At 54.3% G+C, this 91,266-nt stretch carries 93 protein-coding genes, 2 tRNA genes and 2 rRNA genes (1 of these 97 cut by a window edge); 57 read left to right on the top strand and 40 right to left on the bottom strand.

From position 1 onward, the window contains the following. Nucleotides 1–60 precede the first annotated feature (60 nt). From E3E25_RS11720 to E3E25_RS11260, 3 genes are all read left to right on the top strand, one after another. Nucleotides 61–984: an integrase gene (locus E3E25_RS11720; protein WP_167893370.1), complete on the top strand. Its 924-nt coding sequence runs from the start codon at nt 61–63 to the stop codon at nt 982–984. Between the two features lie 96 nt (nt 985–1,080). Continuing rightward, nucleotides 1,081–1,239: a hypothetical protein gene (locus E3E25_RS11265; protein WP_167893369.1), complete on the top strand. Its 159-nt coding sequence runs from the start codon at nt 1,081–1,083 to the stop codon at nt 1,237–1,239. Between the two features lie 130 nt (nt 1,240–1,369). Beyond that, nucleotides 1,370–1,615: a hypothetical protein gene (locus E3E25_RS11260; protein ID WP_167893368.1), complete on the top strand. Its 246-nt coding sequence runs from the start codon at nt 1,370–1,372 to the stop codon at nt 1,613–1,615. 100 nt (nt 1,616–1,715) lie between these two features. On the opposite strand, the gene E3E25_RS11255 is transcribed toward E3E25_RS11260, so the two are convergent. Together E3E25_RS11255 and E3E25_RS11250 are read right to left on the bottom strand one after the other, a co-directional pair. Then, a complete protein-coding gene (locus E3E25_RS11255; protein WP_167893367.1) occupies nt 1,716–1,976 on the bottom strand; it encodes a hypothetical protein in 261 nt (86 codons plus the stop codon). Then, nucleotides 1,966–2,631 carry a recombinase family protein gene (locus E3E25_RS11250; RefSeq protein ID WP_240910834.1) on the bottom strand — a complete coding sequence of 222 codons (666 nt, stop codon included), beginning with the start codon at nt 2,629–2,631 and terminating at the stop codon, nt 1,966–1,968. Before E3E25_RS11250 ends, E3E25_RS11255 begins: the two co-directional genes overlap by 11 nt. Nucleotides 2,632–2,847: 216 nt before the next feature. On the opposite strand from E3E25_RS11250, the gene E3E25_RS11245 reads away from it, so the two are divergent. Genes E3E25_RS11245 through E3E25_RS11235 form a run of 3 tightly spaced genes read left to right on the top strand, consistent with a single transcriptional unit; the run spans nt 2,848 to nt 9,379 of the window. Next, nucleotides 2,848–6,141: a helicase-related protein gene (locus E3E25_RS11245; protein WP_167893408.1), complete on the top strand. Its 3,294-nt coding sequence runs from the start codon at nt 2,848–2,850 to the stop codon at nt 6,139–6,141. A 12-nt stretch (nt 6,142–6,153) separates the two neighbouring features. Then, nucleotides 6,154–6,609, top strand: a complete 456-nt coding sequence (locus E3E25_RS11240; RefSeq protein WP_167893365.1) for a hypothetical protein — start codon at nt 6,154–6,156, stop codon at nt 6,607–6,609. A gap of 4 nt (nt 6,610–6,613) precedes the next feature. Further along, nucleotides 6,614–9,379 (top strand): DUF1156 domain-containing protein, encoded by a 2,766-nt coding sequence (locus E3E25_RS11235; RefSeq protein ID WP_167893364.1) that lies wholly within the window; start codon nt 6,614–6,616, stop codon nt 9,377–9,379. 5 nt (nt 9,380–9,384) lie between these two features. Here the strand turns inward: E3E25_RS11235 and E3E25_RS11230 are convergent, their stop codons facing one another. Together E3E25_RS11230 and E3E25_RS11225 are read right to left on the bottom strand one after the other, a co-directional pair. After that, a complete protein-coding gene (locus E3E25_RS11230; protein ID WP_167893363.1) occupies nt 9,385–10,083 on the bottom strand; it encodes a hypothetical protein in 699 nt (232 codons plus the stop codon). Further along, a complete protein-coding gene (locus E3E25_RS11225) occupies nt 10,053–10,802 on the bottom strand; it encodes a hypothetical protein (protein WP_167893407.1) in 750 nt (249 codons plus the stop codon). The genes E3E25_RS11230 and E3E25_RS11225 overlap by 31 nt, the downstream gene beginning before the upstream one ends. Nucleotides 10,803–10,922: 120 nt before the next feature. Here E3E25_RS11225 and E3E25_RS11220 point away from each other — a divergent pair, with 120 nt between their 5' ends. The 5 genes from E3E25_RS11220 (at nt 10,923) to E3E25_RS11200 (ending at nt 19,085) form a co-directional block, all read left to right on the top strand. Beyond that, nucleotides 10,923–12,008: a hypothetical protein gene (locus tag E3E25_RS11220; RefSeq protein ID WP_167893362.1), complete on the top strand. Its 1,086-nt coding sequence runs from the start codon at nt 10,923–10,925 to the stop codon at nt 12,006–12,008. 52 nt (nt 12,009–12,060) lie between these two features. Beyond that, nucleotides 12,061–14,703, top strand: a complete 2,643-nt coding sequence (locus tag E3E25_RS11215; RefSeq protein WP_167893361.1) for an ATP-binding protein — start codon at nt 12,061–12,063, stop codon at nt 14,701–14,703. A 265-nt stretch (nt 14,704–14,968) separates the two neighbouring features. Continuing rightward, the gene (locus E3E25_RS11210) at nt 14,969–15,427 is read left to right on the top strand and encodes a hypothetical protein (protein WP_167893360.1); all 459 of its coding nucleotides are present in this window, start codon (nt 14,969–14,971) and stop codon (nt 15,425–15,427) included. Next, a complete protein-coding gene (locus E3E25_RS11205) occupies nt 15,424–17,433 on the top strand; it encodes a hypothetical protein (RefSeq protein ID WP_167893359.1) in 2,010 nt (669 codons plus the stop codon). Before E3E25_RS11210 ends, E3E25_RS11205 begins: the two co-directional genes overlap by 4 nt. Next, a complete protein-coding gene (locus E3E25_RS11200) occupies nt 17,430–19,085 on the top strand; it encodes a UvrD-helicase domain-containing protein (RefSeq protein WP_167893358.1) in 1,656 nt (551 codons plus the stop codon). Before E3E25_RS11205 ends, E3E25_RS11200 begins: the two co-directional genes overlap by 4 nt. A gap of 378 nt (nt 19,086–19,463) precedes the next feature. Here the strand turns inward: E3E25_RS11200 and E3E25_RS11195 are convergent. Next, a tRNA-Arg gene (locus E3E25_RS11195) sits at nt 19,464–19,541 on the bottom strand. Between the two features lie 142 nt (nt 19,542–19,683). Here E3E25_RS11195 and E3E25_RS11190 point away from each other — a divergent pair. Genes E3E25_RS11190 through E3E25_RS11180 form a run of 3 tightly spaced genes read left to right on the top strand, consistent with a single transcriptional unit; the run spans nt 19,684 to nt 21,381 of the window. Next, nucleotides 19,684–20,049, top strand: a complete 366-nt coding sequence (locus E3E25_RS11190) for a BlaI/MecI/CopY family transcriptional regulator (RefSeq protein ID WP_088181112.1) — start codon at nt 19,684–19,686, stop codon at nt 20,047–20,049. A gap of 6 nt (nt 20,050–20,055) precedes the next feature. Then, nucleotides 20,056–20,838 (top strand): M48 family metallopeptidase, encoded by a 783-nt coding sequence (locus tag E3E25_RS11185; RefSeq protein ID WP_167893357.1) that lies wholly within the window; start codon nt 20,056–20,058, stop codon nt 20,836–20,838. A 6-nt stretch (nt 20,839–20,844) separates the two neighbouring features. Next, nucleotides 20,845–21,381, top strand: coding sequence for a cytidine/deoxycytidylate deaminase family protein (locus tag E3E25_RS11180; protein WP_167893356.1), 537 nt, complete (start codon nt 20,845–20,847; stop codon nt 21,379–21,381). On the opposite strand, the gene E3E25_RS11175 is transcribed toward E3E25_RS11180, so the two are convergent. After that, nucleotides 21,378–21,743 (bottom strand): DUF2304 domain-containing protein, encoded by a 366-nt coding sequence (locus E3E25_RS11175; protein ID WP_167893355.1) that lies wholly within the window; start codon nt 21,741–21,743, stop codon nt 21,378–21,380. The two genes, E3E25_RS11180 and E3E25_RS11175, sit on opposite strands and share 4 nt — an antisense overlap. A 5-nt stretch (nt 21,744–21,748) precedes the next feature. Further along, nucleotides 21,749–23,071: a glycosyltransferase gene (locus E3E25_RS11170; protein ID WP_167893354.1), complete on the bottom strand. Its 1,323-nt coding sequence runs from the start codon at nt 23,069–23,071 to the stop codon at nt 21,749–21,751. Nucleotides 23,072–23,127: 56 nt separating this feature from the next. Between E3E25_RS11170 and E3E25_RS11165 the strand changes: the two genes are divergently transcribed. Continuing rightward, the gene (locus E3E25_RS11165) at nt 23,128–24,033 is read left to right on the top strand and encodes a glycosyltransferase 4 family protein (protein WP_167893353.1); all 906 of its coding nucleotides are present in this window, start codon (nt 23,128–23,130) and stop codon (nt 24,031–24,033) included. Here E3E25_RS11165 and cas6 read toward each other — a convergent pair. Beyond that, on the bottom strand, nt 23,990–24,739 hold the full coding sequence (cas6, locus tag E3E25_RS11160) for a CRISPR-associated endoribonuclease Cas6 (RefSeq protein WP_167893352.1): 750 nt from the start codon (nt 24,737–24,739) through the stop codon (nt 23,990–23,992). The two genes, E3E25_RS11165 and cas6, sit on opposite strands and share 44 nt — an antisense overlap. A 218-nt stretch (nt 24,740–24,957) precedes the next feature. On the opposite strand from cas6, the gene E3E25_RS11155 reads away from it, so the two are divergent. Both E3E25_RS11155 and E3E25_RS11150 read left to right on the top strand, forming a co-directional pair. Continuing rightward, nucleotides 24,958–26,154: a proteasome-activating nucleotidase gene (locus E3E25_RS11155; RefSeq protein WP_167893351.1), complete on the top strand. Its 1,197-nt coding sequence runs from the start codon at nt 24,958–24,960 to the stop codon at nt 26,152–26,154. Between the two features lie 50 nt (nt 26,155–26,204). After that, a complete protein-coding gene (locus E3E25_RS11150) occupies nt 26,205–26,774 on the top strand; it encodes a hypothetical protein (RefSeq protein WP_167893350.1) in 570 nt (189 codons plus the stop codon). 14 nt (nt 26,775–26,788) lie between these two features. Here the strand turns inward: E3E25_RS11150 and E3E25_RS11145 are convergent, their stop codons facing one another. After that, on the bottom strand, nt 26,789–27,883 hold the full coding sequence (locus tag E3E25_RS11145) for an MFS transporter (RefSeq protein WP_167893349.1): 1,095 nt from the start codon (nt 27,881–27,883) through the stop codon (nt 26,789–26,791). A 97-nt stretch (nt 27,884–27,980) separates the two neighbouring features. On the opposite strand from E3E25_RS11145, the gene E3E25_RS11140 reads away from it, so the two are divergent. Further along, complete coding sequence (locus E3E25_RS11140; protein ID WP_167893348.1) at nt 27,981–28,907, top strand: serine/threonine-protein kinase RIO2; 927 nt, start codon at nt 27,981–27,983, stop codon at nt 28,905–28,907. Next, a complete protein-coding gene (locus tag E3E25_RS11135) occupies nt 28,907–29,398 on the top strand; it encodes a tol-pal system YbgF family protein (RefSeq protein ID WP_167893347.1) in 492 nt (163 codons plus the stop codon). Before E3E25_RS11140 ends, E3E25_RS11135 begins: the two co-directional genes overlap by 1 nt. Here E3E25_RS11135 and E3E25_RS11130 read toward each other — a convergent pair. The 4 genes from E3E25_RS11130 to E3E25_RS11115 form a co-directional block, all read right to left on the bottom strand. Continuing rightward, nucleotides 29,388–30,335 (bottom strand): radical SAM protein, encoded by a 948-nt coding sequence (locus tag E3E25_RS11130; protein WP_167893346.1) that lies wholly within the window; start codon nt 30,333–30,335, stop codon nt 29,388–29,390. The genes E3E25_RS11135 and E3E25_RS11130 overlap by 11 nt on opposite strands. Next, nucleotides 30,332–31,507, bottom strand: coding sequence for an MFS transporter (locus tag E3E25_RS11125; protein WP_167893406.1), 1,176 nt, complete (start codon nt 31,505–31,507; stop codon nt 30,332–30,334). Before E3E25_RS11125 ends, E3E25_RS11130 begins: the two co-directional genes overlap by 4 nt. Before the next feature lie 3 nt (nt 31,508–31,510). Further along, complete coding sequence (locus E3E25_RS11120) at nt 31,511–32,431, bottom strand: isoaspartyl peptidase/L-asparaginase family protein (protein WP_167893405.1); 921 nt, start codon at nt 32,429–32,431, stop codon at nt 31,511–31,513. Between the two features lie 66 nt (nt 32,432–32,497). Beyond that, entirely contained in the window at nt 32,498–33,412 is a 915-nt protein-coding gene (locus tag E3E25_RS11115; RefSeq protein ID WP_167893404.1) for a phosphate uptake regulator PhoU, read from the bottom strand. Between the two features lie 88 nt (nt 33,413–33,500). Here E3E25_RS11115 and E3E25_RS11110 point away from each other — a divergent pair, with 88 nt between their 5' ends. Further along, complete coding sequence (locus tag E3E25_RS11110) at nt 33,501–34,667, top strand: MFS transporter (protein WP_167893345.1); 1,167 nt, start codon at nt 33,501–33,503, stop codon at nt 34,665–34,667. A 13-nt stretch (nt 34,668–34,680) separates the two neighbouring features. On the opposite strand, the gene E3E25_RS11105 is transcribed toward E3E25_RS11110, so the two are convergent. Continuing rightward, nucleotides 34,681–35,265, bottom strand: a complete 585-nt coding sequence (locus E3E25_RS11105) for an indolepyruvate oxidoreductase subunit beta (RefSeq protein ID WP_167893403.1) — start codon at nt 35,263–35,265, stop codon at nt 34,681–34,683. Nucleotides 35,266–35,386: 121 nt separating this feature from the next. After that, a complete protein-coding gene (gene lysS / locus E3E25_RS11100; RefSeq protein ID WP_167893402.1) occupies nt 35,387–36,967 on the bottom strand; it encodes a lysine--tRNA ligase in 1,581 nt (526 codons plus the stop codon). A gap of 131 nt (nt 36,968–37,098) precedes the next feature. Between lysS and E3E25_RS11095 the strand changes: the two genes are divergently transcribed. Together E3E25_RS11095 and E3E25_RS11090 are read left to right on the top strand one after the other, a co-directional pair. Continuing rightward, entirely contained in the window at nt 37,099–37,983 is an 885-nt protein-coding gene (locus E3E25_RS11095; protein WP_167893401.1) for a PhoI, read from the top strand. A gap of 33 nt (nt 37,984–38,016) precedes the next feature. After that, on the top strand, nt 38,017–38,628 hold the full coding sequence (locus tag E3E25_RS11090) for a hypothetical protein (protein ID WP_167893344.1): 612 nt from the start codon (nt 38,017–38,019) through the stop codon (nt 38,626–38,628). Here the strand turns inward: E3E25_RS11090 and E3E25_RS11085 are convergent. From E3E25_RS11085 to E3E25_RS11040, 10 genes are all read right to left on the bottom strand, one after another. Next, nucleotides 38,622–39,188, bottom strand: a complete 567-nt coding sequence (locus E3E25_RS11085) for a DUF366 family protein (RefSeq protein ID WP_167893343.1) — start codon at nt 39,186–39,188, stop codon at nt 38,622–38,624. The genes E3E25_RS11090 and E3E25_RS11085 overlap by 7 nt on opposite strands. A 4-nt stretch (nt 39,189–39,192) precedes the next feature. Continuing rightward, nucleotides 39,193–39,669, bottom strand: a complete 477-nt coding sequence (locus tag E3E25_RS11080; protein WP_167893342.1) for a magnesium-dependent phosphatase-1 — start codon at nt 39,667–39,669, stop codon at nt 39,193–39,195. Nucleotides 39,670–39,834: 165 nt separating this feature from the next. After that, a 23S ribosomal RNA gene (locus tag E3E25_RS11075) occupies nt 39,835–42,864 on the bottom strand. A gap of 120 nt (nt 42,865–42,984) precedes the next feature. Continuing rightward, a tRNA-Ala gene (locus tag E3E25_RS11070) sits at nt 42,985–43,061 on the bottom strand. A gap of 53 nt (nt 43,062–43,114) precedes the next feature. After that, a 16S ribosomal RNA gene (locus E3E25_RS11065) occupies nt 43,115–44,602 on the bottom strand. Together the 16S and 23S rRNA genes with 1 tRNA gene alongside form the textbook arrangement of a ribosomal RNA operon. Nucleotides 44,603–44,982: 380 nt before the next feature. Continuing rightward, nucleotides 44,983–45,258 (bottom strand): hypothetical protein, encoded by a 276-nt coding sequence (locus E3E25_RS11060; RefSeq protein ID WP_167893341.1) that lies wholly within the window; start codon nt 45,256–45,258, stop codon nt 44,983–44,985. Continuing rightward, on the bottom strand, nt 45,249–45,542 hold the full coding sequence (locus tag E3E25_RS11055; RefSeq protein WP_206204724.1) for a hypothetical protein: 294 nt from the start codon (nt 45,540–45,542) through the stop codon (nt 45,249–45,251). The genes E3E25_RS11060 and E3E25_RS11055 overlap by 10 nt, the downstream gene beginning before the upstream one ends. Before the next feature lie 9 nt (nt 45,543–45,551). Then, entirely contained in the window at nt 45,552–46,391 is an 840-nt protein-coding gene (locus E3E25_RS11050) for a ribose-phosphate diphosphokinase (protein WP_167893400.1), read from the bottom strand. Nucleotides 46,392–46,447: 56 nt separating this feature from the next. Further along, complete coding sequence (locus E3E25_RS11045) at nt 46,448–47,152, bottom strand: DUF1614 domain-containing protein (RefSeq protein WP_167893339.1); 705 nt, start codon at nt 47,150–47,152, stop codon at nt 46,448–46,450. Continuing rightward, complete coding sequence (locus E3E25_RS11040; protein ID WP_167893338.1) at nt 47,145–47,522, bottom strand: ASCH domain-containing protein; 378 nt, start codon at nt 47,520–47,522, stop codon at nt 47,145–47,147. The genes E3E25_RS11045 and E3E25_RS11040 overlap by 8 nt, the downstream gene beginning before the upstream one ends. A 131-nt stretch (nt 47,523–47,653) precedes the next feature. Between E3E25_RS11040 and E3E25_RS11035 the strand changes: the two genes are divergently transcribed. Both E3E25_RS11035 and radB read left to right on the top strand, forming a co-directional pair. Continuing rightward, entirely contained in the window at nt 47,654–48,289 is a 636-nt protein-coding gene (locus E3E25_RS11035; RefSeq protein WP_167893337.1) for an MBL fold metallo-hydrolase, read from the top strand. An 11-nt stretch (nt 48,290–48,300) separates the two neighbouring features. Continuing rightward, on the top strand, nt 48,301–48,966 hold the full coding sequence (radB, locus tag E3E25_RS11030; RefSeq protein ID WP_167893336.1) for a DNA repair and recombination protein RadB: 666 nt from the start codon (nt 48,301–48,303) through the stop codon (nt 48,964–48,966). Here the strand turns inward: radB and E3E25_RS11025 are convergent. Beyond that, a complete protein-coding gene (locus tag E3E25_RS11025) occupies nt 48,956–50,341 on the bottom strand; it encodes an ATP-binding protein (RefSeq protein WP_167893399.1) in 1,386 nt (461 codons plus the stop codon). The two genes, radB and E3E25_RS11025, sit on opposite strands and share 11 nt — an antisense overlap. 189 nt (nt 50,342–50,530) lie before the next feature. On the opposite strand from E3E25_RS11025, the gene E3E25_RS11020 reads away from it, so the two are divergent. Together E3E25_RS11020 and E3E25_RS11015 are read left to right on the top strand one after the other, a co-directional pair. Next, nucleotides 50,531–50,755, top strand: a complete 225-nt coding sequence (locus E3E25_RS11020) for an AbrB/MazE/SpoVT family DNA-binding domain-containing protein (RefSeq protein WP_167893335.1) — start codon at nt 50,531–50,533, stop codon at nt 50,753–50,755. Beyond that, nucleotides 50,752–51,150: a PIN domain-containing protein gene (locus E3E25_RS11015; RefSeq protein WP_167893334.1), complete on the top strand. Its 399-nt coding sequence runs from the start codon at nt 50,752–50,754 to the stop codon at nt 51,148–51,150. The genes E3E25_RS11020 and E3E25_RS11015 overlap by 4 nt, the downstream gene beginning before the upstream one ends. Here the strand turns inward: E3E25_RS11015 and E3E25_RS11010 are convergent. Beyond that, entirely contained in the window at nt 51,135–52,550 is a 1,416-nt protein-coding gene (locus tag E3E25_RS11010) for a ribonuclease E/G (protein ID WP_167893398.1), read from the bottom strand. The two genes, E3E25_RS11015 and E3E25_RS11010, sit on opposite strands and share 16 nt — an antisense overlap. Nucleotides 52,551–52,639: 89 nt before the next feature. After that, entirely contained in the window at nt 52,640–53,263 is a 624-nt protein-coding gene (locus tag E3E25_RS11005) for a hypothetical protein (protein WP_370456687.1), read from the bottom strand. A gap of 127 nt (nt 53,264–53,390) precedes the next feature. Here E3E25_RS11005 and moaA point away from each other — a divergent pair, with 127 nt between their 5' ends. Both moaA and E3E25_RS10995 read left to right on the top strand, forming a co-directional pair. Then, on the top strand, nt 53,391–54,317 hold the full coding sequence (moaA, locus tag E3E25_RS11000) for a GTP 3',8-cyclase MoaA (RefSeq protein ID WP_167893333.1): 927 nt from the start codon (nt 53,391–53,393) through the stop codon (nt 54,315–54,317). A 40-nt stretch (nt 54,318–54,357) separates the two neighbouring features. Continuing rightward, nucleotides 54,358–55,374: a class I SAM-dependent methyltransferase family protein gene (locus tag E3E25_RS10995; RefSeq protein WP_167893332.1), complete on the top strand. Its 1,017-nt coding sequence runs from the start codon at nt 54,358–54,360 to the stop codon at nt 55,372–55,374. A gap of 12 nt (nt 55,375–55,386) precedes the next feature. On the opposite strand, the gene E3E25_RS10990 is transcribed toward E3E25_RS10995, so the two are convergent. Continuing rightward, nucleotides 55,387–56,865, bottom strand: a complete 1,479-nt coding sequence (locus tag E3E25_RS10990) for a replication factor C large subunit (RefSeq protein WP_167893397.1) — start codon at nt 56,863–56,865, stop codon at nt 55,387–55,389. Nucleotides 56,866–56,870: 5 nt separating this feature from the next. Beyond that, the gene (locus tag E3E25_RS10985; RefSeq protein ID WP_167893331.1) at nt 56,871–57,851 is read right to left on the bottom strand and encodes a replication factor C small subunit; all 981 of its coding nucleotides are present in this window, start codon (nt 57,849–57,851) and stop codon (nt 56,871–56,873) included. Between the two features lie 104 nt (nt 57,852–57,955). Between E3E25_RS10985 and E3E25_RS10980 the strand changes: the two genes are divergently transcribed. Further along, nucleotides 57,956–59,143, top strand: a complete 1,188-nt coding sequence (locus tag E3E25_RS10980; protein ID WP_167893396.1) for a glycine C-acetyltransferase — start codon at nt 57,956–57,958, stop codon at nt 59,141–59,143. A 176-nt stretch (nt 59,144–59,319) separates the two neighbouring features. Continuing rightward, nucleotides 59,320–60,135, top strand: a complete 816-nt coding sequence (locus tag E3E25_RS10975; RefSeq protein ID WP_167893330.1) for a DUF835 domain-containing protein — start codon at nt 59,320–59,322, stop codon at nt 60,133–60,135. Between the two features lie 19 nt (nt 60,136–60,154). On the opposite strand, the gene E3E25_RS10970 is transcribed toward E3E25_RS10975, so the two are convergent. The 3 genes from E3E25_RS10970 to rimI are packed head-to-tail and all read right to left on the bottom strand — an operon-like array spanning nt 60,155 to nt 61,569. Beyond that, the gene (locus E3E25_RS10970) at nt 60,155–60,553 is read right to left on the bottom strand and encodes a hypothetical protein (RefSeq protein WP_167893329.1); all 399 of its coding nucleotides are present in this window, start codon (nt 60,551–60,553) and stop codon (nt 60,155–60,157) included. Continuing rightward, the gene (gene endA, locus E3E25_RS10965; protein ID WP_055428565.1) at nt 60,554–61,069 is read right to left on the bottom strand and encodes a tRNA-intron lyase; all 516 of its coding nucleotides are present in this window, start codon (nt 61,067–61,069) and stop codon (nt 60,554–60,556) included. Then, nucleotides 61,066–61,569 carry a ribosomal protein S18-alanine N-acetyltransferase gene (gene rimI / locus E3E25_RS10960; RefSeq protein ID WP_055428564.1) on the bottom strand — a complete coding sequence of 168 codons (504 nt, stop codon included), beginning with the start codon at nt 61,567–61,569 and terminating at the stop codon, nt 61,066–61,068. Before rimI ends, endA begins: the two co-directional genes overlap by 4 nt. Nucleotides 61,570–61,755: 186 nt before the next feature. On the opposite strand from rimI, the gene herA reads away from it, so the two are divergent. Genes herA through nurA form a run of 4 tightly spaced genes read left to right on the top strand, consistent with a single transcriptional unit; the run spans nt 61,756 to nt 68,850 of the window. Next, complete coding sequence (gene herA / locus E3E25_RS10955; RefSeq protein WP_167893328.1) at nt 61,756–63,522, top strand: DNA double-strand break repair helicase HerA; 1,767 nt, start codon at nt 61,756–61,758, stop codon at nt 63,520–63,522. 9 nt (nt 63,523–63,531) lie between these two features. After that, nucleotides 63,532–64,872 carry a DNA double-strand break repair protein Mre11 gene (gene mre11, locus E3E25_RS10950; protein WP_167893327.1) on the top strand — a complete coding sequence of 447 codons (1,341 nt, stop codon included), beginning with the start codon at nt 63,532–63,534 and terminating at the stop codon, nt 64,870–64,872. Next, nucleotides 64,862–67,519 carry a DNA double-strand break repair ATPase Rad50 gene (gene rad50 / locus E3E25_RS10945; RefSeq protein ID WP_167893326.1) on the top strand — a complete coding sequence of 886 codons (2,658 nt, stop codon included), beginning with the start codon at nt 64,862–64,864 and terminating at the stop codon, nt 67,517–67,519. Before mre11 ends, rad50 begins: the two co-directional genes overlap by 11 nt. A 2-nt stretch (nt 67,520–67,521) precedes the next feature. Further along, nucleotides 67,522–68,850, top strand: a complete 1,329-nt coding sequence (gene nurA, locus E3E25_RS10940) for a DNA double-strand break repair nuclease NurA (RefSeq protein ID WP_167893325.1) — start codon at nt 67,522–67,524, stop codon at nt 68,848–68,850. A 10-nt stretch (nt 68,851–68,860) separates the two neighbouring features. Here the strand turns inward: nurA and E3E25_RS10935 are convergent, their stop codons facing one another. Beyond that, a complete protein-coding gene (locus tag E3E25_RS10935; RefSeq protein WP_206204723.1) occupies nt 68,861–70,813 on the bottom strand; it encodes a hypothetical protein in 1,953 nt (650 codons plus the stop codon). 87 nt (nt 70,814–70,900) lie between these two features. On the opposite strand from E3E25_RS10935, the gene E3E25_RS10930 reads away from it, so the two are divergent. The 9 genes from E3E25_RS10930 to E3E25_RS10890 all read left to right on the top strand — a co-directional run bounded on the left by E3E25_RS10930 (nt 70,901) and on the right by E3E25_RS10890 (nt 78,492). Further along, nucleotides 70,901–71,917, top strand: coding sequence for an iron ABC transporter permease (locus tag E3E25_RS10930; RefSeq protein ID WP_167893324.1), 1,017 nt, complete (start codon nt 70,901–70,903; stop codon nt 71,915–71,917). Then, nucleotides 71,914–72,636, top strand: a complete 723-nt coding sequence (locus tag E3E25_RS10925; protein WP_167893323.1) for an ABC transporter ATP-binding protein — start codon at nt 71,914–71,916, stop codon at nt 72,634–72,636. Before E3E25_RS10930 ends, E3E25_RS10925 begins: the two co-directional genes overlap by 4 nt. A gap of 46 nt (nt 72,637–72,682) precedes the next feature. Continuing rightward, a complete protein-coding gene (gene psmB / locus E3E25_RS10920) occupies nt 72,683–73,285 on the top strand; it encodes an archaeal proteasome endopeptidase complex subunit beta (RefSeq protein WP_167893322.1) in 603 nt (200 codons plus the stop codon). A gap of 54 nt (nt 73,286–73,339) precedes the next feature. Continuing rightward, the gene (locus E3E25_RS10915) at nt 73,340–74,431 is read left to right on the top strand and encodes a hypothetical protein (RefSeq protein WP_167893321.1); all 1,092 of its coding nucleotides are present in this window, start codon (nt 73,340–73,342) and stop codon (nt 74,429–74,431) included. 1 nt (nt 74,432) lies between these two features. Beyond that, the gene (thrC, locus tag E3E25_RS10910; protein ID WP_167893320.1) at nt 74,433–75,563 is read left to right on the top strand and encodes a threonine synthase; all 1,131 of its coding nucleotides are present in this window, start codon (nt 74,433–74,435) and stop codon (nt 75,561–75,563) included. Nucleotides 75,564–75,670: 107 nt separating this feature from the next. Further along, nucleotides 75,671–76,870 carry a hypothetical protein gene (locus E3E25_RS10905; protein WP_240910828.1) on the top strand — a complete coding sequence of 400 codons (1,200 nt, stop codon included), beginning with the start codon at nt 75,671–75,673 and terminating at the stop codon, nt 76,868–76,870. A gap of 122 nt (nt 76,871–76,992) precedes the next feature. Then, nucleotides 76,993–77,784 (top strand): extradiol dioxygenase, encoded by a 792-nt coding sequence (locus E3E25_RS10900; RefSeq protein WP_167893319.1) that lies wholly within the window; start codon nt 76,993–76,995, stop codon nt 77,782–77,784. Nucleotides 77,785–77,818: 34 nt separating this feature from the next. Beyond that, nucleotides 77,819–78,079, top strand: coding sequence for a hypothetical protein (locus E3E25_RS10895; protein ID WP_167893318.1), 261 nt, complete (start codon nt 77,819–77,821; stop codon nt 78,077–78,079). Continuing rightward, on the top strand, nt 78,064–78,492 hold the full coding sequence (locus E3E25_RS10890; RefSeq protein ID WP_167893317.1) for a type II toxin-antitoxin system VapC family toxin: 429 nt from the start codon (nt 78,064–78,066) through the stop codon (nt 78,490–78,492). Before E3E25_RS10895 ends, E3E25_RS10890 begins: the two co-directional genes overlap by 16 nt. A gap of 2 nt (nt 78,493–78,494) precedes the next feature. Here E3E25_RS10890 and E3E25_RS10885 read toward each other — a convergent pair whose 3' ends face one another. Continuing rightward, the gene (locus tag E3E25_RS10885; protein WP_167893393.1) at nt 78,495–78,950 is read right to left on the bottom strand and encodes an alanyl-tRNA editing protein; all 456 of its coding nucleotides are present in this window, start codon (nt 78,948–78,950) and stop codon (nt 78,495–78,497) included. Nucleotides 78,951–79,015: 65 nt separating this feature from the next. Between E3E25_RS10885 and E3E25_RS10880 the strand changes: the two genes are divergently transcribed. From E3E25_RS10880 to E3E25_RS10860, 5 genes are all read left to right on the top strand, one after another. Beyond that, a complete protein-coding gene (locus tag E3E25_RS10880) occupies nt 79,016–79,453 on the top strand; it encodes an aminoacyl-tRNA deacylase (protein WP_167893316.1) in 438 nt (145 codons plus the stop codon). Between the two features lie 190 nt (nt 79,454–79,643). Beyond that, complete coding sequence (locus E3E25_RS10875; protein WP_167893315.1) at nt 79,644–80,993, top strand: cyclic 2,3-diphosphoglycerate synthase; 1,350 nt, start codon at nt 79,644–79,646, stop codon at nt 80,991–80,993. A gap of 34 nt (nt 80,994–81,027) precedes the next feature. Continuing rightward, nucleotides 81,028–81,258, top strand: a complete 231-nt coding sequence (locus tag E3E25_RS10870) for a PLDc N-terminal domain-containing protein (RefSeq protein WP_167893314.1) — start codon at nt 81,028–81,030, stop codon at nt 81,256–81,258. 354 nt (nt 81,259–81,612) lie between these two features. Continuing rightward, nucleotides 81,613–82,005, top strand: coding sequence for a hypothetical protein (locus E3E25_RS10865; RefSeq protein WP_167893210.1), 393 nt, complete (start codon nt 81,613–81,615; stop codon nt 82,003–82,005). Nucleotides 82,006–82,085: 80 nt separating this feature from the next. Next, entirely contained in the window at nt 82,086–83,264 is a 1,179-nt protein-coding gene (locus E3E25_RS10860) for an ATP-binding protein (protein ID WP_167893313.1), read from the top strand. Here E3E25_RS10860 and E3E25_RS10855 read toward each other — a convergent pair. The 3 genes from E3E25_RS10855 to E3E25_RS10845 are packed head-to-tail and all read right to left on the bottom strand — an operon-like array spanning nt 83,251 to nt 84,828. Beyond that, nucleotides 83,251–83,664, bottom strand: a complete 414-nt coding sequence (locus tag E3E25_RS10855; protein ID WP_167893312.1) for a secondary thiamine-phosphate synthase enzyme YjbQ — start codon at nt 83,662–83,664, stop codon at nt 83,251–83,253. The genes E3E25_RS10860 and E3E25_RS10855 overlap by 14 nt on opposite strands. After that, a complete protein-coding gene (locus E3E25_RS10850) occupies nt 83,615–83,941 on the bottom strand; it encodes a VanZ family protein (RefSeq protein ID WP_167893311.1) in 327 nt (108 codons plus the stop codon). The genes E3E25_RS10855 and E3E25_RS10850 overlap by 50 nt, the downstream gene beginning before the upstream one ends. Beyond that, entirely contained in the window at nt 83,938–84,828 is an 891-nt protein-coding gene (locus E3E25_RS10845; protein ID WP_167893310.1) for a thiamine-phosphate synthase family protein, read from the bottom strand. Before E3E25_RS10845 ends, E3E25_RS10850 begins: the two co-directional genes overlap by 4 nt. Nucleotides 84,829–84,946: 118 nt before the next feature. Between E3E25_RS10845 and pyrB the strand changes: the two genes are divergently transcribed. Both pyrB and pyrI read left to right on the top strand, forming a co-directional pair. Then, on the top strand, nt 84,947–85,882 hold the full coding sequence (gene pyrB, locus E3E25_RS10840) for an aspartate carbamoyltransferase (RefSeq protein WP_167893309.1): 936 nt from the start codon (nt 84,947–84,949) through the stop codon (nt 85,880–85,882). After that, the gene (pyrI, locus tag E3E25_RS10835) at nt 85,883–86,338 is read left to right on the top strand and encodes an aspartate carbamoyltransferase regulatory subunit (RefSeq protein ID WP_167893308.1); all 456 of its coding nucleotides are present in this window, start codon (nt 85,883–85,885) and stop codon (nt 86,336–86,338) included. A 23-nt stretch (nt 86,339–86,361) separates the two neighbouring features. On the opposite strand, the gene E3E25_RS10830 is transcribed toward pyrI, so the two are convergent. Beyond that, a complete protein-coding gene (locus E3E25_RS10830) occupies nt 86,362–86,958 on the bottom strand; it encodes a hypothetical protein (protein WP_240910832.1) in 597 nt (198 codons plus the stop codon). 108 nt (nt 86,959–87,066) lie between these two features. On the opposite strand from E3E25_RS10830, the gene E3E25_RS10825 reads away from it, so the two are divergent. The 7 genes from E3E25_RS10825 to E3E25_RS10800 are packed head-to-tail and all read left to right on the top strand — an operon-like array spanning nt 87,067 to nt 90,388. Beyond that, a complete protein-coding gene (locus E3E25_RS10825) occupies nt 87,067–87,867 on the top strand; it encodes a hypothetical protein (protein ID WP_167893307.1) in 801 nt (266 codons plus the stop codon). Next, nucleotides 87,864–88,442, top strand: a complete 579-nt coding sequence (locus E3E25_RS10820) for an AAA family ATPase (protein WP_167893391.1) — start codon at nt 87,864–87,866, stop codon at nt 88,440–88,442. The genes E3E25_RS10825 and E3E25_RS10820 overlap by 4 nt, the downstream gene beginning before the upstream one ends. 33 nt (nt 88,443–88,475) lie before the next feature. After that, entirely contained in the window at nt 88,476–88,700 is a 225-nt protein-coding gene (locus tag E3E25_RS10815) for a hypothetical protein (RefSeq protein WP_167893306.1), read from the top strand. Then, a complete protein-coding gene (locus E3E25_RS11700; RefSeq protein WP_255496528.1) occupies nt 88,701–88,955 on the top strand; it encodes a PIN domain-containing protein in 255 nt (84 codons plus the stop codon). It begins immediately after the preceding gene. A 13-nt stretch (nt 88,956–88,968) separates the two neighbouring features. Further along, a complete protein-coding gene (locus E3E25_RS11695; RefSeq protein WP_255496527.1) occupies nt 88,969–89,133 on the top strand; it encodes a PIN domain-containing protein in 165 nt (54 codons plus the stop codon). A gap of 1 nt (nt 89,134) precedes the next feature. Further along, entirely contained in the window at nt 89,135–89,785 is a 651-nt protein-coding gene (locus E3E25_RS10805; RefSeq protein ID WP_240910827.1) for a hypothetical protein, read from the top strand. A 36-nt stretch (nt 89,786–89,821) separates the two neighbouring features. Next, the gene (locus E3E25_RS10800) at nt 89,822–90,388 is read left to right on the top strand and encodes a metal-dependent hydrolase (RefSeq protein ID WP_167893305.1); all 567 of its coding nucleotides are present in this window, start codon (nt 89,822–89,824) and stop codon (nt 90,386–90,388) included. On the opposite strand, the gene glmM is transcribed toward E3E25_RS10800, so the two are convergent. Then, nucleotides 90,389–91,266, bottom strand: partial view of a phosphoglucosamine mutase gene (gene glmM, locus E3E25_RS10795; protein WP_167893304.1) — the 3' portion only. 472 nt of this gene lie beyond the right edge of the window; the window shows 878 of its 1,350 coding nt (coding positions 473–1,350); the start codon falls outside the window, past its right edge; it ends in the stop codon at nt 90,389–90,391.

Genomic DNA, 91,266 nt, shown 5'->3' with positions numbered 1-91,266 from the left:
CCTCTAAAAGGCATGCCATTTTTGATGAAACTTTTCTCCAGAAAAGTTTCTTAACGTGGGGTGGAACCCCACCTCGGGGGTTTGAGAGTACAGAGAGATAAGGGGGCGGAGCCCCCTTGTCTTTCGTTGTGGCGGGCCGGGCGGGATTTGAACCCGCGACCTTCGGCTCCGGAGGCCCTTTTTGATGATTGTGAGCCTCTCAGAAGGCTATTTTTGGAAAAAGAACGACTACTGTCAAAATGGGCAATTTGGGCAGAAAAGCAGCTCACAAAAAGAGTTGCCAGAGCGTATTTGAACGCACTCAAAAAAGCGCAAACCTTCAATGATTTACTGCAGATGAGAGAAGGCTCCAAAACACAAAGATTGGCTCTGAGAAGCTTCGCAAAATACATGTACGAATCGAGAATCATCACGAAGGAAGAATACGAGGCGATAAAGAGGTGCGTCAAGCTCAAAAGAACGAACAACATCGATACAAGAGTCTACAGAGACGAAGAAATCATCAACATACTCCGCCAACTCACCAACAAAAAACACCACCTCTTCCTCCGACTCGTCGTGGAAAGTGGTCTCCGTCGCTCTCACGCTATTTTCGCATGGGAAAAACTCAGAAAAGGAGAATACACAACGATGGGAGAATTTGTGTACACAGAACTCAACATTCGGAACAGGACAAAACAAGCATTCGTCTGCTTCTGCTCCACAGAGCTCGCAGATGCCATACACGAGATGAATGAGTCCGTATCCTACAACATTGCAGAAAATGTCGGCAAAAGACAGAGAATACTCTACAACGGCATACGGAAATGGTGGTACACCACAGCACTTGACGTGGGAATAGACTCCAATGTTGCCGACTTTCTCCAGGGGAGAGCCCCAACCTCTATCGGAGCCCGCCATTACCTCGATGCACTCAGACTCGCAAAGAAGCAGTACCCCAAGCTTCTACAGGCCATCAGAGAGCGCATTTACTCACACCTATAACCAGGCACTTTTCTCAACCTTTATTACTTTTGTAAGTAGTATAAATTGGGCCCTTCAGGCCCCCTGTGAATAGCGTATGGTACGGAGGTAAAAAATATGAACACGTGGGAACTCAAAGAACTCATCAAACAGAAAGAGGACGAGCTCTTTTGGAAGCGATTGAACCCAGAAGCCGTACTACGAGGAGAAACAGACAAACTGGAAGGGGAAATCAAAGCCCTCAAAGAACTGTACTGGGAGATGGTTCAGAGATGATAATAAGAGCCTCAGACCTTTTCACACTCGCCGACGCACTGGTAGTGCTCAGGGACCCAGAGATCGACATTACCTATCGCATGAGAATCGCAGACAAACTGGAAAGCCTCTACTGGAGGGCTTTGAAGGCATGGAAAGAGCAACACTCATCATAGAGAGGAGCATCCCACCAAAAGCAAAAGCAGAAGTCAGAGAACTATTCCAGAACATCGATACCGGACGCTTCAAATACATAGTGGTTGCATGGCTCGCATACTGGCATTACAGGAACTACGAACCGCCCCTCATCCCCCTGAGCGTCAGTCTTGCCGCAGGATTGTTCACGAAAAGGCCAAAAGAAGTCCAAAGTGACGAATTTGAGGTTTATCCTCCGTGATTTGCCCCGCCATTTGGCGGGGCCATCTTTCTTTCCATAACAGAATGAGACGAAACTTTCAGAGATACATCCCTCAAGATCCAATCTGGAAAGTTCTACCTCACTCTTGGGACTTTATCTTCCGTTCCAAGCCCCTTATCATGCCATAGAGCTTATTCAGATACTTGCTCTTGTACTGCTTTCCCTCCTCATCATAAACGACGTCCAGAATCTTTTCGATTACCTTGATTCTCTCCTCATGATCCTCGAATTGATCCACAGCCCAGTCCATGTCCCCCTTCAAAGAGGCAATCTCCCTTCGAAGTTTGGCAATCTCACGCCTGAGATCCTCGAGTTCTTCACGGATTTCCTCATCCCTCACCACCTATCACCTCCTTGAGCTTTTTCCTGTCAATTCGGACCACTTTGCGCTCACTCAAAACCCCTGCTTCCCTGAGCCTCCTGAGGACCCTACTCACTGTACTCGGACTTACATTGAGAATACCCGCGATTTTGCGGGAGGAGAATCCCTTCTGATACAGCTCCACCACAGTAACCAGCTTCCCTTCGTCCAACACAGGTGGCCTCCCCAACCGCTTACCCTTCTCTCTCGCACGCTTCAAGCCCTCTCTTGTTCTCCTTCGGATGAACTCGCGCTCGAGGTCGGCAAAAAGAGCCAGCAGAGTCGTCATTATCTTGAACTGCATGGCATCGGAAGTACTATCCAGGCCCTCCTTGACGGCGACAACGCGGACTCCCTTCCCCGTCAGTTCATTGAGAGTCAATATGACATCGCCGAGCGAACGCCCCAACCGGGTCAGCTCGGAAACCACGAGAATATCACCTTCCCGAGCCATTTCCAGTATTTTTGAGAAGCCTGGACGCTTCTTGGCGGGTACACCACCAGAAACACCCTCATCTTTGATTATCTCAAACTCCTCAATCCCCTTCTCAGAAAGCCAGCTCTTTACGCTCTCCATTTGACTGTCTATGTCCTGCTCATCCGTGCTCACTCGGAGGTACACGTACACCGTCATCTGCCCCACCCAAGTATGTATCATAAACATCGATATAAACTTTTGCACTATTGTATCAAAAACTTCAAAATGATAGATTTGACGTTTCAAAAATCTGAACGCAAGTATTTATGAAACATAAAGCCAGAACCGAGCCAATTTGACCCAACCGAACCAACGAAGCTCCCGCAACCCTTTTATCCACCAAGGTAGAAATCCCTCAACAGGTTGGTAGGGATGAATGAGAGGATAAAACCAGGCTACATCCTCAAGAGCACGAAATGGAAGGAGCCTTTTCTCGTCGAGATGGTGAACGAAAGTGGAGACACCATCATGGTAGGAGGCCACTACCTCAACTCCCGCAAGGCCGACCTCTACATACTGACGAAAGCGGACCTTGAGGAGATTGAAATCATCAAGAACCCTCTTGACTTCAAAGGAGACCCAGAAGCAGTTACCCTCGCAATTGAGGGAGAACGGTACCATTTCGCCTCACTCTATGACCCAATACTCGCGGTCAGCGTCTCGAAAATAGCACCCCTCCCATTCCAGATCGACGCGGTCTACAACCACATCCTCAGAAACCCCGAGATACGCTTCCTCCTCGCGGATGACCCCGGTGCCGGAAAAACCATCATGGCAGGCCTTGTGATAAAGGAGCTCAAGCTCAGAGGCCTGGCAGAGAGAATCCTCATAGTCGTTCCCGGCCACCTCGTACCCCAGTGGAAGAGGGAGATGAAAGAGAAGTTCCAGGAAAAGTTCACCATCGTCAACAGAGAGATTTTCCGGACGACGACAGACATTTGGAGACGTGAAAAACAGGTAATTGCCTCAATAGACTTCCTCAAGCAAGAGGACATCCTGAGGAGCCTTGAGAATGTTGATTGGGACCTCGTGATAGTGGATGAAGCCCACAAGATGGCCGCATACCGCTTCGGGAAGAAGATCCACCGCACGAAGAGGTACAAGGTGGGTGAAGTGCTCTCAAGGAACTCCACCCACATGCTCTTCCTCACTGCTACGCCCCACAAGGGAGACCCGGAAAACTTCCGTCTCCTCCTTGACCTCCTTGTTCCGGGTCTTTTCAGCGATAAAGAGATACTCCTTGAGGCAATAAGGAGAAACGAGAACCCCATATTCCTCAGACGTATGAAAGAAGACCTCGTGGACTTTGAGGGGAAGAAGATATTCAAGCCCAGGTATTCTCACACGGTGAACTTCAATCTCACTGACAAGGAGATCAGGCTCTACAACGACCTCTCCCGCTACATCCACTACCAGTACACAGTTCTCGAAGGGAGTAGGAGAAGCATAGTCTTCCCACTCGTGATACTCCAGAGGAGGTTCGCATCGAGCACGTACGCACTTCTCCAGTCCCTCCGGCGCAGAAAAGCACGCCTCAAGGAGTACCTTGAGAGCGGAGAGCTTGAGACCAGGGGTGTGCAACTCAACTTTGAAGACCTCCTTGAGCTTGAAGACGAGGAGGAGAGGGAAAGATGGAAGGCCGAGCTGAGGCTCGAAGGCCTTCCCATAGTGAGAAAGAGGAAGCTCATAGAGACCGAGATAAGAACCCTTGACGAGCTCATAAGGATGAGCGAGGAGCTGATAGCATCTGAGGAAGAGACGAAGCTCAAAAAGCTCAGAGAAACGCTGGACTTCATAGCGAGGGAACACGGTGAGAAAGAGAAGATCCTCATCTTCACGGAGTTCAAGGACACCCTTGAGTACCTCGTGAACAAGCTCCAAGAGTGGGGTTACACGGTTACCTTCATCCATGGCGAGATGGACATGGAAACGAGGCTTCAACGCGAGAAGGACTTCAGAGAGTGGGCCCAGGTTATGGTGGCCACAGAAGCGGCTGGCGAGGGAATAAACCTCCAGTTCTGCCACCTGCTCATAAACTACGACATCCCCTGGAATCCCAACAGACTTGAGCAGAGGATAGGAAGGGTGCACCGCTACGGTCAGAAATACCCAGTCCACATCTTCAACTTCGTGGCCAAAAACACGAGGGAGGGCATGGTACTTGAGAGGCTCCTCCACAAGATAGAGGAGATAAGGGAAGCCCTCGGGGATAAGGTCTTCGACGTCATCGGAGAGTTACTCGATGGGGAGAACCTGTACACCCTCCTTGCAGAAGTCGCCGTCATGCTCAGAGACCCGGACAGCGTCCTGAAGGAGGAAGAGCCAAAGCTCCAGCCAGAGGAGATCATGAAGAAGGCGGAAGAGCTTCTCGGAGAGAGCCTCGCGACGAAGCACATAGACCTGAGCAGGATAATGCAACTCCTTGAGAAGGCCGAAGAGAACCGGCTGTCACCGGAGTACCTCGAACTCTTCTTCATCAAAGCCATGAAACGCCTCAACGCGAGGATAAGGGAGAAGGAACCACACGTTTACTCGGTTGAGAGAACCCCCAGAGTCCTCAGGGAGATAGCGGAGAGGAAGCAGTACGGCACAGTGGAGCGCTCGTACAGGGCCATAACCTTTGACAAAGCAATCTCCGAGGAGAGAGACGACGTAGAGTTCGTCTCCTTCGGGCATCCGCTCTTCGAAGCTCTCCGCGAGTGGGTTCAGGAGGAGTACCTCAAAGAGCTCCAGCGCGGAGCGGTCTTCTACGACCCCAGGAATAGACTCCACGGCACCATCTGGTTCTTCGAGGGTGAAGTTCAGGACGGCTTCAACAAGACGGCAGGCAAGACGCTCGTGGCGGTCTACGACGATGGAGAGAGCCTTGAGGTCATAGACCCAAAGATAATATGGGACCTCGAACCGGCCAAAGATTCCCCCGAGGTGGAAGTTGAGTTCAGCCGGAGAGAGAACGCGATGATCTACGCCATGAAGGCCCTCGAAGAATATAAAGACAGGCTTCTCAAGGAAAGGAAGAGGCAGGCGGAGATAAAGGAAAAGTACGGGGTGAAGTCCCTCAAGAAGCTGATAGACGACCTCGACTACAAGCTGGCCGAGTACGAGATCCTCCCCCCGGAGGAGAAGAAGCGGTACGCCCTCACCATAAGGAACCTTGAGGAGAGGCTGAACCGTTATCGGAAGGCACTGAAGGAACTGCCGGAAAGAATAGCGAGGGAGACGAGCCTCATGGTAAGACCTCCAGTTTTCATCGGTGCCATCTACGTGCTCCCGAGGGGAGAGATGGGAGAGGATCCAGCCATAGAGGAGATAGGGATGCAGATAGCCATGGAGTACGAGAGGAGACAGGGGAGAACTCCAGTGGACGTCTCGAAGGAGAACCTCGGCTACGACATCTACTCTGAGGGCAACGGTGAGAAGAGGCATATAGAGGTGAAGGCGAGGGCAAGGCTCGGCGACGTCGAGCTCACCTGGAACGAGTACGTGACCGCGAAGAGGCTCCGCGACAAGTACTGGCTCTACGTTGTGGCGTATGCAGCCGAGAAGCCGACACTCTACATCATCCGTGATCCCGCTCACACGCTCAAGGTTGTGGAAAAATACGAGATAAGGTTCAAAGTCCCGCTTGATGAATGGAGAAAGAAGGGCAGGAAGGTTGAGGTCTGAGGAGGTGGTAGAATGGAAAGCGCAAACGGTGATGACTCAAACACAGACATCCAGATGATACTGGAGGAGCTCAAATTGATAGAAAGCAAGATACAGCAGTTCGATTCACAGCTTCACAGCATCACTCAGTTTGGCCTTCCACTATTGTTTACAATTGTATCAGTGGCAATGTTCCTCTATGATCGAAACCGAGTATTGGCAGGACTCGTCCTTATACTGGGTGGTTGGATAATGGGTACTGTCGGATTTATTGCCCGTAAGAATGCTCGTTATTTACGTGCTATGTCAGATCTCTCTTATGAGTTGGAAAAGAAACTTGAGTTCAAAATTACCCACACCATCAAAGAGACAAGGAAAACCCAATTCAATTGCCTCGAAGACAAAATATTTGATCCAAAATGGTACAGTCTCTTCAAATATCTTCTATTCATCGCTGGCTTATGGATAATTGCAAGAGCTTGGGGGTGAAATTGTGGAAGACAAACGCTTTATCGAGGTAGCCTTCCCGGTCAAGGCCGTAAGCGAAGAGTCCGCAAGGGAGAAGAACATAAGGCACGGCCACATCTCAACTTTGCACATCTGGTGGGCGAGACGCCCGCTGGCTTCTTCCCGCGCGACCAACTACGCCGCACTCATTCCAGCTCCAGAGGACGAGGAAGAGCTCGAACGGAAGAAGAGGTTCATAGCAAAGCTCTCGAAGTGGGAAAGTTCACTCGACGGGGAGGTCATAAGAAAAGCTCGGGAGGACATCATGGAGTACTTCAGGCAGGTACGCGATGACCCAAACCAGGAGAGGCCTCGCGTTCTCGACCCCTTCGCCGGCGGAGGCTCGATACCACTTGAAGCCCTACGCCTCGGCCTTGAGACGTACGCGGTTGACTACAACCCCGTTGCAGTTCTCATCCTCAAGGCCGTCCTTGAGTACCCCCAGAAGTACGGGAAAAAGAAGAAGGGAGCACTTGACCAGTGGATTTCAGGCAAGGGCGGAAAGGACTACGACCTCGTGAGGGACGTGAAGAAGTGGGGCGAGTGGGTTCTCAACGAGGCGAAGAAGGAGCTTGAACGCTTCTATCCCAAAGACGAAGACGGCTACATCCCGGTCGGCTACATCTGGGCAAGAACGATAACGTGCCAGAACCCGACCTGCGGGGCCGAGATACCCCTGATGAGGCAGTTCTGGCTGGCAAAGAAGAACAACAAGAAGGTGGCGCTCTACCCGTACGTCGAGGGCAAAGAAGTCAAGTTCAAGATAGTCGGCGACGGCTACGAGCCTATGCCGGAAGATTTCGACCCCTCGAAGGGGACGGTGAAAGGGGCGAAGGTCACCTGCCCCGTCTGCGGCATGACTCACGACGCGAACACCACGAGAAAGCTCTTCCGCGAGGGGAAGGCCGGCCAGAGGATGGTGGCGGTTGTCCTCTACCACCCGGAGAAGAGGGGTAAAATCTACCGCCTACCAACGGAGAGGGACATCAATGCCTACGAAGAAGCCAAAAAATACCTTGAGGAGAAGAGGGCGAAGCTCATGGAGGAGTGGGGGATTGACCCCGTGCCGGACGAGCCAACGCCTGAAGGCAGAGGCAGGGGGGCAGAGAGGGCATTTTCAGTGAGAAACTACGGACTGAACACCTGGGGAGACCTCTTCAACGACAGGCAGAAGCTCGCGCTGATAACCTTCGTCGAGAAGGTGAGGCAGGCCTACGAGAGGATGCTTGAAGAGGGCTATGACGAGGAGTATGCAAAAGCTATGGTGACGTATCTGGCGATTGTTCTTGACAAGTTCGTGGCTCGCTCAAATACACTATCTCGTTGGAATAATGTTGGCGAAAAAATAGAGTACCCTATTGGCAGGAGTTCCTTGGCAATAGTCTGGGATTACATTGAACTCCAAGCATTCTCCGAGGCAAGCGGAGGCTGGAATACAGGGCTTGAATACGTTGTAAATGTCATTGCTCATTGCTCCCAGTCTTCAGAGCGTTCCTCAAACATCATCCAAGGTTCCGCAACCTCACTACCATTCCCCGATGGTTATTTCGACGCTGTATTCACTGACCCACCGTACTATGACAATATTCCCTACTCCTACCTCAGTGACTTCTTCTACGTGTGGCTCAAGCGTACAGTTGGGGACCTTTATCCGGAGCTGTTCATAACCCCGCTCACGCCGAAGAGCAAGGAGCTCGTAGCTTACACCCAGAATCAAGACTGGGAAACGGCGAAGAGATACTTTGAGGAGGGAATGAAACAAGCACTCAAAGAAATCCACCGCGTCCTCAAACCGGGAGGGATCCTCGTGCTCGTCTACGCCCACAAAACCACAGAGGGCTGGGAGACGCTCATAAACTCGCTCCTCGACTCGGGACTCGTTCCAACGGCCTCTTGGCCTATTCATACGGAGATGAGAACAAGACTACGAGCAAGTGAATCCGCAGCCCTCGCCTCCTCAATCTACATAGTCGCCCGCAAGGTGGAGAAGCAGGGCGTCGGCTGGTTCGATGAAGTGAAGAGGGAGCTCAAGGCAAAGCTTGAGAAGAAGCTCGACCAGCTCTGGCGCGAGGGCATAAGCGGTGCCGACTTCTTCATCTCGGCCATAGGTTCGGCCATTGAGGTGTTCGGCAAATATGAGAGGGTTCTCGACTACGAGGGCAACGAGATAAGAGGTGACCGCTTGCTCCAACTCGTGCGCGATATGGTCAGCGACTACGCGATAAGACAGGTTCTCAGGGAGGACATCTCCTCCGAACTTTCTCCGCTCGCGAAGTTCTACGTGCTCTGGCGCTGGACGTACGGAGAGGCGAAGGTGGCCTTCGACGAGGCGAGGAAGCTCGCAACTTCCGTTGGCCTTGACCTTGAGAAGGAGTGGAACAGGGGCTTCATCGTGAAGGAGAAGGAGTTCATCCGCGTTCTCGGTCCGGGAGACAGGAAGCTGAAGGAGATAAAGGGCAACGACCTCATCGATGTCCTCCACAAGGCTTTACTCCTCTGGCAGGCCAACAGGAAGAGGGAGATGGTCGGCCTGCTCGCAGAGACCGGCTGGGGCGAGAAGGACGTCTTCTACAAGGTGGCCCAGGTCATCAGTGAAGTCCTCCCGAAGGACAGCAAGGAGAAGAAGCTCCTCGACGGCTTCCTCGCAGGCAGGGAGCACATAAGGAGGGCCATCGAGAAGGACGACTACTCGGTCTTCAACGGGGAAGATTCCAGAAAGCAGGAGACGATTGAGCGGTTCATAAAGGGCTGAACGCCCTACTCGGCTTTCTTTTCAATTTCGTCGAGGAGATAAACCACCTGGAGCTTTATCTCCGGGTTATCCGCTTTCAGTTCCTCAAGGACTTTCCGGGCGGTTCGTGCAAAGTTTTTGTCGAGGGTGTACAAAGTGCACGGCTCGTCTGTCTTGGCCGAGAACATCACCGCCTCGCTGAAGATGAGGGCATCGTAGTCGTCCTTGAATCTCTCCCGTACCTTGTCATAGATGTCTATCGCGGATTCAAGCTCCTCCGTCTGTAGCCTTATAATCCTGTGGGTACCGCCGAGTCTGTTTATCTTCGAGGTCTGCTCGATTATGAAGTCGTTCATCTCCCTGAGGAGCTTCACCCGCTTTCTGACGAGAAGAAGGCCCCTCTCCTCGGCGACTTTTACGATGTACTCGCAGAAGTTGAGGATTTGAGGCTCGGTTTCCCGGCAGATTTGGATCGTAAGCTCTCTGATGGCCCTTATCTCTTCCTCTTCGCTTGAGAACTCCATCTTGTTCGCTTTGCTTATGGCCTTCTTGAGCTTTGTGAGGGCACTGAAGGCTTTTTCGTAGAAAGTCTGTCGGAGCTCCTGGTAAACGGACTCCATTATGTCCATTCGACTGTCCTTGAAGAACTCTTCAACGAGCTTGTGGTTGGGGTCAGTATCGACGACTTTGGCCACTACGATGTTGGTGTCGACGAAGTTGGCCATTCCTTCCCCACCAGTTTGATGAGTTCCTCGACTTCCTCCGGGCTGGCGTCTCTTTCAAGCTCGGGAACCATCTCGACTATGTCCTTCCTGAGGAGGGGAATGTGCTCAAGCTTGCCGTTGAGTATCGCAAGTATCCTGAGGCTGAGCATGAGGATGTAGATTGAGAGCTCCGGGTTCTTCCAGTCCTCCAGCATCTTCTCGTAGAGCTTGATGAGGAGCGCTATTCCCTGGTCAAGCGTCATGTACCTCTCAAACTCTTCATCCGGCACCTCTGGATCGGAGGCTATCTCAAGGATGCTCTCCCTCATGGAGTTCAAAAGCCCCATCTGCCTCCTGATGTCGGTTCTTATTGAGTTCCTGAGCTCGTTCTCGTTGAGGATGTGCATGAGTTCGTCTATCTCGTCCATCACATCAGCGAGCTCTTCCTCGAATATCTTGAGCACTTCGGATTGGGCCTTGAGGTAGTGCATCCTGCTGGCTTCTTTCGGCAGTACCTGGGTTATTCTGGAGATGAGGACGTCTCGCTTCTCATCCAGAAGCTCTCTCAGGCGGGGGAGCGCCCTGAATCTGTGAGTCTGGTGCTTCTTCCTCACGTAGGGGATGGCAGAGAAGTAGGGGTCTATGGCGTCAAGTACCCCCATAAGCAGGTCATCGCTGTACTTATCGATCACAACCTCAGGAAGTGCCCAATGGCCTCTCCCGCTCTGAAGAGATCCCATGGTTCTCACTGTTTGCCATTCCGATGCGCTCCCTTATAAATAATTCCATCGAAGAATTCTGTCAATGAGGGTATGAGGGAACAGAAAAGCTTTTGTATCCGTGACACCTCGTAACACGAAATGGGTGACTGCCTCCTGAGGGGAATAGCGGGTCTTGTAGTTGTTGGGTTTATAGTACTGATGTTCCTCGTAACGACTTGGGAGTGGGGACTCGTTCAGCACGGAGCAACATCCGGGGAAAAAGTGACAATCCCGCTGAGCTTCTCAAATGATTCCAGCGCCTCAGTTCCAGCCAATACAGTGGAGAGTACTCCTTCGAGTGTCTTTTCTGGTGAGTCCAGGGAGCAGGTCCCTTCAACGTCGGAAGAGGCCGAACCACTCAACCTGAGCCAGGAAGAAGCTCTCCAGCTCAGGACAAGTCTCCAGAACTTCACCCAGAGCCTGTGGGAGAGCATATCCACGTACGGTTACGACAACGTTACGATTGTACTGGCCACATCTATCGCGTCCCTGCCCATGCTCCCCGAATGCGGGAACCTCTCGGGATACCAGAACCTTACCACATACAGCGAAGAAGTTTCAAACCTTACGGTGGCCCTCCACAAGTACAAAAATCTTGCAGAGGGTCTATCAAAGGATTACGGGATTGAACTGCCTTATTTGAATGAGGGAGAAATCAGAAGGCTCAAAAACACTCTCAAGCCCTCACAGGTTGAGGACATGTTTATGATGTGTTCGTTTGCTCGTGACTACAACAGACTCATCATAGCCGCTGGACAAGTGGTTCCAGGAGATAGAGGCACGTACTCAGCTTTCTACGAGAGGCTCTTTGTAGTGGGACTGGAGCTTATATTCATGAAGGAGAACGTTGCTTACAAGGTTTCGTACAAGCTTGTGGGTAATCTTCTATGGAAGACCCGCCTCTTCCACGTGATATACCGCTATGGAGGGAGTACAGCGCTCAAAGTCGTGATGAGCACAATGCACTGGGAAAGCCGGGGACTTATAAACCGGTACTTTGAGGCCTTTGGAGACAATCCGGAGATGGTAGAGGAGCTCATTTCAAAAGTTGACAATCCAGACTGGGTTCAGGCTCAAGTGAGCTCTCTGGGGAAGCTACTCGGAAACAAGACCAAGGAACTCATAGGGAACAAAACGGACCTCGTGGATAAACTCAAGGGTCTCTTTGGGTCGGATGATGGATGAGCAACCGGAAAGCCCAAATACTCCCGAGGGTATATGGTTCGGAGGTGTAACCATGGAGTTGAAGCCGTTTTACCAGATCGCCATTCCCCACGATGACATAAAGGAAGGAAGGTTCACCCTTGATACTTTTGCCGCTGACCTCTGGAGCGTTTATCAGAACAAGGGGCCCGAGGACTACAGGAACCCGGAGCTCTTCTGGGAGAGAACGTACATAACGAGTGGGTTGAGTGCTCTCCTGGACATAGCGAGGAAAAGGCTCCTCGAGGGCGTTGGGGATGCGGTGATACAGCTCCAGACCCCCTTTGGTGGGGGTAAGACACACTCGCTTATAGCACTCTATCACAAGGCCCGGGAGTGGGGCGCGAATGTGGTCGTTCTCGACGGAACTGCCTTTGACGCGAAGGAGGTCATCCTCTGGGAGGAGCTTGAGCGCCAGCTCACGGGCAGTGTAAGGCGCCTCAAGGGCAACGTCGCCCCGGGGAAGATAAAGCTATCAGAACTCCTCGAGGAGAAGGCTCCAGTGCTGATTCTCGTTGATGAACTCCTTGAGTACATGGTAAAGGCCGCTGGGGTAAGGGTTGGAGAGACCACCCTCGCCGACCAGACACTTGCCTTTATCCACGAGCTCACTGAGGTCGTGAAGTCCACCGACAGGGTTCTTCTCGTCATGACCCTCCCGTCCAGCATTCTTGAGCACTACTCGGAGAAGGCTGAGGAGTACTTCCAGAAGCTCCAGAAGATAGTGGGGCGCTCTCAGAAGGTGTTCACTCCAGTACAGGAGGAGGAAGTCCACGACGTCATCAGAACGAGGCTTTTCAAGAGGATTGACGAGACCGAGATGGAGGCAGTCGTGAAGCGTGTGGTAGAATACCTTGAGAAGGAAGGCCTCATCCCGGAGGGCCTCAACGCCTACCAGTACCGCCAGAGGTTCCTCCGGAGTTACCCCTTCCAGCCGGAGGTCATTGACGTTCTCTACCACCGCTGGGGTAGTCTGCCGAAGTTCCAGAGAACAAGGGGTGTGCTGAGGCTTCTCTCAATAGTGGTCCACTCGCTCATCGGAAGGGATGTATCCTTCATCAGGCTATCTGACTTCGACTTGAGTGTCAAGACGCTCAGGGACGAGCTCATAGACATCATAGGGGAGAGCAGGTACTATTCCGTCCTTGATGCGGACATTCTCTCGCCCAACTCCGGCGCAAAGCGGGTTGACAGGATGGTCGGAGAATCCTACGAGCACTATCGCGTGGGGACGAGAGCGGCCACTGTCATCTTCATGTACTCCTTCTCAGGCGGAGACGTGAAGGGAGCCACCACGAAGGAAATAAAGCTCTCCTGTGCCGATACAAGGTACTCGAGTAGTATAGTGGGAGACGCCATCCTCTACCTCAAAGACAATCTGCTCTACCTTCACTACCGCGATGGTCGGTACTTCTTCAGCCTTGAGCCAAGCCTCAACAAGCTCGTTGTGGACGAGATGAACAACGTGAGCGAGGAACAGATAAGGGATGTTGAGCACGAACTGCTGAAGGGTCAGCTCAAGGGCAGATACTTCAAGGTCTATCTGTGGCCGAGTAAACCGGTGGACGTTCCTGATAGCGATCCAAGCTTGAAGCTCGTTGTTCTTCCTGAGTATGACAAGGAGAAGGTTCTCCAGATTCTGCAATCTTACGGCGGTAGCGAGAGGGTTCACAAGAACACCCTCATCTTCCTCGTTCCAAGGGAGACGGAGAGGGCCAGTTTCAACAGGCTCGTGAGGAGGTATATTGCATGGAAGACCATCGACGAGAAGGCAAAGAAGGGTTCTCTGGAGCTCACTTCAGAGCAAAAGGATGACGTGAAGGAGAATTTGAAGCGGGCAAGAGAAGACATCGTTCAGAAGATAGCAGAGCTTTACAGGCTCGTACTGCTTCCCACTCGTGGCGGCTACGAAGAGCTTGACCTCGGCATGAAGCCCGTGGGCATCAAGAAGACCATCGAGGAGCTCGTCTACGAGAAGCTCAGAGAAGAGGGTAAGCTCGTCGAGAAGATGGCTCCAGTGGTCATCGAGATGAAATACTTGGACGGGAAGGGGTATATCCCAACGAAGGCACTCTACGAGAGCTTCCTCAAGACCCCGGGGATGCCACTCTTGAAGAGTAAGAGCGTGCTTATAGACGCGATACGGCAGGGGGTAAGCGAGGGGCGCTTTGGATTGGGGTACCTCACGGGAGAGGAGGTAACCTGCGAGTACCTTGGTGAAAGGCCTACGGTTACCCTTGACGAGAAAGAGGTCATCGTGAACAGGAAGTACTGCGAAGAGCTGAGGGAGAGAGCAAAGGCTGAAGCTGAGGCAGAAGCTCAAGCTATAGCTCAAGAAAAAGCTACAGCTGAGAGCGTAGCTGGAGCTCCTGAGGAGGAATGGAAGCCTCCAGCAGTCAGGGACAAGCAGGCCATGCTTGTGCCCTCGGAAACAGAGGGAAGAAAAGAAGTTGTGGAAAGCCAGGTAGAGTCCATTCACCTGCACCTGACACTGGGGCCCGGAACTGGAGGGCTGAGGGACATATTGAGGGCGTTGAACCTGCTGAAGAGCAAGTTTGAGAGAGTTACCATCGAGATAAAGGCGGAGAATGGGAACATGAGCCCGATGGAGTATGAGAATCTGCTTGAGACGTTCAGACAGCTGGGTATTGACGTTGAGGAACTTGGGAAGGAGTAATCTTTTCTCTTTTGCTCCCCTTATAAGTAGCTGTGAGGGATTTGATTCACGAAGCACGATCCACCAACATATTCAATGGCATCAATAGAGATAGCCCCTACACTACCCCACCTCGTACATCAGGAGTCGTGAATCGACCCGATGGTTACTATTATTGATCTCCCTGTTCGTAGTTTATCCCCAGTTTTGAGGGAATTGTCCTTCAGTATTGAGACGAAAAAGTTTTTATATAGTGTGCGCACACATAATGTTGAGGTGAAATCAGATGGGTAGGTACAATCTGTACATACCTGCATCCACAAAGTACCTTCTCAGAAGGGCTTCAAAGAGGTTTATGACTACCCAGGTAGAGCTGGCAAAAAAGATAGCCCGTGGTGAGATCACTATTGATGACATAACCTATTGGGGCCTTGATTTGAAAGACAAGGAGAGGATAAGGTTTCTCAAGGAAACAGAAGAAGAATTCTCCTTCAAGGCAGTCTTTCCGGTTCGTACGGACAATCCAAAGGGGATACGGGAGTACATAAAGGCCGTAGATGCAATCGTGGGCGATGTTGTGAGGGAGTTCTACAACAATCATGAAGATCTTGTCGCTTCTCTCAACTATGTCTCAATAGCCATCCATAGGATAATGAGGGAAGATGGACTTACGGAATGGGACAAAAAGCACCTTGCATGGCATGTAGAAGAGATTCAGAGGCTTCTCAGGGGTGATGGGCAATGATGCCGAAGTACGCCAGTCTTATCAGCGACGAAGACAGGGCAATCCTCGAAAACAGGGAAGCTCTTTCTGGCATGATAAAGAAATACTTGGAGTTTCTCTATGAGAACACGAACCAAGAGTACTGGTTCGAGATAAGAATTCTCGGGATGGATGAAAGCGTAAAGCGTAGGATGTTCAGAATCAAGGACATTGGAAGGGCTACGAATTACATCATCAGAGAAATGAACTCGGACAGCAGAATAAAGGGTATATATGTCACGATAAATCCAGCGGGAGGTCAGAAGGAGGGTTCCTTTACGAACGATGACATACTTGAAGTGATAAACCTGCCAATTGATGTGGATGTCTTCCACAATAGGGCCCCCTCTGGGGTTGAGATATCAGCCGTGAAGGAAGCGATAAAGAGAGCTGTTCAGAAGCTGTTTGGGAAGTACAACTTCAGGTACATGCTGGTTTTCTCAGGCTTTGGCTTCCATGTGTATCTCAAGGTAAATCCCGTAGAGGTTGGGGACAGAAACTGGCAGGCGGCTTTTCGGGAAGTCGGGAGGGAACTCGCAGACGAGTTTGAGAGGGTTCTCAAAGAGAGTATAGACCCCAACTACGTCTATCTCGTCGAGAATGCCGTAGACAAGAGCGTGTACAATCCCTCGCGCATTATGAGAGTTGCTTGGACCGTGAACAGGCGTGAGATAGCTGGAACAATCTACGAGTCCGTTTCAAAGATAGTTGAAGTTTCTGGAACAAACAGGCTCGAAATTGAGGGACTTATTGAGAAGAAGCTCCGGGAAGGGATCACAACGCAGGAAGAGCTTCACATTGAGAATAGGGGCAACATAAGGCTCAACAGCGAGGAAAAAGACGCCTTGGTAGAAGTCCTGAAAAAGTACTACATGCCGGGCAGGAGGCACAATCTCATCCTTGGATTTGCCGCCTTTGCCTGGCACCGGGGGATTCCAGTGGAGGATACACTCGAAGTTGTGAGAAGAGTGTACATTGAGACCCAGGATAGTGATCCATGGGAGGACCGGGAGAGAGCAGTTCTGGATACGTACTCGGCGACGCTGAAGAACTACAAGAGCTATCTGGGGAAAGGTACCATCTGGGAGCTCAACAGAGCACTCCGCTCTTACTACCAGCGAGCAATGAGAAAAACAGGGGATAAGCCAAGTGAGTACTCTGTAACAAGTGCTCGGAGAGTTCTCTCCAATAATTTTGACCTTCTTGAGTGGCTTATCGAACGCACCTCCGATATAATCAAGGAAGTGGACGAACGGAGCGGTAAGGTGACATATAAGGTCTCGTTTACCGTGGAGACAGCTGGAAAGGTTGAGACGATCGTTCTCAAGAACAAGGAGCGGACAGAGAAGGAAAAGATGTTCTACTCCCTCAACGAGGACTTTATGGCTCATTTCGGGGTTTACATCGTTGATCCGCTTTCAATCAGGAATCTCAACAAACAGGAAAGGAGAAAGTTCAACGACGTTCTCGCCAAAATAATGCTGGATTACTATGCATTCGTTACAAGAAACGCAAAGGAGATTGTAATAGAAGAGTACGAAGATGTCAAGAATGGTTTCCTGAATATCATCGAGACTGAGGTCTTTTGGATAGTGAAAATCGACGAGCTGAATTCAATAAGCGGAGACCGTGTAGATGAGCTGTTCAGGAAGAGGATAATGATCTACGCCGAAAACGAGAACAGAATCTACTTCGATCCTCACCTTCTCGAGTACGGATCTGACACCCGTGGATTCGCCAGAACTCTTGCCAAGTTCCTTCACAGAATGGGTATTATTGACAAGAAAACTTGGAGAGAAGTCAGACGGAGCAAATCTTTGAAGAATGGGAGGCATGTATACCTCTATTATCTGATTTCAGACAGATTCTTTGACTTCCTTGAGAAAGAGAACGCCATAAAGCCTCCCATAAAGACCATTGATGAGTACTTGAATGAACAGGAGTACTTGGATCTTGATGAGATTGCCGAGAAGGGTGTTACAGCATGAACGCTCAGATAACCATTCTGGGGCCTCCAGGGACAGGAAAAACCTCTGCTCTCTTCAATCTTTACAAGTACTTTACCGGAGACGTTTCCAAAGACGTTGCCAACTTCGTGCAACGATACGGCCTCAACAAGCTCATCATGAGGAGGGATTACACGGGCGATGAGGTTCTCTTTCTCACCTTTACAACTTCTGCGGTCAGGGTTCTGAAAGAGAGAGGAATTTACAACGCGTACACTCTGCATAGTTACATCACAAGGGTTCTTATGCGGAATAAACTCCTCACACCCGCAGGATTCATGAGAGAGCCATTTATTGCCGCGATGATGGAAATGAACTATGGCTATGACTTCAGGGATCGGTTCAGTTCACACCCGTCGAACGTTGCCGAGATAAGGTACAACTACTATTTCAACGTCTATTATGATAAAGACAGCAATGAAATCCTCAAAATCGTAAAACAACAGGAGAAAGACGCCGTGTACCAGAGAATAAGGGACTACGTAGCATGGAAGGAAGAAAAGGGCATTTTTGACTATGCGTCAGTTCTCAGATACTTCCTTACAACCACTCCTGCTACACTCGCTCCAGAAAAGGAGGGCAGTGAGCCCAGGGTCATGATAATGGACGAAGCTCAGGACTTCAGTCCTCTTCAATGGGCAGTCGTGAAGAGGTTGAGAAGCATTGGTCTCCTTGACTATGTCGTTGCAGCTGGAGACCCGAATCAGTCGATATATTCATTCCAGGGGGCTGACCCTTCCGAGTTTGCAAATTTTATGGCGTCCGGTACAGTTGTTGTATTGAAGAAAAGTTATAGGCTACCCAAGCACGTGTACAACAAGGCGGAGATGCTCACACGGTGGCTCGGGGTCCACTTCGAGTATGAGCCACGTGAGGAACCTGGTAAGGCCATCACAGAGTACCTGAAAAAGTCCAATCTCCTCAAGATGGACAGAACAACCGGTGATAGAGTAATTCAGATTCTTGAAAGCATTATGGATGAAGATAAGACCGTGTTCGTCCTTACACGAACAAACAAGCAAGCGAGAGAGATTGAAAAGTACATCATCGAGGCAGGATACAGAGTCTCAAGAATAAAGAATGACGACAGTCTTTATGACCTTCTTGAGGAAGTCATCGCCTTCGAGGAGAAAAGGAGCATTGGGCTGAGGCTGTTCTTCGCTGTAACTTCTCTGAATGAGGAAGGAATTCGTCTTCGATCACTGTTCAAAACGCCTGTAGATGCTATAATAAAGGTCGAAGAATGCCTTACTGGAGAGGAAAGCTCCAATAATGAAGACAATGGAGCCGGAGAGTGCTCTGATGACGTTCTATCCCTTGCGAGGTTCATTGAGAACCATTATCTTGATGTCCTTGATCCGGAAGAGAAGCGTGTTTTGGCTGGGCTCAGAAAGAGGAGGAATGGAAAGATAATCTACGTGGACACGATGCACGCCGCAAAGGGCGAAGAGGCCGATGTTGTCATTGTCATTGATTTCGTGAATCGTAAGATCGAAAAAGAGATTCAAAGGGATGAGAATGCTCTGAAGGAAGAGGTAAGGGTTCTCTACGTTGCGATGACTCGTGCGAGAGAGAGTCTTTATGTTCTCACGAGCAAGTCAAAGAGGTCTGTGTTGGGGTACGTGAGGTTTTGAGTTCTGGTGGGGGGCAATAGCCCCCCGGCCATACGTAGCCACAGGATGATGGCAAGATGCTATTCACGCGGCCACCTCGAGGTGACCATCGGCTATTGCACATCATCGAAATAAAACTTGCCTTTGTATCAGTCAATTTTTGAGATGGAGGCTTGTAAGAGGCAAAAATAAATATGACCGTCGGCCAAAATAGTATCAGTTTTGTGATATTTTTGCGCATTGGGGGTGAGGACTTTGAGGAAGCGCATATGTATCACAGTGAGCGACCAAATAATTGCTTTTTTGAATGAGAACGACATTCAGAAGTCTGCATTTTTTGAGGCAGCAGCTCTTTTGTATATGGCAATAATGTCAGGAACGCAACAAAATCAAAATTTCTGGCGGGCCGGGCGGGATTTGAACCCGCGACCTTCGGCTCCGGAGGCCGACGCCCTGTCCTGACTAGGCCACCGGCCCACGCCCATAGGTATTCCCCGGGTGAATTTAAAAACCTAATCACCCAGACGAATGGACCACAATGTTCATTAAGGCATTGAAAAGCACAAAAACTTTTTAGCCTGGGCACCCTACACAGAACAGGACGAAGGAGGAATGAACCATGGAACCGCATGAATTCAAGCTCACCGAGGAGGGTATAAAGGCCGTTCTTCCACCCCTTGAAGCCGAGATAATGGAGCACATGTGGAAGGTTCAGGTTGCCACCGCCGGCCAAGTATACGAGTACATGAAGGTGAAGCACCCGGACATAAGGCGCTCCACCATAAGCATCCTCATGAACCGCCTGTGCGAGCGCGGCCTTCTCAAGAGGAGTGTTGAGAAGGGCAGAGGCGGGATGAGATACGTCTACTCAATAACGACAACCAGGGAAGAGTTTGAGGAGAGGGTTGTCCAGAGCATCCTAGACGCACTAATGACAAACTTCAAGGAGGCGACCTACGCGTACCTGTCCAAAATCAAGAAGTGATGAGAAATGCTGTTCATCATCATGGTCCTTGAAGTCCTGCTGGCGGTAATAGCCCTAAGGGAGCTGGGCCTTAAGATAGCCATGGCCGCCTTCGGCTCCATAGTGCTTCTCTACTTCTGGGTCTCAACCAAGGACGTCAAGGGCAACTACGTGACCCTGCAGAGGAGCGAGATACCCTGGCTCTACGACGGCATCGCGGAGATGGCCAAAAAGGCAGGGCTCCCAATGCCCAAGATATACATCCTGGACGACTACATACCGAACGCGTACTCGTTCAAAAACACGATAGTACTTTCCCTCGGTCTCTTTGAGGTGCTTGACAGGGAGGAGATACTCGCAGTTGCTGCCCACGAACTGGGCCACATAAAGAACGGTGACACCAAGGTATTCCCGGTACTGGCGTACGGCAGGTACCTGATGATGGTCTTCACGGGAATACTGATACTCCTCGCCCACAGGCCGAGCATTACGCTGGCGGCGTTGCTCCTCTACGCTCTCTACGAGGTCGCCAGAGCGAACTTCCTCAAGGGCAGGGAGTTCTTGGCGGATGAATCGGCACTCCGGTTGCTGGAGGTGCCCATGAGTCTGAAGCATGCCCTTGAGGAGCTCAAGTACTACGAGGACCTCAGGGCCGATGTAAGGCTGAGCGCCGTGCCCAGCATAGAGCCATCCATAGAGAGGCGCCAGAAGGTCCCGAGAATAGAAACCCATCCGAGCTACGATGAGAGGATATTCAGGATACTCGTCGAGATTCACGGCAACAACATGTTCAACAGGAGAATGCAGTGATGCCTTATGGCGGTGGAGATAGTACTGGACAGGGAAAGGGCCGAGAGGATAAAGCGCATACGGCCCACCAAGGACGAGTACTTCATGCTCATAGCCAAGCTCGTATCGCTCAGGGCGACCTGTCCGCGCCTGAGGGTTGGAGCGGTAGCGGTCAAGGACGGCTACATTTTAGCGACAGGCTATAACGGTGCACCGAGGGGCATGGAGCACTGCATAGACGCCGGATGCCTCATCGTCGACGGCCATTGCCACAGGGCCGTCCATGCAGAACAGAACGTCATAGCGATGGCGGCCAGAAAAGGGATAAGCCTCGAGGGGGCGACGCTTTATGTCACCCACTTTCCCTGTGACACCTGCTTCAAGCTGGTCATCAACGCCGGAATTCGGGAGATAGTCTACGAGGAGATGTACCCCAACGAGGCGACTGAGATTCTCCTGAAGGAAGCGCAGGAAAAAGGAATAGTCAGGATAAGACAGTTCAGGCTCCCGAAGGAGAGAGTACGGGCCTTTTTGGAGGAGCTCTTCGGGGAGTTCGCAGATTAGAGCTTCTCCTCGATTTTCTCTAGTCTTCTGTTCATCTCCTCAAGTTCGATGGCGATTTTCCTCGTCAGCTCAGTTATCTCCCTCTCAGTCCTGTCCACGGCAAGGTAGACCTTGAATATCATCAGGTACGCCAGCCCTATGGCAACGACGAAGAGCGAATCAAGGCCCCTTCCGAGACCCAGGAGTCGCTTTATCGTCATGGCTATCTCGATGGGGAATATTGAGACCACCAGGAGGCCGACCAGGATGGCTCCCCAGAACAGGAGGTCACCCCACTCAAGTTCCCTCTTTCCATATTTGCCAAGCACGTAGAGCATCAGGGCCAGTACAACTGCTATGGCTATGTACTGAACCGCGTACATCACAATCACCTCAGTTTGTCAAACAGCAGGTTGAGGGCTATCTTAACTCCCTCCAAGATGTTTGTCCCCTTCTTCATCGAGTACTCCGTGTAGACGGCACGGATGGGTACCTCAACGATGCGGCACTTATTTCTCGCCGCTTCAATTATAATCTCGCTCGAAACAGCGTAGCGGTCGCAGGTTATCCTTATCCTGGCGGCACAGTCACGGCTGAAGCATCTCAGCCCGCTCTGACTGTCGCTGACGTATTTTCTCGCAAAAACGGCAGTTATTGTGTCCAGGACAAAGTTTCCAAAGCGCTTCACAAAGGGCATCTGGCTGGTGTCGCCCTTGAGCCTCGAACCAACGGCAAAGTCGGCTTTTCCCTCGGCGACGGGCTTCATAACGCGCAGGGCGTCGCTCACGAGGTGCTGGCCGTCGGCGTCGAATGTTAGTATGAGCCTGGCCTTCTGCCTAAGGGCGTAGGTGATTCCAGTCCCCAGTGCACCGCCCAGGCCCCTGTTGACGAGGTGGGTAAGAACGTGAACGCCCTTCGAGCGGGCTATCTCCCGGGTTCTGTCACGGGAGCCATCGTTGACAACGACTATCTCATCCCGCCTGAAGTACCTGAGCAGGTCGTCGAGGACGGCACCGATGGTCATCTCTTCGTTGTAGGCCGGCACAACAACGTAAGTGCTTAGAAGGTTTTCCAGGAGTCCAAGGAGTCCCCCCATGTCTTCAACATCAAAATCCGGGGTTGAGTCAACTGAAAAGCTCATCCTCCCGGCGGTGTGGCCCGTTATCATAACGCTCAACGCACCGAGCTCCCTGGCCGGGAGTATGTCGTAGCCGTGGTCGCCAACCACTAATACCTTGGTCGGTTCAAGGCCAAAGGCCTCGATTATCCGCCGAAGCTGTCCTGGATTGGGCTTGAGCTCGTCCGGCGGAACATCGTCACGGGTGGAGACAACCTCAAAATAGCCACTCACTCCATGCATCTCCAGCGCCTTAAGGGCCGCCTTCCGGGAGCTCCGGGTCATTATCGCCATCTTGACGTTCCTTTTCCTCAGAAAGTCCAGAACTTCCAGAACGCCTTCAAAGAGAAAGCTATCACCTATCCTCTCTGTTTCGAGCTTCACAAGGATTGAGTAAAGCTCCCCGAAGTCCCTTCCAGTCTCCTGAGATATTCTCAGCAGATTCTCGTACATCGGCGTCATGTCGCCGATTATCTCCTTAGGGATTCCCATCTCAACGAGCCGGGACTTGAGCTCTTCCTTGATCTCGGCAAAAGGCTTAGGTGCACCGACCAGCGTTCCGTCAAGGTCAAAGACCACCAGTTTCACGTCCATGTTCTCACCGAAGGGTTTATTTTTGGCTTGTTCTAAGGGGATTGGGTGTCTAAGATATGATGGCTCCAGTCCTTATAGGTTTAACCCTAACGCTCATCCTCACCCCTTACGTAGCGGGGAGAATGAAGAGGGCTGGAATCATTGGGAGAGACATTCACAAAATGGACCAGCCGGAAGTGGCGGAGATGGGTGGTATAGCTGTTCTTCTCGCCGTCCCTCTGGCGCTCTCGCCCTTCATGGACGAGGAAATCGTGAGGGTTCTCACGGTCTTTCTGCTCTTCGGAGTCGTTGGGATCATAGACGACCTCACTAATCTGAGGCAGCTCCACAAGGTCTTTCTATCGCTCTTGGTCTCAATTCCGGTGGCGTTTTTCGGCATCTCACCGGAGGTGGACATCTTCGGCTACGCGCTCAACCTCGGCATCCTGTACCCTGTCTTCGCGGTGCTCTTCGTCACCGGCTCGGCGAATTTAGTTAACATGCTCGCGGGATTCAACGGGCTGGAGATAGGCACTTCCGCAATAATCCTCGGAGTTCTGGCCGGGATAACCGATGGGGATGCAAGGCTCATTGCCCTCGCTGGCATGGGGGCAACCCTCGGGTTCCTCTGGTGGAACCGCTACCCTGCGAGGGTTTTTCCGGGTGACACCGGAACGCTCAGCGCCGGCGCCCTGATAGGTCTTGTCGCCATCACCGGAAAGGCAGAAGTTTACGCCGCGTTGCTTCTGATTCCCCACTTCCTCGACTTCGCCATAAAGGCAACGGGTGTTCGCTTCGGCGTGAGGAGGCATGGGAGAACGAGGGTTCTCCCAGACGGAACGCTTCAGGCGCCGCCGTACCCCAGCTTCCTGGGGACAATAATGAGAAGAGTTAAGGTGACGGAGCCCAAGCTTGTGGCGATTGTGTGGCTGATAGAGCTCACTCTTGGCCTTCTCGTTTGGGCTCTTCATCAATTACTTTGACCATTCCAAAGCCGTAGCGGGTCTTTTCGCCGAAGCCGTTCTCGTAGCCGAAGCGGGCTATCTCAAGGGAACCGTGGTAGCGGAATATCATGAGGGAGCCGCGGTAGTAGGTGTCCCTGACGAGAATCCTGACGGGCTTGAACTTGATGACATCAATTGTGAAGTCCCTCTCCTCCGGCATGGTGCCCATTATCGCCGAATACCTCATTAGCATTACCTTGCGGAGCTTGTCAAAGAAGGCCCCCTCATTCGGGTAGAGGTCCCATATCTTCATCTTGTTGCCGCTGAGCTTGACGGTTCTAACCATTATTGGACTGAGCGTTGAGAAGAGCGCCCCGTCCTTTATGCGGGGTTCCTTAAGGATCTTGATGTCGTCCGCTATGAAAGCTGCATCGCCCAGCTGGAGAACTGGACTGTCAATAAAGCCCTCCACAACGGCCTTTATCAGCTCGCTGGAAGACGAGGAGACATAAAGGGAAACATCGTCGGAGAGCACCTTTATTCCCCTGTCTGGTAGAAGTTCACGCTTCCTAACCATGATGCGGGAGAAGGTGAAGTAATCAACGTGACTTACCTCGGCCTCCCGGGCTATTTCGGGTGAAACTATAGCCATCTTTTCAAGAAGCTGAGCGTAAACGTCATAGTTATAATTGAACGGGAGAATCGTGCCCTCCTTTGCGGGCCTGAACTTTATCTCAACTCTCATTACATCCCACCCCTTGCTATAACCCCTTTATAGTTGGTACTCGAAGTTAATAAGAATTTCGCAAATAAACCATGGTTCCATTACTTCAAAATTAAGTCAGGAAAAATCCGCACATCCCGTACCAAAGGTATATAAAGCCGGGTACCCCAGAGCATGCATGGGAAAGATAGAGTTAAAAAGACCCTTCTACACAGTTTTAGATGTGAGAGGTGAAAAATATGAGCGTTGAAGACGTCGGAGTTAAACCATCGGACGAGTACGATGATTACATCATGTACCTCAAGAGGAGAATCAGGCAGCTCGAACTCCAAGTGAGAACCCTGGAGGCAGATAAGGAGAGGCTGGAGAGAGAGCTCTCCCGTCTCAGAATGGAGATGTCCCGGCTAAGGCAGCCCCCGGCATTCGCGGGCACGCTCCTCGAGGTGCTCGACGAGGACAGAGCGATAGTCCAGAACTTCAACGGACCGCGCTTTGTCGTCAGGATAGCGCCATGGATTGAGCGCGAGAACCTTAAGCCGGGTTCGAGGGTTGCCCTCGACCAGAGGACGATGGCAGTTGTGGAGCTCCTCCCCAGCGAGAAGGACCCGAGCGTTCTCGGCTTCGAGGTCATCGAGAGGCCGGAAGTGAGTTACAGGGACATCGGCGGCCTGGACAAGCAGCTGCAGGAGCTAAGGGAGGCCGTGGAGCTCCCGCTCAGGCATCCGGAGCTTTTTGAGAAGGTAGGAATTGAGCCGCCGAAGGGCGTCCTCCTCTACGGTCCGCCGGGCTGTGGGAAGACCCTCATGGCAAAGGCCCTCGCCCACGAGGTCAACGCCACATTCATAAAGGTCGTCGGCAGCGAGCTGGTGAGGAAGTTCATAGGCGAAGGGGCAAGGCTGGTTCACGAGTTATTTGAACTCGCCAAGGAGAAGGCCCCGACCATAATTTTCATAGATGAGATAGATGCAATAGGAGCGAAGAGGATGGACGAGACCACCGGCGGCGAGAGGGAGGTCAACAGAACCCTGATGCAGCTCTTGGCTGAGATGGACGGCTTCGACCCAAGGGGCAACGTGAAAGTCATAGCGGCAACCAACAGGCCGGACATCCTCGATCCAGCTCTGCTGAGACCCGGCAGGTTCGACAGACTGATAGAAGTTCCGCTTCCAGACTTCAAGGGCAGGCTGGAGATACTCAAGGTGCACACGAGGAAGATGAACCTCAAGGACGTCGACCTGCGCGTAATCGCGGAGATGACCGATGGGGCCAGCGGTGCGGACCTGAAGGCCATAGCGACCGAGGCCGGAATGTTCGCCATAAGGGCGAGGCGCGAGTACGTCACCCAGGAAGACTTCATGAAGGCCATCGAGAAGGTCTTCGGCGCGGAGCAGAGGCTCGCCCAGCAGATAGCCATGCACGAGGTCATGTATGGCTGAAGGCAACTTTCACCGCAACTTTTTTATCCTTTGTTGTGGTAGTTCTGCAGGTGGGAGGGTTGAGTAAGGGACACCTCTACGTTCTGGGTGTAGCCATCATCGTAGTGATCCTTACCATCGCGAGCCAAGTACCCATGACACTCGAACCCCATCTCTCTAAGGTATCGTACACCGATTCAGAGAATCCCACCAGCTGGGTGGGACGGGACGAGAGCCTGAGGGCAAACTTCAGCGGGCATTTTTACGTCGTAATCACGCGAAGCTTCGACAAGATACGCCTCTGGATAACCCCTAGGGAAGGTGCGAGGACGCTCTACATACGGGTGGTGGTAAAAAGGGAGTTTCTAAACGCCCTGTACCTTGAGGTCGAGCCTCCCTGGTACGGAAAAGTTGAGATCAGCAGAGCGGAAAGCCAAGAAGGAATGACCTACCTCATTCAGGTCAAAGACCTCGGTGAAGCGGGAGAAGGAACATACGAGCTGACGTTTTTGGATCGGGCACCCGAAGAGAAACTCTTAATGTGGGTTACCGTAGAAGTCCGAGACGGCCTCTTCAAATACAAGGGGACGCTCTCAACGGTGGTGCTTGAACCGTTTTATGCCCCAAACTGTACTGGCTGATCATGGCAAGCAACTCACTCCTCCAGTTTTATCAGCGCCCACGCCAGCAGGTACATAGCCGGTATCGACAGGAAAGCCTTTTCGTAGCCGAAGTGATCTATCAGGAGACCGACGGCATAGGGGCCGACGGTTGCACCAAAGAACCCGACCATGTTGACGAAGCCCATGACTGAACCGAGGTTCTCTCCGGTGGCCTTTTCTGACGTGTAGGCCGTGACTATGGCGCCTACCGAATAGAACGCCAGCCCCAAGGGGATTATGACCCACGGAGAGGCCGTTAAGGCAAGGATCAGCGTGAGGAATGCGTTGAGACCGAAGACCACCGTTATGCTCCTCCTCCCGATTCTGTCGTAGAGGCCGCCGCCGAAGAGAGAACCTGCGATCCCTATGACGGATAGAAGGGAGAACAGCCAAGAGGCCGTTTCGAAGGAAACGCCTGCGTTCACCAGGAAAGAGACCAGGAACGTGAGAAGCCCAAAGAACGCGGCAAGGACTATGAAGTTCGCCGCGCTGAGCAGAAAAACGTTCCGGGGAATCGAGAACCTAACCCGAGACGGCTTTGAGACCTCGCCCCTGACCGCAAAGGTAAGAGCTATTCCGATTGCCAGACTCAGCATTGAGAGTGCCAGAAAGGCGTAGCGCCATTCGAGGTTCACCGCCATGGGGACGACTATCAGCGGCGCTATCCCGCTGCCGACGGGCGGGCCGACCATGAAGACACCCAGCGCGGAGCCCTTTCTCTCCCGATAGACCTCGCTTATCAGCGCCGTTGCGGGGGCATAGTAGAGGCCGGAAAAGAGGCCGTAGAGTGCCCGAACCGCGAGCAGTTCCCAGTACTCGCGGGCAAAGACTATGAGAGCGGATGAGAGCGAGTAGCCGATTATGCTGAGAACAAGGAGCCTCTTCCTCCCAAAGCGGTCGCCGATGTATCCGGCCGGAACCTGAATGATGGCGTAGGGGAGCAGAAGGGCGGTCATCAAAAGCCCGGCCTCGGCGTTGTTTATTCCCAGCTCGGCCTTTATCATCGGAATAAGGGGCGGGATTGCCATCCTGTGGGCGTAGTTGAAGACCCAGCCAAGCGAGACCAGCAGGAGGAGCCTCTTCCGCATGGTTTCGATAAAGGACTAAGCGTTTAAAAGTATATTGGACAGGAGCGTCCAACTACCTTTATAAATGCCAGCCGGAAACCGACTTCAGGGAAGGGAGATGGTGAGCAAGCTACTGGCACTTGAGGCCTATCCCAGTCTTAGAGACCTGGACTTCAGGATACTCAGAGGGGTAGAGCTGAATATGCGGCACCACAGGTGGGTTCCTCTCGAGGACATAGCCAGGTTCGCAAGGGTTGACGTTGAGACAGCATCCTTCAGGCTGGGCAAGCTCGACGACCTGTCCCTCGTCAGGCGGAGGAGCGACATAGGCTACATAGGCTACCAGCTCACGATACACGGCTACGATGTCCTGGCGATAAGGGCGCTGGCAAAGAAGGGCGTTGTAGAGGCCATAAGCACGACACAGATAGGCGTTGGAAAGGATGCCGACGTTTACGTTGGAGTGACTCCCAGCGGGGAGAAAGTCGCCGTCAAGTTCAACCGCATAGGCGGCAGAACCGCCTCAAGAAAAGCTGCCTATCACGGGGATGTATTCGCGGACAAAAGGCACACGAGCTGGCTCTACGTCTCAAGGCTGATAGCCAAAAAGGAGTACGAGGCGCTGACTCTGCTGAGCCCGATAGCCAGCGTTCCGAGGCCGGTAGCATGGAACAGGCACGTTATCGTTATGGAGTTCATAGAAGGAACCGAGCTGGCGGAGATTCGCGACACTGACATCTCCACGGAGGAAGCGAGGGAGCTACTTGATGCCGTTCTGGATGAATACCTCAAGATAGTCCGCTTCGGCATCGTTCACTCGGACATGAGCGAGTTTAACGTCGTGCTGACCCACGACGGGGGCGTTCTCATAATAGACTGGGCCCAGTACATCACGACCGCCCGCCCGGAGAGTTACGAGCTTCTCAAAAGGGACATAACCGTGCTCCTCAATGCATTCCGAAGAAGATGGCGCGTGAATAAGAGGTTTGAAGATGTCTGGCCGAACTTTGAGAAGGCCTGGCTCGAGAGCCGGGGTGAGGGATGATGGTCCCAAAACACGAACCCCTGAACAGGCGTGAGAGGATCATGAGGCTCTTCAGAGAAGCCATAGAGGCAGAGAACGCCAGGGACCTCGAAACCGCCAAGAGGAAGCTGGACGAGATAATGGAGCTGGCGAGGGAGGAGGAGCCGGAGTTCTACTTCGAGGCCTGCTTCAGGCTCGCGGAGATTTTCCTTCAGGAGGACAACTACAGGGGAGCGGTTAAGTGCGCCCTCAGGGGAATACATCGCGCGCCAAATGAGGACCTCTACAGGCTGGGGATAAGGAGGCTCGGCGACATTCTGTTCATAATGAAGGAGGAGAACCGGCTCGGCGAGATATCCAAAGACATGGACGTTACGCTGGGCCTGGTTAGAAACAACGACGAACTTTACCGCTTCGTTCAAACGCTCATAAGGATAGCGGGGGGAGAAAAGGTCGAGGAGCGGTTCTCGCTGGAGGAGTTCAACGAGATAATCGAGCTCCTCAAAGGATAGAGTCAAGAACGCACCTCACGTAGTCCCTTCCTGGACTTTCGGGGAAGTTGTAGGGTTCCTTTTTGGGTCTTTCGTTGTAGTACGGCCTGTTGCAGCCCGGACAGCCGTGGGTGGCGAATATCCCCGGGGGAAGGAGTTTGGCAAGCTTTTCTTTATCAATCCTAAAGCCAACCAAGGAATCGCCCGCATCGAACTCGAAATCCTCCGGCGCAGCGAGCCCCTCCTTTATGAGGTAGTGGGCCACCTGGATTCTCCTGTATCTCGCGAGGCTTGGGGGCTTCGCGTTCTCAAGGCGGGTTCCCCGTATGGGGGTGAAGGCAAAGAGGGAAACCCAGGCACCCATCGAGTACGCCCTCCAGATTGTCTCCACTGCCTCTCTATCCGTCTCCCCGAGCCCGATTATGAGGTGCACGAGGGCCTTTCCATCGCCGAAGACGTCGACAACGTCCCTCGTGAAACGCCACATCTCGTCCCAGGAGTAGAGGGAGTCCTTTATCTCCGGGTAGAGCCTCTCACTGGCCACGTCGAGGCCAACGCCGATGTAGTCAACACCCTTTGATTTGAACTCTCCAAGGGTGGCTCTATTCACGGGGGTTATCGAGACCGAGACCGGAAGGCCCAGCGGCTGGAAGAGGTCAAGGAGTTCGATAACGTCGGAGACCAGGCCCGGATAATCAACAGTCTGGAGGCATATCCTCGCGAACATCCCAGAAGGAAGGGCCTCAACGACCTCTTCAACGTCAAAGGCAGGCCAGGTTATCCTGGAGAGCTTTTTCAGATCGGCCCTGCTTTCCCTCGCCTGGGGACAGAAGGCACAGTTGTTTCTGCAGCGGCCCTCGTGGTACGTCATGAGGTAAGCGGTGGTCGGTCTTGCGAGCATCCTGGCCCTTATCAGCCCCATCGCTATTGCCGTCCCGTAGGAGACCCTGACTTTCATTCCTTCCTACCTCCAAGTATGAGGGGCGCGTGGACTATTATAAGTGATGCGCCCGCTATGAAGGGGAGCAGGGGAAAGACCCCGGCGTAGCCCTCAAGCTGTGCCACGTAGCCGAGGGTCACCTGGCCGCCAAGCATTCCGAGGTCGAAGAACATCGTGTAGACGCTCGAACCCATCGTCCTTATCCTCTGAGGGAGGTTTCCAAGGGCCATGAGCTGCATCGCGGGAACGGATAAACCGAAGCCCGCGCCGATGAGGAGCGCGCTGGCGTAGGAGTATGGCGGGAGCCTGTAGAGAATCAGAACAATGTAGCCGATGATAACAAGGAGCATGCCGGCACGTATGACCGGAATAGGACCCATCCTGTCGGCGCTCCTGCCACCAAAGAGCCTCATTACGAAGCTCGCCACTCCTATGACCATCATGTAGAAGCCGAACAGGCTCTGGGGCATTCCCAGAACCTTGTAGAGGGCTGGAAGGTACGTTATGACGCCGGCGTAGGAGAAGGAGAAGAAGAACAGCGCCAGTGACGCGGCAACGAAATAGCTCCTGAGGAGCTCCGAGTAGCTGACGTCCTCGTGCCTCTCCTCCCTTCTGGGAACGGCCTTTCTGCCATCGAGCCAGACCGGGACTACAAGGGCGAGGCCAACGAGGGAAAACAGCACGGTGAATAAGAAGGCCCCGACGAAGCCGAGGAGGTCGGAGAGGTATCCGCCGAGGGCCGGGCCGACTATGTTGCCGAGGGAGAACATCATGCCCCTCCAGCCCAGGGTCTCGCCGACCCTACCCGGGGGCGCAAGGTCAACTGCGGTTGAAAGACTGGAGGGAAAGAATATCCCCATGGAAAAGCCGTGTATGGCCCTGGCGAAGGCGAATATCCACAGGTTCCCAAGGAGCGCGGAGGCTATGTAGAGGAGCCCGGCCAGCATTCCCAGGACGTTGCCGGCCATCATGGCCTGGAACCTGTAGCCCCTGTCGCCGATGAGACCGCCGACGGGCTTTGAGAACAGCGAGACAACCGAGGCAACCCCCGCGACCAGGCCAACCAGGAATGGGGTGGCGTTGAGGGTTATCGCGAAGGGCGATATTATGGGGTTGACTACACTTATCCCCAGGAAGAAAAAGAAGGTCGAGAAGTTGAGGAGCCAGATGTCACGGAGCGTTCTCTCGATGGCTCAAACCCCCGCTGTGGGTTCGTCCATGCCGTCTCTCATGAAGGCGTGGCTCATGTGCTTCGTGTTCTTGGCGAAGCCGACGTTACCTTTCGCATCAACCATTATTATGCCCATGGTGTCGGCGCCGAAGTACTTTGTGGCGAGGCTTATAGCTGCATCGCTCGCGGCCTGGGCGTCCATTCCGAGGCGGACGAAGTCGGTGGCGCTCTTGGCTAAAGCGAGCTTTATCGCCACCTCACCGAGCCCCGTGCAGGAAGCCCCCGCGACCTCGTTGGCATAGGTTCCGCCGCCGATTATCGGGGTGTCGCCAACCCTGCCGAACATCTTGAGGAACACTCCACCGGTGGACGTTCCGGCAACGATCTCTTCACCATCGAAGGCAACCGCTCCGACCGTACTCCTGAGGACTTCAGGATACTCCCTGATGAGCTCGTTGAGCTTCTTCCAGTGTCTCGTCTCACCGGTTTCGAGCAGCTTCTTCCTCAGCTCCTCCCACTGCTTCAGCCTCTCATCGGTCACAGGGTTGTACTCCTCGAAGCCGAGCAAGCGGGCGAACTTTACGGCACCTTCGCCTATGAGGAGCACGTGGTCTGTCTTCTCCATGACCTTTCTCGCTACGCTTATAGGGTTCCTAACACCCCAGATTCCGGCAACGGCGCCGGCTTCCAGAGTTCTTCCGCGCATTATTGCCGCGTCCATCTCGACCTTCCCGTCGAGGGTAAGGACGCTCCCAGTTCCCGCGTTGAAGAGCGGGTTGTCCTCAAGAACCTTGACGGCCTCCTCGACCGCATCCAAAGCAGAACCCCGCTTGAGCTCGCGCCAGCCGGCCAGAACCGCCTCCCTAACGCCCTCGATGACCTTTGGAATGCGCTCCTCCTTCCTTATCGTACCTGCACCGCCGTGAACTATTATCGCAACCATGAGAACCACCGTAATAAAAAGCCCTCGAACGGTTAAAAGGATTGTGGAAACGAAAAGATAGGAACTTCAGCTCAGGGCCATGTTGATTATCGTCTCGCCGATGTTCTCAAGGTATTCCAGTATCCTCCGGTAGCTCTCGAGGGCTATCGACTGACGGTAGTCTATTGAGCGTATCTCCTCCTTCAGTTCGAGCATGAGCTGGTCTATCTTGCCCAGGTCCCTCTCCTCGATCTGGGTCATCATCCCCTCGAACTTTTCCTTCAGATAGGCGACGTTTATCTCGCTGGGGTTCTCGGCTATCCTAGTTATGTGGTCTCCGATACGTTCGATGTTCCTGACTATGAAGAGTATGCCGAGCAGATCAAATGTTCTTCTGATTATGCCGCTCTCCTCCGTGACGCCGCGCTTGCTCAGAAGCCTGTTGACTGCACGGATTATGAGGAAGTAGAACCTGTCCAGCTCGTTCTCGAGGTCGTTTATGTCGCGCAGAATCTCGTCGTCCCTGGGCGAGGCTATCAGCAGCTCGAGGTCGCCGAGCATCGATATTATGAGCGAGCGGATCCTGTTGAGGAGTTCCGCGAGGTTCACCTCCTCCTCGTCGAGCAGACTCTTGGCGACTATCCTCTGGGGTTCGTCGAGTATTATCTCGACCCCGGGAAGGCTCTGGAGGACCTTTCTTATCTTGACCTTGTATATCGGCATCTCTTCAACGAGGTGAATCTCAAGGATGTCGTAACCCTGGATGTAGGCGGATATGACAAGCCTGACGGCCATATCCGGGGAATACTCGCGGGACATGGTGAGAACTTTCCTCTCGCTCACCTCCCTCGGCTCCTTGGGGAATATGGTTATGCTCCCGTCGGGGTTTATGATGAGCGGAACTACATCGCCTTGGCTGAGGCCGTGCTCCCTAACCCACTTTTTGGGGAGGGAGATTATGTATGAACTCCTACCGGTAAATTGGATTTTTCTGAACTCCATAGATATCACCGCCGGTATATAGACGAACGACTACGTATAAAAGGCTTCGGTTCGATATACTTATAAACGCTAAGATTAACGTTAGCACATGTTCCAGGGCTACGGCAGAGACGCAAAGATACTCATAGCGGCAAACGCAGCGGGCCAGCTCTTCCTCCAGTTCTCAATATTCATCATGCCCTTCTATCTGGCAGTTTTGGGCTACGATATGGCGGCGATGGGAACGTTTTTCTCGATACAGACGTTCACGGGGGGACTGTTCTTCCTGATAGCCGGCCAGGTTTCCCTTCGGCTTGGTTACCGGAGAACTCTCCTCATCTCCGCCCTCCTCGGACTGGCCGGGAGGCTCCTCCAGGTGGCCGCGATAAACGACTATGTCCTAGCCCTTGGATTCTTCCTCGTTGGTGCGAACATGGGGATGAGACAGCCGAACTTCACCGCCCTGCTCAGCGAGGAGGTCGGCGAGGAGAAGCGCCATCACGCGTTCTCGATAAGCTTCGGCCTGGGAACTATATTCAACGCCCTGGGAGTCCTCATAGCGGGTTTTGCCCCGGGCCTTTTCGTAGGGCTTGGGCTGAGCGAGGGTATAGCCTACCGGCTGGTCATCTCACTGGCGCTCCTCCAGTTCGTTCTCGTGATTCCTGCCTTACTCATAATCCGCGACGTTCCCGTGAAGAATCCAAGGATAAACTGGAACCGCGAGCTGGTCGTCAAGATACTCAAGTTCTCCCTTCCGAGCGCGCTGATAGGCTTTGGCGCGGGGATAACCATACCCTACATGAGCCTCTACTTCAAGCTCCAGTTCGGGCAGACGCTCGCGGCCATAAGCGGGATATTCTTCTTCCAGCAGCTGGCGATGGGCCTCGGTTCCTTCGGCCTTCCAAGGCTGGTTCACAGGATAGGGCCTGTGAAGGTGATAACGTCCTTCCAGAGCATAGCGGCCTTTCTCTTCGCGATATTCCCCTCGATAGAGACCTTCCTGATAGCATCGGCCCTCTACGTCGTCCGCTCCATCCTCATGAACATAGTCTGGCCCATAAACGACTCCTTCATGATGGGCTTCTTCTCGACAGAGGAGAAGGCCACCGCGGCGGGAATAAGGAGGGCGTTTTCAACCTTCATGCGCGGTGGGGGGAACTACGTCGGCGGCCTGCTCTTCGGCATGTCCCTGAGCTACCCGTTCTACGCGACGGCGGCGCTCTATGTAATAGCAACGGCGATATTCTACGCCTTCTTCATAAAGCACAACGAGTGAGGGAAAAGAAAAGTCAGCCCTTCGCGAGTTCGATTCCACGCTCAAGGGCCCTGAAGTTGACCTCCCAGAGCTTCTCCCTGAGGGTGAGCCTTATTCCCTCCAGCAGGGAATCCTTCTTGAGTGGCACAAGGCCTTTCCCATAGGCGTAGCCGAGCATAAGGACACCGAGGGTTCTGGGGTTTATCCTATCTGCCTCGCGCTGGAAGTTCAGCATGTGAACCGGGCAGATTCTGCCGATGGCCTCCCTTATCTCTCCCAGCTCCGGATACTTCTCCTTCCCGACAAGGGTCGTCGCGGTGTGTATTGGGTAGGCGTTGACCACTGCGTGGCTGTCCTTTCCCAAGAAGCGGGCGTTCCTCAGCGCCTCGGCAGGTTCAAGGGCGAGCATAAGGTTCGCTTTACCCTCTTCGATGAGGGGTGAGTAGACCTCTTCACCAAAGCGGAGGTAGCTGAGAACGCTCCCGTATCGCTGGCTCATCCCGAGGGTCTCACCTATGCGGACGTTGTAGCCCTCGCTCATCGCTGCGTTTCCAACTATTCTCGAAAGCGTCAGACCACCCTGTCCCCCGACGCCGGTGATTATCAGGTTGAACTCCATGAGCACCACCGGAAGGCCTTGGAAGGGAGGCGATAAAAACCTGTTGTCCAGAAAATTCGACAGGCTTGAAAAAGCCCCGAAAATACCACGGAAAAAGAGCAGAAAAAGTTGAAGAACTAAATCATCCCTCCATGCGAAGGCGCTTTATGACGAATTCCCTGTCAAGGGAAGCCAAGAAAGGTGCCAGTCTCGGTCCGCGATCCTTGCCAATAAAGAGGTTGTAAAGCGCTTTGAACCACTCCTTGCTCGGAATCTCATGCTTCTTAGCGATATCGAAGAGCGCGTTGTTGAGTTCCTCAACGGTGAAGCCCTCGTGGGCTTCAAGCCATCCTGCGACCTCGACCATGGCCTCCCGGATTTCAGGCCCCAGTTCGATTTGGGGCGGCTCTTCCAAGATGCTGAACTTCACATTTTCCGGTGCGTACTTCTCAACCCAGTTCTTGGCGAGCCTTATGCGGAGCCTTATGCGCCCGACGTCATCTTCACTCAGCTCCCTCGGAACGTGACCCTGCTCCCGAAGGACTCGGATTATCCCACTCTCGTCGAGGTGGGGCATCTGGACAAGTGTAACAAGGAACCTGAAGGGTGCCTGCGCGGTCAGTCTATCGGGAACCTTCGGCATCGAGAGCTCGTAGGTTCTCTTGAGCTCCTCTTCCTCCTCCGGGTTCTTCGCCCGCTCAAGGCCGAAGTAGATGCGCTCCACCTTGTCGAACTCGTCGTAGAGGTTGAGAAGACCGAGACCTAGGTCTATCTTGAGCTCCTTGTTCGGTCTCGCCTTGGCGTATATGAAGCGTATTATTCCCGGCTCAAGAACCTCGTAGAGGTCGCTGAGGAGTATGACGTTGCCCTTTGAACCGCTCATCTTGCCCTTCTGGCCCTTTATTCCGACGAACTCATACATGAGCGTTATAGGCGCGGGCCAGCCAAAGGCTTTCTCCACTATCTCTCTGCCAGTGTCGTACGAGCCACCAGCTGCCAGGTGGTCTTTTCCTGCCGGCTCAAAGTCCACCCTGAAGTGCGCCCAGCGCATCGGCCAGTCCACGCGCCAGCGAAGCTTGACGTTGCCGTCCCTTATGTCGGTCTCGCCCTCGCTACCGCAGTGGGGGCACTTGTAAGAGACCTTCCACTCGCCGTCCCACGAAACGAACTGGGCTTCTCTCCTGCACTTCGGGCAGTAAATCATGACCGGCTGCCAGTCCTCTTCGAGGGGCGGCTGCTTGGCCCTCTCACGGTATTTGTCGAGTATGGCCTTTATCTCTTCGCGCTTGGCCAGGGCGAGCTTTATCTCCTCGGCGTACTCGCCGGACTTGTACAGCTCGTAGGCGTGTAGAAAGTCCACCTCAATGCCAAGTTTCTCAACCTCGCTCTCAAAGAGCTCCATGAAGTGCTCGGCGTAGCTGTCGTGGCAGCCCCAGGGGTCTGGAACCTCCCTAACCGGCTTCGTGAGGTGTTCCTTCCACTCGGGCGGAACGTTCTTCGGCACCTTCCTAAACCTATCGTAGTCATCCCACATGTGGATGTGACGAACCTTCTTACCCCTGTCCCTCAAGGCGTGGCCGACTATATAGGCCGTGAAAAACTCCCTGAAGTTCCCTATGTGAACGTAACCGCTCGGCGTTATCCCGCTCTCAACAACGTATTCATCCTTGTCGCCACGCTCCCTGATGATCTTTTCAGCCATATAATCAGCCCAGTGAACCATTCTCACCACCGGGTTTAGCTCCGCTGAGGGCTTTTTAAGCTTAAGCTCGGCCGCTCGTGACAACTCAGAGATGGAAAATTTTATAAGATACAATAGTAAAACTACCTGTGGAAGTAACAGGAGGCGTCCCCATGAAGCTACAACCTTTGAGGATGCAGGTATTCTTCCCGGCATCGCTGGAGATTCAAGAGGAGTTGCTCAAGGCAGGTTTCAGAGTACCCTACGACAAGGAGAGCGGAAGGAAGACACCGATTCCGGTAGTGGTGAGTTCGCGGGAGGGAAGAAGAATACGGAGGAGCCGGCTCCTGAAGGCCAAAGACTTTGAAAGCGATGGAAAGTTTGCAGTGGTGCCGGATGAAAGGGCACTGCTGGAGCTGGAGCCCACGGATAAGGGGTTCCTGATACTGAGACCAAAGCCGGTCGAGTACCACCTTGAGGAAATAGGATTCCCCTCGATTCCTCCGAGGGTCTGGGGAACGTGGGCGAGCTTTTCGCTTCCGTTTTCGGCGTACGAACGGCTTCTGGACTTCCTCACTGAATTCCAAAACGGCAAAGGGAATGGATTTTACACTGCCTCTCGGGGCTCCGGCGGAAGGATAGAGGTCTACGCATACAAGGGGAGGAGCAGAAAAGACCTGGGAATTCCGGTTTTTGGCTACTCTTTAGGCCTGCACGGACTGACCTTGGCCGACGAGTACCTCAGGGAGAAGGCCAAAGAGAATGGGGTTCCTGAGGAGAGGCTCCGCTACCTCAAACTCGGCTTGAAGAAGAGGAAGGAAACGAAGGCAGGACTTAAGGTCGGTATCGTCTGGGAGAACGGGAAGCCCGTCGAAATAACGCTCAAGCTCTCGACGACTGAACCGAGGGTTAAAATCCAGGGGCTCTACGGCGAACTGGCCGGAAAATCCCGGGGAGAACTCACTAGAACGGACGAGTGGTATATCGTCGTCCACGCGAGCGATTTCATAGCGGCTCTGGAGACCGTAGGAAGGGTCTTCGGGGGCAACTCATATTAACCCCAACCCCCTTCTTCTTTTTTGGTGGAACGAATGCTCCCAAGCTGGGGAATCTACGCAGGCATCGCCGCTGCATTCATACTTGCCGCCATAGGCCTCACGAAAAGGCTCGGCCCAGAGTGGGCCTGGGTGAACAGGAAGATAATCCACTTCAGCATAGTTCCTGCCGTTCTGATGTTCTACTACGAGAAAATACCCCCAGAGGTTTTCAGCGGAGCGGCTTTCGTCTTCGGCATTTTTCAGCTCTGGCCGCACCTCAAAAAGAGGGAGTTCTCATGGTACCAGATAGAGCACAACTACGGGGAGGTCTTCTTCGCCTTTTCCGCCTCGGTCATTCCGCTGGTCCTCCCAAGGGAGTACGCGACGGCTCTGCTACTCGCGATGGCTATCAGCGACGGCGTGACCGGGATAATACGGCACTATTACTTCAGGAGGCACGGCTTCAACGTCAAGCTGAAGAAGCACTGGACCGGGAGCCTTGGCTACCTCATAACAGCCGCTATAATCGCGTTCCTCTTCCTCGAAGCTGGGACGGTTGGAAAAATAGGATGGGCGGTCATCCTGACCCTGGCGGAATACCAAGGCTGGGTCGACGACAACTTAGCCGTTCCGCTGGTTGGGAGCGTTCTCTTTCTCCTCTACTGAGCCCACCTGACCTTCAGGCTGTCCTTCTTCACCTTGTTGAACTCCTCGACGAGGGCCTTCCCAGTCGTCTCCATGAAGTTCTTGACCTCAGTAATGCCAAGCTCCCTGAGGCCGATGGCATCAACGCCCTCTGGGATTCCCTTCGCCTCGACGTTTATCCCGATATGGATCTTGACGCTGACCGGTGAAACGGTGGCTATCGAGATGCTGAGCTTCTTGCCGTTCACATATATGTCATCGCCTTTCCTGTAGGTCTTCACACCGTATTCCCCCAAAACCTCACAGAGCCTCGCTATGAAAAGCTTCTGGAGCGTCGAGGCGAAGAGGGTATTGACAAGGTCAAAGACCTCGATTATGTAGTGGATCATGTCATCGCTCTTGATTTCCTTGCTTGCCCTCAAATCTTCGATGTCAATCATCTCCTCAACCTTAACGTCGCACCTTCCCCGGAAGATGACGAGAGAGTTGCCGAGTATTCCGAAGTTCCTGTAGGCCCAGTGGCTCCCTATCGCGGAACCGTCGTAGTCTATGCGTCTATCCCTAACGATGAGCAGCTCCATGCTATCACCCCATCCTCTCAAGAAGTTCCCTCAACTCCTCAAAGCTTTTGGCATCTTTCCACATGTGGATGAACCGAATAGAGGGGACGGTAGTTTTAACGTCTTCGATGTGAATATCTCTGTCGTCCACGTAGATTACTCCCTCAACATCGTACCCCGAAAGTTCCAGTTCCTTGAGTGTCCTCGCTATCATATCCGCCTTGTTCGGGTGGTTTTCAATTTTCGGAAAAACGAAGTAGTCCCAGAGTCCAAAGCCCTCAAGGATCGGCCTGACCCTCTCCTCAACGTTCCAGCTGGCAATGGATAGGACAAACCTCTCACCCGCCCATTCGAGGAACTCCCTGACTCCATGGAAGAGATGGAGTTCCTCACCTGTAGAATCAACCAGATAATCGCCGTGGAACTCGTATGGCGGCGTAAGCCTGGATGCATCTTCGTGATCCCAGAGTGTCCCGTCTAGGTCAAGAACTAAGAGCTTCATTCAACCACCAAGAAAAGCTCCGCTGGAGGGTTTTAACGGTTGCGGAAAAGCATCCTAACCAGGGTTCAACATTGCAATGCAATCAACCAGAAGGGAAACGAGATTTAAGGGCTTGAGGACCGTGCACAGGCCGATTGACCTATCAAATGCCCAGCCCCCCTTTCAGAGGCAGAAACCTCGGGCTGTTGGGAGCGGCAGACTGAACGGGTCGGTTTCCCTTCCCGCTTACATCCCCGCCCCATCAAACGGGTCTTCTTCCCGAGCCCTCGTCCCAGGCAAAGGACCGGTCGCCCGACCCCCTGCGCCTGGGAGTGGCCGCCTATTTTCGGGGACCGCTTCGGCCTTAGATGCTTTCAGGCCTTATCGGACGCGGCGTAGCTGCCCGGCTGTGCCCTGTAGGACAACCGGTAGACCAGAGGCCGCGGCTCCCTGTTCCTCTCGTACTGGGGGAGCCTTCCCCTCAGGCGGCCAACACCTCCGGTAGATAGCATCCGACCTGTCTCACGACGGTCTAAACCCAGCTCACGTTCCCCTTTAATGGGTGAACACCCCCACCCTTGGCCCCTGCTGCAGGGCCAGGATGGGAAGAGCCGACAGCGAGGTAGCAAGCCTCGGGGTCGATATGGGCTCTCGCCCGAGACGACTCTGTTATCCCCAGGGTAGCTTTTCTGTCATCCCTGGCCCCCACCGGGGAGGCACAGGGGTTCGCTAGGCCACGCTTTCGCGGCTGGACCCGCCTCTGTTACGGGTCCAGTCAGGCCGGCTTTTGCCCTTGCACTCTACGGCGGATTCCTGACCCGCCTGAGCCGACCTTAGGGCACCCTCGATACCTTTTCGAGGGTGTGCCGCCCCAGCCAAACTGCCCACCTACCGCTGTCCCCCCATCGGGGGTTAGCCGTACGGCAGAGGGTGGGCGGTGTCTCATGGACGGCTCCACCCGCCCCGGAGGACGGGCTTCGACGCCTCCCGCCTACGCTGCGCACCCCCCGCCGTACGGCAACGGCAGGCTGCAGTAAAGCTCCATGGGGTCTTCGCTTCCCACCGGAGGTCCCAGGCATATGCGCCTGGCAGTGGTTTCGCCGGGCCCCAGCCGGGGACAGTGGGGACCTCGTTACGCCATTCATGCAGGTCGGCATTTAACCGACAAGGAATTTCGCTACCTTAAGAGGGTTATAGTTACCCCCGCCGTTTACCGGTGCTTCACCCGGTTGGACCCGGGCTTCACATACCGGCACTGGGCAGGCGTCGGCCCCAGTACAAACCCTTTCGGGCTAGCTGGGACCTGTGTTTTTACTAAACAGTCGGGCCCCCCTAGTCACTGCGACCTGCGGGTTACGCACCCGCAGGCACCCCTTCTCCCGAAGTTACGGGGCCAATTTGCCGAGTTCCCTCGGCTGGGTTTCCCCCGACACGCCTTAGGCTTCTCACCCAGGGGCACCGGTGTCGGTTCTCGGTACGGTCGCGGTGGATCGTTCCCAGAGGGCTTTTCACGGGCCCCAGGGATCGGCGGAACCCCCCTTACGGGAGGCCATTCGCGCTTTCATCCGGTTCTCGCCATTACGGCACTCCCCGGACTTATACGCTTAGCCGGCCTTGTGGACCGGTCCGCCTACCCCGAGGCGTCACCCTCTGGGCTTGCGTTGCCGCACCTACCACCGCGGTACGGGAATATAAACCCGTTTCCCTTTCGCGGGCGCCGAGTTACGGACCCGCTTAGGACCGACTAACCCACGGCTGACGAACATTGCCGTGGAACCCTGGCCCCTTCGGCGGCCGGGATTCTCACCCGGCTATGCTGCTACTCCCGGCAGGATCCACAATACCGACGGGTCCACCGGACCTTACGGCCCAGCTTCCACCCCACCGGCACGCCCGCCTACCCGATCACGGACCAATCGGTCCGTGCGCCGGGGTCTCGGCAGCCGGCTTTAGCCCCGTCCATTTTCGGGGCCCCTGACCTCGACGGGTGAGCTGTTACGCACTCTTTAAAGGATGGCTGCTTCTAAGCCTACCTCCCCGCTGTCTAAGGCCAGGGACACCCTTTGGAGTAACACTTAGCCGGCATTTAGGGGCCTTAACCCCGGTCTGGGTTGTTCCCCTCTCGGTTGACGGCTTACACCGTCACCCTACTCCGGCCATCTACGGCGGCAGTGGGTTCGGAGTTTGACAGGGAGCCGGGGGATTTCTCCCCCTAAACCCCCAATCAGTGCTCTACCCCACCACCTACCTCCGGCCGGGCTATCCTGAGGGATAATTCGGCGGGAACCAGCTATCGCCGGCCTCGATTGGCCTTTCACCCCTAGCCCGAGGTCACGGGAGCGAATTGCACGTCAGCATCCCTATCGGGCCTCCATCCCTCTGTTGAGGGACTTCACCCTGCCCCGGGCTAGATCGACCGGCTTCGGGTCTCATCCGAGCGACTCCGGGCGCTTTCACACCCCGTCCCTCACCCTTACGGGCTGCGGACCTGTCGGTTTCCCTGTGGCTTCGGGGTTAACCCCCTTAACCTCGCCGCTCGGATGAACTCCCTGCCCCGTGATCCAAGACGGACGGTGCAACCCCGGTCGCCTCCCCTCGTACTCCACGGTCGCCCGTGTTTCCTTCGGGGAGGGTCAACCCTTTCGGGCCGCACCCACCTATCGCCGCCTGGTTTCAGGCTCTTTTCACCCCCTGCCAGGGGTGCTTTTCAGCTTTCCCTCACGGTACTAGTTCGCTATCGGTCTCGGGACGTATTTAGGGTTGGGAGCCGATGCCTCCCAGCTTCCCGCCGGATATCCGACCGACGGTACTCAGGAACCCTGCAGGAGCCTGAGGGCTTACGCCTACGGGGCTTTCACCCTCTACGGCGCCACGTTCCAGTGGACTTCGGCTTCACCCTCGAGGCTCCAGCGCAGGGCCCTACTACACCACATCCCCTCCGGGTTTCCCCGAAGGGTTCAGTTTGCCCTGTGCCGCTTTCGGTCGCCCCTACTAACGGCATCGCTTTTGCTTTCTTTTCCTGCGGGTACTAAGATGTTTCAATTCCCCGCGTTCCCCCTCCCGACTGGGAGTGCGGCAAGAGCCGCAGGAGGTCCCATTCGGGAATCCCCGGTTCGACGGCTGCCTGCGCCTCGCCGGGGCTTATCGCAGCTTGCCACGCCCTTCGTCGGCGCCCCGAGCCGAGCCATCCACCAGGCGGCTTAGGTTTTCTGCCCCCTACTCAGGGGGCTGGGCATTTTTTGGGTCAATCGGCCTGTGCACGGTCCTCATCGTGACCCCTGTTCGGGGCCTAGGACCCTTCCACCCCAAGCTTCGCTTGGGATGTGCACCTCTTCGTGGTGGACCGGCCGGGATTCGAACCCGGGGCCTTCGGCTTGCAAAGCCGACGCTCTCCCAGGCTGAGCTACCGGCCCACGGATGGCAGGCCCGACATCCCTTAGACCCCCCGGACGGATTTTCCGGCGATAGGAGGTGATCGAGCCGTAGGTTCCCCTACGGCTACCTTGTTACGACTTCTCCCCCCTCACGGAGCCCAGACTCGACCCGACCTCCCCGAAGGGAGATCAGGCCTCATCCAGACCCCGCTCGGGTGGAGTGACGGGCGGTGTGTGCAAGGAGCAGGGACGTATTCGCCGCGCGATGATGACACGCGGGTACTAGGGATTCCAGCTTCACGCGGGCGAGTTGCAGCCCGCGATCCGAACTGGGGGCGGGTTTAGGGGATTCCCTTCCCCTTTCGGGGTCGGATCCCATTGTCCCGCCCATTGTAGCGCGCGTGTAGCCCGGGGGTTTCGGGGCATACTGACCTACCGTCGCCCGCTCCTTCCTCCGGCTTATCGCCGGCGGTCCCCCCAGAGTGCCTCCTCCCCAGCGGGGAGGACTGGCAACTGGGGGCGCGGGTCTCGCTCGTTACCACACTTAAGTGGACGCCTCACGGTACGAGCTGACGGCGGCCATGCACCTCCTCTCGGCGTGTCCGGCAAGACCTTCAGCCTGGCCTTCATCCTGCCGTCGCCCCCGGTGAGGTTCCCGGCGTTGAATCCAATTAAACCGCACGCTCCACCCCTTGTAGTGCTCCCCCGCCAATTCCTTTAAGTTTCAGCCTTGCGGCCGTACTCCCCAGGCGGCGGGCTTAACGGCTTCCCTTCGGCACCGGGCGAGCTCGAAGCTCGCCCGACACCTAGCCCGCATCCTTTACAGCCAGGACTACCCGGGTATCTAATCCGGTTCGCTCCCCTGGCCTTCGTCCCTCACCGTCGGACCCGTTCCAGCCGGGCGCCTTCGCCACTGGCGGTCCCCCTGGGATTATAGGATTTCACCCCTACCCCAGGGGTACCCCCGGCCTCTCCCGGTCCCAAGGCCCGCAGTATCCCCAGCAAGCCCCACGGTTGAGCCGTGGGATTTCGCCAGGGACTTACGGGCCCGGCTACGGACGCTTTAGGCCCAATAATAGCGGCCACCACTCGGGCCGCCGGTATTACCGCGGCGGCTGCCACCGGCCTTGCCCAGCCCTTATTCCCGGAGCTTTTTACACTCCGGAAAAGCCGTGGCGATGCCACGGCACTGGGGGTCCCCCCGTCGCGGTTGCCCGCATTGCGGAGGTTTCGCGCCTGCTGCGCCCCGTAGGGCCTGGACCCGTGTCTCAGTGTCCATCTCCGGGCTCCCACTCTCATGGCCCGTACCGATCTTCGGCTTGGTGGGCCGTTACCCCACCAACTACCTAATCGGCCGCCGGCCCATCCTCGGGCGGGCAAAGCCCCTTTCGGCCTGAGGACCTTCCAGTACCTCAGGCCTATGGGGGATTAGCCCCAGTTTCCCGGGGTTATCCCCCTCCCGAGGGTAGGTTACCGACGTGTTACTGAGCCGTCCGCCGGTGCGCGCAGAGCGCGCCCCATGACTCGCATGGCTTAGTCGGACCCCCATAGCAGTGGCCTCCGGCAGGATCAACCGGAATTGAGCAAGGAGTACGGCCGGTGGGACTTCCCTCAAGGGGAAGTACCAAATATCCGTCCGGGGTTTAGTCGGGATGTCGGGCCTGCCTTACCCCCGAGGGGTCCGCCTTTCGGCGTTTCCTCGGGAGCGCACCTTTTGTGACCCGGGCTGGAGGGCGGGGTTCATGAGTGGGTGCTTTGCACCCTGTCCCCCCGACGCCGCCGTCTTGGCGCCCGGGTGTTTCGCGCCCTGTTCGGGCGCTCCACCCAATAGGGGTGAACCCCCACAGTGAAAAATTTTTGCAAAACGGATTTTTGGTCAGATTTTTGAAAAAGGAGCTGTCAAAAGACGCCGTTAAATTGCACAATATTAGACATTAAAATGTCAAAAATTTTTGCACGGTCAGAGGGTGAAAAAGACGAGGAGCAGAAAACCAGAGACCACTGAAACAACAACTCCCATCTCGACCGCATCATCGTGACTCAGCCCGAGACCCCTTCCCGTTGCCCACCCAACGTAGCCGCCGAGTGCCACCATCGGAAGTGAAACCAAGAAAGGAATCCACCGTCCCCTCAATGGAGCAAGCCTCCCCACAAAGAGGACGAAATTAACTGCCGCGATAAGCGTCATGAGGACGAAACCAATGGTATAGATTGTGATTCTCTTCATCAGCGGCACCACCCGCAGGCCCTCGGTATTGTCACGTAGAACACCAGAACCGCGAGGAGGCCGACCAGGAGGGCAAGCTTTCCGGCGTTTCCGTCCTCCACCCCAATAGAGATGAAGAGATGCTTCGTCAGCGGGAGGAGAATCAGAAGAGAGAGGACCATGGAGAAGCCGTCCGCGAAGGGAATCACCGATCCCAGACTATCAACCACGAAGAAAGAAACCACCATTAAGAATCCGGCTCCAAAAAATGTCAGAAAGGTTAAGGGGGCGATGAGAGAAGACGCCCTGGCCATTGCCCCACCTCACAGCTTCAGTATATCGGGCACTATGCTTATCTTTGAGACGGGAGTGGGTATGGTGTTCGTGACGGCGAGCTCGTCAACGGCTTTGCTCACCCTCTCTATTGCCCCTTCCGCAAAAACTCCGTGAGTTGCAGCGACGAAAACTTTCTCCGCGCCCATGTCCCTGAGCAGGTTTGCGGCCCTGATCATGGTCCCTCCCGTGCTTATGATGTCGTCAACTATGAGCACGTTCTTTCCCTTAACATCAACGTCAACCGGCTTCATCTGAACCTCCGTCGGAGAGATGCGAACCTTGTGGAAGTGGCTGTACTCAAGGCCCAGCTTTTCGGCAACGGCCTTTGCCCTTCCAAGGGCGCCTTTGTCAGGGGCGAGAACAACGCCCTCACCGAGCTTCTCGCCAAAGTACTCGGCTACAGCCCTCGCTGGGGAAAGGTTGACTGCCTTCCCGGGGAAAAACCTCAGCGTTTCGGGGTTGTGAAGGTCAAAGACGTAGAGCTCGTCGTAGTAAACCGCGAGGGTTCTCATCACCGCCCTCACGCTTACAGGCTCGCCGTCCTTCGTGACCCTATCCTGTCTCGAGTAGGCAAGGTACGGAACGACCGCCCTGAGCTTCTGAACTCCCCTCTCGCGCAGCGCATCAGCGAGCAGGATGAGTTCGACCAGATGCTCGTCCTGGGGGGCAAAAGTGGACTGAACAACCGTAACCTCCTCCGAAGAACCCATGACCCTAACGTACTTCTCACCGTCCGGGAACCGCTTTATTTCAACGTTGAGAACCTCACCGCCGAGAGCTCTCAGCTCATCCTCCAGATGCCTGGCACCGCTCCCAACCACGAACATGGGCATCACCTCGTTTTGCCGTTGAAGTGTTCAACCGGGAGCTTATAAACCCACCGTTATACCAGAAGGACGGCAATAACACCCGCGAGGAATATTCCGTCGAAGGTTCCAGCCCCACCTATGCTGACCATCGGCGCACCGAGGTTCTTGATCTTTCCCCAGTTCATAACGTCCGCCCCTATAAGCACCCCCATCGTTCCGCTGACGTAGGCTACCAGATTAGGATTGCCATCTCCCAGAAGCCAGCCTAGGGTCATGGCTATCAGCGGGGGAAGGAACATTGGCATCGCTATCCCCAGACCCCTGACGGGTCTGGCGAAGGCGTGGCTGAAGAGGGCCGCTATCACAGTCGCAAGTGCCGTGTTGAAAAGCAACCCGAATTGACCGAAGTAGAGAAGCCTGAAGATTTCGTACATAACGATGCTGATGGGAACCAGTGCCCCGCCGACGTTTATCGCTATTATCACCCTCTTCTCAGCCCAGTCGAAGTAGGGGACTGGGTAGGAGATGCCGAAGAAGCGAACCTCCCTAAGGGCGACGATGGGCTCGTAGGAGACCTCCTCTGCTATGGGGATGTTGATGAAGCTCCCTAGGAGGGCGAAGAGGAAGAGGGCATAGGCCACCTCAGGGGGGATTCCAAGCTTCTCAAAGGCGGCCATGACTATGCTGGAGAAGACTACGAAAACCGCCAGGAGGAGAAGGAATATTAGAAGGAGAACCGGAAGCGAAACGGGTGGAATTATGAAGCGCCTCTTATTCATCCTCCACCACCACGTTGGCCCAGACCTGGGCGCCTCTCGCGATGCGGACTTTCCTCGGCCCATTGAATTTTTTCGCGTTGCTGAAGACCCAGGCGTAGAGGAGCTTGCCTTTGGAGTATTTCCTCAGAAATTCCAAGTCAACGAGGTGCTTGTCAGAGTGCTGAGCCAGCTCCTCCGCAGTGAACGGGCCGAGAACGTCAACGAGCTCCGCACTTCCAACCGCCCTGCCGCCGGCGAGAATAAGAACCTCACCCCTAATCCTCGTCCGGGATTTTCTAATCTCCCAGACCTTCTTTCCTTCCGCTATGAGGGTCGCAAAGGGTTCGCGAACTATCAGACCCTTTTTGCGGTTTGAATTCTCGGCGCACATCAGTATGGTGACGAAAACGAAGTATATAAAACCTACGCCGGATTTTCCGAAGCTTGCCAGATTTCCAAAAAGAAGCTCCAATGAAAAACTTTAAGTCCACCTCACCGAACCCATTGGAGGAGGTATCACCGATGAAGATTATCTGGTACGGACACGCGTGCTTTTGGGTCGAGACGAATGGTGTGAGACTGCTCATCGACCCGTATCCAGAGGTTGACGACGACAGGATAGGCGAAGTCGACTACATACTGATAACCCACGAGCACGTTGACCACTATGGCAAGGTGGAATTGCTCTCAAGGCTCCGCGATGCGACCGTGATAGGCCCGAAGCCCGTCTATATGATGGCCATCAGCGATGGAGTGACGAAGGTAAAGGAGATAGAGGAAGGCCAGACGATAGAGCTCGGGAACGGCGTTAAGGTCACCGCCATCTACATGGAGCACCCATCGAGCCAGTATCCCGTTGGTTACCTGATCCAGGGGGACAAGAGACTGTTCCACACGGGGGACACCTATTCAACGCCCGTCCTGCAGAAGCTCCGGGGAAAGGTGGACGTTCTCCTGGTGCCCATCAGCGGCCGCTCAACGGCCAACGAGCGCGAGGCGGCGCAGATAATCGAGGACATAAGGCCCAGAATCGTCATCCCGATGCACTACGGAGTATACGGCACGGGAAGCGTCGAAAAACTCCAGGACGAGCTGAAGAAAAAGCGCATATGGGTCATGGTCCGCCCCATGGAGCTCTACGAAGAGCTCACCCTCTAGCGGTGGGGCTGATGCTCACCACGGGGGTAAAATCACTCGACGAGCTTCTCGGCGGCGGGATAGCCGAGGGGGTACTGACACAAATTTACGGGAGCTTTGCCACCGGAAAGACGACGCTCGCAGTGCAGGTCGGCCTCCTGAGTCCTGGAAAGGTCGCCTACGTCGATACCGAGGGGGGATTTTCTCCCGAAAGACTGAGCCAGATGGCTGAGGCGAGGGGGTTAGACCCAGAAGAGGCACTCCAGAGGTTCATCCTCTTCACGCCATCGGACTTCAAGGAGCAGAGGCGTACCATAGGAAGCCTGAAGAAGGTCCTTGACGGCTCCTTTTCCCTCGTTGTTGTGGACTCCATAACGGCCCATTACCGTGTAGAAGAGCACAGAAGGAACCTCACCGCTGAGCTCGGCAAACAGCTCCAGGTTCTCCTCTGGATAGCCAGAAGAAACCGCATTCCGGTGATAGTCATTAACCAGGTTCACTTCGACAGCCGGGCGGAGAGAATGAAACCCGTTGCCGAGCACACCCTCAACTACCGGACGAAGGACATTTTAAGGCTCGATAAGCTCAGCACACCGGGGCTGAGGGTAGCGATCCTAGAAAGACACAGGTTCAGGCCAGAAGGAGGAATGGTCTACTTCAGGATAACGGAGAAGGGAATTGAGGACGTCAGCGAATGATATCCTCAAGGCCAAAGGCCAAAAAGCCCTCCTTCCTGAGCCAGTCTTTATCCTCAAGCTTCCTCGCTATGACGCCGAACCTATAGTTTCCCCTCAGAGGTAGGAGTTCTGCCTTTTTCTCAAGGGCTTTCAGAACTCTCTTTGCATCCCTCTGGCTTAGGTTCTTCCACTTTACCTCGAAGAGGGCAACGTTTTGCCGGTCGTATGCCACCACGTCTATCTCCTCCCCCCTGTGCCACCACCTGCCAACGCGCTCCGGCTTAAAACCGAGGTCAAGCCTTTTCACGAACTCCCTCGCTATTCTCTCGTAGGTTTCACCAACGAAGGCGGGAAACTCCGCTCTAAAGCGCTCAAAAACCCTATCTGGATTCTCCTCAAGGGCCGTGTAGTTGTGATAAATAAAGCGGAACCAGAAGCTGAAGAACTCGTCACTTATCTTATAGGCTACCTTCCTCGTCTTCAGCGGGTTCTCGGTAACTGGCACCTCCCTAACCAGGTACTCGTAGTGATTGGTCAGCTCGCTGAGGTATTTGCCCACCGTCAGCGGCTTCATGCCCGTTTTGTCGCTTATCTCCTTGGGCGTAACGTAGCCGAGGCTGACTGCTTCGAGAATCGAAAAGTAAGAGCGATAGAACCTGCCGAACTCAAGTTTAAGGACGTTCAATCCCTCCTCCCTGAGCGGGGCGAACTCGTCAAAGAAAAGCCTCCCGAGAGTCTCAACCGAGTCTCCGCGATAGTAGCGCGGAAGATAGAGAAGATACCTCGGCATTCCCCCTAAAGCCGAATAGAACTCAACAAAGTGCCTTGGGTTCACATCAGCCATAGAGCGCACAAAACCGTAAGCCCTCCAGAAGTCGAAGGGCTTGAGCTTCATCCACTCGTCGGCCCTACCGAAGAGGGGCTCCTTTCTGTCCATGAAGATTCGCTTAATCATGCCGACGTACGAGCCTACTGCAATGAGCATCAGGTTTGAGCCGTCCTTTTTCTCATCCCAGAGCTCCTGGAGGGATGAAAAGAAAGAGGGCTTAACCGCCTTGAAGTTCTGGAACTCATCGAACACCACCACGAGCCTTCTCTCGCGTGAGAAGTCCAGGAGAAACCCTACCAGCTCTTCGAGGGAAGAAAATCGCGGCTTCACATAGGAGGGGAGGTAATCGGAGAGCCTCTCCACGATCTCGCGCGACCATTCCTCAAGGAGCAGCTTTTCGTCCTTTTCACCGACGAAGAAGTAGAGACCGGGTTTGTCTTTTAGGAATTCCCTCACCAAGGCCGTCTTTCCCACCCTCCGCCTGCCGTAGATTACCAGAAAACTCGAACCGGGAAAAGAATAAACCTCGTTGAGCTTCCACAGCTCGCGCTCCCTGTCGTAGAACATATTACCCACCTGGTATATTACTGATTTGGTAATATTTAAGGGTTGCGGAAAAGAAAATCAAAACTTCGGATCTATTTTCTCAAGCTCCCTTACGAGTTCAATCGTCCGCTTCAATAAGTGCTAAAAATTGAGATTGAAAGTTTCCAGAAAACTTTTTATCGCCACGTTCCAACTATATTTGGTGAGACTATGGGGCTCACAAAAGTAACTAGAAACTATCAGATTACTATACCAAGCGATGTTAGGAAGAAGCTGGGGATTAGGGTAGGGGACGTTCTAGTGGTCGATGTTGAAGACGGAAAGGTAGTGCTCAAAAAAAGTGAACTTGAGCTTCCCCTTCTTCCGGGAGGAAAGGGGTTGAAGGTGGAAGACATCGAAGAGGCCATAAGAAGGGGGCAGGGTGAAGAGGAATGACGGTGATAGACACCAACGTCTTCGTGTACGCGGTTCTCAAAGATTCCGAGTTCAACGGAGAAGCGAGGAAACTGCTGGCCGGGCTGGAGAGATGGGTTGTCCCCAGCATAGTCCTTTACGAACTCTACTGGTTCTTCAGGGAGGAAGGTTATAAAAGTGAGGAAATAATGGAGGTCATCTCCTCAATCCTAAACAGTCCGAGGACGAAGGTAATCGGTGACGGCGGTAAATACACAAAACGCGCGCTGGAACTGACCAAGAACCCAAAACGCTTTAACGACATGGTAATCCTTGCCACAGCGGAGGATTTTAAAAAGCTCGCCACGTACGATAAGAGACTGAAAAAAGAAGCGGAAAAGCTGGGCATCAAAACCCTGCCTCAAACCCTCTCGTAAACCTCCTGGACTATTCTGAGGACAGAGCGGTAGAGCTTCTCGGTAATTATGCCCTCCTCGTAGTGCTCGGTCAGCTTCTCCTTGTCTATTATCTCCTTTTTGCCGTCCGGCCATTTAACGATGTCCACTTCAAGGTCTATGTAGCGTGCCCTGTCGGGGTATATCTCCACCGGCGTGTTGATGTTGTAGTACTCGCCCTTGAGGTTGCCGTTGCGGTCGTAGTAGCGGTGCACGAACCACCACTTTCCGGCCTCTATCTCCGTTATGACGTAATCACCGAACTCTATGGGTATGTCCAGCCCGTCGTAGAACTTCCCTGGCTTCAGGTGGCGCTTGAAGGTTATCTTCAGCGGGTTCATCGAGACCTCAAGTATCTCACCGGGCCCTATCTTTATCCTCTGCCCGTCGGGCTTGTAGTGCTCAAGGCTGAAGAGCCAGCCCTTCTTCGGCCCCTTGTTGGTTATGAGAGCCTCCCAGAAGCCGGTCTTTACCTTCTCTCTCTGGGCGGGAACCTTTGAGAGAATTCCCTCCGCTATGTCCACAGCGAAGCTCAGCTCGGGATCGTAGGCCTTCAGCTGGTGGTGGCCCTCAACGGTTGGCACGACCTTGTTCCTGATCTCATCGAGCTTTCTTTTGGCCCCTCCGCCAAACTCGACCTCGTAGATGTTCCTCCCCTCGATGATGAGTGAGGGAGCCGTGTATGAATCAGCCTTCTTGAGCCGGTCGGCAAGCTTGGAGAGGTTTATTATCTCATCACGGAGGGTGTTCCAGTCTTTATAAGCTGCGGCCGTTCTCCAGAGGATTCCCCATTCTCCCAGGTCTATGCTTAGGCCTAGGATGCGCAACCGCTCGCGCTCGCTCTGTTCCCTTATCTTTCTGGATATCTTGACGTGCCTCTGCGCGCCTATGGGCTTGGGAATCAGAACTGCATAGTCCCCTGGAATCGTTAAGGTGACGCTCAGCTGGGGAAGGAGGTTGTGCTTCTTAACCTGAACGAGAACCTCGTCACCCTCCATCGCGCGCGGCAGTTCGCTTCTCTGCACTGTTCCGATGGCGCTCCCAATGTCTATGTAGACGTAGCGCTCGTCCCTCTTGACGACCATTCCCTTGTAAATCCCGTAGAGCTGGTACGGGAGCCTCCTAAAGAAAACGTCTATGAGTTCATCCTCAAGGGCAGCCTTAACCTCCTCAACCTTCGTTCCAACGAGAACTACTCCGTGGTGGTCCTTCTTGTCGTAAACATCAACATCGAACTCGTCGTAGGTCTTTTCAAGCCCAAGTCTCTCGACGATCCTGTTGCTGGGCTGCGAGATTCCGAAGCCCCTGTCGAGGAAGAGCTTTGTAAGGGCCGTTGAGTAGATGCCCCTAACCCGAACTGAAACTCCTGTGTCTGTAGACACCTTCACCACCCCTCATCTTCTTTTCCACCACTCCAATGAGCGTGAGCCCTTCAAGTATATCCTCAACCCCCTCAACGCCGCTGAGTTTCTCAACGTTTCTCGCCTCGACCCAGAGCAGTCCCCCTTGAGTGCCAGTCCCTCAGAGCCTCTTCTACCTTGTGCACGTCCCCCGGATGAGTGTAAAGCCTGAGCAGGAAAACCTTTAAGATTTCAAGCTCGGCCTCAAGTTTCTTAATTTTTCTGAGTTCCTCCATTATACCAACGGGTACCTTTTTCTCCTTTTCGCCCCCCGCCAAAAGGCTCAGCCCCTCGACCTCCCGGAGCATCTCGCCCAGTGCCTTTCTAACCGCGTAGTCGTAAACCCTGTGGAACTGGACGAGCCGGTCCAGGGCCGTCGAGAGCTTTATCCTGGTGTCGTAATCGTGCTCTTTGACCAGGAGAGAGAGTATCTCCTCAAGGCGAAACTTCATCTGGTACTCGTTGCGGTACAGTTCTTTCGCCTGCTCCTCCATGTGACCGCCAAAGCTCCCCATCTCGCGGTACAGAGATGACGCTATCTCAAGCTTCTCCCTCGACATGTTGTACAGGGACCTCACCTTCTCCAGAAGAGCCTCTCCGTCCCGTTCCTCATAGATTGCTGGAAACTGCCTCTCAAAAGCCGAGTGAAGCGACTCGAGGTGTGAAAGTTGGGCCTTAACCTCCTCAACGTTCATGCGGAAAACCCCCTGGCCTTAATCTTGCGCCTCCCCCTACTTGTAGTTTTCGATGGGAATTAGTTAAACAAAAACACTTACCCAAAACCTTTTTTTAAGCCGGAATACTAATCACCCCGGTGGTTGAATGACGCTCTACGACCGCTTCGGCAGGCCAGTAACGAATCTGAGGATTTCGCTTACCCAGGACTGCAACTTTCGCTGCTTCTTCTGCCACAGGGAGGGGCAGCACTTCAACGCGAGCCTTGAGCTGACCCCTCATGAGATAGAAAGGCTTGTGCGTATAGCCTCAAGACTCGGAATAAGGAAGGTGAAGCTCACCGGCGGCGAACCAACGGTGAGGAGGGACATCATCGAAATTGTGAGACGGATAAAACCCTACCTTAGAGACCTCTCCATGACGACCAACGGGAGCCGCTTAAAGGAACTGGCCAGACCGCTGGCGGAGGCCGGCCTGGACAGGGTCAACGTCTCGCTCCACAGCCTCAGACCAGAGGTGTATAGGAGAATCACAGGCGTTGACATGCTCGACGTCGTTATCGAGGGGATCAATGAGGCCGTGAAGTACCTCAGCCCGGTAAAACTCAACATGACGGTGATGAAGGGCCTAAATGACGGCGAGATATGGGAGATGGTGAACTTTGCGGCAAAGACCGGGGCAATTCTCCAGCTCATAGAGCTTGAGGCCCCTAGAGAGTTCACGGAGACGCGCTTTTTTAAAAAGTACTTCTACCCCCTCAAACCGGTTGAGAGAAAGCTTGAGGAGATGGCCGTTGAAATCCGCGAGAGGAGAATGCACAGGCGAAAGAAGTACTTCGTCCCAACTGACTACGGAATAGCTGAGGTCGAGGTAGTCAGAGCGATGCACAACACCGTTTTCTGCGCCAACTGCACCCGCTTGAGGGTTACCTCCGACGGCAAGTTCAAGACCTGCCTGCTGAGGAAAAATGACCTGATAGACTTCGCCACTGCCCTAAGAAATGGGGCGAGCGATGCCGAACTCGTCGAGATATTCAGACGGGCCGTTCTTATGAGAGAGCCCTACTGGAGGTAAGCGTTTTTAAGTCCCTTTCCCAACTCCTCCCGGTGAGAGCTTGCCTGCGGTAAAGGTTCCTAGACGGGAGGCAGAACCCGTCAAGAGAAAGCTGAAGAAGCTCGGCCTCTACGACGGCAGGAGGAGGCCGAGGAGGGAAAACGGGTATGTTCTCCTCCCGGTTATCAGCGACCCCCGTATTGAGGGACTCGGCTACGAGGTTTTCCGGGTGGAGCTCCCGCTCAGGCCGGAGAGGCAGATATACAAGAACCTTGAGAGTGTTTTGGCCGAGAGGATGAGCAGAGAAGAGCTGAAGCACCTGAGGCGCTACGACGTGATAGGCGACATAGCGGTCATCCAGATTCCAGAAGAGCTTGAGCACCGCGTTGAAGACATAGTCTGGGGCCTGAGGAAGGTTCACCCGTTTCTGAAGGTGATAGCAAGAAAGGGCTTCCACGAAGGTGCCTTCAGGATAAGGGACTACTCAATAATCTGGGGTGAGGAGAGGCTGGAAACAGTCCACAAGGAAAACGGCGTTCGGATAAAGGTTGATTTATCAAAGGTCTTCTTCAACCCGAGAATGAAGGGAGAGCGGTACAGATTGGCCCAGCTCGTCCGCGACGGCGAGAGGATTCTCATTCCCTTCGCCGGCGTTCTGCCGTATGCGCTCGTGATAGCGAGGTACAGGAAGGTCAAGATAACCGCCGTCGAGCTGAACAGGGAGGCCTACGAGCTCGGCCTTGAGAACATCGAACTGAACCGGGAAAGGCTGAGGGGCGAGATAGAGTTCATTCACGGCGATGCCTTCGAGGTTCTTCCTGAGTTACCGAGCTACGACCGCGTGATAAGCCCGACGCCGAGGGGCGTTGATGCACTGGCTTTGACTCTCTCCAAGGCCGAGAAATGGCTCCACTACTACGACTTCGTCCATGAGGGGGAGATTGAGAGGTTCCGGGCAAGAATCCTCGACGAGTGCCTTAAGCTTGGAAGGGACTGCTCGGTGAGGGTGAAGAAGGTGAGCGACTTTAAGCCACATGTATTTAAGGTGTGCGCCGATATCGAATTAAAAGAGGGATAAAGAGCAATTCCTTCACTTCTTCCCGAGGAAGTCGAACAGCGTCGCCTGCTTGCCCTTCTTCTTGGGCTTGTCTACCTTCCCCTCGCTTTCCCCGACGGCTTCCATTTCCTCCTCGGCCTTCTGGAGCTCCTCCTCGCTTATCTCTTCCTCCACCTCTTCTTCGGCTCCTTTCTCCCCCTCAATTTCTTCTCCTCCTATCTCAGCGGCGACCCTCACGTGCTCCTCAAGCTCACCCCGCTCCTTGAGCTTCTTTTCGATGTTCATGCTCTTGCCCCATATGGTCTTAGCCTTCTCTTTATCGCCAACTATGAACTCGACCTCCTTGAGGTCAAGGTCGAGGTAGACGACGAAGTGCGCCGCCACCTCCGGATTGTACTCGAATATCGCCTTCAGAACGTTGAGGGTCTCCAGGGCTTCGAGCTTCGCCATGTGCATCTCCTTCATTATCTTCCTGAGTACCGAGTCCCTCAGTCCCCTTTCGGCCTTGCTCTCCGTGAGGAGCTTTATGGTCTTGGGCGGATAAATCCTCACGAAGCCCTTCCTCTTAACGCCCGCAACAGCAACCCCCGCCGTCATCATGTCCGTGGCGTACTTCCAGAGGCCGTAGTTCCCCGTTCTCTGGGCCCTGCCGAGGTATATGTCCGCCCTGCTGAGAGCCTCGTAGGCCCTCGCTATGTCCTCTGGCCTGTAGTAGACGTAGGGAAGGTTCTCGTCTATCCACTGGAGGAGCTCGTGGGGGAACATGTCAACTCCGAGGACGACCAGCTTGGCCTTCTTGGCGTTGTCGGTTGCGAAGAGCTGAGCCAGAGCCTGGAAGACGCTCTTTTCCGTGTCGCGGTAGGCGAGAACGTCGGCGGCATCCTCCACCCCGCCGGACACAACCGTCTGGAGGTCGTTGATCGCTGCGCGAAGATCGCCGTTCGCTCTCTTCGCTATCTCGTAGAGCACCTCCTTCGGAACGGTTAAGCCTTCTGCATGAAGGATCCTCACGAGCCCCTTTATGATGTCCCTCTGGGTCAGGCGCTTGTATTCAACGATCTGGGCCTTGTTCCTTACCTCCCTCGGAACCTCCCAGTAGTGGTTGGCGCTCATTATTATTGGGTTCCTTGCCCGGTCTATCAGCTTCGCTATTTCGCGAGCGCCGCTCGGCTCCATGTTGTCTGCCTCATCGAGGAATATGAGCTTCCTCCGCTTCCCCAGGATGTCCAGGGTGTATGCGGCCTGAACGTAGCGCTCCACCTTCTCAAAGGTTCTTTCGTCGCTGGCGTTGAGCTCGATTATTTCGAAGCCGTACTCCCTGGCTATAGCGTAAACCGTCGCCGTCTTACCTGTTCCAGGAGGGCCGGCCAGGATCAGCGCCTTCTTCTTCGGCGGACTGCCCTGGAGCCACGCCTCTATCCATGCCTTCACCTGTCCCAGGGCCTTGGTCTGGTTTATCAGCTCCGCCAGGCGCCTCGGCCGGTACTTCTCAACCCAGGGCATCTCCGTCATGGCCATCACTTACCCATCAGGGTGAACTGGGCGAGTAAAGCTTCAAGCTGTATCATCTCGTTGGCGCCTTCAACGAGGCGGAAGTTGTACTCTCCTATCTTATCCGCCAATGCCACCTTCTTGTCCTCAGGTATCGTCAGGTTGAAGACCTCCTTGTGCATCTGGATGAGAACATCCTCGCCGCTCAGGCCCTGCTTGAGGAGTATCTCCCTGAGCTTCTCCCTAGCCTTGAGGAAGTTGCCCTCCAAGGCCAAGGCCATCATCTGTCTGACGTCCTCCGGACGGGCCCTGCTGGCAACGAGGAAGACGTTCTCATCGGTTATCTTGGTGTCGAGGGCCGCTGCAGCCTGCAGGACGTTTATGGCCCTTCTGAGGTCGCCCTCTGCAACGTAGAGGAGCGCCTGGAGTCCTTCCTCCGTCAGTTCAAGCCCCTCGTTCTCGGCTATGAGCTCTATGCGCCTCGCTATGTCCTCGTCCCTCAGCGGCCTGAAGCGGAAGATGGCACACCTCGACTGTATCGGCTCGATTATCTTTGAGGAGTAGTTGCAGCTGAGTATAAAGCGGACGTTGTTCGAGAACATCTCCATCGTTCTCCTCAGCGCCTGCTGGGCGTCCTGGGTCAGGGCATCGGCCTCATCGAGGAAGATTATCTTGAAGCTGGCCCCGCCTATCGGCTTCGTTCTCGCGAACTCCTTCACCTTCTCCCTAATCACGTTTATGCCCCTTTCATCGCTCGCGTTCAGTTCGAGGAAGTTGTGCCTCCAGCCCTCGCCGAAGAGCTCCCTCGCGAGGGCCAGAGCGGCCGTCGTCTTCCCGACGCCGGGCGGCCCGGCAAATAAAAGGTGCGGCATGGAACCGGTTTTAACGTAGTGCTTGAGCCTCTTGACTATGTGATCCTGACCCACCATGTCGTCGAGCTTTTGAGGCCTGTACTTCTCAACCCAGGGCTTTTCGAGGATTTTAACCTCCTTAACTTCCTCCGGCATAGCTATCACCCTACCTAAAGGGCTTATGAGCTTTGGGGGTATTAAGCCTTTTGCCATGTGCAAAACTTTTATACCTCGATGTCCAAAAATCACCGGTGGTTCTCATGGCGAAGCTCGACTGGATTAGGGAAGAGCTCAAGGAGCTCAAGGAGAAGGGCCTTTACGTGACCATCAGAAAGCTTGAGAGCGCCCAGGGCCCCTGGGTCGTCGTTGACGGAAAGCGCGTTCTGAATATGTGTTCGAACAACTACCTCGGTTTAGCGGCCCATCCCAAGATAAAGGAGGCCGCCATAAGGGCAATCCTCGACTACGGCGTCGGTGCCGGAGCCGTCAGAACCATAGCCGGAACCATGGAACTCCACGTGGAGCTCGAGGAGAAGCTCGCCAAGTTCAAGAAGAGGGAAGCCGCTATACTCTTCCAGAGCGGCTACAACGCAAACCTCGGCGCATTAAGTGCTCTGCTCACCAAGAAGGACAACGGTGTCTTTATCAGCGAGGAGCTCAACCATGCAAGCATCATAGACGGAATGCGCCTCAGCGGCGCTCCTAAGGTCATCTACAAGCACCTCGACATGGAGGACCTCAAGAAGAAGCTTGAAGAGAACAAGGACAAGGAGAAGAAGATAATCGTCAGCGACGGTGTCTTCTCGATGGACGGTGACCTTGCGCCGGTCCCGGAGATGGCCGAATTAGCTGAACAGTACGATGCAATGCTCTACATCGATGATGCCCACGGTGAAGGCGTTTTGGGAGACAGCGGAAGGGGTATAGTCGACCACTTCAAGCTCCACGACAAGGTTGACTTCGAGATGGGTACGCTGAGCAAGGCCTTCGGCGTCATCGGCGGCTACGTCGCCGGACCGGAGGAGGCCATAGAGTACCTCAGGCAGCGCGGAAGACCGTTCCTCTTCTCAAGCGCGCCCAACCCGCCCGATGTCGCGGCAGCTATAGCGGCCGTTGAGATACTCCAGCACAGCGACGAGCTGGTTAAGAAGCTCTGGGACAACACCCACTTCCTCCAGAACGGGTTGCGGGAGTTGGGCTACGACCTCGGCAACACCAAGCACCCGATTACGCCGGTCATGCTCTACGACGAGAAGACCGCCCAGGAGTTCTCAAAGCGCTTATACGACGAGTACAACATCTTCGCACAGGCGATAGTCTACCCGACCGTCCCGCTCGGAACGGCCCGTATAAGGCTCGAACCTTCAGCAGCCCACACCAAAGAGGACCTCCAGTACGTTCTGGATGCCTTTGAAGACCTCGGAAAGAAGACCGGCTTTTTGAAGTGAACCGGTTTTTACATCTTTTCCAGTTTTAGTTCGAAATACCAACTACTGCCCCCTTTTCTGTGTTGGGTAAAAACCAAAGAATTACTGGATCTGCCCCACATCCACCGAAAAATATAATTCTTGGGAGAGAATACAATAAAATGTGTGATAACCAGGTTATGACGGGGGTGCCCCCGATGACCCTGATTCCAGCCATACTGGTGGAGATTTCATTCGTGGGTGTAGCCCTCCTGGCCCTCAGGTACCGGGGTAGGTTCACATCCCACTACCCGGAGCTTAAGAAGTTCTATGATTACACCCTTTCCGCCTTCATTACAGGGGCAGCGGCCAAGTTCACCTTCTTGTTTTTGGACCTTAGGGACAACGGTATGATCCCCCTGACCCCTGAGGAGGCGTCACTGATAAACGCTGGGGGCAACGCACTTATCCTAGTCGCAACAGCTATGTTCTTAATTGGCTGGGTAAACCTTCTAAAAGCCCTCATGGAGAGGTACGAGCTGATACCCGTGATCGAGTTCGCCGAAAATGAAAGGGGAAACGTCCTCAAACCCGGCCTCTACCTCTGCAACCTGCCGAACTGCTACCCGGTAATAGCCAAGCTCCTGCGTGGAAGGGCTGGGTTGATAGTCTCAAGGCACCCGCCCGAGGTCATCAGGCAACGCCTAAAAATCGAGAAAACCCCAGTACTCTGGCTGACCACGATCAGGGGCAAAAACACGGTTTCTCCCACCAGGCTTGAGTTCCTCCTCCAGACGATGGTGGACTTCATGAGAAAGACAGAGGACCCGAAGATAATCTTTCTCGATGGGGTCGAATACCTCATCTTAGAAAACGGCTTCGTGCCTGTCTTCAAGTTCCTAACTACCCTAAAGGACTACACCACCATCTACAACACCGTGGTTATAGTCCCCTTAAAGGAAGAGGGAGTAGACGAGAAGAGCGTGAACCTCATGTACAGGGAGTTTGAGAGGCTGAGAATGAAACCCTCGTGAACCGAAAGCTTAAACTGACTCAAGCACCACAGAAGGTGAACAGACAGGAGAACTCCAGATAGATAACAATGAAAATTACCGCCGCGATGAACCCAGTAGCGAGAGCAAAGTTGAGTGCTCTGTTCTTCTCCCAGGCATCATCGCGGTCGTAGGGGAGGACAAATAGATAATCCAGAAGGGGAATAATTCCCACAAAAATCAACGGCCACCCTATCAGGAGAATGCCACCGCGGAGCAAGAAGAAACAGAAGACAGGAATCAAAGAGAGCGCAAAAATCTTAAGGAGGCATTTCCTCCCAGGCCAAAGCCCAAGGTAAACCCTACCAGCCAGAAGACGGACTACGAACCAGGGAGCACCGACCATGCCCCAGACCAGCAGGAAAATCACCGATGCAATGGATAACACGCCCCACCCCATTCAAAACTTCACCCATTCTATTTTATAGTACACCACGTCGTTGTCCTCGTCAACGACGGCCATCACCATGTTCTTCCTGACGCCGTGGGCAACCCTCACGCGCGCCGTTATATCATTGGGGCTAAAGCGGAGGTTCTCCGGAACCACCCAGATGAGCCACTGGGAGTGCTCGTCCATCCCGCGCCTGTAAACGCGGAAGTGGGAGCCGAACTTGAGGGCGGACTTCACCGTGTACCCCCTGTCGCGCAGGTCGGTGTAAACCAGGAGCTTTATGTCGAACTGCTCGTCCCTTTTCCTTCCGAGTTCGACCAGTTCCCTGAAAGAGAGCTCTTTTTCGCCGTCGAAGACCCTTATTCTGCCCTTCTCCATAAGATAAGCCGCCTCTATGAGCGAGAGAAAGAGCTTCCCGTTCACAACCTCGCCGAAGTAGCGCTTGTTGTAGAACTGGTTTATCGCCTTTTCACGCTCGCTGAAGACTCTGTCCCCGCTGAGATGGAAGATTATCGGCTCCTTCAATTCCTCCCACCCCATTCCTCAGCAGGTAGAAGCATGTAATAGGCATCCTCCCCGTCGGCGTAGTAGCCGATTATGCGCTTGATGCGCTTGAAACCAAAGCGCTCGTAGAGCTTTATGGCCCTTTCGTTGCTCACGCGAACCTCCAGGCCTATGTAGCGGGCGCCCTTCTTTATGAGCCTTTCGATGGCCTCACTAAGCAGGGCCGAACCAATGCCGCTGCCCCGGTACTGGGGGTCGACGGCTATGCTCATTATATGCCCCTCCAGATCGGGCCTCAGATAGGCCATCACGTAGCCGATGACCCTCCCCCTGTACTCGGCAACCAGAAACGTGTCCGGATTGTTCTCAAGAAAAACGAGAAAAACCCCCCTCGGATATTCCTCGCGGAATGAGAGCCGTTCTATCCTGACGACGTCGGGTATGTCGAACAGCTTCGCCGGCCTTATGACGACCATCGCCAGGGGAATCCTCCCACCGGCTTCCCTAACGGACACGCTCATGTTATAAACTACACGCCAAAGCTTTTAAGACTTGAGGAGGACTTCATGTGGGGTGGCCACCCCGCGTGATGAGCACTCTCGAACCTGACCCCGGGATGATGACCGGATTCCTGGCTGATTCTTTCCCCTACTTTCTGGAGTAAAGTTTAAAGCCCCCGAGAACCAAGTCAGCCGATAGGTGATGTTATGCGCATAGCCGAAGACCTTAACAACCCGGTTGGAATCGTGACCGGTGAAGCCACGGTCAGCTCCTTCCAGTTCTACGCTCATCCCGATAGCGACCTCAAGTTTGGAGACTTCGTTGTTGCAAAGCTGTGCAAGGAGGCGAAGGACAGGAACTGCCGCTGGAACGGCGATGAGTGGGTTATAGGCACCATCAGGGGGATTAAAAACATCAACTGGCTCCTCAGCGAGGGGAAGAGCACTTTCGCGAGCCTCGACCTCGACCTGAGGGAGTACGGGGAGAGCATAGGCGAGAACGAGGCGCTTATAGTCACCGTCCACGTGCTGGGAAGGATAGAGTTCAGGGGTGAGGTTGCCGAGATAGTCCCCAACCGTGTCCCCGTCCCCAACGGAAACAAAGTCTACATAGCCAGCTCAGACCTCCTCAGGGCTATCTACTACGGCGGGGAGGGCTTCATCGAGGTGGGGACCCTGCTTTTGAGGGAGGACGTGCCGATATACCTCAACGCCGACGAGCTGGTTTCAAGGCACTTCGCAGTTTTAGCCGTCACCGGGGCCGGCAAGAGCAACACCGTTTCGGTAATGCTCTGGAAGATGGTGGAAGACCTGAGGGGAACCGTCGTCGTCCTCGACCCACACGGCGATTACATGCGCCTTAGTCTTCCCAACACGGGCACAAAGTACGTCAACCTCATCGAGGCAAGGATTCAGCCGGAGACGATGGACGGCGAGGAGCTGGCTGACCTAATGGAGATACAGAGCAACGCAACCATACAGCGCTCCTACCTGCTCCGCGCCTGGGACACGGTTCTCCACGAGAACCCCAACCTCGGTGGAAGGGAGATAGTTAAGGCCGTCCTCGACCTGCTCCAGAACTGGGTGGCCAACGCCGGGGGGAGCTACTGGGACCCCCACGCGAACAAATACCGCGACCTGGGCGAGATAAAGGCAACCGAGAGGGAAACGATAACGAGGCTCACGATGAAGATATCCCGCTTCCTGAGGAACTACGGCCACCTGCTCTCAAGCGAGGACATAGTAGCATCCATCAGAGCCGGGATGGTGAACGTTATAGACCTCGGACCGCTCGACGAGGGCCAGATGAAGCTTGTCGCAGCAAAGCTCCTCGAAAAGATGTTCGAAACCAGAATGGACTACGAGAAGGCCAGAAAGAGGCTCGAATACCTCAGGAGAAAGTACGGGAGCAGGATCTCGGCCGTTTCGGAAGAGGTGGAGGAGCTTGAGAGGTTCATCCGCTCGGTTGAGGCGAGCTATCCGGCCCTCTCAGAACCTATACTCATAATAGTGGAAGAGGCCCACATCTTCGCACCCCACGGCGAGAAGGGCGGAACCGTGAGGATTCTAAGCAGAATCGCCAGGGAGGGCAGGAAGTTCGGGGTCGGGGTAGGTTTGGTATCCCAGAGACCGAGCAGGCTCAGTGAAGACGTCCTCAGCCAGACGAACACCAAGATAATAATGCGCATCGTGAACCCGAACGACCAGAACTACGTCATAAAGGCCAGCGAGCAACTGAGCGGCGAACTGATGGGCGACATAGCCGGCCTCGGCAAGGGCGAGGCGGTGATAGTAGGCCAGGCCATAAGCCTGCCGGCGCTGGTGAAGATACACAACTTCAAGGCCCTCGGCGGCGACTACGGCGGGGAAGACATAGGCGTCGTGAGGCGCTGGAGGGAAAGGGCGGAGCGCGAGAGGGCAGAGGAGAAGAAGGAGGAGCTCTACGAGGAGGAGGGCATAGAGCTGGACTTCTGAGGTGTTAGCATGAAGTTCGCCCACATGGCAGATGTCCACCTCGGCTTCGAGCAGTACCGCCTTCCCTACCGTGCCGAGGAGTTTGCCCAGGCCTTCAGGGAGGCAATGGAAAAAGCGATAGCGGAGGAAGTTGACTTCATCCTCATAGCCGGCGACCTGTTCCACTCAAGCCGGCCCAGCCCGGAGACCATAAAGACCGCGATAGAGATACTGAAAAAGCCGAAAGAAGCCGAAATTCCTGTCTTCGCCATAGAGGGGAACCACGACAGGACGCAGAGGAAGGTCTCGGCATATCATCTCCTTGAGGGGCTCGGTCTGCTCCACCTCGTCGGTCTGAGGGACGAGAAAGTCGAGAACGAGTATCTGACGAGCGAGAGGCTTGGGGGCAAATACCTCGTTAAGGGCGTCTTTGAGAGGGGCGGAAAGAGCGTCGAGATCCACGGACTGAAGTACATGAGCGCGGCATGGCTTGAAAGGAACAGGCTGGGGGAGATCTTCAGGCCGGAAGGCGATGCAATCCTGATGCTCCACCAGGGGGTAAAGGAGCTCATAGAGAAGATGATGGGGATAATCCCCGAGAGCCAGCGCGACTACTTCGAGCTGAGGATGGAAGACCTGCCAAAGGGCTACCTCTACTACGCGCTCGGCCACATCCACAGGAACTTCGAGACCAGCTACGACATAGGGACTCTGGTCTACCCGGGCTCGCTCCAGCGCTGGGACTTTGGAGACTATGAGCTCAGGTACCGCTGGAACGGGAGGAGCTTCACCCCGGAGGCCGGTACGAGGAAGGGCTTCTACGTAGTCGAGGACTTTAAGCCGAAGTTCATCGAACTGAGGGTGAGGCCCTTCATAGACGTCAAACTCAAGGCCGACGAGGAGACCGCCAAGAGGGAGCTGAAGCGCCTCAGGAGCAAGATACCAGGGGAGGCCTTCGTAAGGCTCGACCTGCGCTGGGAGAAGCCCTACGACGTTTCCAGCTTTCAAGAAATCCTGGAGGTCAAATACCTCTATCTGAGAACGCGCTTTGAAAGGAAGCTGAAGGCCGCCGCCGGCGGAGAAGTGCCGAAGCCGGCCGAGTATTTCACCCCAGCGGAGCTGAGGGCGATAGAGCTGACCGGCGAGAAGAAGTTCGATGCCATAGATACCGTCGTCGAGCTGTTTCTGAAAGCCGAGGAGAAGAATCCCGAAAAGCCGGGAGAGGAGAAGCGCGAAGAGCCCGCCCCGGCCGAGGAGGAAAAGCAGAAGAGAGAGGAAAAACCCGAAAGGGCGCGGAAATCGGAGAAACCCAAGCCAAAGGGCAAGCCCACGAGCATTCTCGCCTGGATCGGTGGTGGAGATGAAGATTGAAAAGCTCATAATCAAGGACTTCCGCTCCCATTCACTGACGAAGGTCAACTTCACGAGCGGGATAAACCTCATAATCGGACAGAACGGAAGCGGTAAGAGCTCCCTCCTCGATGCGCTCCTCGTCGGCCTCTACTGGCCGAGCAAGCCCAAAGACCTCAAAAAGGAGGACATACTCAGGGTGGACGGAAAGTCCACGGAGATAACGGTCTTCTTCGAGAAGGACGGCGTCAAATACCAGCTCCACAGGAACATAACCCGGGGAATGGCCTTCGCCAAGTACCACGATGGGAGCTCCTGGAAGCATGCTACAGAGACCAGCCAGAAGGCTGTGAGGGACTGGATGGAAAAGCTCGTTCCGTACGACGTCTTTCTCAACGCGATTTACATAAGGCAGGGAGAAATCGACGCCATCCTTGAGAGCGACGAGAGCAGGGAGAAGGTTGTCAGACAGGTTCTCGGCCTTGAAAAATACGAGAACGCCTACAGGAACCTCCTCGAAGTTAGGAAAGAGATTGAGCGGAGAATAAAATCAACGGAAGACTACCTCAAGAGCACGGAAAACCTCGACGAGCTGATCGGAGAGATGGAGAGGGAGCTGTCCAAGACCCTCAAAGAGATAAACGAGCTCTCACCCCAGATTCCAAAGCTGGAGAAGGAACTGGAAGGAGTAGAGAGAAAGCTCAAGGAACTCGATGCCCTGGAGAAGGAAATAAACTCCCTCAGACTTGAGGTCAAGGAGAGGGAAGGGAACCGAAAGCGGCTTGAGACGAAGCTGGATGGACTTGAAAAACGCATAACCGAGAGCAAAGAAAGATTGAGTGAGCTGAGAGAACTTGTGAAGGAGTTCCAGAGGCTTAAGGAGAAAGCAGAGCTCTACCTGAAGCTCTCGAACTTCAGAAGGCGCTATGTGGACGAGAAGGCCAGGAACGAGAAGCTCGCCGAGAACTACCGGGCACAGATTTCGGCGATAGAGGAGCGCCTCAAGGAGCTGAGCGAACTGGAGAAGCGCCTCAGGGGACTGGAGAAAGAGAGGGACAAACTCGAAAGGAAACTCAAGGGGCTCGAAAAGGACGTCCGAGCATACGAAGATGCCAGATCGTTATCATCGCAACTGGAAGACCTCAGAAAACGCCTCAAACTCTCCAGAGAAGAGATAGAAAAGTTCATCGAAGAGATCGAGGATGCAAAGAAGAGGAAGGAAGAGATACAGGCAGAGCTAAACGAGATAAACGGGGAGCGTGGCGGGCTGAAAAACCTGGCCAAGGAAAGGAACAGGGCCATAATGGAGCTGAAAAAAGCCAAAGGTAAATGTCCCGTCTGCGGCAGAAAGCTGACCGAGAAGCACAGAAAGGAGATAATCGAGAAGTACCAGGCCGAGCTCAAAGATGTTTCCCAGTCCCTGAAGGAGCTCGACGAAAGGGAAAGGGACCTCAGGAGCGAGCTCGTCAAGATAGAGAAGATCCTGAAGAGGGAGCGCGAGCTTATAAGGCAGAAAGAGCTCCTCGACCAGATAGCTGAGCTTGAGGAGAAGCTGAAGGGATACAAGCTTGAGAAGCTCAGGAAGAAGGCGGAGGAGTACGAGAGAGCGAAGAGCGAACTGAGCAGGCTCATGGGTGAACTGGAGAGCACGAAAGCCGAGCTTGAGAAGGCGAAGGCACTCAAAAAGAAGAAGACAATCGCCGGGGAGAAGCTCAAGCTTATCGAGGAGAAGCTGAGGAAGCTCAATGAGGAGCTTGAGGGGATGGGCTTTTCAAAGGTTGAAGAGCTCGACGAAAAGCTTGCAGAGCTCGAACCGTCCTACAAGCGCTACCTGGAACTGAGGAACTCCAAGGAGGAGTTTGAGCGGGAGAAGAGCAAGCTGGAGAGGCTCAAGCTGGAGCTTGAGGAGGTAAAGAGTAGCCTGGATGCTGAGAGCAGAGCACTGAAGGAGCGGATGGATGAGCTGTCAAAGAAAGAGAAGCTTTACAGCATGGAGGAGCACGAAAAGACCCGGGAAGCCTTCGCCTCGCTCAGGGAGGAGCTGGCCGGGAAGAGGGCCCAGCTGGAGGCTCTAAAGAAGAAGCGCGACGAGACCATGGAGAACCTCAGGAAGCTCAAGGAGGAGAGGGAGCGCAGAAAGGAGAAGGCAAAGGAACTTGAGGAGCTTAAGAAAGCCCGTGAGAGAGTGCAGGAGCTCAGGGAGAAGGTGAGGCGCTACAAGGCCATGCTCAAGGAAAACGCCTTGGCAAAGGTCGGCGAGATAGCCAGCGAGATATTCGAGGAGCTGACCGAGGAGAAGTACTCCGGGGTTACAGTGAAGGCGGAGGAGAACAAGATACGGCTTGGGGTGCTATACAACGGCAGGGAATACGGCCTCGGGTTCCTCAGCGGCGGGGAGAGGATAGCCCTCGGCCTGGCCTTCCGGCTGGCGCTCTCGCTCTATCTGGCTGGAGAGATAAGCCTCCTCATTCTCGACGAGCCAACACCATACCTCGACGACGAGAGAAGGAGAAGGCTCGTTGACATAATGCAGCGCTACCTAAGGAAAATACCTCAGGTAATAGTCGTTTCGCACGACGAGGAGCTGAAAGACGCCGCCGACAGGGTGATACGGGTGAGCCTTGAGAACGGCGTCTCGGTGGTCAAAGAGGTCGAGCTGGGGGTGTGACGATGGGGTACAGGCTCATAGACAGGGCGAGCGTTGACAGAATAAAAGGCATGCTGCTGAGGGGCTACGCCGAGGCGCAGGATAAGCTGAAAACCATAGAGTGGCGTGAGCTGCCGGACAGGAGGGAAAGCAAAGTCTATGCAATCGACGGGAGCCAAGGAAAGCAGAGGCTCAGCGGAACGATTTTCTACGCCGTCTCAAGTTACGCCTTCGGCAACGGCCCGGCATACAGGCTGGTCTACACCAACGCAATGCTCTACAACCAAGGTATATCCGACCAGATAATCCGCCTCCAGATGGAGACCCTTGAGAACAAGCTGGGCTACCTCGCGGCGAAGATTGGCAACGTGGACTACGTCATGATGGACGGAACTTTAACTGGTTCTCTGACGAGGCCGCCAGTTTATCCGGAGAGCGTGCGGGGGATAAACGCCCTTCAGGTTGTGTTAGAAGACGAGTTCGCCTCCATGATAGAGTTTGTGCTGGAAAGACTTGAGAAAAACTACCAGGATCTGGAATCAAGGCTCAAAAAAGAAGGAAAAAGCCATGAGGAAGTGATATTTGCGGAGTCCCTTATGAGGGACGTTTTCAGAAAGTTCTTCAGAAACAAACTCATTGCACACTCCAAAGGAATCAGGATAAGAAACTGCGAAACAGCACCGGAGAAAGTGCTAATACCACTCGATGCCCTCGAGAGGTATAGAGGAAGGAGTGTTGAAGAAGCCGTCGAGAACCTGAGGAAAAAATACTGCAGGGAGATAGTGATCGAAGATATCAGGGAAGCCATCCATGTGGTTTTAAGCTACATTGAATACCTCTACTCGTTGGAGCAACTTCTCGATATGAATCTAATTTACGTCGCCAAAAGTTTCTATACAAAGCGGTTTTCAAAGAAAGCCGGTGTTGATCTTCCAGATGTACCGTATCTTGATGTCTACATACGGAAAAAATTCGGCGAAGAGATACCAGGATACTTACCATTCCCCGAACCGGTGAAAGTTGAGCACTCCCTCCCAGAGTCGCTGAGAGAGTTCTTTCCAAAAATCGAGGACATAAGCTCTCGGGGTGTTCCCTCCGCGTACATCCGCACCATGAAGGGCGGTGTCATATACCTCCTCCAGAGCAACAGGGAGATAAACGACGACCTCTTGGCTGAGATACTCTGGCACGAGAGGAACGGCTACTTCAGGCCGCTCCAGAGGGCCCACGAGGGAGTGAAGATCGAGAAGAAGGCCTTCGATGCCGAGCTGAAGGCACTGCTCAATATAATAAAGGCCGAAAGCCCCGAGCTGAGGGTATTCCTGAAGTACGGGAGGAGCCCGCTGGAGTAAAAAAGAAAGCTCAGGAAACCGAGACACTAAAGGTCGCCAGGATTCTCAGGTACGAGCCGTCGATGCCGTTCATGTAGTCCCTTATTTTTCCTCCGGTAGCCCACCTGTCCTGCCCGGCGAGGACTATGACAACCTGTCCCTCGGCCCAGACGTTGGTCTTAACGAACATGCCCCTCTCTCCGTTTCTCACCGCACTCTGCTCGCCGGGGGTTAGAACCTGCCTTACGTAGCCACCAACGCCGTCGTAGGCGTCGGGCCCGCCGAGGATTATGATTATCTTCGAGTCCCTGTAGGCCCCGAAATCGTCGGCGGTGACGTGCCTAACCGAGAGACCAAATGCACCGAGCTGTGAAGCCAGCAGGTTGCCCTTGATGCTCCAGTCTATGTCGTTGGCGAGGATAACAACCTCTGGCATCTGAACGGGCCTGTAGTTCAGGGTCCAGTCCACCAGCTCCCTGAGAACCGAGAGCTCTCCCTCACTGCCGGCCTCAAGTTCCAGAGAACTGTAGACTGCACGGTAGTTCCCCTCGGTGGCAAGTATTCCACCACTGTAATCGCTGGTGCGGGCCAGAAGCATCGGGACGTAGCCCTTGAGGGCATGGAGGAGCCTGACGCGCTCAAGGAGCTTCCTCTCGATGGGAATCTCCGCCACCATGTCATTGTAGCCCATCACAACACTTCTGTCCGTAACATCCATGGAGGAGATAACCTCCGGCAGAACCATTGACGCCGAGAGCGAGAAGTTGAACTGCACACCGGTGATGTTCTTAATGGACTCGTCCATCTCGCGCATCCTGAGGCCGTTCTCCGAGGCGAAGCGCGAGACGCTCCTCTTGGCTATGCCGAAATGGGCTGGGGAAAGCAGGTACTGCCATCCAACGGTGGAGTAAGCGCTAACATCAATTGTGCCGCCGTTGAACGGCCCCCTGTCAGAGAGTATCAGGGAATAGCCGGTGTTCACATACGGAACCATCGCCGAGGCCTGGGTGAGGTTTAGTTCCTCCCTGGCCGCATCCGCAATGGCCAGCGAGTCAAGGCCAAGGAGTTTCGCCAGACTCGGCGGGTCCTCTGTACCTCCAACGTGCTGCGGATTCGTGGCATCAAATAGGGTTCCCGCCGTGACCACAAGGCCGGCGTGGTGAGTTTCAAGATAGTCCCCAAGGGCTGAAATCTGCTCCTCTGAGAGACCCCACTCCGGAAGCCAGAGGTTTGAGAGTATCACTGCTTGGGGCTGGAAGCTCCCCAAGGCATTGACGAGCTCATCGGGGGAGACTATCTTTATGTTGTAGTACTTGGCCAGGCCCTCCCAGTGATGATCCGAGAGCATCCAGGGCTTGAGCTTGGTCAGGGGCCCGGCGACGGCCTCGAAGTCCGAGAGGTTGTAGTGGTAAAAGCCCCTGGAGACGTTGAACTGGGTCATCAGGAAATCCAGGGACTTCTCGAAGGCCATCGCCTCGACCGAGGGGTCAACTATGAGAACCTTCGGCCCGCCGGGGTTGGCAACGTAGTAAGAGTAAACGGGGCTGTAGGATGTGTGGCCCTCGACGTCTGTGACGACTATCTTAAACTCTATCCTGCTTCCAGGCGGCGCTCCCGGCAGGTTTATCTTGCGGTAGAAGACGTAGAAGTTCTGGCTCTCGCCGTAGAAGCGGTGTATTATCGACTGGTAGAGGGACCAGTTCTCACCGGCCGCGGCGGTTCTAACGTAGGCGGGTTTCCAGTCTCCGCCGTTTATCCGGTAGTATGCCTCAACCTTGCCGTTGCCCACAGTGACCCCGAAGTCATCGGCTATGTAAAAGTACACCGTGAACTCCTCGTAGGGACCAATGACAAAATCCTTGGGGATGTTGCCCACGATTATTATAGGCGGCCGCAGTTCAGAGACTATCACAGCCGAGGATGCCGGTGGGAGGAGCATACCGAACAGCAACAGTATTGCAAAAACCGCTTTGAGTTTATCCATAGTGTCCTCACCAACATAAGGTAACGCTTCCGAACTATTTATATTTAGCCCGAAAGCTTTAAACGCCTGGACAAATAATCCATGGCCATGAAAAAATGGCTCCCAACTCTGCTGGCCCTCTCGATCATAGCGGCCTTCCTCGGCATCTACGTAGGCTCGGTTAACCTGACTCCCTCGGAAGTAACCGCCAGCGTAGTCTATGGAGTAAAATCAGCCTTATCGCGGGTATTTTCCTTCATAAAACCCGGTGAGAGACCGAAGGCTTTCATCATCGTGTGGGAGCTCCGCCTCCCGAGGGTTCTGTTGGCCTATCTGGTCGGACTCTCCTTAGCTTCCGCCGGTGTGGCGAGTCAGGCACTCTTCCGGAATCCCCTGGCCGACCCGTACATAATCGGCGTCAGCGCAGGGGCGGGCATAGGTGCGGCGCTGGGGGCTATCTACGCCCCACAGCATATGGGCGGCCTGGCCCTGGCCTCGGCCCTGCTCTCGGTGTTCATAGTTTACTCCGTCTCAAGGGTTGATGGAAAAGTTCCCGTCGATACACTCCTCTTGGCGGGAATAGCCTATGGCTTCCTGGCGAGCGCGATAACGTGGTACCTCATAATAAGCCAAAGCGAAAGGACCCACGTAACTTGGATGTGGCTCATGGGGACGTTCAACGGCGCTGGTTGGGGAGACGTGGGCGAGATGTTTATCATTGCACTCCTCGGCCTCGGCTTCCTCGTATGGAAGTGGCGCGAGCTGAACCTGATACTCTTCGGAGAGGAAAGCATTGCCCTCGGTCTGGACGTCCACCTCTACAGAAAGCTCTTTATCGGAGCAATAGCCGTCCTAACCGCCTTTGCCGTCTCGACCGCGGGGATAATTGGCTTCGTCGGCCTCGTCAGTCCGCACATAATGCGCCTTCTCCTCGGACCAAACCACAGGGAGCTGACCCCTGCAAGTGCCCTCTTCGGAGGCGTTCTGCTCGTTTTCGCTGACCTGCTCGCGAGAACCGTCGCAAAGCCGACGGAACTGCCCGTTGGCATAATAACCGCCCTAATGGGCGCGCCCTTTTTCCTCTACCTCCTGATGAAGCATAAGAGGGGGGAGCTGTACTCATGAAGGCGCTTGAGGTTAAAATTTCCTTCGCCTACGGTGAGAGGGAAGTTCTCCGGGAGGTGGAGTTCATCGCTGAGAGGGGGGAGCTTTTAGCCATAATCGGCCCCAACGGTGCCGGGAAGTCAACCCTACTCAAGTGCCTGGTCGGAATCCTCAGGCCGAGGGGCCACGTGATCTTCGACGGAACAAACCTGCTTGAGCTTAAGCCCAGGGATAGGGCCAAACTGATAACCTACGTTCCCCAGAGCTCGTTCCCCGAGTTCGCATTCACCATAGAGGAGTTCGTCGAGCTCGGTACCTACGCGACGAGGGGAGACGTAAAGGAAGCCCTGGAAAGGGTCGGCCTCTGGGAGCGCCGGAGGGAGCAGATAACCGCTCTGAGTGGCGGTGAGTATCAGCTCGCACTGATAGCCAGGGCCCTAGCTCAGGGCAGCGAAGTGGTTCTCCTGGACGAGCCGACGAGCCACCTCGACATAAATCACGCCCTTGAGATAATGAAGCTCCTGAGGGAAATGAGCCGGGAGAAAATCGTCATAGCGGTTCTCCACGACCTCAATCTGGCCCTCCGCTACGCGGACAAGCTGATGCTCCTCTACAACGGACAGAAGCACTGGGAAGGAAAACCGGAGGAGCTGAAGCCTGAGATCATCGAAGAAATCTACGGCGTGAAGGCGAGGATAGCGGAGGTCGATGGTCACAGGGTTCTTCTCGCCAACGTCTAGCAAAGGTTTAAAACCCGGCGTGAGAAGAAGGGTTAGGGGTGAGAGAATGGAAACTAAGAAAACCGGTACCACCACCGTGGGAATAAAGGCCAGAGATGGTGTTGTTCTGGCCGCGGATACGCAGGCTTCCCTCGACCACATGGTCGAAACCCTCAACATCAGGAAGATAGTCCCCATCACCGACAGGATAGCGATAACCACCGCCGGAAGCGTTGGCGACGTTCAGGCTCTGGCGAGAATGCTTGAGGCCGAAGCCAGATACTACCAGTTCACCTGGGGCAGGCCCATGAGCACCAAGGCAATGGCAAACCTGCTCAGCAACATACTCAACGAGAACAAGTGGTTCCCCTACCTCGTCCAGATAATCATAGGCGGCCACGTTGAGGAGCCGACCCTCGCCAACCTCGACCCAATGGGTGGACTTATCTTCGACGACTACACCGCAACCGGCTCCGGAAGCCCCTTCGCGATTGCGGTTCTTGAGGACGGCTTTAAAAAGGACCTGACCATCGATGAGGCCAAGGAGCTCGCGGTCAGGGCCGTCAGGACGGCCGGAAAGAGGGACGTCTACACCGGCAGCAGGAAGGTTCAGGTCGTCGTCATAACGAAGGAGGGCATGAAGGAAGAGTTCGCCGAGTTCAAGGAGTGAACATTTAAGCGGTCGCACCAAAGCCCTTTTTAATTCCCTTTTCGAGTTGGTAACATGCGGAATCTCCCGGAAAAGCTGGCGGTTCTCGGGCTGATAGCACTGCTCATCTCGGCGCTCTACGCAGCCGAGAGACTAACCGTCAACCCGAACACGGTTCTAAGTCAGGTAAACGAGATACTCGACCAGGTTCAGGAGATAAGGAACCTCACATTCAAGGAGAGGCCGAAGATAGTGGTTCTCACGAAGAACGAGGCCCTGGCCAAATGGAAGCCCGGAAAAGCCGACATCGAGAGGATGAAAACCGAGGAGCTTACCTACAAGATGACCCTCCTTCTTCCCCCGGACTACCAGTACATCAAAAAGGAAACCGAGAGGAGCGCCAACTGGATAGCCGCGACGGTTGGGGATACCATCTACATCATCCAGGAGAACTTCATGTCAAACCTCGACGTCGCCCAGAGGACGATAGCCCACGAGTCTGTTCACGTCCTCCAGAAGCAGTGGTTCGACGCGCGCTATGGAGCCGACACCTACGACGGGACGATAGCGGTCCAGTCACTAATCGAAGGTGATGCAGACCTCGTCGCGGACCTCTACTGCGAGAGGAACGGGATACCGATCCACAAAATACGCTCGCTGAGCGGGGATCCGCTCACAGACCTCCACATCTTCTCATACGTCTTCGGCGACAAGTTTGTTCGTTATCTGTACGAGAAAGGCGGCTGGGAGCTCGTTAATGAGGCCTACAGGTACTATCCCGTCTCGGCGCAGCAGGTCATGCATCCGGAGCTGTACCTCGAAAACGTTACCCCCCTCAACGTCATCCCGAACTCACCGCCAAACTCTCGGATTCTCAAGGAAGATAGACTGGGAGAATACTACGTCTACCTCCTCCTCAGGGACGTTGCGAAGCTTGACAACGAGACCGCCTGGAACGTCTCGAGTGCGTGGCGCGGGGACAGGCTCCTCCTAACCCAGAACGTGAGTGCCTACCTCCTCCAGTGGAAGCTCGTCTTCTCAAGCGAGAACGCCGCGAAGACCTTTGGGGAAACCCTCTCCAAGCTCGCGGAGGGAAACACCTACGCGAACTACACGATAAGAATCGATGGAAGCTCCGTTCTCCTGATCGCCGAAAGGAGGGAATAAAATGAAGCTTATCTGTCCCGTCTGCGGGAAAACCTACGATAAACCGGTTCAGAGGTGCGAATGCGGTGAATCGGTTGAGTTTGAAAGGTTCAGGGGCGAACCGTACATAGGAAGGAGCGTCTGGGAGCGGTTCTGGGACTTCTGGCCGGTGGAACCAACACTGGAGTTCTCCCTCGGCGAGGGTGACACACCCCTTGTGAAGTCGAAGCTTGGCGAAGAGCTTGGAGTGAAGCTCTACCTCAAAAACGAGACAATAAACCCGACGTGGAGCTTCAAGGACAGGGGGACGTTCCTGGCAATGAGCCACGCCCTAAAGGCCGGCTACAAAACCGTTGGAACGGTCTCAACCGGCAACATGGCAGCGAGCGTTTCGGCTTACGCTTCCCGCTTTGGGCTGAAGGCCAAAATCCTCGTCTCCCAAAGTGCCAGCGACGAGAAGCTCAAGGCCATCTCCGTCTATGGTGGAGAGGTCATTAGGGTTCTTGGCGACTACGGGAGGCTCTACTTCGAGAGCTTGGCTATAGGAGAAAAGCTCGGAGTCTATTTCATCAACTCGGACAACCCCTTCAGGATTGAGGGCTACAAGGGCATTGCCTTCGAGATAGCGGAAGAGCTGACACCGGACTACGTTCTAATTCCGACCAGCTCGGGTGGACTCTTCAGGGGAATCGCCAAGGGCTTTATCGAGCTTCACGAGAGCGGGCTCATCGATACAGTTCCAGCACTCATAGCGGTTCAGGCCGAGGGCTGTTCGCCAATGTGCACGGCCTTCAGCGAGGGAAAAGCCAGAATCGAGCGCTTTGAGAACCCGAAGACGATAGCAAAGGCCATAGCCAACCCCTACCCGCCGAGCGGGAACGCGGTTCTGAAACTGCTGAAGGAGTTCGGCTGGAAATGCGTTTCAGTGAGCGACGATGAAATCCTTGAAGCCCAGAAGAAGCTGGCCAAGGAAGGGCTCTTCGTCCAGCCGGCGAGCGCGACGGGGATAGCGGCCCTCAAAAAGATGAATCTGCCGGAGGGCGCGAAGGTCGTTTCCATACTCACGGGTTCGGGCCTCAAGACCCTGAAGGGGACACGGGCGGGTAGAATATGGGAATGTCCGCTTGAGGGACTGGAAGGATGTCTACATTGACATAAATCGACCAAAATTGTAACGATGTGTTTGTGAATACATCGGATCTCGAAATACTTATATAAGATGGAAAACATAAACTTCTGTGAGTCACCAAGGTGGCTCCCTTGAGAAGTAAAAGAAAGCTCGCAGTGACGGCAGTAATAGTGGCAGTGATGCTGACTATAATAGTACCCTCCGCGTACGGCGTCCAGCCTGAGAACGCTGGAACCCTTTACTCGGTATACCTCGACTGGCTCCAAGGAAAACCAGTTGGATTAGCACAGATAAACATACAGACGGACAAAAAGCTAACAAATCCCCGGATAGTTGTAATAGACCTAACCTCACAAAAATCTGAACAGAAATATTTCGGAAGCCTCTACAATCCCACAGTCAAAATAGAGAGAAAACCTATGGGGACGTATCTCGAGACTGAAGTAACCAATGGCAAAACAGAAACCGTGGAGAAGGTCAGATTCAAACCGGTGACCCTGCTGATAATAGTGGCCGATGAAGACTACTGGGGAGCTCGTACTGTAAGTTTTGAGCCCAACAAGCCCATGACAAGTTTGACCATAGAGGTGCCGCTCCATTATGAACCTGCCAAGAAAGGAGAGTTCCAAATTGAGAGCGGAGAAACAATAGACCACGGGACTCTCACGATGGAGGGAATAAAAACTGCAATAGTAAGAAGCATAGCTGGGGTAACTGTGAGCTGGGTCGTTGGCAGAGATGACGCAATAGCGTATGAGAGCTTCTCTCAAGAAACGTGGGGTAGTCCACCTGACGAGAATAGCTGGGAAAGCAGCGGAATAGCCCTTGTAACGAAGAAGGATGTATCTGGGGATATAACAGTCTCCGATGGGGATGTCCGCGTTGTAACCTCGAATGTGGACTATAAAATTACCGAAACAAGGATATGCACATACCTATGGTGCCGCGTTATATGGTCACTCACTCCTGATCACATAAGAAACTTCCATGGGACTCCTTGGGGACACTACAGCGGGGGCATTCCCTCAGGAATGCCAACAGAATACAGGGACAAAAACGACAACATGAACTCATTCAACATACTGTTCGATGCTCCATCTGACAACGGAGGTGTGTATTTCACAACCTCAATATCAGTCTCAGTATGTGGCGGGATTGGAGTTCAGGTCTGTTTCTCGGGCAGTGTGAGTACGTACAGAAAGAGTGAGTCAGGATACAGACCACACTATAATGTCCAGATAAACAACTGGGGAACACATTCTAGACTATACTACGCATATAAGGACAGCAATGGAAGAAACTACTACGAGATCTACCTGGAGTGGGACTGAAAGTTCTACAATTCATTTATCATTTTTATGACTTGTGACTGTTCTCTTTGAGTATATCATGGTAATTCTGTTCGTATCGGAAAAATAATAAGCGTTACAGCCCTCAATTCCTTGGTGATACCATGCTCACTGGAGTTGGCCTGATGCCCCACGGAAACCCGGTTTTAGAGCCAGAGGATGAAGAGACAAGAAGGCTCGCAGATGTTCTGAGGAAAATCGGAAAGCAGTTCAAAGGAACCGATGCCTATGTTCTGGTAAGCCCCCACAACGCCCGTATGAGCGACCACCTTGGAGTGGTCATGGCGGAACACCTCGTCTCATGGCTATCCTTCGAAGGAAAGGAACTGCCCGGCGAGTGGAAAACGGACAGAGAGCTGGCGGAGAAAATTTACAGGACGGAGAAAGACGCTGGAATGCCGGTCGTTGATTTGAACTTCGCCTCGCTGAGGGGAGAGTATTCGAGATGGCCACTGAGCTGGGGGGAGCTGATTCCGCTCCAGTTCCTTGAGAAGAAGCCCCTCGTTCTCATAACCCCAACGAGAGGAGTGAGCAGGGAAACGCTAGTAAAGTTCGGCGAAATCCTTGGGGAGGTTCTCGAGAGGGAAGAGGAGGAAATTGCGCTGATAATCAGTGCAGACCACGGACATGCACACGACGAGAACGGGCCGTACGGGTTGAGAAAGGAGAGCGAAACCTACGACAGGCTCATCATGAAGCTGATTAACGGGAACCGCCTTGAAGAGCTATTAAAAATCCCCGAGGAGCTCGTGAGGAATGCCTTGGTTGACAGCTACTGGCAAATGCTCATAATGCTCGGGACCATGAGGAAGGCCGAATTCGAGCTTAAAGATTCGGCCTACGCCTGTCCGACCTACTTCGGCATGGCGGGGGCGCTGTGGGTGAGGAAGGTTTAAATGCACAATGAGTTTACATGTTCATGGTGGTTCCATGTCATCAACAAAGCATGTTCAGACTGAGATAGATGAAATTCTTTACTCAATGCTCAAGGCCCTCTCCCTAAGGGAAAAAAGACCCATAAAGGAAATCCTGCGGGATGCAATAGAAGAGTACCTGCGAAAAAATGCAAATTTAACCGAGGAAGAGATTTCAAAAGACCCAATATGGGAGGCCTTCGGGGCTGTATCACTGAAGGGCAAAAGGACCAGCCACGATGAGGACTGGGGAGTGGTTGAATGGCGAAGCCATTGAAACCCGAGCTATTCTACATGGACACGAGTGCCATGATAGCCCTTCTCGTTAGGGACGACCCGGAGCACGAAAGGGCGCTAAGCTTCTTCAGAGATGCCGTCAGAGGGGGCTCGGTCTTCGTAATTGGGAGACCAACGTTGATGGAGTTCCTGAACGGCGTTGCGAAGCACGTTGGAAAGGACATAGCCGAGGAGCAGTACCGGCTCTACACGGCGAGCAGGTTTATATTCATAGAAAAGGAGAACGAAGCCGACTGGACGAGAGCCTGGGAGCTCTTCTTCAGGTACCGAGACCAGCCGGGGATAGACCTCTTTGACAGTTTAGCTTTCGCGATAATGGAGAGGCTCGGAATTAGGAAAGCCTTTACCTTCGACAGAGACTTCGCGGTCCACGGCTTCGTTATGGTCCCCTGAGATTATATGATGTCAAAGCTTATCTCAAGCAGTCCCTTGCTCCTCCTGAAGCGAACTTTCCTGATTTCTATCTCCCCTATCTCGCCCGTCGTTGATGTGTGCTCCTTGTTGCATGCGTTGACGTTCCATCCCTCGATGACGACGACCTTTAGGGTTCTCACATCCTGCGGGATAGGAAAGAGGTCGTACATGTCCTCTCCGAAGCGCTCCTCGGCCTCTTCCCGCGGAAGCTCGTAGACCCGAATCGGGACGTTCTCCTTAACCTTCTCGTTGGCAAGGCGCTCTATCTCTCTAACCTCTTCGGGCGTCGGCTTCCGGTCGAACTTGACTGTCAGCCGTCCATGGTTTCCGTCCACGTAAACGCTCGCCGTCCACTTGGCATTTTCACCCAGAACCTTCACAACTGCACCTTTGAGGACGTGAAGAGCGGTGTGGGTTCTAACCTCCAACGATGGCATAGGCATCGTTTTATCTTCTCGGAGGACTTATTAACGGTTGCGCCGTACTAGGATTGGGTGTTGGTATGAAAAGAATCGAGGAGATCGCGAAGGAACTGGGGGCCGAGATTCTCGAGATTGGGAAGCCGGTCAAGACCGTCGAGCAGGCCACAAGGGAGGCGGGCGTTGCCAGAAAGCAGGTTATAAAGTCGCTCGTCATCATAAGCGAGAGCGGGCCCCTTCTCGTCATAGTTGACGGCGAGTCGAGGGTCAGCCTACCAAAGTTGGAGGAGAGATTTGGAAAGTGCAGGTTCGCCAAAGCGAAGGAAGTCAGGGAGCTTACTGGCTACGAGGTCGGAGGCGTTCCTCCAGTCGGAGTGCCACTCAGGACGATAATCGATCCGCGGGTTCTGGAGAACGAGCACGTCATCGGCGGGGGAGGGGCCATCGACAGGCTCCTCAGGATAAGGCCCGAAAGGATCACCGAGTACCAGCGGGCGGAGATAATGGACGTTAGGGAATAACCCGATCAGGTTATTAACTCGACAGGTAAACTTCAAACGGGGATTATCCAGCGGCGCTTGAATGTTTTTCAGTTCACTTAAGTCTCCACCGAATAATCCCCGCCAGAAGCTTGCACCATTAAACAAAAACCGTTATAAATGCCAAAAACGATACACCAGTGCCAGATTAAAAACTTTTGAGGTGGTCATCATGGCCGAAAAGAAGAGAAAGAGGGTTCTCATTTTGGGTGCCGCAGGTAGGGACTTCCACAACTTCAACACGTTCTTCAGGGACAACCCTGAGTACGAGGTGGTAGCTTTCACCGCCACTCAGATTCCTGACATCGAGGGAAGGATCTACCCGCCCGAGCTTGCCGGCGAGCTCTACCCGAACGGAATTCCGATATGGAGCGAGGACGATCTTGAGAAGATAATCAAGGAACACAACATCGATGTCGTCGTTTTCGCCTACTCCGATGTCTCCCACGAGCACGTCATGCACCTGGCCTCTCGCGCTCACTCAGCTGGCGCCGACTTCTGGCTCCTCGGCCCGAAGAGCACCATGCTCAAGAGCACCAAGCCGGTCATAGCAGTTACCGCCGTCAGAACTGGCTGTGGAAAGAGCCAGACCAGCAGGAAGGTCGCCCAGATCCTCCAGGAGATGGGCTACAAGGTCGTCGCGATAAGGCACCCGATGCCCTACGGCGACCTCAGAAAGCAAATCGTCCAACGCTTCGCCAGCTACGAGGACCTCGACAGGTACGAGTGCACCATCGAGGAGAGGGAAGAGTACGAGCCCTACATCGACAGGGGCATGGTCGTCTATGCCGGCGTTGACTACGAGAAGATCCTCCGCGAGGCCGAGAAGGAGGCAGACATAATTCTCTGGGACGGCGGAAACAACGACTTCCCGTTCTACGAGCCGGACCTCTGGATAGTCGTTACCGACCCGCACAGGCCCGGCCACGAACTCAAGTACCACCCAGGTGAGACCAACTTCCGCGCCGCTGACGTTATCATCATCAACAAGATCGACACCGCCAACAGGGACGACATCCAGAAGGTCCGTGAGAGCATCGAGAAGGTCAACCCGAACGCCATCGTCATCGACGGTGCCTCACCGCTCTACGTCGACAAGCCGGAGCTCATCAAGGGCAAGCGCGTTTTGGTGGTTGAGGACGGCCCGACCCTCACCCACGGAGGCATGAAGTACGGTGCAGGCTACATCGCCGCCAAAAAGTACGGGGCTAAGGAAATAGTCGACCCGAGGCCCTACGCCGTTGGCTCAATAATTGACACCTATAAGAAGTACAGCCACCTCGACGTTATCCTGCCGGCCATGGGTTACGGCGCCAAACAGATCAAGGAGCTTGAGGAGACCATCAACAGGGCTGACGCTGACGTCGTCATCATGGGCACCCCAATCGACCTTAGGAGAGTCATGAAGCTCAACAAGCCGGCCGTTCGCGTCCGCTACGAGCTTGAGGAGATCGGCGAGCCGAAGCTCAAAGATGTGCTCAAGGAGTTCGTCGAGAAGTGCGAGAAGCTCAAGAAGGAGTGAGTTTTCTCTTTTCCATCTTCTTCCGGTGGTTTTCATGTCAAACGCCGACTACACGGGAGTTCTTCTGTTCCTCTACAGCCTGCTCACTCTCTTTTCAATCGTCTGGGTGACCCTCGACTCGGTGACCAGGCAGAAGAGAATGCCGGGCACAGAAAAGGTCATCTGGATAACCGTCGCCTTCCTCCTCGGGCCAATCGGCGCGGCGATTTACTACTTCGTCATCAAGCGCGAGCATCGCTACGAAAGGGAACCGGAAGCCTTTTAGGCATGATGACCAACACACTCTGCCCGGGGAGTGCCGCCGAAGGCGGAGCCGATGAACTTGGGCGGGTTATTACCCCCTTTTCACCTCTTCTCCCGGCCACGACCGAGTTACGTTTGCCCTCCAGTATTATACCCTCCGGGAGGAGGGAAATCTATAAATACCCGGAGGGAGGAGGGAATGGGCAACTTATGCAACCAGATTTCAAAATTTGATCTGGAGGAGAGTGGGATTCTTATATTTTTTGCAGCTATTGGGGCAGTCATTCCTCTGGGTATTTATGGAAATGAGATGATGGATATATACGGTGGTACCAAAGTTGCAATAGCAAGCCTCGCTGTGGCATATGGGGGTTTAATGGTACTAGGGTTGATCGAGTCGTTAGGGGACTTCATCGAAGGCATGGATCCGGCCGAAATCCTCTCCAAATGTTATTCCGGTTCTGGTTATTCCCACCTGTCTGAAGAAGAAAAGCTCATTAAAGCTCATGAGCTCGCCGTGAACAGGGCCTATGCACTATTCGTGAACTTTCTTGCATACTGGATTCTACTTGGTATTATTAACTCGATTATGATGTTCTACGCTCCACCGCACTGGCTCACGACGATTTCAACGGCCGTATTCTCAATAGCCGCATTCCTCAGCTTCATCCTCTGGATAATCTCGTACCTTAGGTACAGAGACTACAGCAAAAAGCTCTTCCTGCTCCAGCTCAACAAGGGCAAAGCAGAAGTGGCGATCAAGATTTAGGCCTCCATTTTTAAACCCTGAGAACCCACACTTCTCAACCTTTATAAATCTTTGAGAACTACAACTTCTCAGGTGTTGGTATGAGGCTCGGGGATTTGACTTACATGAACCCCTGGTGGGAGGGAAAGGAGGACTACCACGCGAGGCGCTGGAGAGAGCAGAGAATCCGCTGGTGGCCAAAATGGATTGGTAAGCTCTCACTTGAGCCATTCTCGCTCAACTTCGTCCTCGGCCCGAGACAGGTTGGGAAGACGACGGGTATAAAGCTCCTCATCCAGGATCTCCTCAAGAAGAACCCTCCAGAGGCAGTTCTCTACATCAACGTTGAAATCCTCCCAGACTATAGAGAGCTTTCAGCCCTGCTGAGAGAATTTCATGAGCTGAAGGAAAGGGAAAGAATCAGAAGGGGGTACATCTTCCTCGACGAGGCCTCATCACTTGACGGATGGTGGCGCGGCCTAAAGCCACTCATTGATGCTGGTCTCTTAGAGAACGACGTTGTCACGGTTACTGGGTCAAGCTCCCTAAAGGTGAAGCGAGACATAGAGCTGTTCCCCGGAAGAAGAGGGAAGGGAAATACCATTGATGTCATGCCGCTCTCTTTCAAGGAATACGTCGAAGTGATGGGTCTGAAAAGGCCAGGACTTCAGGGAGAAAAGACGCTGAAACTCTTTGAGAAGTACCTAAAAACAGGAGGCTTTCCGGGAGCAATAAACGGCCTCCCAATGGACGACCTTCTCGGGGCATATATCGGAGAACTCGTTCGCTTCGGAAAGAGTCTGGAGATAGCGAAAGAGACTTTTTCAGCAATAATAAGGAGCGCCCCTTCAGCTACGAGCTTCAGAGCGTTGGCTGGGATGACCTCGGGCTACTCCTACAAGGTGGTTCAGGATTACATAGAGTTCTTTGTCGAGCTGTACATTCTCGGAATAGCGTACCTCAGGCAGGGAGAGCAGGTGCTCTACAAGCGGGAGAAGAAGTTTTTCTTCCGCGACCCGCTTTTGGCAAGGCTTTTCTCCACTTGGAGCGGAGCAGAGCTTAGGGAGGAGGCGCTGTACGAATGGGTCATCCAAGAGCACCTATACCGGAGGTTCGGGAAAGTTTACTATTACAGGAATTCCTACGAAGTCGATGCAACAGTTGGAGACTTAAAAGTTGAAGTGAAGGCCGGGAAAGCCCACAGGAGATACCCAAAAAACGTTATCGTGCTCGAAAAGGAGGACGTGCCCTTTTTCCTCCTCGACATTATTCTCCCATGAGCTGCACTATAACGCGCCTGTGCCTCGGTATCACGTCCAGCTCGACGAAGAAAATCTGCTGCCAGGTTCCGCGCATGAGCCTGCCGTCAACGACGGGGAAGCACTCGCTCGCGCCGAGGAGCGTGGCACGAAGGTGGCTGTGGGCGTTGTCGTCTATCCTGTCGTGGAGGTAGCCTTTGCCCTTTGGGATAAGCTCCTTCAAAGCCCGCTTGAAGTCCTCAAGAAGGCCGGACTCGTGCTCTATCGTGACTATCGCGCCCGTCGCTCCGGGAACGAATACCAGAACCTGGCCGTTCTCGATTCCGGATTCCTCGACGATTCTCTCCACCTCACGGGTTATATCCACAAGGTCAATCTCCCCCTTCGTTTGAAACCTCAGTTCCCTCGTGAGAACCTTCATGCAACCACCCCGCAATGAGTCCAAGGGTGAAGCCTATTAGGTTTGCGCCTATGTCAGCGAAGGAGAACGTTCTCCCCGGAACGAAGAGCTGAAGAAACTCCAGGAGAACCGGCAACGGGAGCATGTAGGTCCACAAACGCCATCCGAGAAAGCCCAGGATCGCGAATTCAAATAGATGAGCCAGCTTATCCCCGTTGGCTACGGGCGATGACGGAACCCTCGGCGTCAGGTTCAGAAACAGAAGAAGGAGCAGGTAGAGGAAGAGAAATCTCCTCAAAGGCTCCCCACCAGCCTTTTGAGCTTCTCAACGACGTCGAAAGGCGTCTCGCCGAATATATAGACCAGCGGTTCGACCCCAAGGCCGCCCACGTCAACGACTGCGTCGTAGGCATCCTGCCTGAAGACGTCGGCTATAGCCCTCACGGCCTCCTCTTCGCTCAGTCCACCGGTTTTAACCTTCCCAATCTTGAACCCGGCCTCAGTCAGGGCGGATTCTATGTCGCGGCCGTACCTGATGTTGAGAACGCTCCGTACCTCGGGTCTGATACCTGCGAGCCTGAGGAGTATTCTGGCAATGAACTCACTGGCACCGAACTCCGGCGGCAGAGCAAAGGCCTTTCCCTTGACGGCCGTTATCCTCCCAGGAATCGCCGCAACGTCCTCGATGCTCCGCGGGGATGGGAGGGAGTACGCAAAGTTGCTCCTGACCTCTGGGATGAGCTCCGGGAACCTCTCGTTTTTGATCAGTTCGCTGAGAGCCATGTTCAGAACCTCAAGTATTTCCCTCCTTCCCTGTGTTACAGAGAAGAGCGACCTGCACGAGTCCTCGCCCACTCCAGCATATTCAGCGTAAAACCTGCACAGGAAGCCGCTCTGGAAAAGTTCGAAGAGTCTCCTCGCCACGAGAAGGACGGCATCCTCACGGCGTCCCCCGAAGAGAATGAACTTGGACACCTCGTTGGCAATATCCTCCAGCCTCTGGACCACATCCTCGGGAGGAACCTTGTACCTGCCTGAGAGGTACTTGCTGACCATCGCCTGGGTTATGCCGAGGTACTCGGCTATCTGGGACTGCTTCATGCCCTCTCGGTAGAGCCTCTCGGCTATCTTGGCTCTCAGAAACGGCATCAGCTCCTCGGCCACGTAAACGCTGGGCGTCCTCATACTACCACCCTAAAACTAAGTTATTGAAACTTCGAACCGAGGTTTAAAGGGTTACCGTCGACAACTTTATGTCAAAAAACGTTTAAAAACCCATCGATTTTTACATCGGAAGGGCTTTATGGACTGGAAAGGACGGGACGTGATAAGCGTTAGGGATTTCTCCAAAGAGGACATCGAGTTCGTTTTGAACGTTGCCGAAAGGCTTGAAACGGAACTCAATGAGAAGGGCGCACTCGACTACGCAAAGGGGAAGATACTCGCGACGCTATTCTTTGAACCATCAACGAGAACCCGCTTGAGCTTTGAGAGCGCCATGCACCGCCTCGGCGGCTCGGTAATTGGGTTCTCCTCCGCCGCAAGCACTAGCGTCAAGAAGGGCGAGAGCCTGGCAGACACTATAAAGACGGTCGAGCAGTACAGCGACGTCATCGTGCTAAGACATCCAATGGAAGGGGCGGCGAGGCTGGCCGCGGAGGTAGCTGATATACCAGTCATCAACGCCGGCGATGGCAGCAACCAGCACCCGACTCAAACTCTACTCGACCTCTACACGATAAAGCGCGCCTTCGGGAGGATCGACGGCCTGACCATAGGCCTGCTCGGTGACCTCAAGTACGGGAGAACCGTTCACAGTTTAGCCGAGGCTCTGGCCTTCTACGACGTCGAGCTCTACCTGATTTCGCCGGAGCTTTTGAGGATGCCCAAGCACATCATAGAGGAGCTCCGGGAGAAGGGAGTTAGAATCCACGAGACGACCGACCTGGAGGGAACAATTCCTAAGCTCGACGTTCTCTACGTCACGAGAATCCAGCGCGAGCGCTTCCCGGACGAGCAGGAGTACCTTAAGGTGAAGGGGAGCTACCAGGTCAACTGCGCGGTTCTAAAGAGGGCTAGGGAAGGCCTCAGGATAATGCACCCGCTCCCGAGGGTCGATGAGATACACCCGGAGGTAGATAAAACCTCGCACGCGCTCTACTTCAGGCAGGTCTTCTCCGGGGTTCCAGTGAGAATGGCTCTCTTGGGGCTCACACTTGGCGTTCTGGAGGGGGTTTAAATGGCCGAGCTCAAGGTTACCGCGATTAGAGAGGGAACCGTCATAGACCACATCCCGGCCGGGAAGGGGCTGAAGGTCATCGAGATACTCCGCCTAAACAGGCCGAACGGCGGCGTTCTGCTTCTCGCCTCGAACGTCCACAGCGGGAAGCTCGGAAGGAAGGACATCGTCAAGATTGAGGGTAAGTTCCTGAGCGAGGAGGAGGTCAACAAGATAGCACTAATAGCGCCAACCGCCACCGTCAACATAGTGCGGGACTACAAAGTGGCCGAGAAGTTCAAGGTAGAGGTTCCGGGCGAGATAACAGGAATCCTCCGCTGTGCCAACCCAAACTGCGTCAGCAACCACGAGTACACTGTCTCAAAGTTCTACGTTGTCTCAAGGGAGCCCCTTAAGGTGCGCTGCCACTACTGCGAGAGGACGATGGAAGAGGAGGAGATACTCGGGAACCTCTGAGCCGGTTTCTGATTTTTTGTCTTTCACTCCATCAGGTGCGGAACGCGCCTTAACACTGGTATCGTGGCAGCCAGTCCCACGAAAACATCAATGGCACTCTGTATCGCGTTCGGAAGGCCTATTGCAACCCAGAAAGGAACACCAGTCCAGCTCTCGACGGCCTGAATCACCTGCTCCCTTGGAAGGCCAAGCCATATCTCAAGGGCAACGTAGTAGTTTAGGGCCAGCATGAGGGGTATCCTTATCGCTATCCCGGCGAGATAGGCAACCACCGCAAACAGGAGGAACCTCTGCCTCGCCCCATTGCCAAGGTCAAAGCGCGTGAGTTTCCGGGCCGCTTCAAAGCCCACGATGACCGAGAGGGTGGCGAGGGACTTCATCATGGCCCCGAGCCAGCTTGCCGATGATACCACGCTGAGACCGGCAAACAGGAGTATAACCGCGGTTAATCCCCCGGCGAATCCGGTGAGCAAGTAGACCATTACAATCGGAACCGCAACAAGGTCTATCTTCATACCCCAAACGGTGGGCATCTCAATAGGCATGACATCAAAGAGCAGTGAAAGGCCGAGCATCATACCGATTAGAGCTATCTCCCTCGAACTCATCCTCACCCACATCACCGGAGGGAGTTTGTTCCATATTTTATAAATTTTTGTTCGTATTTTGGAACAAATTCCCAGCCGAGAACCTTAAAAGTCCGCTCCTTGAGGTAGAAGGGAAGAACCATGTTCACGGTCGGAGAGATATCAGAGCTTGTCAGGGAGATAAGGCGCGGGAACGGCTTTCCTGAGAGCCCATTCAGGATAGACGAGGTTCGCTACGACCCAGAAGGCGACAAACTCTTCATAATCGCCCACGACAGGACGGACAAGAGCGTCGTCATAGGCAACAGCTTCGTCATCGGGAAGCTCCGCGAGAGGCTTGGAGTCAGACAGGTTACGGTTTATTCTAACCTCGACCTCGAGATAAAGCGAAGGAAGCTTGAGGAAGCCGGGAGGCTGGTTAAGGGGACGGAGCTTGAGTTTCTCCTCCCGATAATCGAGGCGGAGAAAAAGTTTCCCCCACGAAAGTGGCCGGAAGTCATGGGAGACTTCAAAACGCTCGTCTTCCTGAGCTTCAGCGCGAAAGCCCTGCTCGGCTTTGCCGAGCAGCTGAAGCTTCCCTACGATGCCGTTGGAATAAGATATTCCTTCCCAAGGCTGAAGTACGAGCCGATAGAGGCCGGGCCGGAGGAGGTTTTCTTTCCGGACGAGAGGAAACTGGTCGCCCTCGCGGAGGAAAGGGGAGCAAAGCTGGTTCTGGCAGATTTTTCCTTCGGCCTTAAGTCCGAAGGGGGGATTTATCTCCTCAACCCCTTCAGGTTACTTCACATAGGCTTCTTCGAGCTGAAGTACCTCTTCGGCTTTGAGAGGCCAGTAGTGTACGACAAAAAAGCCTTAATCCGGTTCATCACAGACTTAACCTACGAGGGGCTTATGGAATCGACCGACGGGGCCAATCTAATCTGGAGGATGTGGAGAAGATGATAGTCGGTGTCGTTGGAAAGATAGCCGCCGGAAAGACGACGGTTGCAAAGTTCTTCGAGGAGAAGAGCTTTTGCAGGGTTTCCTGCAGCGACCCGCTGATAGACCTGCTCACCCACAACGTCTCGGAATACTCGTGGATTCCGGAGCTGCCGGAGAAGGCCGAGCCCACCAGAGACAAGCTCATAGAGTTCGGGAAGCGCCTCAAGGAGACCTACGGCGAGGACATACTCATAAGGCTCGCCGTGGACAAGATGAGGCACTGCGAAAAGGTAGTCATAGACGGCGTCCGCTCCGAAGGTGAGATAAAGGCAGTGAAGAGGCTCGGAGGGAAGGTCATCTACGTCGAGGCGAGGCCAGAAATAAGGTTCGAGCGCCTGATGAGGAGGAAGGCCAGCAAAGACAAGAGCATAAAGAGCTTCGCTGACTTCAAGGAGATGGACGACGCCGAGGAGCGCTTATATAAAACGAGCGAGCTGAAAGGCTTAGCTGACTACGTGATAGTCAACGAGGGGACCTTAGAAGAGCTGAGGGAGAAGGTCGAGGGGATAATTGGGGAAATCACAGGGAAGGTTTAAAGGGAGTTTCACAGAGACACCAGTGGTGGGAGGATGGGGGAGATAGTTGTAAAGATACCGGACGAGATTGAAAAGTACCTCACGCCCGCGCTCAGAAGGAGAATAGAGCTGGAGGCAATCAAGGAGATAGAGGAGAGAATTCAGAAAGCCAGCAGGTTCATCAAGCTGGCGGAGAAAAGCGAACTCAGCCAGGAAGAAGCGGAAAAGCTCGCCGAGGAACTCAAACAGGATCTCGCAAAGAGGTACGGGGTAGGTTAGATGGAAGTCGTCCTAGATTTCAACCTCGTCTTCTCGGCCCTTCACAGCAGGGGCAAAGTTCATCTGATTTTCGCCTGGAACTACGTTGTTAGAAAGGTTGATTTTCTCGTTCCAGAGTTCTTCTGGGAGGAGATTGAAGGAAAGTGGAAGAAGATTATCAACCTCACGAAACTCACCGAAGACGAGCTCTTTGAGATACTCGAGATTATCAAAAGCCAAACTGTAACGGTTCCCAAGGAAGAGGTGAACCCATAATCTCGATAGGGCCATGGAAATAACGCCCGACCCAAAAGACGCCCCATACGTAGCGCTGGCTTTAGCTTTCAACGTTCCCCTCGCAACGGGAGACAAGGCCCTGAGGGAAGGACTAAAAGGGAGTGAAGTTCAAATACTCACATCACGCAACCTCGCAAAAATAGTGCTGGGTGATTAAAATGAACCTCCTCATCATAGCCCCCTGCCTTTTAAGCCCCTTCTACGTCTACCGCGGGCCGAAGGAAAAGGAGTACAGGACGGCCCAGCTTTTGAGGGAGCTGATAGGAGAACTTAGCGACGACTGGCAGGTTTTGGCCTATCCCTGCCCAGAATACGAGCTGATTGGCTGGCCAAGGGCACCGGCAAGCAGAGAGGTCTACGAGAGGCTCGGTATGCGCGAGAGGGCGAAGGTAATAGCGGACTTCATAGGGCGGGTTATAACCGAGGAAAGGCCGAAAAAGGTCGTCTTTCTCGGCGTTAAAGGCTCCCCGACCTGTGGCGTCTTCCACACGAGCTCAAGCGACCCGGAAGGCTATCCCTACAGGGCCATGCAGGAGTTCTTCTACCTGAGCAAGGAGGAGAGGCTAAAGCGTTCGAGGGAGATAGTCGAGGGACAAAACTTCCGGCTCGTCCAGATGCCCGGAATACTGTTTGAAATTCTAATGGCGAGGTTCCCGGAGGCGGTTTACGTCGAGTTCGATAAGGACGACATCGGGGGGAGCATCGAGAGGCTGAGGAATGTCCTAGGGGGTTCGGCACGCCACAGGAACGAGGGAAACGGAGCAAGGGTAGAAGGCTCAGAAGAGAGCCTAAGCGGTCAAAAGCGTTAAATCCTCCTAAGCTAAAGAGCCGTTGGATGATGCAGCATGATGTGGTACACGCACGTGGTTTTCGGGGTTCTGTTCTACCTGACGGCGGTTCTCTTTGGAGCCCCCATGAACCCTCTGGACATCGGTATAGCCGCCTTCGGGGCCCTGATGCCGGACATAGACCACCCCAAGTCGTACATATCGACAAAGCTGCCCGGCGGGAACGTCATGCCCCGGTTCGTGGAGCACAGGGGTGTTACACACACGGTGGAGGCGGCCCTTTTAATGACGGCCCTCGTTGGCGGTTTAGCATACTGGATAACCAACAGCTACTGGCCGGCGGTGGCGTTCTTCATCGGCTACGTCTCGCACCTCTTCGCGGATACGCTGACGGTTTCGGGCATCAAGTGGAGCCGCTTCTCAAGCTTTCACCCAAGGGGGAAGATAAGGACTGGAACGAGGGGAGAAGGGGTCGTCCTTACTGGAGTGACGTTCCTCACGGTTATGCTCTTCGCCTATATCGTCATTCCAGAGGAAACGAGCAAGAACCTCGGCTGGGTCGTGCTTGTGGCGTTCATAGCAACCTTCGCGATAATAGGAAAGAAGCTGAAGAGATTGAAGTGATCAGGCCCTCGCTATTGCTCCCTTCACCAGCCTCTCAGCCTTCTCCATCAGTTCCCTTGCTTTCTCCTCGGTGTGGGCCTCCAGAGTTATGCGCATTATCGGCTCGGTTCCGCTCGGACGGAAGAGGATCCACCAGTCAGAGTTCTCAATCCTGACGCCGTCTATGTCTATGAGCCTCTCGTAGTCGAAGCTCTGGAGGGCCTCCTTAGCTATAATCTCCATCGCTTTAGCTTTCTTCTCGTTGGGGCAGGGTATCTTTGCCCTCAGGGTCACGTAGCGCGGAACCTCCTTTGCCAGCTCGCCCAGCGGGCCGAGTTTGTCGATCATCTCAAGGACCAAAGCCCCGGCGAAGATGCCATCGGGAGTCAGGTTCCACCCGGGCATTATCCAGGTCCCGCTCGGCTCGCCGCCGAAGACGCCGCCGTGCTTTGCCAGCTCCTCCGCGACGGCAACGTCACCCACGCGCGTTCTGATGACCTCCCCACCAAGTGGTCTGACGTAGTCGTCGAGGGCAAAGCCCGCATCGACCGTCGTCACAATCTTGCCCTTCCCGAACTTCCTCAACATGTAGCCGGCTATAAGCGAGAGCATGACCTCGTACTCCACGAAGTTTCCCTCGTCATCGACTACTCCAATCCTGTCGGCGTCGCCGTCGTGCGCTATCCCAACGTCGGCCTTTATGGCCTTGACGGTCTTCGCCAGCATCGAGAGACTTTTAGCGTTCGGCTCAAGCTCCCTGACAAAGAAGCCGCTCGGGTGGGAGTTGAGCGAGATAACCTTATTTCCGAGCTCACGCTGGAGGTATGGGGAAAGGATACTCCCGGCGCCGTTGCCGGAGTCAATGACGACGGTGTAGGGGTTATCGAGGTGAACCATCT

It is taken from the genome of Thermococcus sp. MAR1 (assembly GCF_012027305.1).
Taxonomy (GTDB): domain Archaea; phylum Methanobacteriota_B; class Thermococci; order Thermococcales; family Thermococcaceae; genus Thermococcus.
The sequence above is the reverse complement of the archived record's forward strand: the minus strand, read 5'-3'. Positions and strand labels throughout refer to the sequence as shown.

Bases quoted from the DNA above. Each gene is read 5' to 3' on its own strand.
- E3E25_RS11265 (WP_167893369.1), top strand. From the start codon at position 1,081: ATGAACACGTGGGAACTCAAAGAACTCATCAAACAGAAAGAGGACGAG.
- E3E25_RS11260 (WP_167893368.1), top strand. From the start codon at position 1,370: ATGGAAAGAGCAACACTCATCATAGAGAGGAGCATCCCACCAAAAGCA.
- E3E25_RS11250 (WP_240910834.1), bottom strand. From the start codon at position 2,631: ATGACGGTGTACGTGTACCTCCGAGTGAGCACGGATGAGCAGGACATA.
- E3E25_RS11245 (WP_167893408.1), top strand. From the start codon at position 2,848: ATGAATGAGAGGATAAAACCAGGCTACATCCTCAAGAGCACGAAATGG.
- E3E25_RS11240 (WP_167893365.1), top strand. From the start codon at position 6,154: ATGGAAAGCGCAAACGGTGATGACTCAAACACAGACATCCAGATGATA.
- E3E25_RS11230 (WP_167893363.1), bottom strand. From the start codon at position 10,083: ATGGCCAACTTCGTCGACACCAACATCGTAGTGGCCAAAGTCGTCGAT.
- E3E25_RS11225 (WP_167893407.1), bottom strand. From the start codon at position 10,802: ATGGGATCTCTTCAGAGCGGGAGAGGCCATTGGGCACTTCCTGAGGTT.
- E3E25_RS11220 (WP_167893362.1), top strand. From the start codon at position 10,923: ATGGGTGACTGCCTCCTGAGGGGAATAGCGGGTCTTGTAGTTGTTGGG.
- E3E25_RS11215 (WP_167893361.1), top strand. From the start codon at position 12,061: ATGGAGTTGAAGCCGTTTTACCAGATCGCCATTCCCCACGATGACATA.
- E3E25_RS11210 (WP_167893360.1), top strand. From the start codon at position 14,969: ATGGGTAGGTACAATCTGTACATACCTGCATCCACAAAGTACCTTCTC.
- E3E25_RS11205 (WP_167893359.1), top strand. From the start codon at position 15,424: ATGATGCCGAAGTACGCCAGTCTTATCAGCGACGAAGACAGGGCAATC.
- E3E25_RS11200 (WP_167893358.1), top strand. From the start codon at position 17,430: ATGAACGCTCAGATAACCATTCTGGGGCCTCCAGGGACAGGAAAAACC.
- E3E25_RS11190 (WP_088181112.1), top strand. From the start codon at position 19,684: ATGGAACCGCATGAATTCAAGCTCACCGAGGAGGGTATAAAGGCCGTT.
- E3E25_RS11185 (WP_167893357.1), top strand. From the start codon at position 20,056: ATGCTGTTCATCATCATGGTCCTTGAAGTCCTGCTGGCGGTAATAGCC.
- E3E25_RS11180 (WP_167893356.1), top strand. From the start codon at position 20,845: ATGGCGGTGGAGATAGTACTGGACAGGGAAAGGGCCGAGAGGATAAAG.
- E3E25_RS11175 (WP_167893355.1), bottom strand. From the start codon at position 21,743: ATGTACGCGGTTCAGTACATAGCCATAGCAGTTGTACTGGCCCTGATG.
- E3E25_RS11170 (WP_167893354.1), bottom strand. From the start codon at position 23,071: ATGGACGTGAAACTGGTGGTCTTTGACCTTGACGGAACGCTGGTCGGT.
- E3E25_RS11165 (WP_167893353.1), top strand. From the start codon at position 23,128: ATGATGGCTCCAGTCCTTATAGGTTTAACCCTAACGCTCATCCTCACC.
- cas6 (WP_167893352.1), bottom strand. From the start codon at position 24,739: ATGAGAGTTGAGATAAAGTTCAGGCCCGCAAAGGAGGGCACGATTCTC.
- E3E25_RS11155 (WP_167893351.1), top strand. From the start codon at position 24,958: ATGAGCGTTGAAGACGTCGGAGTTAAACCATCGGACGAGTACGATGAT.
- E3E25_RS11145 (WP_167893349.1), bottom strand. From the start codon at position 27,883: ATGCGGAAGAGGCTCCTCCTGCTGGTCTCGCTTGGCTGGGTCTTCAAC.
- E3E25_RS11140 (WP_167893348.1), top strand. From the start codon at position 27,981: ATGGTGAGCAAGCTACTGGCACTTGAGGCCTATCCCAGTCTTAGAGAC.
- E3E25_RS11135 (WP_167893347.1), top strand. From the start codon at position 28,907: ATGGTCCCAAAACACGAACCCCTGAACAGGCGTGAGAGGATCATGAGG.
- E3E25_RS11130 (WP_167893346.1), bottom strand. From the start codon at position 30,335: ATGAAAGTCAGGGTCTCCTACGGGACGGCAATAGCGATGGGGCTGATA.
- E3E25_RS11120 (WP_167893405.1), bottom strand. From the start codon at position 32,431: ATGGTTGCGATAATAGTTCACGGCGGTGCAGGTACGATAAGGAAGGAG.
- E3E25_RS11115 (WP_167893404.1), bottom strand. From the start codon at position 33,412: ATGGAGTTCAGAAAAATCCAATTTACCGGTAGGAGTTCATACATAATC.
- E3E25_RS11110 (WP_167893345.1), top strand. From the start codon at position 33,501: ATGTTCCAGGGCTACGGCAGAGACGCAAAGATACTCATAGCGGCAAAC.
- E3E25_RS11105 (WP_167893403.1), bottom strand. From the start codon at position 35,265: ATGGAGTTCAACCTGATAATCACCGGCGTCGGGGGACAGGGTGGTCTG.
- lysS (WP_167893402.1), bottom strand. From the start codon at position 36,967: ATGGTTCACTGGGCTGATTATATGGCTGAAAAGATCATCAGGGAGCGT.
- E3E25_RS11095 (WP_167893401.1), top strand. From the start codon at position 37,099: ATGAAGCTACAACCTTTGAGGATGCAGGTATTCTTCCCGGCATCGCTG.
- E3E25_RS11090 (WP_167893344.1), top strand. From the start codon at position 38,017: ATGCTCCCAAGCTGGGGAATCTACGCAGGCATCGCCGCTGCATTCATA.
- E3E25_RS11085 (WP_167893343.1), bottom strand. From the start codon at position 39,188: ATGGAGCTGCTCATCGTTAGGGATAGACGCATAGACTACGACGGTTCC.
- E3E25_RS11080 (WP_167893342.1), bottom strand. From the start codon at position 39,669: ATGAAGCTCTTAGTTCTTGACCTAGACGGGACACTCTGGGATCACGAA.
- E3E25_RS11055 (WP_206204724.1), bottom strand. From the start codon at position 45,542: ATGGCCAGGGCGTCTTCTCTCATCGCCCCCTTAACCTTTCTGACATTT.
- E3E25_RS11050 (WP_167893400.1), bottom strand. From the start codon at position 46,391: ATGTTCGTGGTTGGGAGCGGTGCCAGGCATCTGGAGGATGAGCTGAGA.
- E3E25_RS11045 (WP_167893339.1), bottom strand. From the start codon at position 47,152: ATGAATAAGAGGCGCTTCATAATTCCACCCGTTTCGCTTCCGGTTCTC.
- E3E25_RS11040 (WP_167893338.1), bottom strand. From the start codon at position 47,522: ATGTGCGCCGAGAATTCAAACCGCAAAAAGGGTCTGATAGTTCGCGAA.
- E3E25_RS11035 (WP_167893337.1), top strand. From the start codon at position 47,654: ATGAAGATTATCTGGTACGGACACGCGTGCTTTTGGGTCGAGACGAAT.
- radB (WP_167893336.1), top strand. From the start codon at position 48,301: ATGCTCACCACGGGGGTAAAATCACTCGACGAGCTTCTCGGCGGCGGG.
- E3E25_RS11025 (WP_167893399.1), bottom strand. From the start codon at position 50,341: ATGTTCTACGACAGGGAGCGCGAGCTGTGGAAGCTCAACGAGGTTTAT.
- E3E25_RS11020 (WP_167893335.1), top strand. From the start codon at position 50,531: ATGGGGCTCACAAAAGTAACTAGAAACTATCAGATTACTATACCAAGC.
- E3E25_RS11015 (WP_167893334.1), top strand. From the start codon at position 50,752: ATGACGGTGATAGACACCAACGTCTTCGTGTACGCGGTTCTCAAAGAT.
- E3E25_RS11005 (WP_370456687.1), bottom strand. From the start codon at position 53,263: ATGAACGTTGAGGAGGTTAAGGCCCAACTTTCACACCTCGAGTCGCTT.
- moaA (WP_167893333.1), top strand. From the start codon at position 53,391: ATGACGCTCTACGACCGCTTCGGCAGGCCAGTAACGAATCTGAGGATT.
- E3E25_RS10990 (WP_167893397.1), bottom strand. From the start codon at position 56,865: ATGACGGAGATGCCCTGGGTTGAGAAGTACCGGCCGAGGCGCCTGGCG.
- E3E25_RS10985 (WP_167893331.1), bottom strand. From the start codon at position 57,851: ATGCCGGAGGAAGTTAAGGAGGTTAAAATCCTCGAAAAGCCCTGGGTT.
- E3E25_RS10980 (WP_167893396.1), top strand. From the start codon at position 57,956: ATGGCGAAGCTCGACTGGATTAGGGAAGAGCTCAAGGAGCTCAAGGAG.
- E3E25_RS10975 (WP_167893330.1), top strand. From the start codon at position 59,320: ATGACCCTGATTCCAGCCATACTGGTGGAGATTTCATTCGTGGGTGTA.
- E3E25_RS10970 (WP_167893329.1), bottom strand. From the start codon at position 60,553: ATGGGGTGGGGCGTGTTATCCATTGCATCGGTGATTTTCCTGCTGGTC.
- rimI (WP_055428564.1), bottom strand. From the start codon at position 61,569: ATGAGCGTGTCCGTTAGGGAAGCCGGTGGGAGGATTCCCCTGGCGATG.
- herA (WP_167893328.1), top strand. From the start codon at position 61,756: ATGCGCATAGCCGAAGACCTTAACAACCCGGTTGGAATCGTGACCGGT.
- mre11 (WP_167893327.1), top strand. From the start codon at position 63,532: ATGAAGTTCGCCCACATGGCAGATGTCCACCTCGGCTTCGAGCAGTAC.
- rad50 (WP_167893326.1), top strand. From the start codon at position 64,862: ATGAAGATTGAAAAGCTCATAATCAAGGACTTCCGCTCCCATTCACTG.
- nurA (WP_167893325.1), top strand. From the start codon at position 67,522: ATGGGGTACAGGCTCATAGACAGGGCGAGCGTTGACAGAATAAAAGGC.
- E3E25_RS10935 (WP_206204723.1), bottom strand. From the start codon at position 70,813: ATGGATAAACTCAAAGCGGTTTTTGCAATACTGTTGCTGTTCGGTATG.
- E3E25_RS10930 (WP_167893324.1), top strand. From the start codon at position 70,901: ATGAAAAAATGGCTCCCAACTCTGCTGGCCCTCTCGATCATAGCGGCC.
- E3E25_RS10925 (WP_167893323.1), top strand. From the start codon at position 71,914: ATGAAGGCGCTTGAGGTTAAAATTTCCTTCGCCTACGGTGAGAGGGAA.
- psmB (WP_167893322.1), top strand. From the start codon at position 72,683: ATGGAAACTAAGAAAACCGGTACCACCACCGTGGGAATAAAGGCCAGA.
- E3E25_RS10915 (WP_167893321.1), top strand. From the start codon at position 73,340: ATGCGGAATCTCCCGGAAAAGCTGGCGGTTCTCGGGCTGATAGCACTG.
- thrC (WP_167893320.1), top strand. From the start codon at position 74,433: ATGAAGCTTATCTGTCCCGTCTGCGGGAAAACCTACGATAAACCGGTT.
- E3E25_RS10900 (WP_167893319.1), top strand. From the start codon at position 76,993: ATGCTCACTGGAGTTGGCCTGATGCCCCACGGAAACCCGGTTTTAGAG.
- E3E25_RS10895 (WP_167893318.1), top strand. From the start codon at position 77,819: ATGTCATCAACAAAGCATGTTCAGACTGAGATAGATGAAATTCTTTAC.
- E3E25_RS10890 (WP_167893317.1), top strand. From the start codon at position 78,064: ATGGCGAAGCCATTGAAACCCGAGCTATTCTACATGGACACGAGTGCC.
- E3E25_RS10885 (WP_167893393.1), bottom strand. From the start codon at position 78,950: ATGCCATCGTTGGAGGTTAGAACCCACACCGCTCTTCACGTCCTCAAA.
- E3E25_RS10880 (WP_167893316.1), top strand. From the start codon at position 79,016: ATGAAAAGAATCGAGGAGATCGCGAAGGAACTGGGGGCCGAGATTCTC.
- E3E25_RS10875 (WP_167893315.1), top strand. From the start codon at position 79,644: ATGGCCGAAAAGAAGAGAAAGAGGGTTCTCATTTTGGGTGCCGCAGGT.
- E3E25_RS10870 (WP_167893314.1), top strand. From the start codon at position 81,028: ATGTCAAACGCCGACTACACGGGAGTTCTTCTGTTCCTCTACAGCCTG.
- E3E25_RS10865 (WP_167893210.1), top strand. From the start codon at position 81,613: ATGGTACTAGGGTTGATCGAGTCGTTAGGGGACTTCATCGAAGGCATG.
- E3E25_RS10860 (WP_167893313.1), top strand. From the start codon at position 82,086: ATGAGGCTCGGGGATTTGACTTACATGAACCCCTGGTGGGAGGGAAAG.
- E3E25_RS10855 (WP_167893312.1), bottom strand. From the start codon at position 83,664: ATGAAGGTTCTCACGAGGGAACTGAGGTTTCAAACGAAGGGGGAGATT.
- E3E25_RS10845 (WP_167893310.1), bottom strand. From the start codon at position 84,828: ATGAGGACGCCCAGCGTTTACGTGGCCGAGGAGCTGATGCCGTTTCTG.
- pyrB (WP_167893309.1), top strand. From the start codon at position 84,947: ATGGACTGGAAAGGACGGGACGTGATAAGCGTTAGGGATTTCTCCAAA.
- pyrI (WP_167893308.1), top strand. From the start codon at position 85,883: ATGGCCGAGCTCAAGGTTACCGCGATTAGAGAGGGAACCGTCATAGAC.
- E3E25_RS10830 (WP_240910832.1), bottom strand. From the start codon at position 86,958: ATGTGGGTGAGGATGAGTTCGAGGGAGATAGCTCTAATCGGTATGATG.
- E3E25_RS10825 (WP_167893307.1), top strand. From the start codon at position 87,067: ATGTTCACGGTCGGAGAGATATCAGAGCTTGTCAGGGAGATAAGGCGC.
- E3E25_RS10820 (WP_167893391.1), top strand. From the start codon at position 87,864: ATGATAGTCGGTGTCGTTGGAAAGATAGCCGCCGGAAAGACGACGGTT.
- E3E25_RS10815 (WP_167893306.1), top strand. From the start codon at position 88,476: ATGGGGGAGATAGTTGTAAAGATACCGGACGAGATTGAAAAGTACCTC.
- E3E25_RS11700 (WP_255496528.1), top strand. From the start codon at position 88,701: ATGGAAGTCGTCCTAGATTTCAACCTCGTCTTCTCGGCCCTTCACAGC.
- E3E25_RS11695 (WP_255496527.1), top strand. From the start codon at position 88,969: ATGGAAATAACGCCCGACCCAAAAGACGCCCCATACGTAGCGCTGGCT.
- E3E25_RS10805 (WP_240910827.1), top strand. From the start codon at position 89,135: ATGAACCTCCTCATCATAGCCCCCTGCCTTTTAAGCCCCTTCTACGTC.
- E3E25_RS10800 (WP_167893305.1), top strand. From the start codon at position 89,822: ATGATGTGGTACACGCACGTGGTTTTCGGGGTTCTGTTCTACCTGACG.